80 protein-coding genes, 1 pseudogene and 1 riboswitch are annotated in these 90,295 nt (G+C 74.6%); of the genes and pseudogenes, 45 read left to right on the plus strand and 36 right to left on the minus strand.

The window, feature by feature from the left end; genetic code table 11:
• Positions 1–89: 89 nt before the first annotated feature.
• Positions 90–281 (minus strand): DUF5999 family protein, encoded by a 192-nt coding sequence (locus ACIGZJ_RS29675; RefSeq protein WP_392940395.1) that lies wholly within the window; start codon positions 279–281, stop codon positions 90–92.
• Between the two features lie 392 nt (positions 282–673).
• Positions 674–1,246 carry a hypothetical protein gene (locus ACIGZJ_RS29680; RefSeq protein WP_392940393.1) on the minus strand — a complete coding sequence of 191 codons (573 nt, stop codon included), beginning with the start codon at positions 1,244–1,246 and terminating at the stop codon, positions 674–676.
• A 367-nt stretch (positions 1,247–1,613) separates the two neighbouring features.
• Here ACIGZJ_RS29680 and ACIGZJ_RS29685 point away from each other — a divergent pair, with 367 nt between their 5' ends.
• Positions 1,614–3,119, plus strand: a complete 1,506-nt coding sequence (locus ACIGZJ_RS29685) for a glutamate--cysteine ligase (protein ID WP_396460133.1) — start codon at positions 1,614–1,616, stop codon at positions 3,117–3,119.
• A 161-nt stretch (positions 3,120–3,280) separates the two neighbouring features.
• Positions 3,281–4,069, plus strand: a complete 789-nt coding sequence (locus ACIGZJ_RS29690) for a CPBP family intramembrane glutamic endopeptidase (RefSeq protein ID WP_396460134.1) — start codon at positions 3,281–3,283, stop codon at positions 4,067–4,069.
• 122 nt (positions 4,070–4,191) lie between these two features.
• On the opposite strand, the gene ACIGZJ_RS29695 is transcribed toward ACIGZJ_RS29690, so the two are convergent.
• From ACIGZJ_RS29695 to ACIGZJ_RS29715, 5 genes are all read right to left on the minus strand, one after another.
• Positions 4,192–5,469: an MFS transporter gene (locus ACIGZJ_RS29695; protein ID WP_396460135.1), complete on the minus strand. Its 1,278-nt coding sequence runs from the start codon at positions 5,467–5,469 to the stop codon at positions 4,192–4,194.
• Positions 5,470–5,539: 70 nt separating this feature from the next.
• Positions 5,540–6,241 carry a dienelactone hydrolase family protein gene (locus tag ACIGZJ_RS29700; RefSeq protein ID WP_396460136.1) on the minus strand — a complete coding sequence of 234 codons (702 nt, stop codon included), beginning with the start codon at positions 6,239–6,241 and terminating at the stop codon, positions 5,540–5,542.
• A gap of 314 nt (positions 6,242–6,555) precedes the next feature.
• On the minus strand, positions 6,556–7,968 hold the full coding sequence (locus ACIGZJ_RS29705) for a sugar porter family MFS transporter (protein ID WP_396460137.1): 1,413 nt from the start codon (positions 7,966–7,968) through the stop codon (positions 6,556–6,558).
• Between the two features lie 111 nt (positions 7,969–8,079).
• A complete protein-coding gene (locus ACIGZJ_RS29710) occupies positions 8,080–8,709 on the minus strand; it encodes an FMN-binding negative transcriptional regulator (protein WP_396460138.1) in 630 nt (209 codons plus the stop codon).
• Positions 8,710–8,719: 10 nt separating this feature from the next.
• Positions 8,720–9,382, minus strand: coding sequence for a pyridoxamine 5'-phosphate oxidase family protein (locus ACIGZJ_RS29715; RefSeq protein WP_396460140.1), 663 nt, complete (start codon positions 9,380–9,382; stop codon positions 8,720–8,722).
• Between the two features lie 34 nt (positions 9,383–9,416).
• On the opposite strand from ACIGZJ_RS29715, the gene ACIGZJ_RS29720 reads away from it, so the two are divergent.
• Both ACIGZJ_RS29720 and ACIGZJ_RS29725 read left to right on the plus strand, forming a co-directional pair.
• A complete protein-coding gene (locus ACIGZJ_RS29720) occupies positions 9,417–10,754 on the plus strand; it encodes an aminotransferase class I/II-fold pyridoxal phosphate-dependent enzyme (protein ID WP_396460142.1) in 1,338 nt (445 codons plus the stop codon).
• Between the two features lie 156 nt (positions 10,755–10,910).
• Entirely contained in the window at positions 10,911–12,098 is a 1,188-nt protein-coding gene (locus ACIGZJ_RS29725) for a GDSL-type esterase/lipase family protein (protein ID WP_396460143.1), read from the plus strand.
• 52 nt (positions 12,099–12,150) lie between these two features.
• Here ACIGZJ_RS29725 and ACIGZJ_RS29730 read toward each other — a convergent pair whose 3' ends face one another.
• Positions 12,151–13,509, minus strand: coding sequence for an NAD(P)/FAD-dependent oxidoreductase (locus ACIGZJ_RS29730; protein WP_396460144.1), 1,359 nt, complete (start codon positions 13,507–13,509; stop codon positions 12,151–12,153).
• Positions 13,510–13,707: 198 nt separating this feature from the next.
• On the opposite strand from ACIGZJ_RS29730, the gene ACIGZJ_RS29735 reads away from it, so the two are divergent.
• From ACIGZJ_RS29735 to purB, 4 genes are all read left to right on the plus strand, one after another.
• Positions 13,708–14,463, plus strand: a complete 756-nt coding sequence (locus tag ACIGZJ_RS29735; RefSeq protein WP_396460228.1) for a HipA family kinase — start codon at positions 13,708–13,710, stop codon at positions 14,461–14,463.
• Positions 14,460–14,915 carry a DUF3037 domain-containing protein gene (locus ACIGZJ_RS29740; protein WP_396460145.1) on the plus strand — a complete coding sequence of 152 codons (456 nt, stop codon included), beginning with the start codon at positions 14,460–14,462 and terminating at the stop codon, positions 14,913–14,915. The genes ACIGZJ_RS29735 and ACIGZJ_RS29740 overlap by 4 nt, the downstream gene beginning before the upstream one ends.
• A 152-nt stretch (positions 14,916–15,067) precedes the next feature.
• Positions 15,068–15,532, plus strand: coding sequence for a MarR family winged helix-turn-helix transcriptional regulator (locus ACIGZJ_RS29745; protein ID WP_396460146.1), 465 nt, complete (start codon positions 15,068–15,070; stop codon positions 15,530–15,532).
• 90 nt (positions 15,533–15,622) lie between these two features.
• Positions 15,623–17,053, plus strand: a complete 1,431-nt coding sequence (purB, locus tag ACIGZJ_RS29750; protein WP_396460147.1) for an adenylosuccinate lyase — start codon at positions 15,623–15,625, stop codon at positions 17,051–17,053.
• Between the two features lie 7 nt (positions 17,054–17,060).
• Here purB and ACIGZJ_RS29755 read toward each other — a convergent pair whose 3' ends face one another.
• Positions 17,061–18,602 (minus strand): MFS transporter, encoded by a 1,542-nt coding sequence (locus tag ACIGZJ_RS29755; protein ID WP_396460148.1) that lies wholly within the window; start codon positions 18,600–18,602, stop codon positions 17,061–17,063.
• Between the two features lie 311 nt (positions 18,603–18,913).
• Positions 18,914–19,073, plus strand: a riboswitch (cyclic di-AMP (ydaO/yuaA leader).
• 3 nt (positions 19,074–19,076) lie between these two features.
• Here ACIGZJ_RS29755 and ACIGZJ_RS29760 point away from each other — a divergent pair.
• A complete protein-coding gene (locus ACIGZJ_RS29760) occupies positions 19,077–20,120 on the plus strand; it encodes a peptidoglycan DD-metalloendopeptidase family protein (protein WP_392940363.1) in 1,044 nt (347 codons plus the stop codon).
• Positions 20,121–20,417: 297 nt separating this feature from the next.
• On the opposite strand, the gene ACIGZJ_RS29765 is transcribed toward ACIGZJ_RS29760, so the two are convergent.
• Positions 20,418–21,137 (minus strand): DUF2470 domain-containing protein, encoded by a 720-nt coding sequence (locus ACIGZJ_RS29765; protein ID WP_396460150.1) that lies wholly within the window; start codon positions 21,135–21,137, stop codon positions 20,418–20,420.
• Positions 21,138–21,314: 177 nt separating this feature from the next.
• Here ACIGZJ_RS29765 and ACIGZJ_RS29770 point away from each other — a divergent pair, with 177 nt between their 5' ends.
• Positions 21,315–22,526 (plus strand): MFS transporter, encoded by a 1,212-nt coding sequence (locus ACIGZJ_RS29770; protein ID WP_396460151.1) that lies wholly within the window; start codon positions 21,315–21,317, stop codon positions 22,524–22,526.
• A gap of 84 nt (positions 22,527–22,610) precedes the next feature.
• Here the strand turns inward: ACIGZJ_RS29770 and ACIGZJ_RS29775 are convergent, their stop codons facing one another.
• From ACIGZJ_RS29775 to ACIGZJ_RS29785, 3 genes are all read right to left on the minus strand, one after another.
• Positions 22,611–23,018 (minus strand): RidA family protein, encoded by a 408-nt coding sequence (locus tag ACIGZJ_RS29775; protein WP_387948814.1) that lies wholly within the window; start codon positions 23,016–23,018, stop codon positions 22,611–22,613.
• A gap of 91 nt (positions 23,019–23,109) precedes the next feature.
• Positions 23,110–23,862 (minus strand): IclR family transcriptional regulator, encoded by a 753-nt coding sequence (locus tag ACIGZJ_RS29780; protein ID WP_396460152.1) that lies wholly within the window; start codon positions 23,860–23,862, stop codon positions 23,110–23,112.
• Entirely contained in the window at positions 23,859–24,980 is a 1,122-nt protein-coding gene (locus ACIGZJ_RS29785) for a sugar kinase (protein ID WP_396460153.1), read from the minus strand. The genes ACIGZJ_RS29780 and ACIGZJ_RS29785 overlap by 4 nt, the downstream gene beginning before the upstream one ends.
• Before the next feature lie 206 nt (positions 24,981–25,186).
• Between ACIGZJ_RS29785 and ACIGZJ_RS29790 the strand changes: the two genes are divergently transcribed.
• The 5 genes from ACIGZJ_RS29790 to ACIGZJ_RS29810 all read left to right on the plus strand — a co-directional run bounded on the left by ACIGZJ_RS29790 (position 25,187) and on the right by ACIGZJ_RS29810 (position 31,088).
• On the plus strand, positions 25,187–26,491 hold the full coding sequence (locus ACIGZJ_RS29790) for an alanine racemase (RefSeq protein ID WP_396460154.1): 1,305 nt from the start codon (positions 25,187–25,189) through the stop codon (positions 26,489–26,491).
• The gene (locus ACIGZJ_RS29795; protein WP_396460155.1) at positions 26,491–28,098 is read left to right on the plus strand and encodes an amidohydrolase family protein; all 1,608 of its coding nucleotides are present in this window, start codon (positions 26,491–26,493) and stop codon (positions 28,096–28,098) included. Before ACIGZJ_RS29790 ends, ACIGZJ_RS29795 begins: the two co-directional genes overlap by 1 nt.
• Complete coding sequence (locus ACIGZJ_RS29800) at positions 28,095–28,760, plus strand: bifunctional 4-hydroxy-2-oxoglutarate aldolase/2-dehydro-3-deoxy-phosphogluconate aldolase (RefSeq protein ID WP_396460156.1); 666 nt, start codon at positions 28,095–28,097, stop codon at positions 28,758–28,760. The genes ACIGZJ_RS29795 and ACIGZJ_RS29800 overlap by 4 nt, the downstream gene beginning before the upstream one ends.
• Before the next feature lie 116 nt (positions 28,761–28,876).
• Entirely contained in the window at positions 28,877–30,517 is a 1,641-nt protein-coding gene (locus ACIGZJ_RS29805; RefSeq protein ID WP_396460157.1) for an alpha-amylase family glycosyl hydrolase, read from the plus strand.
• Between the two features lie 52 nt (positions 30,518–30,569).
• A complete protein-coding gene (locus ACIGZJ_RS29810) occupies positions 30,570–31,088 on the plus strand; it encodes a GNAT family N-acetyltransferase (protein ID WP_396460229.1) in 519 nt (172 codons plus the stop codon).
• 44 nt (positions 31,089–31,132) lie between these two features.
• On the opposite strand, the gene ACIGZJ_RS29815 is transcribed toward ACIGZJ_RS29810, so the two are convergent.
• The 3 genes from ACIGZJ_RS29815 to ACIGZJ_RS29825 all read right to left on the minus strand — a co-directional run bounded on the left by ACIGZJ_RS29815 (position 31,133) and on the right by ACIGZJ_RS29825 (position 33,326).
• Positions 31,133–31,735, minus strand: coding sequence for a hypothetical protein (locus tag ACIGZJ_RS29815; protein WP_396460158.1), 603 nt, complete (start codon positions 31,733–31,735; stop codon positions 31,133–31,135).
• Positions 31,736–31,805: 70 nt separating this feature from the next.
• Positions 31,806–32,519 carry a (2Fe-2S)-binding protein gene (locus ACIGZJ_RS29820; RefSeq protein WP_396460160.1) on the minus strand — a complete coding sequence of 238 codons (714 nt, stop codon included), beginning with the start codon at positions 32,517–32,519 and terminating at the stop codon, positions 31,806–31,808.
• Between the two features lie 252 nt (positions 32,520–32,771).
• Positions 32,772–33,326: a hypothetical protein gene (locus tag ACIGZJ_RS29825; RefSeq protein ID WP_396460161.1), complete on the minus strand. Its 555-nt coding sequence runs from the start codon at positions 33,324–33,326 to the stop codon at positions 32,772–32,774.
• A gap of 195 nt (positions 33,327–33,521) precedes the next feature.
• Here ACIGZJ_RS29825 and ACIGZJ_RS29830 point away from each other — a divergent pair, with 195 nt between their 5' ends.
• The gene (locus tag ACIGZJ_RS29830; protein WP_396460162.1) at positions 33,522–34,733 is read left to right on the plus strand and encodes a sensor histidine kinase; all 1,212 of its coding nucleotides are present in this window, start codon (positions 33,522–33,524) and stop codon (positions 34,731–34,733) included.
• Between the two features lie 563 nt (positions 34,734–35,296).
• Here the strand turns inward: ACIGZJ_RS29830 and ACIGZJ_RS29835 are convergent.
• A complete protein-coding gene (locus tag ACIGZJ_RS29835) occupies positions 35,297–35,575 on the minus strand; it encodes a CopG family transcriptional regulator (RefSeq protein WP_396460163.1) in 279 nt (92 codons plus the stop codon).
• Between the two features lie 218 nt (positions 35,576–35,793).
• Here ACIGZJ_RS29835 and ACIGZJ_RS29840 point away from each other — a divergent pair, with 218 nt between their 5' ends.
• A complete protein-coding gene (locus ACIGZJ_RS29840) occupies positions 35,794–36,198 on the plus strand; it encodes a hypothetical protein (RefSeq protein ID WP_396460164.1) in 405 nt (134 codons plus the stop codon).
• Between the two features lie 126 nt (positions 36,199–36,324).
• Positions 36,325–37,008, plus strand: coding sequence for a response regulator (locus ACIGZJ_RS29845; protein WP_396460165.1), 684 nt, complete (start codon positions 36,325–36,327; stop codon positions 37,006–37,008).
• Positions 37,009–37,291: 283 nt separating this feature from the next.
• Here ACIGZJ_RS29845 and polX read toward each other — a convergent pair whose 3' ends face one another.
• Positions 37,292–39,019: a DNA polymerase/3'-5' exonuclease PolX gene (polX, locus tag ACIGZJ_RS29850; RefSeq protein WP_396460166.1), complete on the minus strand. Its 1,728-nt coding sequence runs from the start codon at positions 39,017–39,019 to the stop codon at positions 37,292–37,294.
• 252 nt (positions 39,020–39,271) lie between these two features.
• Here polX and ACIGZJ_RS29855 point away from each other — a divergent pair, with 252 nt between their 5' ends.
• The 3 genes from ACIGZJ_RS29855 (at position 39,272) to ACIGZJ_RS29865 (ending at position 42,137) form a co-directional block, all read left to right on the plus strand.
• Complete coding sequence (locus ACIGZJ_RS29855) at positions 39,272–39,946, plus strand: hypothetical protein (RefSeq protein WP_396460167.1); 675 nt, start codon at positions 39,272–39,274, stop codon at positions 39,944–39,946.
• 137 nt (positions 39,947–40,083) lie between these two features.
• A complete protein-coding gene (locus ACIGZJ_RS29860) occupies positions 40,084–40,758 on the plus strand; it encodes an ArsR/SmtB family transcription factor (protein ID WP_396460168.1) in 675 nt (224 codons plus the stop codon).
• Positions 40,755–42,137 (plus strand): MFS transporter, encoded by a 1,383-nt coding sequence (locus tag ACIGZJ_RS29865; protein ID WP_396460169.1) that lies wholly within the window; start codon positions 40,755–40,757, stop codon positions 42,135–42,137. The genes ACIGZJ_RS29860 and ACIGZJ_RS29865 overlap by 4 nt, the downstream gene beginning before the upstream one ends.
• Before the next feature lie 97 nt (positions 42,138–42,234).
• Here the strand turns inward: ACIGZJ_RS29865 and ACIGZJ_RS29870 are convergent, their stop codons facing one another.
• Positions 42,235–43,029, minus strand: coding sequence for a DUF6629 family protein (locus ACIGZJ_RS29870; protein WP_396460170.1), 795 nt, complete (start codon positions 43,027–43,029; stop codon positions 42,235–42,237).
• 223 nt (positions 43,030–43,252) lie between these two features.
• Positions 43,253–44,101: pseudogene (locus ACIGZJ_RS29875) on the minus strand (DMT family transporter); the annotation flags it as partial.
• A gap of 360 nt (positions 44,102–44,461) precedes the next feature.
• Here ACIGZJ_RS29875 and ACIGZJ_RS29880 point away from each other — a divergent pair.
• On the plus strand, positions 44,462–44,725 hold the full coding sequence (locus tag ACIGZJ_RS29880) for a dsRBD fold-containing protein (protein WP_392940326.1): 264 nt from the start codon (positions 44,462–44,464) through the stop codon (positions 44,723–44,725).
• A gap of 209 nt (positions 44,726–44,934) precedes the next feature.
• Here the strand turns inward: ACIGZJ_RS29880 and ACIGZJ_RS29885 are convergent, their stop codons facing one another.
• Positions 44,935–46,437 (minus strand): MFS transporter, encoded by a 1,503-nt coding sequence (locus ACIGZJ_RS29885; RefSeq protein ID WP_396460171.1) that lies wholly within the window; start codon positions 46,435–46,437, stop codon positions 44,935–44,937.
• 103 nt (positions 46,438–46,540) lie between these two features.
• Here ACIGZJ_RS29885 and ACIGZJ_RS29890 point away from each other — a divergent pair, with 103 nt between their 5' ends.
• Positions 46,541–47,284 carry a TetR/AcrR family transcriptional regulator gene (locus ACIGZJ_RS29890; protein WP_396460172.1) on the plus strand — a complete coding sequence of 248 codons (744 nt, stop codon included), beginning with the start codon at positions 46,541–46,543 and terminating at the stop codon, positions 47,282–47,284.
• A 280-nt stretch (positions 47,285–47,564) separates the two neighbouring features.
• Here the strand turns inward: ACIGZJ_RS29890 and ACIGZJ_RS29895 are convergent, their stop codons facing one another.
• Together ACIGZJ_RS29895 and ACIGZJ_RS29900 are read right to left on the minus strand one after the other, a co-directional pair.
• Positions 47,565–48,008, minus strand: coding sequence for a hypothetical protein (locus tag ACIGZJ_RS29895; RefSeq protein WP_396460174.1), 444 nt, complete (start codon positions 48,006–48,008; stop codon positions 47,565–47,567).
• Between the two features lie 325 nt (positions 48,009–48,333).
• Positions 48,334–49,236: an alpha/beta fold hydrolase gene (locus tag ACIGZJ_RS29900; protein ID WP_396460175.1), complete on the minus strand. Its 903-nt coding sequence runs from the start codon at positions 49,234–49,236 to the stop codon at positions 48,334–48,336.
• Between the two features lie 160 nt (positions 49,237–49,396).
• Here ACIGZJ_RS29900 and ACIGZJ_RS29905 point away from each other — a divergent pair, with 160 nt between their 5' ends.
• Entirely contained in the window at positions 49,397–49,879 is a 483-nt protein-coding gene (locus tag ACIGZJ_RS29905; protein ID WP_396460176.1) for a MarR family winged helix-turn-helix transcriptional regulator, read from the plus strand.
• A gap of 82 nt (positions 49,880–49,961) precedes the next feature.
• Here ACIGZJ_RS29905 and ACIGZJ_RS29910 read toward each other — a convergent pair whose 3' ends face one another.
• Positions 49,962–50,315 carry a hypothetical protein gene (locus ACIGZJ_RS29910; RefSeq protein ID WP_396460177.1) on the minus strand — a complete coding sequence of 118 codons (354 nt, stop codon included), beginning with the start codon at positions 50,313–50,315 and terminating at the stop codon, positions 49,962–49,964.
• 112 nt (positions 50,316–50,427) lie between these two features.
• Complete coding sequence (locus ACIGZJ_RS29915) at positions 50,428–51,348, minus strand: AEC family transporter (protein ID WP_396460178.1); 921 nt, start codon at positions 51,346–51,348, stop codon at positions 50,428–50,430.
• A 92-nt stretch (positions 51,349–51,440) separates the two neighbouring features.
• On the opposite strand from ACIGZJ_RS29915, the gene ACIGZJ_RS29920 reads away from it, so the two are divergent.
• Entirely contained in the window at positions 51,441–51,890 is a 450-nt protein-coding gene (locus ACIGZJ_RS29920) for an HD domain-containing protein (protein ID WP_396460179.1), read from the plus strand.
• A gap of 238 nt (positions 51,891–52,128) precedes the next feature.
• Here ACIGZJ_RS29920 and ACIGZJ_RS29925 read toward each other — a convergent pair whose 3' ends face one another.
• Positions 52,129–52,503, minus strand: coding sequence for a transglycosylase SLT domain-containing protein (locus ACIGZJ_RS29925; RefSeq protein WP_396460180.1), 375 nt, complete (start codon positions 52,501–52,503; stop codon positions 52,129–52,131).
• 602 nt (positions 52,504–53,105) lie between these two features.
• The gene (locus tag ACIGZJ_RS29930; protein ID WP_396460181.1) at positions 53,106–54,632 is read right to left on the minus strand and encodes a carboxyl transferase domain-containing protein; all 1,527 of its coding nucleotides are present in this window, start codon (positions 54,630–54,632) and stop codon (positions 53,106–53,108) included.
• 663 nt (positions 54,633–55,295) lie between these two features.
• Here ACIGZJ_RS29930 and ACIGZJ_RS29935 point away from each other — a divergent pair.
• Positions 55,296–56,357, plus strand: coding sequence for an NAD(P)-dependent oxidoreductase (locus tag ACIGZJ_RS29935; RefSeq protein WP_396460182.1), 1,062 nt, complete (start codon positions 55,296–55,298; stop codon positions 56,355–56,357).
• Between the two features lie 46 nt (positions 56,358–56,403).
• Here the strand turns inward: ACIGZJ_RS29935 and ACIGZJ_RS29940 are convergent, their stop codons facing one another.
• Positions 56,404–56,826 (minus strand): hypothetical protein, encoded by a 423-nt coding sequence (locus ACIGZJ_RS29940; RefSeq protein WP_396460183.1) that lies wholly within the window; start codon positions 56,824–56,826, stop codon positions 56,404–56,406.
• Between the two features lie 203 nt (positions 56,827–57,029).
• Positions 57,030–57,794, minus strand: a complete 765-nt coding sequence (locus ACIGZJ_RS29945) for a maleylpyruvate isomerase family mycothiol-dependent enzyme (protein ID WP_396460184.1) — start codon at positions 57,792–57,794, stop codon at positions 57,030–57,032.
• 61 nt (positions 57,795–57,855) lie between these two features.
• On the opposite strand from ACIGZJ_RS29945, the gene ACIGZJ_RS29950 reads away from it, so the two are divergent.
• The 5 genes from ACIGZJ_RS29950 (at position 57,856) to ACIGZJ_RS29970 (ending at position 62,170) form a co-directional block, all read left to right on the plus strand.
• The gene (locus tag ACIGZJ_RS29950) at positions 57,856–58,782 is read left to right on the plus strand and encodes a MerR family transcriptional regulator (protein WP_396460185.1); all 927 of its coding nucleotides are present in this window, start codon (positions 57,856–57,858) and stop codon (positions 58,780–58,782) included.
• 324 nt (positions 58,783–59,106) lie between these two features.
• The gene (locus tag ACIGZJ_RS29955; RefSeq protein ID WP_396460186.1) at positions 59,107–59,886 is read left to right on the plus strand and encodes a DUF2071 domain-containing protein; all 780 of its coding nucleotides are present in this window, start codon (positions 59,107–59,109) and stop codon (positions 59,884–59,886) included.
• Complete coding sequence (locus tag ACIGZJ_RS29960) at positions 59,883–60,653, plus strand: class I SAM-dependent methyltransferase (RefSeq protein ID WP_396460187.1); 771 nt, start codon at positions 59,883–59,885, stop codon at positions 60,651–60,653. Before ACIGZJ_RS29955 ends, ACIGZJ_RS29960 begins: the two co-directional genes overlap by 4 nt.
• A complete protein-coding gene (locus ACIGZJ_RS29965) occupies positions 60,650–61,081 on the plus strand; it encodes a hypothetical protein (RefSeq protein WP_396460188.1) in 432 nt (143 codons plus the stop codon). The genes ACIGZJ_RS29960 and ACIGZJ_RS29965 overlap by 4 nt, the downstream gene beginning before the upstream one ends.
• 141 nt (positions 61,082–61,222) lie before the next feature.
• Positions 61,223–62,170, plus strand: a complete 948-nt coding sequence (locus ACIGZJ_RS29970; RefSeq protein ID WP_396460189.1) for a LysR family transcriptional regulator — start codon at positions 61,223–61,225, stop codon at positions 62,168–62,170.
• 37 nt (positions 62,171–62,207) lie between these two features.
• Here the strand turns inward: ACIGZJ_RS29970 and ACIGZJ_RS29975 are convergent, their stop codons facing one another.
• Together ACIGZJ_RS29975 and ACIGZJ_RS29980 are read right to left on the minus strand one after the other, a co-directional pair.
• On the minus strand, positions 62,208–63,158 hold the full coding sequence (locus tag ACIGZJ_RS29975; RefSeq protein ID WP_396460190.1) for a sirohydrochlorin chelatase: 951 nt from the start codon (positions 63,156–63,158) through the stop codon (positions 62,208–62,210).
• Positions 63,158–64,279 carry a uroporphyrinogen-III synthase gene (locus ACIGZJ_RS29980; protein WP_396460191.1) on the minus strand — a complete coding sequence of 374 codons (1,122 nt, stop codon included), beginning with the start codon at positions 64,277–64,279 and terminating at the stop codon, positions 63,158–63,160. Before ACIGZJ_RS29980 ends, ACIGZJ_RS29975 begins: the two co-directional genes overlap by 1 nt.
• A gap of 423 nt (positions 64,280–64,702) precedes the next feature.
• Between ACIGZJ_RS29980 and nirB the strand changes: the two genes are divergently transcribed.
• The 8 genes from nirB to ACIGZJ_RS30020 all read left to right on the plus strand — a co-directional run bounded on the left by nirB (position 64,703) and on the right by ACIGZJ_RS30020 (position 74,036).
• Positions 64,703–67,351: a nitrite reductase large subunit NirB gene (gene nirB / locus ACIGZJ_RS29985; protein ID WP_396460193.1), complete on the plus strand. Its 2,649-nt coding sequence runs from the start codon at positions 64,703–64,705 to the stop codon at positions 67,349–67,351.
• The gene (gene nirD, locus ACIGZJ_RS29990; RefSeq protein ID WP_396460194.1) at positions 67,348–67,728 is read left to right on the plus strand and encodes a nitrite reductase small subunit NirD; all 381 of its coding nucleotides are present in this window, start codon (positions 67,348–67,350) and stop codon (positions 67,726–67,728) included. The genes nirB and nirD overlap by 4 nt, the downstream gene beginning before the upstream one ends.
• Positions 67,725–69,119 (plus strand): nitrate/nitrite transporter, encoded by a 1,395-nt coding sequence (locus tag ACIGZJ_RS29995; RefSeq protein ID WP_396460195.1) that lies wholly within the window; start codon positions 67,725–67,727, stop codon positions 69,117–69,119. Before nirD ends, ACIGZJ_RS29995 begins: the two co-directional genes overlap by 4 nt.
• 181 nt (positions 69,120–69,300) lie before the next feature.
• A complete protein-coding gene (locus ACIGZJ_RS30000; protein WP_396460196.1) occupies positions 69,301–70,209 on the plus strand; it encodes a hypothetical protein in 909 nt (302 codons plus the stop codon).
• Between the two features lie 338 nt (positions 70,210–70,547).
• On the plus strand, positions 70,548–71,246 hold the full coding sequence (locus ACIGZJ_RS30005) for a type 1 glutamine amidotransferase domain-containing protein (protein ID WP_396460197.1): 699 nt from the start codon (positions 70,548–70,550) through the stop codon (positions 71,244–71,246).
• A 279-nt stretch (positions 71,247–71,525) separates the two neighbouring features.
• A complete protein-coding gene (locus ACIGZJ_RS30010) occupies positions 71,526–72,872 on the plus strand; it encodes an aldehyde dehydrogenase family protein (protein WP_396460198.1) in 1,347 nt (448 codons plus the stop codon).
• A gap of 124 nt (positions 72,873–72,996) precedes the next feature.
• A complete protein-coding gene (locus ACIGZJ_RS30015; RefSeq protein WP_396460199.1) occupies positions 72,997–73,623 on the plus strand; it encodes a hypothetical protein in 627 nt (208 codons plus the stop codon).
• Positions 73,624–73,817: 194 nt separating this feature from the next.
• The gene (locus ACIGZJ_RS30020; protein ID WP_396460200.1) at positions 73,818–74,036 is read left to right on the plus strand and encodes a hypothetical protein; all 219 of its coding nucleotides are present in this window, start codon (positions 73,818–73,820) and stop codon (positions 74,034–74,036) included.
• A gap of 30 nt (positions 74,037–74,066) precedes the next feature.
• Here ACIGZJ_RS30020 and ACIGZJ_RS30025 read toward each other — a convergent pair whose 3' ends face one another.
• The 4 genes from ACIGZJ_RS30025 to ACIGZJ_RS30040 form a co-directional block, all read right to left on the minus strand.
• Entirely contained in the window at positions 74,067–77,198 is a 3,132-nt protein-coding gene (locus ACIGZJ_RS30025; protein WP_396460201.1) for a BTAD domain-containing putative transcriptional regulator, read from the minus strand.
• 249 nt (positions 77,199–77,447) lie between these two features.
• A complete protein-coding gene (locus ACIGZJ_RS30030) occupies positions 77,448–78,173 on the minus strand; it encodes a TfuA-like protein (RefSeq protein WP_396460202.1) in 726 nt (241 codons plus the stop codon).
• The gene (locus ACIGZJ_RS30035; protein ID WP_396460203.1) at positions 78,170–79,378 is read right to left on the minus strand and encodes a thiopeptide maturation pyridine synthase; all 1,209 of its coding nucleotides are present in this window, start codon (positions 79,376–79,378) and stop codon (positions 78,170–78,172) included. Before ACIGZJ_RS30035 ends, ACIGZJ_RS30030 begins: the two co-directional genes overlap by 4 nt.
• Before the next feature lie 273 nt (positions 79,379–79,651).
• On the minus strand, positions 79,652–80,113 hold the full coding sequence (locus ACIGZJ_RS30040; RefSeq protein ID WP_396460204.1) for an Lrp/AsnC family transcriptional regulator: 462 nt from the start codon (positions 80,111–80,113) through the stop codon (positions 79,652–79,654).
• 146 nt (positions 80,114–80,259) lie between these two features.
• Here ACIGZJ_RS30040 and ACIGZJ_RS30045 point away from each other — a divergent pair, with 146 nt between their 5' ends.
• From ACIGZJ_RS30045 to ACIGZJ_RS30070, 6 genes are all read left to right on the plus strand, one after another.
• Positions 80,260–81,258 carry an asparaginase gene (locus ACIGZJ_RS30045; RefSeq protein ID WP_396460205.1) on the plus strand — a complete coding sequence of 333 codons (999 nt, stop codon included), beginning with the start codon at positions 80,260–80,262 and terminating at the stop codon, positions 81,256–81,258.
• Positions 81,259–81,444: 186 nt separating this feature from the next.
• Complete coding sequence (locus ACIGZJ_RS30050) at positions 81,445–82,830, plus strand: hypothetical protein (RefSeq protein WP_396460206.1); 1,386 nt, start codon at positions 81,445–81,447, stop codon at positions 82,828–82,830.
• 6 nt (positions 82,831–82,836) lie between these two features.
• A complete protein-coding gene (locus ACIGZJ_RS30055) occupies positions 82,837–84,777 on the plus strand; it encodes a hypothetical protein (protein ID WP_396460207.1) in 1,941 nt (646 codons plus the stop codon).
• Entirely contained in the window at positions 84,774–86,153 is a 1,380-nt protein-coding gene (locus ACIGZJ_RS30060; protein WP_396460208.1) for a hypothetical protein, read from the plus strand. The genes ACIGZJ_RS30055 and ACIGZJ_RS30060 overlap by 4 nt, the downstream gene beginning before the upstream one ends.
• A gap of 160 nt (positions 86,154–86,313) precedes the next feature.
• Complete coding sequence (locus ACIGZJ_RS30065) at positions 86,314–88,398, plus strand: VWA domain-containing protein (RefSeq protein ID WP_396460209.1); 2,085 nt, start codon at positions 86,314–86,316, stop codon at positions 88,396–88,398.
• Positions 88,399–88,580: 182 nt separating this feature from the next.
• Positions 88,581–89,120 carry a universal stress protein gene (locus ACIGZJ_RS30070; RefSeq protein WP_396460211.1) on the plus strand — a complete coding sequence of 180 codons (540 nt, stop codon included), beginning with the start codon at positions 88,581–88,583 and terminating at the stop codon, positions 89,118–89,120.
• Positions 89,121–89,164: 44 nt separating this feature from the next.
• Here ACIGZJ_RS30070 and ACIGZJ_RS30075 read toward each other — a convergent pair whose 3' ends face one another.
• The gene (locus ACIGZJ_RS30075) at positions 89,165–89,929 is read right to left on the minus strand and encodes an alpha/beta hydrolase (protein WP_396460212.1); all 765 of its coding nucleotides are present in this window, start codon (positions 89,927–89,929) and stop codon (positions 89,165–89,167) included.
• Between the last annotated feature and the right edge of the window lie 366 nt (positions 89,930–90,295).

Consider the following 90,295-nt stretch of genomic DNA (forward strand, 5'->3'; position numbering starts at 1 on the left):
GCTACGAGAAGACCGCCACCGTCTTCCGGGCCGGACTCCACATCGCCGGCATCTTCATCTGGTCCGCCCGCTGATCCAAAAGAAAGACTCTAGGCGGCGAAGGCGACGGGGCGGCGCGGGGCGATCACCCGGCCGTCGGGCAGCAGTTCGCCGGTGTCCTCGAAGAGCAGGACGCCGTTGCAGAGCAGGCTCCAGCCCTGCTCCGGGTGGCAGGCCACCGGTACGGACGCCTCTCGGTCCTCGGACTCGGCCGACGGGCACTCAGGACGGTGCTGGCACATACGTACCCTCGCTTCGCTCTGCGATCCTCCCCGTGGTGCGGGTCGCCGCCGGGTGCCCCGTCGCGAGCCGCCGCGGTAGCCGGATCCTGTCCGGACGCAGGCCCAGGTGTGGACCGGCGCTCATGTGGGTAGGACAGGTGGTCCTTCCACGCTGGTTCCCAGTGTCGGCATCTGGAGACGCTCGCGCAGCAATTTGGTGACATGCGCCACAAGCCGCGGGCAGAGATCACCCGTTCAGGTGGCTTGAAGTCGAAACGGACACCGGACGGGCCATGGGGCGGCTGACCCGATGAGGTCATGCCCGATGGCCCGTCCGGGTAGGGCGGGTCGGGTGCGCGCGAAGCTGCGGACGGGGTGGGGTGTGCGCGGAGCTACCGGTGGCGCGGCCGGTCTCAGGAGAAGCCGAGCAGCAGGGGCTTGGCGAGCGGCGCCCGGGTGAGCATCGGCAGCAGGTCGGCGGCCGGGTAGGCGCGGTGCGCGGTGACCCCCAGCGGGGCCGGCGCCAGCGGGATCAGCAGGTCCGCGCCGGGGCCGCCGTCCGGGCTGTGAAGCCACAGGGCCGTCGCGTACTGGCCGGGGAAGGTCAGCAGTCTCGGCTGCTGGCGGGCCCGCGAGGACTGGGCGAGCTGCCAGGCCTGGCGCAGCGCCCGGACGGTGGAGTCCAGGTACGGCCCGGCGGTGAAGTGGGAGAAGGTGTGGCCCTCGGTGCCCTGCACCACCTCCGCCGCGGCGGCCACCTCGGCGCCGTCCTTGATCAGGAAGCGCCAGCCCGTCCGCCGGGCGGCCGAGAGCTCGGGGCGCGGCCCCTCCAGGACGTGGACGGCGAGTGGGTGTGCGGGCAGCAGCGGACCGATCGGATGGCGCAGCGCGGCGGCGGCGGGTTGGCGCAGCGCGGTCTCCGAGTCGAGTGCGGCCAGGACCGCGCGCAGGGCGCTCGGCGGGGGCTGGGGGGTCTGCAGAGTCATGGCGGGGTCGCCTCTCCGTGCGAGATCGGCGTGCGAGTGCGGCATACCGGCGTGGCGCGGTTTGTCTTCGGTGACGGGACCTGGCCGTGTCCGGTTGTGCATGATCGCGGTGCGGGTACGGCCGCTTCCGTCGACGAGGGTTTCGGAGCGGTAGCGGGCCGGCCTGAGCGCAGTGCGAATTCTACTCGAACAGGTGCGCAGGGTGACCTGTTTATCACAGGCGGTGGCGCCGGGCAAGTCGGCAGATGAGCTGAAAGACCATCAGTTTCCTTGCATTGCAAGCCGTTCGAAGCAATCGGGTATCGATCTTCGGGGTGGGCATGATGCTTGCACGGTCGGTCGGCCGGGCGGTCAGGAGGAGGGGACCATGGGCGAGAAGGTCGTGGCGACACGGGCGGACCTGTCGGACCGACAGCTGTACCGGCGCAAGCTGCAGTCCTGTCTCGACGCATTGGAGCGGATGCTGCGCGAGGAGCGTTTCGACCGGCCGAGGGCTGTGATGGGCCTGGAGATCGAGCTCAACCTGGCCGACGAGCAGGGCCTTCCGGTGATGCGCAACGCCCAGGTGCTCAGCGCCATCGGCTCCAGCGACTTCCAGACCGAGCTGGGCCAGTTCAACATCGAGGTCAACATCACCCCGCACCGGCTCTGCGGCCATGTGCTGGAGGAGCTGCGCGAGGAGATCGACACCGGGCTGCGCTACGCCGACCGCCAGGCGGCCGCGGCCGGGGCGCGGATCGTGATGGTCGGCATCCTGCCGACCCTGGAGCACGACCACACCGGGCTCGACTCGATGTCCCACAACCAGCGGTACAGCCTGCTCAGCGACCAGATCCTGGCGGCCCGCGGCGAGGACATCACGCTGGACATCGAGGGCGTCGAGCACCTCCAGCTGGAGTCGATCACCATGGTGGCCGAGGCCGCCGCGACCTCGCTGCAGCTGCACCTCCAGGTGACCCCCGAGCGGTTCTCCTCGGTGTGGAACGCGGCCCAGGCGATCTGCGGTCCGCAGCTCGCGCTCGGGGCCAACTCGCCCTTCCTGTTCGGCCGGGAGCTGTGGCGGGAGACCAGGCCGGTGCTGTTCCAACAGGCCTGCGACACCCGTTCGGCGGAGCTCAAAGCGCAGGGCGTGCGCCCGATCACCTGGTTCGGCGAGCGCTGGGTGGACTCCGCCTACGACCTGTTCGAGGAGAACCTGCGGTACTTCCCGGCGTTGCTGCCGATCTGTGACGACGAGGACCCGGTCAAGGTGCTCGCCTCCGGCGGAACCCCGAGGCTGGCCGAGATGCGGCTGCACAACGGCACCATCTACCGGTGGAACCGCCCGGTGTACGACGTCAGCGGCGGGGTGCCGCACCTGCGGGTGGAGAACCGGGCGCTGCCGGCCGGGCCGACCGTGGCCGACACGCTCGCCAACGCCGCCTTCTACTACGGGCTGGTCCGGGTGCTCGCCGAGCAGTCGAAGCCGATCTGGACCAGGCTGCCGTTCGAACGGGCCGAGGAGAACTTCCAGCAGGCCGCCCGGTACGGCATGGACGCCGTCTTCCAGTGGCCGCGGTCCGGCCGGGCCGGGCGCGGGGGCGGGACGGCCACCGTCTCGGCCGTCGACCTGGTGCTGAACGAGCTGCTGCCGATGGCCTACCAGGGCCTGGACGAGTGGGGCGTCGAGCCCGCCGACCGGGACCGCTACCTCGGCATCATCGAGCAGCGCTGCCTGCGCCGGGTCAACGGCGCCTCCTGGCAGAGCGCCACCTTCCACCGGCTGCGCGAGCAGTTCGGGATGGACCGGTCGGCCGCGCTGGCCGCGATGACCCGGCGGTACATCGAGTACATGCGGGCCGGGGAGCCGGTGCACACCTGGCCCGTGGGGTAGGGCGGCGGCCCGGCCCGGCCCGGCTTACCTCACCGGCCACCCGCACCGGCGCGGCGGGTGGCGACCGGTGGGCTCATCCGACCGGGCGCCCTCCTGTGGAAGGATGATCGCTCCGGCGGTCGGCCGACGGCCGGAGCGACGCCCGCCCGCTGGAGCAGCCCGTGACCACCGCCTCGACCGAACCGGGGACCGCTCAGCCCACCCGCCGGCTGCTCGGCGCGGAACTGCTGATCGTCCTCGGCCTCTCGCTCGGGGCCAGCGGCATCGGCGCGCTGATCAGCTTCGCCGGCTCGCTCACCGAACCGCTCAAGCTCGGCCAGCAGGTCGCCACCCTGAACGGCTCCCGGGCCCCCGGTCGGCCGTGGCTGGACCTCGCCTGGCAGCTCTACTACATCGGGCGCGGGCTGATGCCGGTCGCCCTGGTCGGCTACCTGCTGGTCCGCGAAGGCGTCTCGCTGCGCGTGCTGGGCTTCGACCTCGGGCAGAAGCTGCGCGACCTCGGGCGCGGAGCCGGCGTCGCCGCCGCGATCGGGGGCACCGGGCTGGCGCTCTACCTGGCCTCACAGGCGGCCGGCTACAACCTGACGGTGGCGCCCTCCGGGCTGCCCGACGTCTGGTGGCGGATCCCGGTGCTGCTCGCCTCCGCCTGGCAGAACGCCATCCTGGAGGAGGTCGTCGTCCTCGGGTACCTGCTGCGCAGGCTCGGGCAGCTGGGGTGGTCGTGGCCGGCGGCGCTGGTGGCGAGCTCGGTACTGCGCGGCTCGTACCACCTGTACCAGGGGGTCGGCGGGCTGGTCGGCAACATGGTGATGGGCGTGGTCTTCTGCCTGCTCTACCGGCGGTGGGGGCGGGTGATGCCGCTGGTGGTGGCGCACGCGCTGATCGACACGGTGGCCTTCGTCGGGTACGCGCTGTTGGCCGGGCACGTCAGCTGGCTGCCCACGGGCTGAGCGGCGGCCGGAAGGCCGACGGGCGCGGGGGCCGGGCGAGCAGGCGGTCCACGTGCCGGCGTTCGAGGCCCTGGCCCGGGTCGATCGGCAGCAGGAGGGGGCGCTCGGCGCCGCGCCGGGAGCTATGCGGCAGTCGCGGCGGCGGGTTCGGCGGGTTGTGGCTCGGGGGTGTCGGGGTTGCGTCGGGGGAGGCGGCGGACCTGTGGCTCCAGCAGGACCAGCGCACTCAGCAGCAGGCAGATCACCGCACAGGCCCAGAGCGCACCGGAGAGCCCGAGGGCGGTGGCGGCCGGGCCGGCCAGGGCGGTGCCGACCGGTGCGAGGGAGAGCGAGCCGAGGTGGTCGTAGGCGGCGACCCGGGAGAACATCTCGGCCGGGATCTCCTGCTGGAGGGCGATCATCCAGTTGACGCCGAACACCGTGACGCCGGCTCCGGAGAGGAACATCGCGGCCGCCAGGACCGGCAGCGGCGCCGCCGCGGCCAGTGCCACCGCGGGCAGTCCGAACAGGAAGACGCCGTAGTTGCCGACCAGCAGGATCCGGCGCGGCTGCCAGCGGACCATCAGCACGCCGGTGACCACCAGGCCGACCCCGTAGGCCGACATCGCCAGGCCCCAGTCGCGGGCCCCGCCGAGCCGCTGCTCGGCGACGATCGGCCCGTACACCGCCTCGACCGCGCTGATGCACGCCACCAGGACGGAGAACTGCAGCACGATCACCCAGAGCCAGCGCCGGGAGGCGAACTCCCGCCAGCCCTCGCGCAGATCGCGCAGCATGCCGCCGCCGCCCCCGCTGGCGGGCGCCGCCTCGGCCTCCAGGAAGAACCGCAGCCCGGCGGCGAGCACGAAGCAGGCCGCGTCGACGGCGAGCACCCAGCCGGGGCCGACGACGGCGGTCAGCGCGCCGCCGAGGGCGGCGCCGCCGATCTGGGAGGCGTTCAGCCCCATCCGGAACACCGAGAAGGCCCGCGCGGCGTGCTCCTTGGCCACGTTCTGCATCAGCATGCCCTCGGCGGCGGGGGCGTAGAACGCGTGGCCCGCGCCGCCGGCGGCGGAAAGCAGCAGCAGCTGCCAGAGCTCGGCGTGCCCGCCGAGGACGAGGGCGGCCAGGACGGCCTGGGAGAGCGCGTTGAACAGGTTGGCGGCCACCATCACGTGGTGGCGCGGCAGCCGGTCGGCGAGCGCCCCGCCGACCATCAGCAGCAGCACGGTGGGGACCAGCCGGGCGGCGGTGACATAGCCGACCTCGGCCGTCGAGCCGCCGTTCTCCAGGACGGCGAAGGCGGTGGCGATGGGGGCGCCGGCGTTGCCGAGCCCGCTGATCACGGTGGCCGCGGTCTGGATGCGGTAGTTGCGTCCGGCCCAGGCGAATCGGCTGCGGGGTGGGGGTTGGCTGCGCACCTGGTGACTATGCCGGGGGAGCTGACAGCTGTCCAGCGGATTTACGGTCCTGACGCGGCGGCACGGGGGTTCAGCCGAGGTGGCCCCAGAGGAAGCTGAGGGTGCGGCGCCAGGCGATCTTGGCCTGTAGCGGGTCGTAGCCGCCGAGCAGGTTCTCGTCGTTCATGAAGGCGTGCCCGGCCGGGTAGAAGTGGATCTCGGGGCGGACGTCGGTGGCCTCGCCGATCCGGATCGCGGCCTCGTCCACGGCCTCCATCGGGATCGAGCGGTCGTGCTCGCCGTAGTGGCCGAGGACGTGTGCGGTCAGGCCCCGGTAGTCGAAGCCGGGGTCGGGCGGCAGCCCGTAGAACGGGACCACGGCGGCCACCCGGTCGCCCTCCTGGGCGGCGAGCAGCAGGGCGAAGCCGCCGCCCATGCAGAACCCGACCACGCCGACCGCGTCCCCGACCACGCCGTCCAGGCCGAGCAGGTGGTCGACGGCGCCGCGCAGGTCCACCACCGCCCGTTCGACCGGCAGCTCCCGCTTCAGCCGGGCCGCCTCGGCGGGGTCGTGGGTGGTGGCGCCGCCGAACAGGTCGGGGGCGAGGACGGTGAAGCCCTCGGCGGCGAAGCGGTCCGCCATGGCGGCGACGTGCGAGGTGAGCCCCCACCACTCCTGGACCAGCAGCAGGCCGGGACCGACGCCCTGCGGCGGGCGGGCGAGGTAGCCGTGGGCCTCGCGCCCGTTGCCGGGGAAGGTGACGTTCTGTCGGGAGCCGCCCTGGTCCGGCATGGCTTCCTCTCGGTGGGACGGGCCGCGCACGGCGGCGTGGACGGCTGCGACGCCGGGAGGCCGGAACGGCCGGGGAGTGCCGGCAGAGCCCCGCCTGGTCCGACGCGGCTCCGCGAACTCGCCCTAGGGCCTCTCTTATGGATCATGCCGGGCGCACGACGCCGGAGCACGCACCTCGCTGCGTTGTCGTCGGTTGCCGATGGCCCCCAGCCTTCGGCCGGGAGGTGCCCCCACCGCATGGACGCCCTCCTCCGCCTTGCGATGCACGCACTCCAACGCCGCGCGCTGATCCGACCTGATCCATAAGAGAGGCCCTATCCCATCTCCTCCAGGGCGCGGCCCTTGGTCTCCTTGATACAGAAGGCCACGAACGGGATGGAGAGCAGCGCGAAAACGGCGTAGATGACGTAGGTGGCCGACAGGTTCCAGTCGGCGAGGTCGGGGAAGCTGACGGTGATCGCCCAGTTGGCGATCCACTGGGCGGAGGCGGCGACGGACAGGGCGAGGGCCCGGATCCGGTTGGGGAACATCTCGCCGAGCAGGACCCAGACCACCACGCCCCAGGAGAAGGCGAAGCAGAACACGAACACGTGCGCCGCGACCAGGGCCACCGTGGCGTAGGTGTCGTCGAGGGTGGCGCTGTCGCCGGTGCCCTGCCGGAACGAGAAGGCCCAGGCGGCGGTGCCGAGGGCCAGGGCCATGCCGGCCGAGCCGGCCAGCGCGAGCGGCTTGCGGCCGATCCGGTCGACCAGCGCCATCGCGATCACCGTGCCGATCACGTTGACGATCGAGGTGGAGAGGCTGATCAGCAGCGAGTTGGCCTCGTTGATGCCGACGGACTGCCAGAGGAAGGAGGAGTAGTAGAAGATCACGTTGATGCCGACGAACTGCTGGAACACCGAGGCCCCGATGCCCACCCAGACGATCGGCAGCAGGCCGAACCGCCCGCCCAGCAGGTCCTTCAGCCGGGGTTTGTGGGTGGACTCCAGCACCGCCCGGATCTCGGCCACCCGGGCGTCCAGGTCGACGCCCTCGCCCTCCACCTCCAGCAGCACCTTGCGGGCCTGCTCCTCGCGCCGGTCGGCGATCAGATAGCGCGGGGACTCCGGGATGGCCAGCGCCATCAACCCGTACACCAGTGCCGGGATGGTCTCCACGCCGAGCATCCACTGCCAGGCCTGGATGCCGCCCAGGTGGCCGGTGGACTCGCCGCCGGCCGCCTGGTTGAGCGCCCAGTTGGCGAGCTGGGAGACGGTGATGCCGAGCACGATCGCCATCTGCTGGAAGGAGGCCAGCCGGCCCCGGTAGGCGGTGGGCGCGACCTCGGCGATGTAGGTGGGCGCGATCACCGAGGCGATGCCGATCGCGACGCCACCCACCACCCGCCAGGTGGCGAGCAGTTGGATGGTCGGCGGGAACATCGAGCCGATGCCGCTGATCGCGAACAGGGTGGCGGCGAGCAGCATGGTGCGGACCCGGCCGAGGTGGTCGGCGAGCCGACCGGCGGCGACCGCGCCGCCCGCCGAGCCGAGCAGCGCGATCGCGACCACGAAGGCCGTCTCGCCGTTTCCCACCTCGAAGTGCTTCTGGATGCCCGTCACCGCACCGTTGATCACCGCGCTGTCGTAGCCGAACAGGAACCCGCCCATCGCGGCCGCGGCGGAGATGAACACGACGTGCCCCAGGTGGGCCTCGCCGGCGGCCTGATGGCTCGGGACTGTCGACACACGCGCTCCCCGGGGTGGACGGGCCCGCCGGCACGGCCGAGTGGGCAGGGTTCGTCTCACATTCGATCAGCGCTCCGGGCGGTTCGCCCGGTGGCCCCGCCGTTCGGGGGATCAGCGCCCTTGTGTGCGGCGCGCGTTGCGGCGCAGCAGCTGGGTGCGGGCGCCGGCGTCGAGGCCGTGGTCACGCTCGGCGAGGCGGTCGGCGATGGCCTGCTGGTCGGCGGCGGGCTTCTTGTCGTCGTACTTGAACTTGGCGCGGACCTCGCGGACCGTCAGCCGCAGTCCGCGCAGGCCGGGGAGCAGCTTGCCGAACGGGCCGGTGCCCGGGGTGACCCGGGTGTCCGGGGTCTCGGGCTGGAAGTGGGCGAGCTGCCGGTTGAGGATCTCGGCCTTCTCGGCCGCGCCGTCGACGATCTCGGCCGTGCAGGAGAACTGGACGGAGGTGTAGTAGCTGGTGGGGGTGCCGGGCTCGCCGCGCCAGTGGCCGGGCGCGAACACGTAGTCGTCCGTCACCGCGAGGGTGACCTCGGGGTCGGCGCGGACGGCGGCGAACAGCGGGTTCGGCGCGGCCAGGTGGAGCAGGATCTCGCCCTGCTCGGCGTCCAGCAGGAAGTGGGTGGGGACGAGGACCGGGCCCCGCCCGGGCAGGCCGTTGGCGGCGAGCAGGCCGAAGTCGCGGCCCTGCGCCAGCCAGGCGCGCCACTCGGCCTCGTCCCCGCGGTCCCAGGAGCGGATCAGCATCGGGCGGCCCTCAGCCGGTGAGGTCGCGCAGGTGCGCGGGGAGCGGCACGGTGGTGGACGGGTGCGGCTCGGGGGCGCCGTACCGGGTGGCGACCGGCACCACGCCGGCCCAGTGCGGCAGGTCGAGGTCGGCCTCGTCGTCGTCGGCGCCGTCGGACCGGGTCTTGGCGGACACCTCGTCCAGCTCCAGGCGGATGACGGCGGTGGCGGCGAGCTCCTTGGCGTTGGCCGGGCGGACCTCGGCCGAGCGGCCGGGGACGGCGTGGTCCACCAGCGCGTCCAGGGCGACGGTCAGCTCCTCGGGGTCGGTGACCTGGTGGGCGGTGCCGTGCGCCACCACCGAGCGGAAGTTGACGGAGTGGTTGAACGCCGACTTGGTCAGCACCAGGCCGTCGACCAGGGTGACGGTGACGCAGACCGGCATGCCCTGCTCGCCGGAGGCCGCGCGCAGCGGGCGGCTGCCGGTGGAGCCGTGGATGTACAGGCGGCTGCCGACCCGGGCGTAGATGGTCGGCAGGACGACGGGCGCGCCGTCGGCTATGAAGCCCAGGTGGCACACCCAGGAGCTGTCGAGGACGGCGTGGATCGCCTCCTGCTCCCAGGTGGCGCGGTCCTTGTAGCGGGTCGGGGTGGTGCGAGCGGTGCGAGCGTAGGCCGGGGTGCCGCCAGACATGACAACCTCTATGTACTAGTGCATAATCTGTTTTGTGCTAGGAGACTATCCGATCAAGGGGCGGCGCGCCAGCGATATCGCGGCCGACGTCGAGCAGGGCGTCAGCAGCGGACGGCTCGCGCCCGGCACCCCGCTGCCACCGCTGCGCGACCTCGCCGCCGAGCTCGGCGTGAACCCCAACACCGTCGCCGCGGCCTACCGGCTGCTGCGCGACCGGGGCGTGATCGAGACGGCCGGCCGCAAGGGCAGCCGGATCCGGCCCCGGCCCGCGCACACCCCCCGCGACCAGATCCGCCTGCCCGTGCCCCCGCACGCCCGCGACCTCTCCGACGGCAACCCCGACCCGGCGCTGCTGCCCGACCTCACCCCGGCCCTCGCCGCGGCCGCCGACGCCGCCCGGCGCGACCCGGTCCTCTACGGCCGGCCGGCCGCCGACCCCGGGCTGCTCGCCCTCGCCCGCGCGGCCTTCCGCGCCGACGGGCTGCCGGACGGGCCGGTCGCCATCGCCTCCGGCTCACTCGACACGATCGAGCGGATCCTGGCCGCCCGGCTGCGCCCCGGCGACGCCGTCGCGGTCGAGGACCCGGGCTGGGGCAGTCTGCTGGACCTGCTGCCGGCGAAGGGGCTGAGGCCGGCCCCCGTCCGGCTGGACGACGAAGGTCCGCTGCCCGAGGCCCTCGACGGGGCGCTGGCCGGCGGGGCGCGGGCGGTGGTCGTCACCAGCCGGGCGCAGAACCCGACCGGGGCCGCGCTCACCCCGGGCCGGGCGGCCGCGCTGCGCGAGGTGCTGGCCCGCTACCCCGAGGTGCTGCTGATCGAGGACGACCACGGGTACGGCATCGTCGACCAGGCGTACCACCCGCTGGTCGGGGCCGCCTCGGAGCGGTGGGCGGTGGTGCGCTCGGCCGCCAAGGCCTACGGGCCGGACCTGCGGCTCTCGGTCGCGGTCGGGGACGCCGACACCATGGGTCGGGTGCTGGGCGGCCAGCGGCTCGGCGCGGGCTGGGTCAGCCACCTGCTCCAGCAGACCGTGGCCGAGCTGTGGCGCACCGACGCGGCGCCGCCCGCCCGGGTGGCGGCCGCCTACCGGGAGCGCCGGGACGCGCTGCTCGCGGAGCTGGCCGCGCGCGGCATCGAGGCGCACGGCGCCAGCGGGCTGAACGTCTGGCTGTCCGTCCCGGACGAGACCACCGCGCTGGCCGCCCTGGTGCAGCGCGGTTGGGTGGCGGCGCCGGGCGCCCGCTACCGGCTGGACGCCCCGGCGGGGATGCGGATCACCACGGCCCGGCTCGACCCGGCCGACGCACGACGGCTGGCCGACGATCTTGCGGCCGTGCTGGGAACTTCCGGGGCCGGGACGCGACTGATCTGAACCGACCGGTAACACAGCGAGAAACCTGGTGCAGATACCTAGCGGTAACAAGCGCGGGCATGTCATCTTCATCGCGCCACCGGCCGGCGGCCTACCCTCACCGACGCGTCTCCCCGCCCCCACAGCGCGGGCGAGACCGACCGCAGGAGTTCCGCCGTGCCCGAAAACAGTTCGAGCATCATCAGCAGGACCACCCGCTTCAGACGGCGCCTGTTCGCCGCGCTTCTGGCACTTCCGCTCGGAGCCGCCGGCCTGGTCGCCGGCACCGCGGCGCCGGCCAGTGCCGCCGGCACCGGCCCGACCGCCAGCGTCTCGCTCGGGGACAGCTACATCTCCGGTGAGGCCGGCCGCTGGAAGGGCAACTCCGTTGCCACCAGCGGCAGCCGGGCCGGCACCGACCGGGCCTGGACCGGCAGTGCGTACGACCCGAGCCGGGTCTACGGCGGCACGTACACGAGCGGGTGCGACCGCTCGGACGTCGCCGAGGTGCGCAGTGCGCCGACCGTGGCGCAGACCCAGATCAACCTGGCCTGCTCCGGCGCCGTCGCCGCCAACGTCTTCCGGGCCTCCAACGGCGGCAAGTCGTTCAAGGGCGAGGCCCCGCAGGCCGACCAGCTGGCGGCCGTCGCCGCGCAGAACAACGTCAAGCTGATCACGCTGTCCATCGGCGGCAACGACCTCGGCTTCGCGGACGTGATCCAGGCCTGTGTCACGGACTACCTGGTCTGGTACTCGTACTGCCACGACGACCAGCAGGACGCCGTCGAGGCCAAGCTGCCCGGTGCGATGGCCGGTGTCGGCAAGGCGATCGACGAGATCCGGGCGGTGATGTCCACCGCGGGCTACGCGTCCGGCGACTACCGGATCGTGCTGCAGTCCTACCCGTCGCCGATCCCGCGCAGCGCCGAGATGCGCTACCCGGAGAGCGGCTGGAGCCGGGCCGACACCGGCGGCTGTCCGTTCTGGAACGACGACGCGGACTGGGCGCGCGACACCCTGGTGCCGCGGATCTCCGGCGCCCTGGCGGGCGTCGCGGCCTCGAAGGGCGTGCAGTTCCTGGATCTCGGCGACATGCTCCAGGGGCGCGAGGTCTGCTCCAAGGCCACCCGGCAGGCCGGCTCGACCAGCGCGCCGTCCGCCACCACCAGCGAGTGGGCGCGGTTCGTCGACGCCGGGCTGAGCGCCTCGCAGGGCACCGTCCAGGAGTCGATGCACCCCAACTACTACGGCCAGCAGGCCCTCGGGCGCTGCCTGACCCTGCTGTACGCGAAGCCGGGCGGCAACTACTCCTGCCGCAACACGGCGGGCCAGGACGCCAACGGGATGTACCTGTCCGCGAAGTAGCGGACACGCCGGTGCCCCCCGCCCTTGGGCGGGGGGCACCGGCGCCGGCGGATCAGCCCTTGGCGAGCAGTGCCTGGGCGTGCGCGCGGACCTGATCCTTCGTCAGATAGGCGTCGGTGTACTCGAAGTCGCGCAGTCGGGCGGGCTGGCGGGCGAGGAACCCGGTCCGGACGAAGTCGTCCCCGGCGGCGGCGTTCAGCAGCCAGTTGGCGCCGACCCGGAACTTGGCGACGTTGGTGCGCATCGCCATCAGGTGGTAGCCGCGGGCCACCACCTGGGCCGGTACGCCCTTGAGCTCCACGCCGATCGGCTTGGACACCGCGTCCTTGCCGCCGAGGTCGACCACCAGGCCCAAGTCCCTGTGGTAGTAGGGCTCCAGGGGCTGGTTGCGGAGCGCGGCGATCACGTTGTGCGCCACCGCGCGGCCCTGGCGGGCGGAGTGCTGGGCGGTCGGCGGGCAGACCGCGCCGTCGCCCTTGGCGAGGTCCGGTACCGCGGCCGCGTCGCCGAGCGCGAACACGCCCTCGAACTGCGGGACCCGCATCTCCGCCGTCACCGCGATCCGGCCGCGCACCGTCTCCGCGTCCAGCGTGCCGATCAGCGGGCTGGCGGCCACGCCGGCCGTCCAGATCAGCGTCCGGCAGGGCAGCACCCGGCCGTCGGTGAACTTGACCGACTCGGCGCCCACTTCGGCCACCGAGACGCCGAGCGAGACCTCGATGCCGCGCTCGCGCAGCACCTCCAGCGCGGTCTGGCCGAGCGAGTCGCCCAGTTCGGGCATCAGCTTCGGGGCGATGTCGATCAGGTGCCACTTGATCTGCCGGGCGTCCAGCCGCGGGTAGCGCTTGGCGGCCGCGGTGGTCAGCCGCTGCAGACAGGCCGCCGTCTCGGTGCCCGCGTAGCCGCCGCCGACCACCACGAACTGCAGCCGGGACTCCCGCTCGTGCTGGTCCAGGGTGGCGGAGGCCAGGTCGAGTTGGGCGATCACATGGTCGCGGACGTAGGTCGCCTCGGCGAGCGTCTTCATGCCGCGCGCGTAGTCCGTCAGACCCGGGATGTCGAAGGTGCGGGTCACGCTGCCGGGGGCCAGGACGAGGTAGTCGTACTTCTGCGCCACCACCTCGTCGGTGATCTTGCGGACCACGCAGACCTTGGAGCGCGGGTCGACGCCGATCGCACCGCCCGGCACGATGTGCGTGCGGCGCAGCGTGCGGCGCAGCGAGACCGCCACCGACTGCGGGGTCAGCACCCCGGCCGCCACGTGTGGCAGCAGCGGCAGGTAGAGCTGGTAGCTGAACGGCGTGACCAGCGAGATCTCCGCCTCCGAGGGCGTGAGCTTGCGTTCGAGCCGGCGAGCGCACTCCAGTCCGGCGAAGCCGCCGCCCACGATCAGGATCCGAGGTCGTTCCATCGTTCATCCCTTACAGTGCAGGTCGTACCGTGCAGGGTCCGAGGTCACTATCTGCGCGACTACTGCCCGCCACACTCGCACGGAGCAGCAGGCGCTGCCACCGGGGCGGCGCGGATGGCGCACGGCGGTGCGGACACCGGGCCCCGGGAGGCGGTGGGGCGCACCCGCCTCGTGCATATGCCCGATAGGCTGTCGGGCGTGCTCCCCGAGGTGACGGCGGTCCGCTATGTGACGCCACTGCGAGAAGGCGGCTCGATGCCGGGCCTGGTCGAGGCCGACGACCGGCGGCTGTACGCGCTGAAATGGGTCGGCGCGGCGCAGGGCCGCAAGGCACTGGTCGCGGAGGTGCTGGCCGGTGAGATCGGCCGCAGGCTCGGCCTGCCGGTGCCCGAACTCGTCACCGTCGACCTGGATCCGGTGCTCGCCCGCAGCGAGCCGGACCAGCAGGTCCAGGGCCAGATGCGGGCCAGTGGCGGCCTCAACCTGGGCATGGCCTTCGTCAGCGGCGCGCTCAACTTCGACCCGCTCTGCTTCGAGGTGGACTCCGGTCTGGCCGGGCAGGTGCTCTGGTTCGACGCGCTGATCGGGAACGTCGACCGCTCCTGGCGCAATCCCAACCTGCTGGTGGCCACCGGCGGGCTGCGGCTGATCGACCACGGCGCCAGCCTGATCTTCCATCACCACTGGGCCGGTGCGGCCGCCTGGACCCGCCGCCCGTACGACGCCTCCGACCACGCCCTGCTGCGGGCCGAACCGGACCTGGTGGCGGCGGACAAGGAGCTCGCCCCGCTCGCGGAGGCGGCCGTCGAGCAGGCCGTGGCGCTGATCCCCGACGTGTGGCTGGCGGACGAGCCCGGGTTCGACTCGCCCGAGGCGGTGCGCGCCGCGTACCGCGCCCAGTTGACCGAGCGACTGGCCGGTCCGCGTGACTGGCTGCCGGAGGTGCCCGCATGACCGAGCCCGTCGAGGCCGTGCACGAGGCCGGGCAGGCCGTTCAGGCCGGGTTCTCCGGCGGGTCGGCCGCCGTCGAGCTGCACGACTACGAGTACGCGGTGATCCGGGCGGTGCCCAGGGTCGAGCGCGGCGAGTGCGTCAACGTCGGCGTGCTGCTGTACTGCCGCCAGCACGGGCACCTGGCCGCCCGGACGCACCTGGACCAGGGGCGGCTGCTGGCGCTGGACCCGGTGGCGGACGTCGCCGGGGTGCGGCGGGCGCTGCACGGGATCGAGGCGGTCTGCGTCGGCGGGCCGCAGGCCGGTCCGGCGGCGGCCGACAGCCCGGGGCAGCGGTTCCGGTGGCTGACGGCGCCGCGCAGTGCGATCGTCCAGCCCGGGCCGGTGCACACCGGGCTGACCGCGGACCCGGAGGCGGAGCTGCGGCGGCTCTTCGACCAGCTGGTGCTCTGATCCCGCCGGGCGCGAGGGGGCGGCCCCTGCGCCGCTCGGCGCGGGCCGGGGGCCCGGTGGTGTGGGGCTGTGCGGGACCGACCGGTTGGTGATCGGACATTTGCCGTGGTCAAAGCTTGAGTTGCTGAAGGACTCGGCCGTACGCTTGCCCCATGGGTTCGACAGCGACGACGACCGTACCGACCAACGCCGAGTTGATGGAGGCGCTGGCCGCCGTCGGCGCCGCCTACTTCCAGGACTTCGCGGCGGCCGCGGCCCGGCACGGGCTCTCCTCCTCGCAGGCCAAGGCGCTGGGCGCGGTGCAGGAGCCGGTGCCGATGCGCGCGCTGGCCGGGCGGCTCGGCTGTGACGCCTCCAACGTGACGGGGATCGTCGACCGGCTGGAGTCGCTGCGGCTGGCCAACCGGGAGGCGGCGGCGGGCGACCGCCGGGTCAAGATCGTGGTGATCACCGAGCAGGGCCGGGAGATCCTGGGGCTGATCCGCGGCGAGATGGGCCGGACACACCAGGCCTTCGAGGCGATGAGCGACGAGCAGCGGGTGGCGCTGCACTCGATCTGCACGCAGGTGCTGCCGGTGCTGAGCGGCCGGATGCCGGCCGCGGCGCCGACGGCCTAGCCCGGGCGTCGGCCCGCGGGCGGGGGCTTGAAGCCGGGCGCGGTCATCCGCTGCCGTTCCGGCTGACCTCGGCTGTTAGGCTTGCGAAGCGTGAGCGCGAAGCCCCTGATCCCCAATGTCCTGGCCTCCCGGTACGCCTCGGCGACCCTGGCCCAGCTGTGGTCCCCCGAGCACAAGGTGGTCCTGGAGCGCCACCTGTGGCTCGCCGTCCTGAAGGCCCAGCAGGACCTCGGTGTCGAGGTGCCCGCCACCGCCGTCGCCGACTACGAGCGGGTCCTCGACCAGGTCGACCTCGACTCGATCGCAGCCCGTGAGCGGATCACCCGCCACGACGTGAAGGCCCGGATCGAGGAGTTCAGCGACCTCGCCGGCCACGAGCAGATCCACAAGGGCATGACGTCCCGGGACCTCACCGAGAACGTCGAGCAGCTGCAGATCCGCCAGTCCCTGGAGCACGTGCGCGACCGCACGGTCGCCGTGCTGGTGCGCCTGGGCCGGCTCTCCGCCCAGCACGCCGAGCTGGTCATGGCCGGCCGCTCGCACAACGTGGCCGCCCAGGCCACCACCCTCGGCAAGCGTTTCGCGACCGTCGCCGACGAGCTGCTGGTCGCGTTCAACCGCCTCGAGGAGCTGATCGCCCGCTACCCGCTGCGCGGGATCAAGGGCCCGGTCGGCACCGCCCAGGACATGCTGGACCTGCTCGGCGGCGACACCGACAAGCTCGCCGAGCTGGAGCGCCGGGTGGCCGGCCACCTGGGCTTCGACAACGTGCTCACCAGCGTCGGCCAGGTCTACCCGCGCTCGCTGGACTTCGAGGTGCTCACCGCACTCGTCCAGCTCTCCGCCGCGCCCTCCAGCCTGGCCAAGACCATCCGGCTGATGGCCGGCCACGAGCTGGTCACCGAGGGTTTCAAGGAGGGCCAGGTCGGCTCCTCCGCGATGCCGCACAAGATGAACACCCGCTCCTGCGAGCGCGTCAACGGCCTGGCCGTCATCCTGCGGGGCTACGCCTCGATGACCGCCGAGCTCGGCGGCGACCAGTGGAACGAGGGCGACGTCTCCTGCTCGGTGGTCCGCCGGGTCGCGCTGCCGGACGCGTTCTTCGCGTTCGACGGCCTGCTGGAGACCTTCCTGACCGTCCTCGACGAGTTCGGTGCCTTCCCCGCCGTGATCGAGGCCGAGCTGGACCGCTACCTGCCGTTCCTCGCCACCACCAAGGTGCTGATGGGCGCGGTGCGGGCGGGCGTCGGCCGGGAGACCGGGCACGAGGTCATCAAGGAGCACGCCGTCGCCTCCGCGCTGGCGATGCGGGCCGGTGCGCGGGAGAACGAGCTGCTGGACCGGCTCGCCGCCGACGAGCGGATCCCGCTGGACCGGGCCGCGCTGGACGCGCTGCTCGCCGACCGGCTGTCCTTCACCGGTGCGGCCGGCGCCCAGGTCGCCGAGGTGGTCCGCCGGATCGAGGCCGTCGCGGCCGCGTACCCCGAGGCCGCCAAGTACGCCCCGGGTGACATTCTCTGACGAGTCGTCAGCCTGTTGAAGGCCCCGTCGCCGATCCGGTGGCGGGGCCTTCGCCGTGCCGCGTCGCGAGGTGGCCGGGGTCCAGCGGCGGGCCGTTGGTGCCGCAGGTCCACTGGCAGTCCGGCTCGGCCACCGGGTGGTCCTCGGCGGCCAGCACGTTGCCCCGGACGGAGGTGAAGGCCACCACCGCGCCGGCGACCAGCAGTCCGGCGCAGATCAGCATCGCGGTGTGGAAGGCCGAGTCCACCGAGGCGGGCACCTGGTAGGCGTCGCCGCTCAGGCCGGCCAGCGCCGGCAGGGCGGCGACCGCGAGCAGGCCGGCCGCGCGGGCGGCGGCGTTGTTGACCCCGCTGGCGATGCCCGCGTGGCGGACCTCCACCGCGGCCAGCACGGTGGCGGTCAGCGGTGCCACCAGCAGCACCATCCCGCAGCCCATCACGGTGACGGCGGGCAGGACGTCCGCCCAGTAGGAGGCGTCCGGCCCGATCCGCAGCATCATCAGCACGCCGGCCGCGCAGAGCAGCGGGCCGAGGGTGAGCGGCAGTCGCGGTCCGATCCGCTTGCCCAGCCGGCCGGCGCGGGCGGACAGCGCCAGCATCAGCACGGTGATCGGCACCAGGGCCAGCCCGGAGACCAGGGGGGAGAACCCCGAGACGATCTGCAGCTGCACGACCAGCAGGAAGAAGACGCCGCTGAAGGCCGCGTACACGCAGAGGGTGACCAGGTTGACGGCGGTGAACAGCCGGGAGGAGAAGAGGCCGAGCGGCAGCATCGGCTCCGCGGTGCGGCGCTCCACGGTGACGAAGGCCGCGCCGAGGGCGAGGCCGGCCGCGCCGGTCACCCAGACCCCGGGGGAGAGGCCGCCGCCCGCCGCCGTCAGCGCATAGGTGATCGCGCCGAGGGCGAGCGCGGCGAGTGCGGCGCCGAGCACGTCGAACCGCCCGGTGGCGCTCTCGTCCCGGCTCTCCGGGACGTGCCGGGACGCGACCGCGACCACCAGGACGGCGAGCGGCACGTTCAGCAGGAAGATCCACCGCCAGCCCGGGCCGTCTACCAGCCAGCCGCCGAGGAAGGGCCCGATCGCGGCCGACACCCCGCCGAGGCCGGACCAGAGGCCGACCGCGGCCGAGCGGTCGTCCGGGTGGAAGACGGCCTGAAGCATCGCCAGCGAGCCGGGGGTGAGCAGCGCTCCGCCGACGCCCTGGACGGCCCGGGCCGCGATCAGCACCCCGATGGTGGGCGCGGCGGCGCAGGCCGCGGAGGCGAGCGCGAACCAGACCACGCCGAGCAGGAAGACCCGGCGCCGCCCGTAGCGGTCGCCGAGCGCTCCGCCGAGCAGGATCAGCCCGGCCAGGGTGAGCAGATAGGCGTTGAGGGTCCATTGCAGTGCGGCGAGCGGGGCACCGAGATCGGTGCCGATCCGGGGCAGGGCGACGTTCACCACCGTGCCGTCGAGCATCGCCATGCTGGAGCCGAGCACGGTCGCCAGTAGTACCCAGCGGCCCTGCGCGGTGCCCAGGCGCAGGGTGCCGGCCTCGGAGGTGGCCACGGCCTGATCGTGCGCCCCCGGGGGTCGACGTGACAAGGGTCACCGGCGGTGTGTCGGTGGATGGCTTTCCGTACTTGATCGCATGCGCACCGGTCATGAAATGGACGGAACGTGGTCGAACGATCGCGCACGGTCAATGGATTGTGTGCGCACCGCGTAGCCGATCATTCGGAGCGTCACGGTGCCCCGGGCTTTTGTTGCGGGTTCAAGAGATCGACATTGCTTCACCCGGACGGATGGGTTTTAGTTCAGCGACCGCCCGGCATTAGCCCGGGTGGCCACCGGGTGGAACGCCTAGTCCTGCCGCTGCCCGGTGGTACGAACTGAACTCTGTTCGGCAGGAGCGGGGGACCCAAAGGTAAGTCGCCGGACCGGAATTCACGGTCCGGCTTGGGGTGAAGCCGCATATGCGGCCGGGCAACTCCAGCCCGAACCCGACAGCTCACCTCGCAGGCGTCGGAGAGGAAATACCCCATGCCCGCACAGGCTCGTCGTATCGCCCTGCCCCGCGCCGCCCGCATCGGTATCGCCACTGCCGTCACCGGCGCCGCGTTCGCCCTCCCGCTGGTGACCACCATCAGCGCCCAGGCCCACACCGCCCCTGCCGCCAAGGCCGGGCAGACCAGCACCTGGACCGGCGCCACCAGCGTCGACGCCACCCCGGCCGCGGCTCCGGCCGCCGCCGAGCAGGCCGCCCCGGCTGCGGCTCCGGCCGCCGCCCCGGTCGACCAGAGCTACAAGGTCGTCGGCGGGGACACCCTGTCGAAGATCGCCGCCGCCAAGAACGTCGAGGGCGGCTGGCAGGCGCTCTACGACCACAACCGCTCGGTCATCGGCGGCAACCCGAACCTGATCTTCCCCGGTCAGCAGCTCGCGCTTGCCGCCAAGGCCGCTGCCGCTCCGGCCGCCGCCGAGGCCGCCAAGCCGGCCGCCCCCGCCGCGAAGCCGCAGGCCTCGCAGGACTCGGTCAAGCCGGCCGCGAAGCCCGCCGCCCCGAAGCCGGTCCAGGCTGCCAAGCCGGCCCAGGCCCCGGCCACCAAGCCGGCCGCCCCCGCCGCGAAGCCGGCCGCCCCGGCCGCCACCCCGGCCCCGGCCGCCGTCGCCAGCACCTCGGGCTACGTCTCCCCGGTCGCCAACCCGAAGCTCGGCACCGCCTACGGCGTGGCCGGCTCGATGTGGGCCTCCGGCCACCACACCGGCGCCGACTTCGTCGCCTCCACCGGCACCCCGCTGCGCGCCATCGCGGCCGGCACCGTGGTGAAGGCCGGCAACGGCGGCGCCTACGGCAACGAGGTCGAGATCAAGCTCGCCGACGGCAAGTACGCCCAGTACGCGCACCTGTCCTCGATCGGCGTCTCGGTCGGCCAGACCGTGACCGCCGGCCAGCAGATCGGCCTTTCGGGCGCGACCGGCAACGTGACCGGCCCGCACCTGCACTTCGAGATCCGCACCGGCTCGGAGTACGGCTCCGACATCGACCCGATCGCCTACCTGCGCGCCCACGGCGTCAGCATCTGATCGGTCGTCTCCACCGGCCGGTCGGCTGCGACCGGTCGGCTCTGATCGGCCGCTTTCGAGCGGCCCTCGGACCACCGCTGGACGCGGGGCGAACGACCTCCGGGATGGTCATGTCGGGTGACCGCTCGACCGGGGGATCGCCGCACCACCAGCGGCACCACGGGCGCGGGACACGCCCAGGCCGGCCCGGTTCGCGAACCTCCTTCGCGAGCCGGGCCGGCCGCTGTCGTTTCCGGGTGCGCCTTGTGGTGATCCGTCATATCGGTTTGTGCGTGAGATCTTTCGCCCGTCCATCGGCTAGTTCCGGTGGGCGGGCGCCCTGTTGTGGGCGACGGTGAGCAGCTGGTGTACCTGCAGCCCGAAGTCCTCGGTGTCCCTGGCGGGTTCGGGGAAGACCAGGCGGACGTCGCGGTGGCCGTGCGGGTGGTCCAGGCGGAGCACCAGGCCGTACCGGTCGAGGGCGAGCGGGCGGACGTCGGGGCGCTCGGCGAGCAGGTTCGGGTCGAGCAGCCGGGTCAGGACGGCGAGCGCGTCGGGGTGGTCGTCGGCCAGGTGGGTGAGCAGTCCGGCCTCGTGGCGGGCGAGCGGGTCGGGCCCGGCGAGGGCGAGGTCGGCACCGGTGAGCGCGGTGGTGCCGTACGGGGTGGAGAGCACGGCGTGGGCGACGTCCAGGCGCAGGTGGACGCTGAGGCCGTCGTGGGCGAGGTGGACGAGGTGGAGGCGGCCGGCCAGGGAGACCCGGCCGCGCACGCGGTCGCGGACGGCGACCGGGGCGATGTCGGTGAGGTCCAGGACGACGGCGAGCCCCTCCGTGGCGTGGGCGGCGGCGATGGTGAGCGGCGCGTCGAGCGGGGCGCACATCCGCAGTGCGGCGCCGTGCACCGACACGGGGGTGTCGAGCTCGTGGTACTCGCCGCAGGCGCGGACCACCACGGAGGAGGTCGCGGTGAGCAGGCCGCAGACCCGTTCGGCGGCGGTGGGTTCGGGCGCCTCGACGTCGATGGGGCTCTGGCTCATGACGACCTCCAGTCAGTTAGGTGAGCCTAACCTAATGACTGGGGAGGGTGAGGGCAAGGCGCCGCAAGGAATGTGCGAGTGGGGATATGGCGCGCTTGCAAGTATCCGGCGTCCGGTCGTATTGTCGACGCTGGTAGTTGCATGTGCAATCGTCCTGCTCTGGAAAGCGGTCCCCTCATGCCCCTCGCGCTCCTGGCGCTGGCGATCAGCGCCTTCGGCATCGGTACCACCGAGTTCGTGATCATGGGCCTGTTGCCCGAGGTCGCCGGCGACTTCTCGGTGTCCATCCCCACCGCCGGCCTGCTCATCTCCGGCTACGCGCTCGGCGTGGTGGTCGGCGGCCCCCTGCTCACCATCCTCGGCACCAAGGCCCCCCGCAAGGGGATGCTGCTGACGCTGATGGGCCTGTTCATCCTCGGCAACCTCGTCTCCGCCCTCGCCCCCGCCTACGGGCTGCTGCTCACCGGCCGGGTGCTCGCGGCCTTCGCGCACGGCGCGTTCTTCGGCATCGGCTCGGTGGTGGCGGCCGACCTGGTCGCCCCGCACAAGCGGGCCGGTGCGATCGCCCTGATGTTCACCGGCCTCACCGCCGCCAACGTCCTCGGCGTACCGATGGGCACCCTGCTCGGCCAGCACTTCGGCTGGCGCTCCACCTTCTACGTGGTCGCGGCGCTCGGTGTGATCGGCTTCGCCGGCATCGCCGCACTGGTGCCCGTCCAGCCGCGCGCCGAGGACGCCCGGCTCGGCCCGGAGCTCGCCGTCTTCCGTCAGCCGCAGATCTGGCTCGCGCTGACCATGACGGTCTTCGGCTGGGGCGGGATCTTCGCGATGTTCACCTACATCACGCCGATGATGACCGAACTGGCGGGCTTCGCCGACGGCAGTGTCACCTGGCTGCTGTTCCTGTTCGGCGTCGGCCTGTTCGTCGGCAACCTGTTCGGCGGCTGGTTCGCCGACCGGGCGCTGATGCGCAGCCTGTACGTGATCCTCTCGGTGCTGGCGGTGCTGCTCTTCGCCTTCACCCTCGCCGCGCACAGCAAGGTCGGCGCGATCGTCACCATCCCGCTGATCGGCCTGTTCGGATTCGCGACGGTGGCGCCGCTGCAGAAGCGGGTGATGGACCAGGCCGCGGGGGCGCCCACGCTGGCCTCGGCCGCCAACATCGCCGCGTTCAACCTGGGCAACGCGCTCTCCGCCTGGCTCGGCGGGCTGGTCATCTCCTCGGGGCTCGGCTACGACGCGCCGAACTGGGTGGGCGGTCTGCTCACCGCCGCCGCGCTGGGGGTGGCGCTGTTCTCCGGTGCGCTGGAGCGGCGCACGGCGAAGCGGACCGGGCGGGTGGTGGCCCGGGGCACCGTCCCGGAGGAGACGGGAGTGGCCGTCGGCTGACGTCGGCCGCCGCCCGCGGATGCGCCGGGGCCCGGACGGGGAGCTCCCGTCCGGGCCCCGGCGTGTGGCCGTGGCCGGCCGAGGTCAGCCGATGACCGCCTGGGCGTCGATCTCGACCAGCATCGGCTCCTGCGGCAGCTCGACGAAGATCGTGGTGCGGCAGGGCTTCACGCCGCCCGGCTTGATGTTCTCGTCGATGAACTCGGCGTAGACCTCGTTCATCAGGGGGAAGTCGGCGCGCTTGGTGAGGTAGACGCGGAACATCACCACGTCCTCGATGGTGGCGCCGCCCGCCTCGACGATCGCCTTGACGTTCTCCAGCGTCCGGCGGGTCTGCGCCTTCACGTCGCCGTGGTGGAGGTACTCGCCGGTGGCCGGGTCCTGCGGGCCCTGGCCGGAGACCTGGAGGATCGGGCCCTTGCGGACGCCCTGGGAGAACATCCAGGCCGGGGCGGGGGCGCCGTCGGTGCGGACTTCGGTCTTGTCGCTCATGTGCTTCCTCGGTGGTGGCGGGTGCCGGTGGTGCCGCCTGGTGTCGCGGGCGGCCCGGTGGGGTCGGCTCGGGCGGGTGCGGTCGGTCGGGTCAGCCGGTCCTGGGGGTCTGCCCGCAGTCGGCGGAGACGGCGCGGGCGGTGGCGAGCAGGGCCGGGAGAAGCTCCAGGACCTGCTCATAGGGCAGGACGACGTCCGGGACGGAGATGGAGACCGCCGCGACGACCCGCCCGGTGGCGTCCCGGACGGGCGCGGCCACGCAGTTGATGAAGGCCTCGTGCTCGGCGTGGTCCTGCGCCCAGCCCTGGGCGGCGACCTTGTCCAGCTCGGCGAGCAGGGCCTCGGGGGTGGTGAGGGTGCGGGCGGTGTGCGGGGTGAAGTCGATTCCGGCCGCCACCCGGCGGCGCTCGGCCGGCGGGAGGTCGGCGAGCAGCACCTTGGAGACGGCCGCGCTGTGCAGGGCGGCCGTCAGGCCGATCCGCGAGTACATCCGCACCGGGTGCCGGGAGTCGTACTTGTCGATGTAGACGACCTCGCCGCCCTCGTGCGCGGCCAGATGGACGGTCTGGCCGGTGGCCGCGTTGAGCTCCGCGAGGTGCGGCGCGGCGATCCGGCGGATGCCGCGCTGCTCCAGGGCGAGGCCGGAGAGCGCGAACAGGCCGGCGCCGAGGTGGTAGCGGTAGGCGGCGTCCCGGTGGACGAACCGCTCCTCCTCCAGGCTCTGCAGCAGCCGCAGCACGGTGGTCTTGTGCACGCCGAGCACCTCGGCCAGCTGGTCTAGGGAGCGCTCGCCCTCGCCCAGCTCGGCGAGGATGCGCAGGGCGCGGCTGACGGTCTGGCTCATCGTGCTCCAAGGGCCGGGGACGCGGCCGGTCGAGGGTCGGAGGCGCTGCCCCCGGGCGCGGGCAGTACCGGTGACACGATGCCATCCGCCGACACCCGGGTGGCGGCCCACTCCGCCGGTGAGGCGTCGAGGAGGGCCGTGACCGCCGGTGCGGGCGGCAGCTCGGCCTGGTCGCCGTGGGCGGTCAGGGCGCAGGCCGCCGCCAGGTGGCCCAGCCGCAGCCGGCGGCGCTGGTCCAGGCCGCGCAGGGTGCCGGCCAGGAAGCCGGCCGCGAAGGCGTCGCCCGCCCCGGTGGCCTCCACCACCTCGACGGTGAGCGCCGTCTCGCAGGCCTGGGAGCCGTCCCGGCCCAGGGCCGTGACGACGCGGTCGGCGTCCTTGACCACCAGGGTGGCCGGGGAGGGGAAGCGGCGGCGCAGCTCCTGCGGGTCGCCCGTCCCGAAGGCGGCCTCGGCCTCGTCGGCGCCCAGCAGCAGCAGGTCGGCGGCGTCCAGCAGCGGCGGCAGTACCGCCGGGTCGCGCTCGCGCCACAGCGCCGGGCGCCAGTTGAGGTCGAAGCTGACCAGCCGCCCCGGGCGGCGCTCGGCGAGGAGCGCGCGGACCAGGGCCAGGCAGTCGTCGGAGAGTGCGGGGGTGATGCCGGACAGGTGCAGCAGCCGGGCGCCGGCCAGCAGCCGGGCCGCGACCGGGTCGGCGAGCAGGGCGGGGGAGAGGGCGGAGGCCGCCGAGCCCCTGCGGTGGTAGTGCAGTCTGCTGCGCCCCGGGCCGAGGTCGTGGCGGCGGCCGGTGCTGCCGCCGACCTCCTTGAGGTAGATGCCGGTCGGGCGGTGCGGATCGACGGCGACGGCCGACACGTCGACCCCGCGCGCGGCCAGCTCGCCGACCAGGCGGCGGCCGAAGCCGTCGTCCCCGACCCGGCTGATCCAGGCGCTCGGTACGCCGAGTGCGGCGAGCGCGCCCGCCACGTTGGACTCCGCGCCGCCGACCGAGAGCCGGAAGCCGTCCACCGACTCCAGCGGGCCCGGACGGTCCGGCAGCAGGACGGCCATCGACTCGCCCACGCACACCGCCTCGGCGGGGCGGGCCGTTGCGGTCACGGCGGCGTCCTGTCGTGGCATGTGCTGGGCTCCTCGTGTCCTGCGGCCGACGGGGCCGACCGCGGTCGAGCCCGTCGCCCTCGTCGGTGGCCCGCCCCCGCCGGTCGTCGACCTCCGGTGCCGGGTGGCGTTCGCCGTTCGTTGACCTTCGTCCGGCGCTGATGCTAGAACCGTGATGCCAGCATGTGCAACCCTCGTTGCACATGTTGCAACATGAGCAATGGAGGATGACGGTGGACCAGACCTTCGCAAGCAGCGGCACCGGGCCGGGCATCGACGCCGGAAAGGTGGCGGCGCTCGCCGACGAGGTGCTCGACTGGCGGTTCAAGGCCCTGCCGCCCGCGGCCTGGGGCCTCAGCGTCCGGGACTACCTCGCCACCCGCCCCGGGCTCGCCGACCTCGGGACCCCGCTGCTCACCCTCGACGCCGCCGCACTCGACCACAACGTCCGGACCATGGCCGCCTGGTGCGCCGACGCCGGGGTGGCACTCGCCCCGCACGGCAAGACGACCATGGCGCCGGCGCTCTGGAAGGCCCAACTCGACGCCGGCAGCCACGGCATCACGCTGGCCAACCTGCCGCAGGTACGGGTCGCCAGGGCCTTCGGCGTACAGCGGATCCTGCTCGCCAACACCCTGCTCGACCCGGCCGGGCTGGCCTGGCTCGCGGGCGAACTGGACGCCGACCCGGCCTTCTCCTTCGTTTCCTGGGCCGACTCCACCGAGAGCGTCCGGCTGATGGACGAAGCGCTGCGCGCCGCCGGGGCCGACCGGCCGGTCGAGGTCCTGGTCGAACTCGGCGGACCGGGCGGGCGCACCGGCACCCGGACCGTCGAGGAGGCCGTCGAGGTCGCGGCGGCCGTACTGCGCGCCCCGACGCTGCGGCTCGCGGGCGTCGGCGGGTACGAGGGCGCGCTCGCCCACGACGCCACCGCCGAGGGGCTGGCGACGGTGCGCCGCTACCTGCGCGAACTGGCCGCACTGCACACCCGGCTGAGCGGCGCCCAGGACGACGGCGAACCGCTGGTGACCGCCGGTGGCAGCGCCTACTTCGACCTGGTGGTCGAGGAGTTGGCCGGACTCGCCGACGCCAGGGTGGTGCTCCGCTCGGGCGCCTACATCGGGCACGACGACGGCTTCTACCGGGGCATCTCACCGCTGGTCCGGGGTGCCGGCGAACGGCCGTTCCGCAGCGCCCTGCACGGCTGGGCCCAGGTGGTCTCCCGGCCCGAGCCGCAACTGGCCCTGCTGGACGCCGGCAAGCGCGACCTGCCCTTCGACGAGGGGCTGCCGGAGCCGCAACTCGTCCGGGGCGGAGCCGCGTTGACCGGCACCGCGGCCCGCATCAGCGCGCTCAACGACCAGCACGCCTTCCTGCGGGACGCGGGGGACCTCGCACCCGTCGGAGCCGTCCTGCGGCTGGGGATCTCCCACCCCTGCACCGCCTTCGACAAGTGGACGATGATCCCGGTGCTGGACGACGCGGACGCCGCGGAGCCGCAGGTCACCGGCCTGGTGAGGACCTACTTCTGATGGACGGCCGGCTCGTCTTCAAGGGCGCGACCGTCATCGACGGCACCGGCGCCGAGCGCTACCGGGCCGACGTGCGGATCGGAAACGGGCTGATCACCGGGATCGGACAGGGCCTGGACGGCGGCCGCACGGTGGACGCCGACGGGCTGGTGCTCGCCCCCGGATTCATCGACATGCACGCCCACTCCGACCTGGCGCTGCTGCTCGAACCCGAGCACCCCGCCAAGGTCACCCAGGGCGTCACCTGCGAAGTCCTCGGGCAGGACGGCCTGTCGTACGCACCGGTGGACGACACCACGCTCGCCGCGCTGCGCCGCCAGATCGCCGGCTGGAACGGCGACCCGGAGGGCTTCGACTGGGACTGGCGCACGGTCGGCCAGTACCTCGACCGGCTGGACCGGGCCGGCGCGGGCGTCAACGCCTGCTACCTCGTCCCGCACGGCTCCCTGCGGATGCTCGCCATGGGCTGGGAGAACCGCGCACCGAGCACCGCCGAACTCGGGCGGATGCGGGAGCTGTTGGCGCAGGGCCTGGCCGAGGGCGCGGTCGGCCTGTCCAGCGGGCTCACCTACACCCCCGGGATGTACGCGCGGACGGGCGAGCTGGTCGAGCTGTGCAAGGTCGTCGCGGCCTTCGGTGGATTCCACGCGCCGCACCAGCGCTCCTACGGTGCGGGCGCGCTGGAGGGCTACGCGGAGATGGTGGAGATCGCCCGGCGCTCCGGCTGTCCGCTGCACCTCACGCACGCCACCATGAACTTCGGCGTGAACCAGGGCCGGGCCGGGGAGCTGCTGGCCCTGGTGGACCAGGCGCTGGCCGACGGTGTGGACCTCACCCTGGACAGCTACCCCTACCTGCCCGGCTCCACCACCCTGGCCGCCCTGCTGCCGAGTTGGGCCACCGAGGGCGGTCCGCAGGCCACCCTGGCCAGACTGGCCGACCCCGGCGTACGGGAGCGGGTGCGCCAAGCGGTGGAGGAGCAGGGCAGCGACGGCTGCCACGGGGTGGTCACCGACTGGTCCACCATCCAGATCTCCGGGGTCCGCGCGCCGGCCCTGGCCGGCAGCGTCGGGCGCACGGTCGCCGAACTCGCCGCGGAGCAGGGGCGCAGCGGCACCGAGGTCTTCCTGGACCTGCTGGGCGCCGACGAGTTGGCGACGACGATCCTGCAGCATGTCGGCCACGAGGAGAACGTCCAGGCCATCATGCGCCACCGGGTGCACACCGTCGGCAGCGACGGCCTGCTGGTCGGGGCCCGCCCGCACCCGCGCGCCTGGGGTACCTTCCCCCGCTATCTGGGCCACTACAGCCGGGATTCGGGCGTCCTCACGCTGGAGGAGGCGATCGCCCGGATGACCGGCCGCCCGGCCCGGCGGCTGCGGCTCGAACGGCGGGGCCTGATCGTCGCGGGCCACCACGCCGACCTGGTGCTGTTCGACCCCGACCGGGTCCGGGACACCGCCACCTTCGACCACCCCCGGCGGCCCGCCACCGGGATCGAGCACGTCTACGTCAACGGCACCGCCGTCGTCCGGCAGGGCCGCACCACGGGCGCACGCCCCGGCCGCACCCTGCGCCGCACCGAGCGAGGAACCCGAGCCGCATGAGCGCGAGTTATGCAGGACCTGCCGAATCCGAATCCGCCATCGCCGCGGCGCGTGCCGCGCTGGCCGCCGATCCGGTGATCGCCGTCGTCCGCGCCCCCCGGATACCGGACGCGGCCGCACTCTGCGCCGCGCTCGCCGAAGGCGGCATCAGCTGGACCGAATTCACCTACACCACACCGGATGTGACGACCCATCTGCGGCGTGCCGCCGACGCCGGATGGCGGGTCGGTGTCGGTACCGTGCTGACCGCCGAGCAGGCCGAGCGGGGCGTCGAGGCCGGCGCGTCCTTCCTGGTCACACCCGGCTGCCGCCCCGAGGTCGCGGCCGCCGCCCACGCGGCCGCCGTACCGGTGGTGCTCGGCGCGCTCACCCCCAGCGAGGTCGCCGCGGCCGTGGACCTCGGCGCCGCCGCCGTCAAGATCTTCCCCGCCCGGGCGTTCGGGCCCGGGTACTTCAAGGACCTGCGCGGGCCCTACCCCGACATCCCCCTGGTCGCCTCCGGTGGCGTCAACGCGGGCAACGCCGCGGACTTCCTCGCACACGGCGCGCTCGCCGTCTGCGCGGGGACGGACGTGGTGGCGCCGGAGGTGGTGGCGGCCGGCGACTGGGCGGAGATCACCCGGCGGGCCAAGGCGTTCACGGCGGCCTGCGGGGCGCGTTGAGGGCCGGCTGAGTCCCGGGCGGTGAGGGGGGCTGTCGGGACGGCCGGGATTGGACGAGAATCTGAGACCCGGCCCCCGGCACCCGGCCCCGGCACTCGGCAGGAGGATCCACCACCATGACCTCGACCCGCCCCGGCCCCGACTGGCTGGCCGACGCCGTCCTGTACCAGATCTACCCGCAGACCTTCGCCGACTCCGACGGCGACGGCATCGGCGACTTCGCCGGGATCGAGGAGCACCTCGACCACCTCGCCTGGCTCGGCGTCGACACCGTCTGGCTCAACCCCTGCTTCACCTCGCCGTTCCGCGACGCCGGGTACGACATCAGCGACTACCTCGCGCCCGCGCCGCGCTACGGCGGCACCGAGGACCTGGCGGCCCTGGTCGAGGCAGCCCGCCGCAAGGGCATCCGGATCCTGCTGGACCTGGTCGCCGGGCACACCTCGGACCGGCACCCCTGGTTCCTGGCCGCCGCCGAGGACCCGGGCGACCACCGCTACATCTGGTCCGGCACACCGGTGGACGGCTTCGTCGCCTCGCCCGGCTCCCGCCCCGGTTGGTACCGGCCGAACTTCTTCGACTGCCAGCCCGCGCTCAACTTCGGCTACGCGCGCAGCCGTTCCGACCAGCCCTGGCGCCAGTCGGTCGACGCCGAGGGCCCGCGCGCCAACCGGGCCGCGCTGCGCGAGATCATGTCGCACTGGCTCGGCCTCGGCCTGGCCGGGTTCCGCGTCGACATGGCCTCCTCGCTGGTCAAGGACGACCCCGGGTTCACCGAGACCGCCAAACTCTGGACCGAGCTGCGCGACTGGCTCGACCGCAGCCACCCGCAGGCCGCGCTGTTCGCCGAGTGGGGCGAGCCGGCCGTCGCCGTCGCGGCCGGCTTCCACGCCGACTTCTTCCTCCAGTTCGGCGGCCCCGACAAGGGCCTGCCACTGCGCTCGCTGTTCAACAACAACGCGGGCACGGTCGAGGAGTTCTGGCAGCAGGGCCCCTGCTACTTCGACGCCGAGGGCCGGGGCACCCCGCAGGTCTTCCTGGACGCCTGGCGCTCGGCCGCCGAACTGACCGAGGGCGCCGGGTACATGGCCCTGCCGACCGCCAACCACGACTTCTCGCGGCTCGCCACCGGCCCGCGCACCGCCGAGCAACTCGCCCCGGCCTTCGCCCTGCTGCTCACCTGGCCCACCCTGCCCGCCGTCTACTACGGCGACGAGATCGGCATGCGCTACCTGCCCGGGCTGCCCGACACCGAGGGCAGCGTGCTCGGCCCGCGGTACAACCGGGCCGGCTCGCGGACCCCGATGCAGTGGGCACCCGGGCCGAACGCGGGCTTCTCCACCGCGCCCGCCGAGCGGCTCTACCTGCCCGTCGACCCGGACCCGGGGCGGCCCGACGTGGCCACCCAGCGGGCCGACCCGACCTCGCTGCTGCACACCGTCCGCCGACTGGTGGCGCTGCGCCGGGCCTACCCCGGGCTGGGCGCCCGCGGCTCGGTGGAGGTGCGGCATGCGGGCTATCCGCTGGTGTACACCCGGGCCGGGCGGTACCTGGTGGTGGTCAACCCGCGGCGGGATCCGGCGGTCGTGCCGTGGGGCGGAGGTCCTTCGGCGTCCGGGGCTTCGGCGTCCGGGGGCCCTTCGGGGGCCGGGGGTTCGGCGCCGGTGGTGCGGCCGCTGGATGTGCAGGGCGTGCGGGTGACGGGTGGGGAGGTCCGGGCGGAGGGGTTCTCGTACGGGGTGTTCGAGCTGCTCTGAGCCGGAACGCGATCCGCCCACCCCTGTCTAGACTCCCTCCGTGAACGAAACCATGCAGGACATAGGGATCAGACCGGGCAGCCTGGCCGACGCGCAGGCCGTGCTGGACATGCTCGACTCCGCGGTGGTCTGGATGAACGACCGTGGCAACACCGAGCAGTGGGGCACGACGCCGTACTCGCAGAAGCCCGGCGGGGTGGCGCGGGTCGAGCGCTATCTGACCGAGAACGTCCCCTACATCGCGGAGTCGGGCGGAACCCCCGTCGGAGCCCTGGTGCTGGACTCCGGGCCCAGCCCCCAGCTGCCGATCGCGCCGGCCGGGGAACCCGAGCGGTACGTCCGACTGCTGATCTCGGACCGGCGGCAGGCCGGCCGGGGTATCGGGGCGGCGCTGCTGGAGCATGCCGTCGAGGAGACCAGGCGGGCCGGCGTGGAGCTGCTGCGGGTCGACTGCTGGGCGGGCGGCGGAGGGGAGCTGGTCGCGTTCTACGAGCGCAACGGCTTCACCCCCACCGAGCGCTTCCTCTCCGAGGACTGGCCGGGCCAGGTGTTGGCCCGCCGGGTCGGCTGACGGCGCCGGGCGGGAGTCGCCGTTCGTCCCCGGTCGGGCTTCGCTCAGGACGGGCTGCCGCCGTCCGTGGCTTCGGGGGAGATGGTGTCGAAGTAGACGCTGTCCGAGAGCGGGTCCAGGAAGAACCGGCCCTGGTAGCGCGACTTGGTGATGGTCCGGTCGTAGGCCTCGCTGGTGAGCCACTCGGACTCGACGGGGAGTGCGTGCCTGAGCGGGACGGGCAGTTGGCCGGGGCCGGGGAGGAGGAGGTCGAGCGAGGCGCTTCCGGGACTGCTCGCGGTGGGGGCGGCAGGGGTGGCGCCGTCGGCCGGCGCGATGGGGTGGAAGGCGTACTCGGGGCGGGAGGTGATGGCCGCGGCGGTGCCTGCGGGGAGGTGCGCGATGCCGACCACCCGGATGGGCGGGTCCTGGTCGGGGATGAGGGGGCGGCTCTCGTAGTGCAGGTTGTAGCCGAGCCACTGCGGGTCGGAGAGCTCCCCGATCGCCGCGAAGGGCCGCTGGAGCGGGGCGGTGTCGGTGCGGACCCTGGTGCTGTCCGGGTCGGACTCCTCCCGGGTCGTCGGCGGAGGTGTCGCGGTGCAACCCAGTGCCGTGACGGCGATGAGCACCGCGACGACGGCCCGGCGTACCTGCCCCGATCCACTCATGCCAATCACCCTCCCCGGCAGGCATCGTAGTGGCTGCCGGGGAGGGCCGTCCCGGAGCGGAGGTGGCGGCTCAGCGCGCGGCGGGTCGGGGCGGACGGTCGAAGCAGCAGTCGCCGCAGACCCCGGCGCCCGGGCCCACGCGGTAGTAGAGGCAGCAGCTGTTCCGCCGGAAGGCGGCGCCACGCAGGATCCCCGTGCCGGCCAGTGGCGCGCGGCCGAGCAGCTCGGCCACGAGTGCGCGGACGGGTCCGGGCGCCACCTGGCCGTTGAGCATCCGCAGCGATCCGGCCAGGGCGGATGCCGCGTTGCCCCACAGCAGTTGCCCCGACACCGGGACGACCGACCGGAGAGCCGCCGCGAGGGGCGTCAACTGGCCCTGGACGACAGCCCGGTGGAGCCGGTCGGCGAGCGGCTCGCGGTCTGCCCCGGTGTCCTCGTACGGCACCCACAGGTCGATCGGCCCCTGGTCGGGCACGCGCAGGTACGACCGGTCGGGGTGCAGCTCGGGCACCGTGCCGAGCAGGGCGGCCGCGCCGAGTCCGACCGAGCAGAACCGGGCCGCCAGCCCGAGGTGGAGGATCGACGCCGCGACCCGCGGCTCGACGCCGCCCAGCCGCTGCGCCACCACGTCGACCCGCCGGGCCAGCAGGGACTTCGGACCCTCGGCGTACAGGTCGCGCAGCGGCTGGAAGCCGGGCGGCGGTCCGTCGCCCGGCGCGTCGGCGCTGTCCAGGGCGAAGTAGGGCCCGACGGCTGTCAGCCGGCGGTAGTCGGCGGCGCTCATCGGCGGGCCTCCGAAGACGGTGTGCTTACCCGGTGGCCTTCCCGGCGGCTGCGGCCGTGGCCGGCGCCGGTCGCCGTGACCGGGCCGGTGAGCGCGCGCGGCACCCCCGTGTCCGCGCGCGACTGCACCGGTCCGGGGTCGAGTCCGGCGGCGGGCACGGGTGTCGGCCGGTCGTCGGTCATCGGGCGGTCCTCCGTGCGGGGTGGGCGGGCGGTGCGGCCTGCGACGCCGGCCCCGCACCGTCCGGGCGGGTCAGCCCCGTACGGTGAAGCCGCCGCTGCCGGCGCGGATGAACGGTACCGTGCCCTGGCAGTCCGAGACGGGTGCCCCGAACGCGCCCCAGATCCAGCCGAGCCGGTCGGCGCGGCCGTTGTTGTCCTGGACGGTGAGCGACACCTTGGTGCCCACGACCTCGGTGCCGGGGAACCAGGGCACCGCGCCCTTGGTGATCACGCCGGTGGCGATCGCGGTGCCGCCGCCCACGGCCAGGCAGCCGATGTCCCCCTCGAAGTCGGCGACCAGCCGCCCGTCCGGCCGGTGGTGCGTCACGTGGAAGTGCCCGCTGCCGTGGGCGGGCGAGGAGTTGACCGCCGTCCGGGCGTCGACCTCGAAGCGGACGGCGTCGCCCTCGAAGCCGGGGAAGTCCGCGGTGAGGGTGGCCCCCGCGTTGCCCCGCACCCGGGCGGCCGAGGAGGCGTCGCCGACCGGCTCGGCGTTGGCGGGCACGACGGCGACGGTGGCCGCCAGGCAGAGGGCGGCGACGGCGGCCACCCGGGCGGCGGTCTTGACGGTGTTGCGACGGGACATGGTGGTTCGTCCTTCTCGGTGGGGCGGTCGGTGGAGCCGGTACGGATGCGGAGTGCCGCCCGGGTTCCGGCAAGGACCACTCTCCGCTCCGACGGGCGGTCAGACCTCCCGCGACAGGGGGGACTCCCTCCTCCTCGCGGACGATTCCGGCCTCCCCCGGGAGAGCGGGGCGCGCGGGCCCGTAGGCTCACCCGCATGCACGCCGCCCTCCCGCCTCCCCCCGGTGCCGTCCGCCTCCGCCGACTCCTGGGCGGCGCCGTCGTGTTGGTCGTGGTCGCGCCCGTGCTGTCGGCCCACCCGGGGGAGCACCTGGCCGCACTGCTGCTCGCCGCCATGGCGGCGCTCGCGGGAGCGGCGGCGGTGCTGTCCTGGCCGTCCGGGCGGGTCACCCTCGCCGTGGCGGCCGGCACCGTGGCCGTGTGCTCGCTCGCCCTGGACGCGGGCTACTCCGGTCCCTACCGCCTCGCCGGATTCTGGCTGGCCTTCGAGTGGCCGGCCCTGCTGGTGCTGTTCGGCCGGGCGGCGCGCCGGGTGCCCGGGCGGCGGGTCGTCCCGGTCCTGGCCCTGCTGGCGGCGGCGGTCCTGCTGCTGCCGCTGCGGTTCACCCTGCACGTGCCGGACGCCGACTGGTTGGTCTCACCGGTCGCCGTCTCGCTCGCCCTGTTCCCCGCCGTCGTCGTGGCCGGGGCGGGTCTCTACCTGCGCTCGCTGGACGCCCGCCGGGAGCGCGCGGTGTCCCGGGCCCGTCGTGAGCAGCGCCTCGAAGTGGCCCGCGGCCTCCACGACTTCGTCGCGCACGAGATCACCGGCATCGTGCTGGAGGCGCAGGCGGGACAACTCCCCGGCCAGGACGGGGAGGAGACGGCCGCGCTGCTGCGCCGTCTGGAGGAGGCAGGCCTGCGGGCGCTGGACTCGATGGACGAGATGGTCGGGGCGCTGCGGGAGCCGCAGGCCGAGCCGTCGGCGGCCGTCGCCGGCCGGGTGCACGGGCTCGCGGACCTGCCGGCACTGGTCGGTCGCTTCGGTGCCTCCGGCGCCGTCCGGGCCACCGTCGAGCTGGCGCCGGAGAGCTCCGCCGTGCTGTCCGGCGAGGCCGAGGCGACGGTGTACGCCGTCGTCCTGGAGGCGCTCACCAACGTCCGGCGGCACGCCCCCGGGGCGACCGAGGCGGCCGTCCGGGTCGCCGTCGTCCGGCCTGCGAGCGGCGCGGACCGGGTGGTGGAGGTGTCGGTGACGGACGACGGCGGAGGCGCCCGCGGTACGAAGGGCCTGCTGGGGCGCCGCACCGGCGGGGGCACCGGCCTGGCGGGCCTGGCCGAACGCGTCGCCGCCCACGGCGGGACGCTGGGCGCCGGCCCGCACCAGCCGTCCGGCTGGCGGATCACCTGCGTGCTGCCGGTGCATTAGGCCGGGGGCCGTCCTCTCCCCGGCGCGTCTTCTCCCCGGTGTCCGGCAACCGGCGGCAGCGGCCTGACGGGCGGGGCGGTTCAGGTGCGGGCTGCGGGCTGCGGGCGCCAGCTCGACGGTCATCCGGCTGGGCTCGGCCAGAGGCCAGACCCTGCTGACGACAATGCTGTCCGGGAGCAGTTTCTCCAGGTCGTCGACGTCCGACGTGAAGACGGTGACCTGGCCTCTCTGGCGCAGCGCGACGACGGCGAGCATGGCGGCGACGGCGTACTTGTGACCGTGCAACTTGGCGGCGGCCAGTAGCCTGCGGGCCTGCCTGGCGTCGTCCCTGCCCAGGTCGACCACGTTGACGCGGGAGAGGACCCAGTCCCAGCGCTGCTCGGTGGTCCTTCCGTCACAGGCCTCGACCAGGGTCATGGGGGAGGTCACCACGTCGGCCTCGCCCCGTGCCGCGAGTTCGAGACGGGCGATCATCATTCGGTCGCCCCGCACGGCAAGTGACAGGGCTTCGCAGTCGAGGACGAAGACGCGAAGAGGCTTGGGATCGCCGCCGTGCCTCTTCGTCACGCGGACTCTCCGGTGTGCTTGCTCCGGGCGGCCCGGCGGCGCTCGTGCTCGGCGTCCAGTCCGGCCAACTCGGCGGAAGCGGCCGACTGCTCGCTCTCGGTCACCGGCCCGTGCTCCTCCTCGAGCCAGTGGACGAGCTCCTGGAGTCTGTCCCGGTCGCGCTTTGCGCGCAAAGCCTCGGTGACGTAGGCGGAGATGCCTCGCTCGTCCGCCTCGGCCCGGATCTCCTCGAGGAGATCCTCCGGGATGGTCACGGTCACTTTTCTCGTCGCCATACAGCTGGCCATACTCGCCATATCCGCTCCCTGTGAGGGGTTCGGACAGGCAGGCGCAGTTCGGCAGAGCCGGCCGGCACCCTGCTCGGGAGGCCCGGCCCGGGGGTTCGGGGGCAGGTGGTCACCCGGTATCTGCCGAACGGCAGATGGCAGGCGTGCGCGGAACGGCCATGCTCGTAGCCGTGACCCGAACCGAACTCCGTCGGAGGATTGTTCCCATGACCGCATCGGCCGCCCGCCGCCGCAGCACGCCCGCCGCCGCCCTCGCCCTGGCCGCCCTCGGCTCCTTGGCGGCCGTCACCGGCTGCGCGTCGGCCTCGGACGCCACCCCCGAGGAGAGGACGTTCAGCTACGGCGGTGCCACCCTCAACGTCCGCTCCCACGAGGTCTCCACCGACCTGGTCGCGACCGACCGGCAGGACATCAAGGTGACCCGCTGGTTCGACGCCCGGGTGCTCGGGAGCAAGGAGACCAGCTGGAGTCTGAGCGGGGACAACCTCGACCTGCAGGCCGGCTGTACGGGTATCGCCAACTGCGATGCCCGGTACCGGGTGGAGGTGCCGCGCAACCTCACCGTGCTGCGCGACGGGCGGGAGACCGACCTCAAGGGCGGTGCCTCCTGACGCCGGCCGGTCGCCTCACGGGCCGGGCCCGTCGCCTCATGGGCCCGGCCCGGGCGGTGTCCGCGTTGAGGCCCGGGCGGTATCCGGCTTCGGGGCCGGTCGATCGGCCGTGCGAGACTGCTCCGTGTGACGAGTCCCCACCCTGCGCCCATCCGCACGCTGATCGCGGACGACCAGGAGGCGGTCCGCCGCGGTGTGCGGCGGATCCTGGAGGCCCAGCCTGACATCACGGTCGTCGGCGAGGCCGCCGACGGCGTGGCGGCGTTCGAACTCGCCGGGCAACTGCGCCCCGACGTCGCGCTGGTGGACATCCGGATGCCACGGATGGACGGGCTGGAGCTGACCCGCAGACTAGCCGGTCCCTGCGCCGCCACCCCGGTGAGGGTGGTCGTGCTGACCACCTTCGACCTCGACGAGTACGTGTACCCCGCGCTGCAGCACGGCGCGTCCGGGTTTCTGCTGAAGCGTTCCGGCCCGGCGCTGCTGGCCGAGGCGGTCCGCGCGGCGGCGAGCGGTGAGAGCCTGATCAGTCCGTCCGTCACCGTGCGCCTGCTCAAGCACGTCACCGCGCCGCCCCGGCGCCAGGCCGGGCGGCGTCCGCAGGTGGTGGCGCTCACCGAGCGGGAGGTGGAGATCGCCGGGCAGGTGGCGGCGGGCCGGACCAACGCGGACATCGCCGCCGAACTGTTCATCTCGGCGGGGACGGTGAAGACGCACCTGGCCAGCATCCAGCGCAAGCTCGGGGTCTCCAACCGGGTGGGAATCGCCGTGCACGCCTGGGAGATGGGGTATCCGCAGCCCGTGGCGTAGAGCCACGGGGATCCGCCGGGGCATGCGGAACCTGCGAGGTGGGGGCGGCCTCCGGACATCCCGTCCTCCGGCCTCACGGTTCGATCGTCGACCGAGGTACCAGCGGCAGACCCTGATCCGTCTCGATCTGTCGCCACTGCCTCCTGCGGTCGAACTTCCTCAGCTACCTCGCAGGTCCACTACTCATGATGCGCTTCCCGTCCCTTTTGCACCAGGGGTTCAGCGGTCGAAATGCGGTGATTTGGGTGGGAGTGCGGGAGAGCGGGAGTGCGGGAGAGCGGACCTACCGCAGCGCATCCTTGCGTAGGAACCGCTTCAGCCGTTGCCACGGCCAGGTGTTGATCACGTCCTCGGTGCCCAGCCAGGCCCGCTGCGCGGTGCCGATCCCGTACCGGGGGTAGGCCAGCTGACCGGTCGCGTGCGCGTCGCTGTCGATCGAGAACCGGACCCCGTGGCGCTTCGCCCGGAGCACGTCCTCGTCACGCAGGTCGAGCCGCTGCGGCGAGCTGTTGATCTCGATCGCGGTGCCCGTCCGGGCGGCCGCCTCGAAGACGGCGTCCAGGTCGACGTCGATCGGTCCGCGCCGACCGATCCGCCGGGTGGTGAGATGGCCGATGACGTGCACGTTCGGGTTCTCGCAGGCGCGGATCAGGCGGCGGGTCTGGGCGGCCCGGTCGGCGCCGAAGTGCGAGTGGACGGAGGCCACGCACACGTCGAACCCGGCCAGGAAGTCGGCGGGCCAGTCCACACCGCCGTCCGGGCCGATGTTCAGCTCCGTGCCGTGCAGCAGCCGCATCCGGCGGTGGCGGCCCGCGAGCTCGCGCAACCGCTCGCGCTGGGCGAGCATCTTGTCGTCGGTCATCCGCTGCATGACCAGGTCCGGAGCGTGGTCGGTGACGGCGTAGTACGCGTAGCCGCGGGCGGCCGCCGTGTCGATCATCTCCTCCAGGGTGGCCAGCCCGTCGGTGAGGTCGGTGTGGGTGTGCAGGTCGCCGCGCAGGTCGTCCTCGGCGACCAGGTCCGGCAGGTCGCCGCGCAGGCCGGCCTCGATCTCGCCGCGGTCCTCGCGCAGCGGCGGGGCGATCCAGGGCAGGCCGAGCGCCGCGTACACCTCCTCCTCGGTGGCCGAGACCACCTTCTCGCCGCTCTCGGCGTCGAACAGCCCGTACTCGGACAGCTTCAGGCCCGCGCGGACGGCCATGGTGCGCAGCTTGATGTTGTGCGCCTTGGAGCCGGTGAAGTAGACCAGCGCCGCGCCCCAGTCCTCCTCGGGCACCACCCGCAGGTCCACCTGGAGGCCCTTGGCGGTGCGTACCGAGGTCTTGGTCGGACCGCTCCCGATCACCTCCGCCACGAAGGGGAGTCCGATGAGCGCGGCCATCAGCGGGGCGGAGTCCTCGGCGGTGGCGAGCACGTCGATGTCACCCACCGTCTCGCGCATCCGGCGCAGCGAACCGGCGTACGCGCAGCGGGTGCAGCCGGGGACGGCGGTGAGCGCCGCGACGATCTGCTCGGCCTGCTCGGTGGCCGCGTCGAGCAGGGTCCGGCCGCCCGACTGCCGCAGCAGCTCGATGCCGTGCAGGATCTTCGCGCCGCTGCGCTCGCCGAAGCCGGGTACCTCGGTCAGCCGCTCGGCGCGGATCGCCTCGGCGAGCTGGTCGACGGAGGCGATGTCCAGGTCGCGGTAGAGGGCGAGGGCGCGTTTCGGTCCGACGCTGGGGACGGCCATCACCTCGCGGACACCGGCCGGGATCGCGGCGCGCAGCGTCTCCAGGGCCTCCATCCGGCCGGTGCGCAGGTACTCGGCGACCTTCTCGGCGGTGGATCTGCCGACGCCGGGGATCTGTTGGAGCCCCTTGGCGTCCAGTCCGGCGACGTCCTCGGGGTGGCCTCCGACCGCGCGGGCGGCCTTCTCGTAGGCGCGGGCCCGGAAGGCGTCCCCGCCGGTGATCGAGATCAGGTCCGCGTACTCCTGGAGCAGCTCCTGGACCTGGTCGTTGAGCCGGGTCATGGGGCCAGTCTAGGTTCGGTGGGCGGATCGGGCCGGGTGTGCCGGGTGGTGGGGCCGCGCCGTGGCCCGGGGCCCCGCCGGTCGACGGGTGTGCGTCCGCCGACCGGCGGGGTACGGGCCGCGCATCGCGTCCGGGAGCGGGATTGTCACCGGTACCGGGCGGGCGCAGGCTTGGCCGAGGGGCCGCACGCGGCCCGTTCGGCGTGCCGCGAACGTGACGGTGGCAGCCGGTGATGCGCGAGGGGCAGGGCGATGGAACACGGGAAGCTCTGGGGCCGGGTTGCGGCGGGCGCCCGGGCGCTCGGCGGGTTCGGCGGCCTCGGCGGGTCGGCCGTCGGGGCGGTGGGCGGCGGGGCCGGTCGGCCGAATGGCCTGGGTGCCGGGCGGGCCCGCACCGATGTGATGGCCGGGCCGCGGCCGCTGACCAGGCCCGAGCTGGAGCGGGTGGGGTGGACGGGGCGTCCGGAGGGGTGCGCCCCCTCGGCGCAGCACGTCCAGGTGGCCCAGGTGGTGCAGCGGGTGCTGCGCGGCGACGGGCGGTCGGCGGAGGTGTTCTCGCAGGTGCCGGCCGGACTGCCGGTGGTGGTCGCGGACGGGCGCCGACTGGAGTCGGCGGTGGCCGGGTTGGTCGACCACGCGATCCGGCGCAGTCCGGCCGGGGCGCGGGTGCTGATCCGGGCGCATGCGGCCGTCGGCTCCGGCGGCCCCGGGGAGGACCGGGCACGGGTCGAACTGCGGGTGGTGGACCGGGGGCGCTGTGAACTCCCCGAGGCCCGGCAGTGGTTGATAGCCGGTATGCGTTCCGGGGGGCCGACCGGGCCGGCGCTCAACGGACTGGTCCGGGCTGCCGGTGGCCGGCTGGGGGTCGAGGCCACGTCCGGTGGCGGTCTGACCGTGGTCCTCACGTTGGCGGTGGCCCGGGACTGAGGGGGTGTGTGGGGAGCCGTGGGCGGCGGGACCACAGGCGGCGGAATCCTCATGGCGGAGCCCTCGCGACGGGACCGCAAAGAATTCTTCGCAAATAATCCTTTGCGAAGGGTTCTTTGCGGTTCTAGACTCCTGCCATGACCGAAGAAGCCCGGTGGCCGCACAGCCCCGACCCGCAGACCGATGTCGTCCTCGACGCCAAGGGCCTGCGGGCGCTGGCCCATCCCGTGCGCGTCCAACTGATCGGACTGCTGCGCCGACACGGCCCGTCCACCGCGACCAGGCTCGCCGAGCGGATGGGGCTGACCTCGGGGGCGACCAGCTATCACCTGCGCCAGCTCGCCGCGGCGGGGTTCGTCGCCGAGGACGCCGAGCGGGGCAACGCCCGTGAGCGCTGGTGGAAGTCCGTGCACCAGAGCACCTGGTGGACGGACATGGACCTGGCCGAACAGGAGCCCGCGGCCGCGCTCGGGTACATGCAGTCGATCGCCGCCGCGCACACGCTGATCATGCAGCGCGCGCTGAACTCCTTCGAGACCATGCCGCGGGACTGGCGGCATGCCACCAACCTCAGCGACTGGGCGCTGCAGCTCACGCCGGAGGAGGCGCGCAGCCTCTCGGCGGAGCTGGCGACGGTGATCGGGCGCTACCGCAAACCGGACGAGGCCGCACCCGAGGGGGCGGAGCGGGTCACGGTGGCCGTTCAGCTGCTGCCCGACCTGGAGGGCGGTCCGGGCGACCGCGCTGTCGATGACGACCGCGACCACGACCCCGACGACGAGCGCGACGCCGGTGGGGAGGTCCGGTCATGAGCACCGCCTCGACCACGGCCCCGGGTGTGGCGGCTCCGCGCAGTGCCCGGCCGCTGGCCGGCCTGCTCACCGCGATGGCGATCTCCCTGACGGGTACGCGGGTCTCGGCGATCGCCCTTCCGTGGTTCGTGCTCGCCACCACCGGCAGCGCCACCATGACAGGGCTGGTCGCCTTCGTCGAGATGACGCCGTATGTGCTGGTCAAGGCACTTGCCGGGCCGGTGATCGACCGGCTCGGTCCGCGCGTCGTGTCGTGGACGACGGACGCGGTGAGCGCCGTCGCGGCAGGGCTCGTCCCGTTGCTGCACGGCATGGGCCTGCTGCCGTTCTGGCTGCTGCTGGTGATGGTCGGGCTGATCGGCGCGGTGCGCGGCCCGGGGGACTTGGCCAAGGAGGTGATGGTCCCGGAGGCGGCGGACCACGCCCGGATCCCGCTGGAGCGGGCCACCGGTCTCGCCGGGGTCACCGAGCGGCTGGCCTCCACGATCGGTCCGGCGGTCGGCGGCGGGCTGATCGCGCTGCTCGGGCCGATGGCCGGTCTGACGGTCAACGCGATCGCCTTCGCCCTGGGTTCGGTGGTGATCGCGCTCGTGCTGCCCCGCGGTATCGGGCGTCCGGCGGTCGCGGTCCCGGATGTCCCGGCGGTCTCGGGGGTCTCGGCGGCGGACGATTCGGTGGCGGAGCAGGTGGGCTACTGGCGGATGTTCCGCGAGGGCTTCACCTTCCTGCGGGGTGAGCCGCTGCTGTTGACGGTGATCGTGATGATCGCGATCACCAACCTGCTGGACGCGGGATTCATGACGGTCCTGGTGCCGGTCTGGGCCAAGGAGTCGGGCGGCGGTCCGGCCGTGATCGGGCTGACCGGCAGCGCCTGGGGGATCGCGGCCGTCGCCGGAAGCGTGATAGCCGCGGCGGTCGCCCACCGGCTGCCGCGTCGGACGGTGTTCTTCGCCGGGTTCCTGCTCTGCGGGGCGCCGAGGTTCCTGGTCCTGGCTCTGGACGGGCCGATGTGGGCGGTGCTCGCGGTGTTCGCGGTGGGCGGTTTCGGGGCCGGGTTCCTGAACCCGATCCTCGGCGCGATCACCTTCGAGCGGGTGCCCCGACACCTGCTCGGCCGGGTCGGCGCCCTCGGTGACTCGCTGGCCTGGGCGGGCATCCCGCTGGGCGGCCTGCTCGCCGGCTCGGCGGTGGCCCTGGCCGGGCTGGTCCCCGCGCTGCTGGTGGCCGGCGGCCTGTACTTCGCCACCACCGCCGTGGCCGGGCTGCGGCCCGAGTGGCGCGAGATGGACCGCCTGCGCGGCAAGGGCCGGGCAGCCGCCGAGCTGATACCGGAGGCTCCGGCGGGCACACCGTCGGAGCGCCCCACGGTGGCGGCGTAGCCGTAGCCGCGGTGTGGGACCGTCGGCGGTCGGCGGTCGGCGGTCGGCGGTCGGCGGTCGGCGAGGGCGGGGACGGTGGCGCGTCGGGCAGGCGGGTTCAGGTGCTGCGCCGGCCGGACCACTGCAGCAGCACCACGCTGACCACCGCGGCCAGTGCGCACCAGGTCGACACGAAGGCCAGCTGCCACAGCACCGCGCAGACCGCGGCTCCGACACCGACGAGTACGCCGAGCCGCCGGAGCAGGCGGTCGCCGCTGACGAGCAGCGAGCCGACCGTGGCGAGCAGGTAGCCGGTCAGCAACAGGTCCGGGTGGGGGATGCCGATGCCGTAGGCGAGGGTGTGGCCGTGCTCCTGGGCCGTCACCGGGTGGGTCGCCACCGCCAATGCGAGCGGGCCGGAGACGAGCACGCCGAGCAGGGCGAACCCGGCGAGTGACGCCTGCCGCCGCCGGCCGGTGACAGCGTCCACCGGGCCGGCTGCGGGCCGGTCGCCTGCGGCGACTGCTCCGGCGGCCGTGGACCCTCCAGCGAGGGGAGGCAGGGCGGTGACGGTGGACCGTTCGTCGACGGGAGACCGGGCGGTGCTTGCGGCGCCGCCGTCGGCCGCCCCGGCGGCGCACCAGACCCCGGCCGGGACCAGCAGGGGCAGCAGCGGTAACGCGATCACCGCCCAGGCGGTGCGGGCCCAGGCGGCGGGTCCGGGGGCGAGATCGCCGTCCAGGCCGAACCAGACGGCGGCCTCGATCAGCTGGTGCAGGCCCAACACCAGCGGGAGCGCCGCCAGCGGCAGCCGCTCCGGGTGTCCGGTCCGGTGCGCCCGGACCAGGCACAGCACGCCGACGCCGGACACCAGGCCACCGGCGACCAGGTCCGCCTGCGCGCTCCAGCACATCCGCTCCTCCCGCCGGCTACCGGGGGCCCGGGCCGTCGTCGCCGACGCCGTCGTTGACACCGTCGACCTTTGTGCCGCGCGCCGTGCCGTCTGCTTCACGGTTCGCTTCACGGCTCGCTGCGCCGCCTGCGGTGTCGCCCGCGGTTCCGTCGGCGGTTCCGTCGGTGGTGTCGCCCGCGGTGGAGGCGCCGCCCTCGGCGGCCCCGCCGTCGCCGCCCTTGGTGGTGCTGCCGGGCATGGCCGGATGGCGTCCGATCACCACCACCCCGACCACGATCGCGACCAGACCGGCCGACTCCCAGGCCAGGGCACCCGGAGTGATCCGGAGCCGGTCGCCGAGGAAGGCGACCGCACAGGCGATGCCGGTGATCGGCTGCGCCGCCGTCAAGGCGGGCAGTGACATCCGCAGGGGTGCGGCCTCGAAGGCGCTCTGCACCAGCAGCAGTCCGACCACCCCCGCCCCCGCCACCGCGTACGGCTGCCAGGTCTGCAGCACCGCGCCCAGGCCGTCCTGGTCCAGGCGCTGCGCGGTGGCCCGGGTGAGCGCGTCCTGGAGGCCGTACAGCAGCCCGGCGGCCAGGGCGAGCAGCGTGGCCTCCTCGAACAGCGGCAGTCGGCGGGCCATCGAGACCAGCAGCAGGGTCAGGCCCACCACCGTCCCGAGCACCAGCCACTGCCGCAGCTCCCCGCCCGCCTCGCCGCCGCCGGTAGGGCGGCCGGCCACGATGAAGGCCGTCACACCGAGCGCGAGCAGCAGCACTCCGGCCCAGCCCGAGCGGCCGAGGCTCTGGCGGGTCAGCACACGCGACAGGGCCATCGCGAAGATGAGGTTGGTGGCGAGCAGCGGCTCGACCAGCGAGACCTCGCCCTGGTCCAGAGCGAGTGCGGAGAGGAGCAGGCCGCTGACCATGAAGCCGGTCCCCAGCAGCCATTCGGGCATCCGCAGCAGGTCGAGCAGCAGCCGCCAGTGCAGTAGGTCGGCACGCGGAGCCCGCTGCGCGGCGTGCTGCTGGAGGACGAATCCGAGACCCAGGCAGCAGGCGGCGCTCAGGGCGAGAAGGAAGACCGCCACGAAGGGACCACCCGAACGTTGCTGCCGGCGCCGCACCGGCGGTCCGGGGTTCGACAGCGGTCGCGGCGCGCTGTCGCCAGCCTACCGCCGGGGCGGTTTGCGGGCGGCTTGTCGGCGGCGGGCCGGCCGCGCTCGCGGCGCCTGCTCCACCGCGCCCGCTGCTGCGCCAGCCCGTCCGCTGGGCGCACCAGCGTCCGCCCGCCCGGCCCGTCCCGACCGCCGTGGTGCCCGCGCTTGCCGCGGTGGGCGGGGCGGGCGCACGCTGGTGTGAGCAGCCGCCACGGAGCAGGTATCCGTGCCGGGTGACCATCCGTGCCGGTCCGAGCAGGCACGGCGGGGGCCGGCGCCAGGAGGTGTGGCATGCACAACCAGTGGGATGTGGAGCTGAGCTTCGAGGAAGACGGTGTGCACACGGGATGTGACGCGAGGCTGACCGGCGCGAGGGCGCCGGGCCTGAGCGCCCACGGCGAGTCGATCAAGAGCGCGGACGACCGTCCGCTGGCCCGGATCGGCGAGGAGGTCGCGGCCTCCCGCGCCCTGGAAGCGCTGTCCCGCAAGCTGCGGGCGCAGGCCACCGGGGAGATCGAGGACGAGGGCCACCGGCCCGGCTACCTGATCTACTGACACCTGTACCTGCTCGAAAATACCCGTGCCTGCCGGTGCCTGCTGTTACCGGTACCTGATCCGCGGGCAAACGACCGGCCGGGCCGGGAACGACCGGCGCCGGCCGGCGGGGACGGCCTCCGGCCGGTCGCTCCGGCCGCGACCGGTGGAGCCGTTCCTCGCCGCGGTCGGCGGTCGGCGGTCGGCAGTCGCCGGTCAGCGGTCGGCGGTCAGCGCCGTGCGGCCGCGGCCCGGCCCGGTACGAACACCACCGCGATCAGTGCCGCGACGCCCATCAGCGCCGCGGTGACGACGAACGCCCGGTCGTACCCGGCCGCCAGCGCCGCCGGCGGGGTGTCGCCCGCCGCCGAGGCGTGTCGGGTGGCGCCCACGGCGAGGGCGGAGAGTACGGCGAGCCCGATGCTCCCCCCGCACTGGCGCCCGGCGTTGAGCAGGCCGCTGACCAGTCCGGCCTCGCGCGGGTCGACCCCCGAGGTGCCCATGGAGGTGTTGGCGACCATGCAGATCCCGACCCCGACGCTGGCCACCACCGAGGGTCCGACGAAGGCCTCCAGATAGCCCGAGTCCACGCCGAGTCCGCCGAACCAGAGCATCCCGAGGCCCGCCAGGAGCAGGCCACCGGTGAGGACGGTCCGGCTGCCGTACCGGGCGGTGAGGCGGCCGGCGACCATGCTGCCCGCCATCGTCCCGGCACAGAACGGCAGGAACGCGGCGCCGGCGGCCAGCGGGCCGTAGTGCAGCACGTTCTGCAGGTGCAGCGAGCAGAAGTAGAAGCCGACCAGCATCGAGGCGCCGATCAGCGTCACGACGAGGCTCGCCACCCAGGCCGTCCGGGCCCTCAGCACGCCCAGCCGAACGATCGGCGCCGAGGCGAACCGGGCCTCCCAGACCAGGAAGGCCAGGCCGAGCAGTACGGCCGCGGCGAGGGTGGCGACGGTCCGGGCCGAGCCCCAGGGGTGGCGGTCGGTTTCCATGAGCCCGTAGACCAGTGCCGTCATCGCGGCCGTACCGAGCGCCGCGCCGAGCACGTCCAGCCGCCCGGTGCGCGGCGGTCGGACGGCCGGGACGGACCGTACTGCCAGGACCAGCCCGGCCAGCACGATCGGGAGGTTGACGAAGAGCACCCAGCGCCAGTCGAGCAGGTCGGTCAGCAGTCCGCCGAGCAGGACGCCCAGCGCGCTGCCGCCCGCGGTCACCATCGACCAGATGCCCACCGCGCGGGCGCGGGCGGGGCCCTCGGCGAAGGTCACCATGATCAGCGTCAGGCTGATCGGCGCCAGCACCGCGGCCGCCACGCCCTGCCCGGCGCGGGCGGAGACCAGCTGGGCGGGAGTCTGGGCGAAGCCGCCGAGGACGGAGGCGAGGCCGAAGAGCAGCAGGCCCGCGAGCAGCGCGCGGCGGTGTCCGACCAGGTCGGCGATCCGGCCGCCGAGCAGCAGCAGCCCGCCGAAGGCGAGCGCGTAGGCGTTGACCACCCACGGGAGCGCGCCATCGGCGAAGCCGAGCGCCTCACCCATGGCGGGGAGCGCGATGTTCACGATGCTGGCGTCCAGCGTGACCATCAGCTGGCAGAGGCAGACGGTGAGCAGCACGAGGCCGCTCCGCCCGCCGGTACCGGCGGAGACGCGACCCGCGGCAGGGCCGGCGGGCGGAGCGGCCTTCGGCGTGCGGGCGCGGGCGGAGACGGTGCTGGGCGGTGCGGCTTCGGGCATGGCGACCTCCGATGCGAACATTGTTCGCGTAAGGTAAGCCTTACAAGTTGAATGGCGCAAGCGTCCCTGCTGGGAGGCCTGTGACGCGTGGCAGGATGGCGGAATGCCAGAGCAGAGCGGTTCGGTCGAGCACGCCGCATCCGTCGCCCACGCCGAGGACGGCGAGGCGTCCGAGGCGTCCGAGGCGTCCGAGCGGGGCCGGTACGGGCGCCGCCGCCCCCGGCCCGGGCTGACCACCGCAGGGGTGGTCGCAGCCGGCCGCCGGGTCATCGAGCGGGACGGTATCGAGCTGCTGACGATGCGCAGCGTCGCGACCGAACTCGGCACCGCCCCGGCCTCGTTGTACCGTCACGTGGTCGACCGCGACGCGCTCTTGCTGGCCGTACTGGAGCAGATCGCCGAGGGCCTGCCGGTCGAGGTGCCGGGTACCGGGCCGCGCGACCGGTTGCTGCGGCGGCTGCTCGACGCCCACACCTACATGGCCGGCCACGCCTGGGTGCTGCACATCCTGATCCGGGGTGAGCTGGTCGCCGAGAACGCCCTCGCCTTCACCGACGCCTGCCTGGCCGATCTGCTGGCCGCCGGGCTGTCACCGGCCCGCGCGGCGGCGGCGTTCCGCTCCTGCTGGCAGCTCGTCCTCGGCGAGCTCCTCTCCGAACACCCCGTCAGCCCGCCCCGCGAGCCCAACCAGCGCCGCACCGCCTTCGCCGCCGTGGACCCCGCCCGCCTCCCGGCCCTGGCCCGGGTCCTGTCCGACACCCCGTACGCGCGCCCGGGCGGCCGCTGCGACGAACTCCCGGCGGCCCTGGCCGCCCTGATCGACGGCCTGGCCGGCCCGGGGGAGTAGGGCTCTCGGCGGCTGCGGGTTGCGAGACCTGGGGTTCGGTGTGCGTCGTCAACGAGGGCGACCCGGTAAGGACGGTTCCGGGTTGCCGATGCGACCCGAGGCGGTCGGGTGGGTCCGGTCGTCCGCGCTCTGATGACCGGCCCGGGACCGCCGGCGTCGTGGTCGGGCTGACGGGCCTTCGGGATGCCGCAGCGGCCGTGGGCGCAAGGACGGGGTGGGAGTCGCCCTTGCGGTGACTCCCACCCCACGCCTGATCGACTGCTCCCCGTTCAGTGCCCGTCTACCAGGTGGCTCCGGCGCAGGCCGAGCTGGTGGTGGCGGTCAGCCGGTGGGTGTACCAGGAGAAGTCGGGGCGCTGCACCCCGGTCAGCACCTCGCAGCGGGTGCCCCACCCGGCCACGGAGACGTTGCGCCTGCCCCAGTCCTCCATCAGGTGCAGCTTCCCGTCGGTGCCCTTGTAGATGATGTTGATGTACAGGTTGCAGGTGGACTCGCCGGAGCGGACCGCGTTGGCGACCCAGGTCGTGCGGCTGGTGTAGCTGAACTTCGCCTCGACCCGGCAGCCGCCGGAGTAGTAGTGCACGTCGAAGTGCTGGTTGTTGAAGGTCACGCCCTCCGGGTATCCGGCGGCACTCGCACCTCCCGTGTTCGCCACGGCCAACCCCGCTGCCATGGCCAGGGCCAGCGCGGCCTTCTTCGCCACACCCATTTCCTGGTAACGCATTCTTCCCCCAAAGAAGAGGCTGTTCCCGTCGGGATGTTCAGATGGTTTCTCTGAAGTCCCGTATGGAGCAACGAAGTTGAGCATAATTTGAGCCCCGTGGGGCAAGCGGGAAAGCCCCCTCCGCTCATGGCGGGATCAGATTGACATCGGGAGAACAGGGGGGAACGATCACCGAGTTGTGGAGAGACCGGCCCAAGTGGAAGGTGAGTGAATCGCTTCCGCAGGTCTCCTCGACCCGACCGTCCCGGCCGAGCGCACGGAGGGTGGCCCGGTATCGGTGTGATCACCCCGCGCCGGGTGGGCGGGTGTGCCTGGTGGAGGAGGGTCACCCGTTGGGGGCGGCGAGGAACTCCGTGAGGTGGCGGTTCAGTTCGGCGGGGCGGGCCGTGGGGAGGGTGTGGTGGGAGACGCCGGGCAGGACGGTCACGGTGGCGGCGGGCAGGGCGGCGCGGGCCGCGTCCGCCGTGCGGCGGGCGTCGTGGGGGCGGCTGAGCTCGGCGATTAGGACCAGGGTCGGGGCGGCGAGGCCGTGTAGACGGGCCGGGGTCGGACGGGGACCGGTGACCGGGCGGGCGGCCGGGAAACCGGCGTGGCCCAGGGCGTACACCTCGCGCAGGCCGGCGTCGAGACCGCTGCCCCGGCTCTCCCAGTCCAGGTAGGAGCGGGCTCGGGCGGCCGTGCGGGGCAGCAGGAGGAGCGGGAGCACGCGCAGGAGGTACCCGGGGCGGAAGCCCGCGAAGCACTGGGTGGGGTCGAGCAGCGCGAGTCGGCCGACCCGGGCCGGGGCGTGCAGCGCGTACTCCAGGGCGATCCATCCGCCGTACGAGTGCCCGCAGAAGTCGGCGCTGCGGACGCCGAGCCCGTCGAGCACCGTGTCCAGCCAGGCCAGCAGCTCCGCCACCGAGCCGAGCGGGGGGCCGTCGAGGACGCTGCGCCCCGGGTCGCCGATCAGGTCGACGGCGAGGACGCGGTGGCCGGCGGCGGCGAGCGCCCCGACGTTGGCCGACCATGCGGTGGAGGTGGCGCCGCCGCCGTGCAGCAGGACCAGGGGGCGGCCGTCCCGTGGTCCGCAGGCGTTGACGCGGGTGGTGCCGTGCTTGGTCCGCACATCGAGGGCCTCGGCCGGGGCGGGCCAGCGGGCCAGGGCCGCGTCGTAGGCGGCGAAGAAGGCGGAGCCGGTGGAGTTGGCGGACTCGTTGGCGGAGGCCGTGGTCGGCGTGGTGGACATCGTGCCCTCCGGGGTGGCGTGTTTCCTCGTTGAACAACAATCTCGCTGAGCGAGAGAATAGTGGCACGGGCGGGGCCACGGGAAGGCGGTACGGAGGGAGGGGTCGGCACCGTGAAGAAGTAGCGTCGGGGGGACGTGGCGCCAGGGAGAGGACGACAAGGTGGAGAAAGCGGCTGAATCGGATGGACCGGACGGATCGGGCGAGCGGCTGCAGCTGGTCCATCTGCTGCGCGGGCTGACCGTCGAACTCGACCTCTTCGGTGCCGAGTTCGCCGGCCGCCACGGACTGCACCCGACCGACCTTCGGGCGCTGATCCACCTGTTGGACGCCGCCCGCGCCGGGACGGTGGTGACCCCGGGGCGTCTCGGTGACGCGTTGCGGCTGAACTCCGCGGGTACCACCGCCCTGGTCGACCGCCTGGAGCGACTCGGGCTGATCCGCCGCGAGCGGGACCCGGGGGACCGGCGCAAGGTCCGGCTGCTGGTGGAGGAGCAGGCGATGGAGCTGGGCGAGACCTTCTTCGGCCGGCTGATCGCCGACCTGGTCGCGGCGATGGGCCGCTTCGACCCGGCCGAGCTGGCCGCCGCCCGCCGGTTCCTGCTCGCCATGACCGAGGTGGTGGCCGCGGCGCGCGAGGAGTGAGCGCAGCTCAGGGCGGGTCGGGCCCGCCGTCGGCGTCGTCGGGCCCTGAGGCGGTGGTTCCGGTGGGGGCTCAGGCGGGGGTTCAGTCGAACCAGTGGTCCCCGCCGCAGTGCTCGCCGGGGTGGCCGTCGCGCAGCAGGCAGATCTCGGGCTCCTTCGGCGGCGGATCCTGGTCGTCCGGGTCGAGGACCGCGGGGCAGCGCGCCGCCTGCTCGACCAGGTACTCCGGCCAGGACACCCAGTAGAGGTCGAATCCGACGCCCTGCAACAGCGCGGAGTGGACGCCCTCGTGGCGGGTCATGAGATCGCACTGCAGGGTGGGCTCCATCATGAAGGCGCCCTGCGGGATCCGGTCGAAGTGGTCCAGGTCGGCCTTGGGGAGTGTGACTTGGGCCCGACACTGCTTCTCGTCGAAAGGCGGCAGGTACGAGGTCATGGCGGTCAGCATTCCACTCCGGGTGACGGGTGCAGGCGGTTTCCGTCATCTTGGGCCCGCGGGATGCCGGTCGCCCGCGGGCTGACGGGCGCCGTGCCGGTACCGGTGCCGGTCAGGCCAGCGCCCAGCTGATCGCCGAGAGGGTGACCATCGAGACCAGGGTGGAGCAGAGCACCGAGTCCCGGGCGAGCGCGGTGCCCCGGCCGTACTCGCGGGCGTAGACGAAGACGTTCTGCGCGGTGGGCAGGGCCGAGAACAGCACGACGGTGAGCAGCTGGTGGGCGGGCAGGTGCAGCAGGTAGGCCCCGACGGCGTACGCGGCGAGCGGCTGGACGAGGGTCTTGACCGCGACGGTCACCCCGACCTCCGCGAAGCGGGCGGACCCGGTGGCGGTCGGGCGGTTGTGCAGTGACATGCCGAGCGCCACCAGGGCGGTGGGCACACCCGCGCCGCCGAGCATTTCGCAGGACCGGTTCAGCTCGGCGGGCAGGTGCCATCCGGCGGCGGAGACCAGCGCGCCGAGGGCGACGGCCAGCAGTATCGGGTTGCGCAGCGGCAGGCGGAGCGCTGCCCGCAGACCCGTGGTCCCGGTGTCCAGGACGGTCAGGACGGCGGGCGTCACCAGCAGGATCTGGAACAGCACCACCGGGGCGACGAACGAGGCGTCGCCGAGCACCTGCATCGCCACCGGGATGCCCAGGTTGGCCGAGTTGACGTACCCGGCCGCCATACCGCCGATCGCCCGCTCGGCGACGCCCCGGCCGAACAGCAGGTGCGCGGCCAGGACCCCGAGGGCGGTGGCGAGCACCGTCCCGGCGGCGAAGGCCAGCATCGACGGGTTGGCGAAACGGCCCAGCGGCGTCCGCGCGATCATGACGAACAGGGCGGCGGGCATGGCCACATGGAAGACGAACCGGCCGAGCACCGCCTCCGCGTGCGGCCCGAGCAGCCCGCCGCGACCGACCAGGTAGCCGACCCCGGTGAGGGCCCAGACGGGGGCGAAGCCCGAGAGCAGCGGGTGGAGGCTGGGCATGGTTCCACGGTCCTTCCGGCAGATTCCGCCGTTACCAGCGCAGTCAACCAGGAGGCCGGACGAGGCCCGCAGGCAGGTCCTACGATGGGCCGGTGGAGTACCTGAGCCTGGCCGAGGTGGAGACGATCGCCCGGCGCGCCCATACCGGTCAGACCGACAAGAGCGGCCGCCCCTACACCGAGCACCTCGCCGCGGTCGCCGGCGGCACCGCGGCGCGCGGCGGCTCCGAGGAGCAGATCGCGGCCGGCTGGCTGCACGACGCGATCGAGGACGACGCGCTGACCAGGGAGTGGCTTGCGGAGGCGGCCCTCCCGGACACCACCAAGGCGATCGTCGACGCGCTCACCAAGCGCCCCGGCGAGCAGCCCGAGGAGTACGCCGCCCGCATCCTGGCCACCCCCGGGGCCCTGCTGGTCAAGCAGGCCGACCTGGCGCACAACTCCGACCCGGGCCGCCTGGCCGATCTGGACGCGGCCACCGCGGCCCGCCTCACCGCCAAGTACGCCCGGATGCGCGCCCTGCTGGGACTGCCGGGGGCCTGACGAGGCCGCTCCTCGACATGCCCGCCGGAGGTCGGCGGGTGGAGGGGTCTGCGGTGCCGCGGACGGCGACGGCCGGCACGGTGGACAGGTGCGGCCTCCGCGCGGGCACACACGAGGGGCCCGGCCCGCGCGGATCGCGCGCGGGCCGGGCCCCTCGGTCACCCCGGTGGTCCCTGTCCGACCCCCGGGGTGGCGGGGAGTGGTCTGGACGCGGGTGGGGTCTTGGTGATGTGGCGGCTTAGTACCAGTGGTGGTTCTGCCAGAACGACCAGGCGGCGTTCGGGCTGCCGTAGCGGCTGTTCATGTAGTCCAGCGCCCACTTGATCTGGGTCTTCGGGTTGGTCTTCCAGTCCGCGCCGGCCGAGGCCATCTTGGAGCCCGGCAGCGCCTGGGCCAGGCCGTACGCGCCCGAGCTGGGGTTGGTCGCGGTCACGTTCCAGCTGGACTCGTGGGAGATGATCTGGTTGAACGAGGCGAGCTGGTTCGCCGGCACGATCTGCGCCGCGATCGCCTGCGGGGACAGCGTGGCGGCCGAGGCGGTGGCGGGCACCAGGCCGGCGCCCAGGGCGGTCAGACCGGCGGCGCCGGCAAGAAGTGCGGCGGAAGTGCGCATACGGAGCTTGAAAGCGGGCATGAAGAAGAAGACCTCAATCAGGTTGGGCCGGTGTCATGCCCCGTTCCGATCCGCGGCCGGACAGGGGCCAATGCGGATCACGGGGCGTGACTCGGCTAAGAGCCGCAGCCCGGCGGGACAGGTGCCGGTGCGGCTGACGACTGAGCCATTGTTGGCAGACGGCAGGGGCCGTCGCCAAGAGCCCTCTGCTACGACCCGCCGTCGTACGCGGCCGCCGTGCCGTGGATTCGAAGGGCTCCGGGCGGGCGTGCTGCGCCGGGCCGATAGTTCGTGCTGCCCACCACTACCGCGCGTCGTGGCGGGCAATTGCATGTGAGCGCACTCACCGGGCGGCCCTGCCCGGCCATCACCGGCCGACGCGGCGCCGCCACACCGGGTACAGACGATCTGTCCGGCGCTGAGACGGGGGCCACACCGGTACCGACGAATGCCAGGCGCCGTGCTGAGACCGGGGCCACACCGCGGACCGGGCGCAGGCGTCGGGTCGGCCGTAGTGGATCGGTCGTATCGGCTCGGCCGAGGTGGGTCGGCCGCATCGGCTCGGCCGGGGCGCGACTGGCGCGGGCCCCCCGGTGGAGACGTCAGCGGGTGAGTACGTCCCCCAGCCGCCGGTGCCGCAGCGCCCGGGCGGCCAGGCGGTCCGCCTCCGGCACGCCGGCCAGCCCGTCGAGCGCAGCTCCGACCGAACGGCCGAGCCGCTCGCAGAAGGCCGCGGGCTCCTCGGCGGCGTCGGGTCGCTCGGGGACGACGGTGTCCACCAGACCGACCTCCGCCAGGTCGAAGGCGCCGATGCCCTGCGCCCGGGCGAGCTCGGCGGCGTGCGCGCCGTCCCGGTGGACGATCGCGGAGGCGCCCTCCGGCGGCAGCGGCGCCAGCCAGGCGTGCTCGGCGGCGAGGACCCGGTCGGCGGGCAGCAGGGCGAGCGCGCCGCCGCCCGACCCCTGGCCGAGCAGGACGGCCAGGACCGGGGTGCGCTGCGCGAGCAGGGTGGTCAGGCAGTGCGCGATCTCGATCGCCACCCCGTCGAGCTCGGCCTGGGCGGACAGCTCCGCGCCGGCCGTGTCCACCACGGTCACCAGCGGCAGGCCGAGCTGTTCGGCGAGGCGGGCGGTCCGTCGGACGGCGCGCAGGTCGGCGGCGGTGAAGGGGCGCTCCCGGTCGGCGGCGGCGCGCTCCTGCCCGACCACCAGGACGGGGTGTCCGTGCAGCACGGCGAGTGCCCGCACCAGAGCACCGTCCCGGCCGCCGGGCGCGTCCAGCAGGACCAGCTCCTCGGCGGCCCGGCGCAGCAGCTCGCGGGTGCCGGGCCGGTCGGGGCGGCGGGTGCGCTGCACGGAGTCCCAGGAGTCGGGGGAGCCGGGGCCCGTCGGGCGGACCGCCCGCGACGCGCCCTTCTCCTCTTTCCCCGTCCCCTTCTCCTCTGCCCGTGTCGGACCAGGCCCCGGCCCCCGGGTCAGTACGGACAGCGAGCGCCGCAGCACCTCCCGCAGTTCCTCCGGCGCCACCACGGCGTCCACCAGCCCGCGCCCGGCCAGCGTCTCGGCCCGCTGCACGTCCGCCGGCAGCTCCACGCCGCGCAGCTCCTCGTAGACGCGCGGTCCGAGGAACCCGAGCCGGGCCCCCGGCTCGGCGAACACCAGCTGCCCGAGCGTCCCCCAGGAGGCGAAGACCCCGCCCATCGTGGGGTTGCGCAGATAGGTGAGGTACGGCAGCCCGGCGGCCCGGTGCGCCTGGACGGCGGAGGTGATCCGCAGCATGCAGAGGAACGCCGCCGACCCCTCCTGCATCCGCGTGCCGCCCGAGACCGGCAGCGCGACCAGCGGCAGGCGCTCGGCCGTCGCCCGCTCCACGGCCCGGGTGATCCGCTCGGCCGTGGCGACCCCGATCGATCCGCCGAGGAACCCGAACTCGGAGGCCACCAGGGCCACCGCCCGACCGCCGATCAGTGCGGCCCCGGTGACCACCGCCTCGTCCACCCCGGTCCGCTCCCGGGCCCGGTCGAGTGCCGTCCGGTACCCCTCGTCCGCCGGCTCGGCCCCGGTCGGCTCGTCCCAGCCCTGGAAGCTCCCCGGATCCACCAGCAACCCGATCAACTGATGTGCGGTCAAGCCGGTTGAACTTCCCGTAGCCATCGCCCTGCCCACCCCAGACGCCGTCGCACACCGGACAAGATCCACCCTACGCACCCCGGCCGTGCCCGGCGGTGGGCAACGTGCGGGTGTGAGCAGCCTGACAGCGTCGGCCGCGCGGGCTCTCCCACCGGGCGAGGGCGTCGGCGACCTCACAACAGGGGCAACGGCCCGGTCCGTCATCGCCTGCTGGGAGCAGGCGGGCGGGAGGCCTGCCGGCAGGTCACCGGCCCGGCCCGGCACGTCGGACGGTCAGCATCGTAGGCGGCACCGGAGACGTCCAGTACCCGGAGCGGGTTCGAATCCGCGGTCCTTGTTTCCACCGGAAGCCCCTTTCGACGTTTGCTTCTGCCCGGTCATTGCACCGGGACGGGTGGCAATCACCGGGCAGGGACGTTCCTGCCCGCGTGTCGTGGACCCCGGGTGCGGCCGTGGCCGGTCGGCGACCGGACCGTGGTGGAGGTCGGCGGTCGGTTCCTCGTGACGAGGAAGTCGGCCGTGGTGGACGCGCCCGAGGTGGCGTCCGGCTCGCACCGGTCCCCGGGGACAGCCGACAGTCGGCCGTCGATTCGCGAGGCCCCCGGGCGCCCGGTGGGCCCGGGGCGCGCAGTAGGGTCCGTGCGGGGAGAGGGGGTTGCCGGCATGGAGCGGGCCCGAGTGCTGTTGCTGGACGTGGCCCCCGGCGATTTGCTGGGCCGCGAGCTGGAGCGCCTGCTCGGCCACGGACTGGCCGTCACGCTGAACCTGCGGCGGGTGGCCGACCCCGCCGGGGTGCGGGCCGCCTGGACCGGTCGGGTGGACTTCACCGACGTCGACGGCTTCGACCAGCCCGCGCTGATCGCCGAGACCGTCCGGGGCGGGATCGGTTACCACGCGGTCAAGTCCCGGGCCGGGGTGCCGTTGCGCGCCGCGTTCCTCGCGGCGGCCACCGCTCCCGCGCTGGCCAACCGGCTCCGGGTGATCGGCCGGGCGGGGGCCGGCACCGACCATGTCGAGCTGGCGGCCGCCGCCCGGCACGGGGTCGCCGTCACCCATACCCCGGCCTCCAACGCGAACGCGGTCGCCGAGTTCGCCCTGGCCCAGCTGTTCGCCGTGACGCGATCCCTCGTCGCTCACAACGCGTCCGCACACCAGGGCAGTTGGTCCCCGCAACTGACACCCGCGGTGGAGCTGTCGGAGCTGACCCTGGGCATCGTCGGCCTGGGGCGGATCGGCCGGGCGCTGGCCGACCGGGCGACCGCCCTGGGCCTGGCGGTCCAGGGCTTCGCGCGGACGCCCGCGGAGCCGGGCGGGGTGCCGCAGGTCGCCTCCCTCGCCGCGCTGTTGGCGACCAGTGACGTGGTCTCCCTGCACCTGCCGCTCACCGCGCAGACCCGGGGCCTGATCGGCCGCTCGGAGCTGGCGCTGATGCGGCCGGGGTCGATCCTGCTGAACACCGCCCGCGGCGGGATCGTCGACGAGCAGGCGCTGGCCGACGCGCTGCGCGACCCCGCGCACCCGCTCGCCGCAGCCGCCGTCGACACCTTCGAGCACGAGCACGCCGCCTTCGCCTCACCGCTGTTCGGCCTGCCCAACGTCCTGCTGACCCCGCACGTCGCCGGAATGACCCGGACCGCGATGGCCACGGCGGCCCTGCGCTGCGCGGACCACATCGCGGCCCTGCTCGCGGGCCGCCCGGCCGGGGTGCCCGTGGTGACGGTGTGACAACCTTCGCGGCCCTCGTTCCGTCAGGCGGATCGGTGGGCGGAGCTCAGCGCATCCAGTCACGGGTTTCGACACCTGTGAAGGCGTTCCAGGCGCGGCAGTAGTCACGAGACCGCGGGCCTACGGCCGCCCAGACGGAGGTGAGGTCGAATCCCTTGTCCCAGGCGTTCAGCAGCGCCTCAAAGAATCCGGTGGCAATGGCGTTCCCGTCCTCCTCACCACCGTTCGCCAGGGTCTCCTCCAGGAGCTGGAACAGTTGCCGGGTCTGCTCGTCGGTGAACTCGGCCGCGTGCTCGGCGAAGACGCCTCCCAGCGTGCCCAGCCGAAGCGTCAACGGCGGCACGTCGTCCCCGTCCGCCGAGACCGTCTCTGCCGCGGGACCTCGCCAGCTCTCAACATCGGCACGGTCGGCAGCCGCCAGGATGCCGTTGATGCCTATCAGTTCTTCCCACCACGACGGGGTCGCCACGTGTGACCTCTCCTCTTGCCTGTACCGAGCCAGGCCCCACTATCCCCCACGAGGCCGCTGGTAGCGCCAGACGGCGTGACCACGATCAGCCGGACAGGGCCCACGTGCCCGCCGAGTCCGAGCCGGGCCACGGAGCAGGAAGTCGGTCTCGCCGACTTCCTGCTCCAGCGGCGGTCCAGGGGCGGCCGCGGGCCGGGCGGACCCTAGAAGGCGGTGTGGGTCAGCCAGTGGTCCAGTAGGGCGTGGTCGCCCCTTACTGCCACCCGGTCGTGATCCGGGGGGAGGCGGCGGGAGAGGAGCAGCATGAGGTCCGCCAGCGTTGCGGATACCACCACGTCGGCGTTGACCGGTCCGCGCTTCCACCGTACGGCCTCGGGTGTCCTGGTGACCGTCCAGCCGTCCGTGGAGGGCGGCCGGAAGCCGAGCCGCTCGCCGTGGCCGCGGAGTTCGGCGACCGCCGGTCGGATCGCCGCGAAGGCGGGTGTGGACAGCAGGTCCAGGTGTTCGGCGATCACGTCGGCCGCGAGGTCCTCGGCGATCGCGTACGCGGTGTCCGTCGCGAGCGCCGCGTCGTAGTGGTGGACGCAGGTGTCGCTGAGCACCCTGCGCAGCCAGAAGGCCGCGGGCTGCGGCCCGATGAAGGTGGGCAGCGGGGTGTCCGCGCCGGTCCGCCGGATCGCGCCGATCAGCTCCTCCGCCCCCTCGTGCAGCCACCGGGCCCACCCGTCCGGGCTGCCGGGGTCGGCCTCCTGCGGGTCGGGGACGGGCAACTGCTCGCGCCTGCGGACGAGTTCGGCGGCCCACCGGTGTTCCTGGCCGACGTGTCCGACGAGGGTGCGCAGTGGCCACTGCGGGCAGCTGGGCACCCGCGTGTCCGGGGCCCTGCCGGCGACCGCGCGGCCGAACACCTCGGTCTGCTCCCGCAGGCCCTCCACGAGCCGTGCGGTGTCCAGCGTCGACGTCATCATGAACGCTCCTCTCAGGGGGTGACGCCGGTACGGTAGGACCTCCAGCCTGGTGGAGGTTCAAGTGCCTTTGCTCGATGGGACGCTGGGGATCGGCGACCTGGCGCGACTGACCGGTGTACCGGTGCGGACCATCCGCTTCTACTGCGACGAGGGCATCGTCGACTCGGTGCGCAGCACGGGCGGGCACCGCAGGTTCGACCCGGCGGCCGTGGAGCGGCTCGGCCTGGTCAGGCGGCTGCGCGGGCTCGGGCTGGGGCTGCCCTCGGTCAGGCGGGTGCTGGACGGCGAGCGCTCCCTGGCCGAGGTGGTGGCGGCCGAGCGGGCCGCGCTGGACGTGCGGCTCGCGGACCTGTCCTGGCGGCGGGCCTCGCTGCGCGCGGTCGAGGAGGCCGGACCGGCGGACCGGGCCGGCCGGCTGGAGCTGCTGGCCGCCGTGGAGAACGGGGGCGCCGCCCGGGACGCGCTGGTCGACTTCTGGAGACGCGCGATGGTCGCCCCGGTGCCGGAGGCGGTGTTCGGCGCGCTGGTGGCGATGACCGTGCCCGAGCCGCCCGCCGACCCGACCCCGCCGCAGGTGGTCGCGTTCGCCGAGCTGTTCGCCCTGGCCGGCGATCGGACGCTGACCCGCCTCCTGCTGGCCATGGCGCGGGAGAACGCCGAACTGGTCGCCGACCAGGCCGAGCTGATGAACGGGATCGGTGAGGCGTGCGCGCTGGCCCGGCCCCTGGTGCAGGCGGGGGAGCCGCCCCGGGCGGGGCCCGCGCTCGACCGGTTCGTCGCGGCGCACGCCTCGGTGCGCGGCGGCGGCGACACCCCGCGGTTCCGGGGGCGGCTGCTGGCCCGGCTGGCCGCCGACCGCGATCCGCGGATGCGCCGCTACTGGCGGCTGGTGGCCGAGGCCGGCGGCGATCCGGCCACCCTCGGCGCGTCCCACCTGTGGCTGAGCGACGCCCTCGAACGCTCGGTGGGTCAGGGCCGGACGGCGTGATCGGGGCGCCGTGATCGGGACGAACCGGTCCGGACGCCGAGATCGGGACGAACCGGTCCGGATCGCGGAGATCAGGGCTCCCGGCCCACCGCTCCGACCTGGCAGGGAAGCACCGGCCGCCCACAGAGTTGAACATGTTCAAATCGTTCGCCATGATGAGGCCCGGCAGGGAACGGGCCTCCGACCACGAAGGTCCCGGCCGCCCTGTGGTGCCCCGGCGCGGCCGGCGCCGGTGACCGCCCCCTGCCCCGGGGCGTCCGCCGGCCGGTCCGACCGCCCCTCGCGCGCTTCCCCACCGCACCACCCGACCCCGAGGAGCCGGCCGTGAGACACCTGCTGCAACGCCACCCCTTCCCGATGCGGACCCGTTTCGCGCACTCGCTGGTCCTCACCTACGCGCTGCCGCCGGAGCTGCTCGCCCCCCTGGTGCCCCCCGGGCTCGACCTGGACACCTACACCGCCCCGGACGGCACCGAGCACGGATTCGTCGCCGCGGCCCTGGTGGACGTCCGAGGGCTGCGCCCGGCCGGGCTGCCCGCCCGGTTCGGCGGCGACTTCGTGCTCACCGGCTACCGGGTCTTCACCCGCTTCCCGACCCCCGGCGGGCGGACCATGCGCGGCCTGCGCATCCTCCGCAGCGACACCGACCACCGGCTGATGGCCGCCGGCGGCAACCTGTTCTCCCGCTACAACTACCGCCTCGCCCGGATCGGCACCCGGGTGGTCGGCGACCACCTGGAGTTCAAGGTGCTGAGCGGCGACGGCCGCGCCGACCTCCAGGTCCGGGCGGACCTCGCGGGCGGTCCGGCCCCGCTGCCCGCCGGCAGCCCCTTCGCCGACGCGCGCGCCGCCCGACGCTTCGCCGGTCCACTGCCCTACACCTTCGAGTACGAGCCGCAGACCCGGTCCATGATCGTGGTGAAGGCCGTCCGCACCCGGTGGGAACCGGTGCCGGTGCCGGTCGAGGTGTCCCGGCTGACGTTCTTCGACCACGGCCCGCTCGCCGGGAGCACACCGCGGCTCGCCAACGCCTTCCACGTCGCGGACGTCGACTACGGCTGGGAGGCGGGCAGCCGCCGCGCGCTGACGGGGGCGGCCCGGTGACCGGCACGACCGCCCGGCCGGAGCAGCGGTTCTCCGGAGTCGCCGAGGTCACCAGGTTCAACTGGCCGCTCTACGCCGCGGGGGCGCTCACCGCGGCCGCCGGCTGGGGGCTCTCCCGGCGGCTCACGGGGGCGCCCGCCGCACTCGCGCGCACCGGCGCGCTGGGCGCGGCCGGCCTGCTCGCCACCAGCACGCTCGCCACCTGGTGCGTCTACGACCGCTCCGAGCTGCGCTCCTTCGACTGGCTGCCGGACCTCCTGCCGGACGGCCCGGGCGACCACCTGGTCGTCTCCACCGGGCTCGACGAGGCGAGTGGGCCGCTGGCCGCCCGCTGGCCGGACGGCAGGCAGCTGATCGCCGACCTCTTCGACCCCGAGCGGATGACCGAGGGCTCGATCCGCCGCGCCCGCCGCCGGGTGCCGCCCGCCCCCGGCACCCGGCCCGGACGCCCGGACGCCCTGCCCGCCGCGAGTGCGTCCGTGGACACCGTCGTCTGCCTCTTCGCCGCCCACGAGCTGCGCCGCCCCGCCGACCGGACGGCCCTGTTCGGCGAGTGCGTGCGGGCGCTGCGCCCCGGCGGCACGCTGCTGCTGGTCGAGCACCTGCGCGACCCCGCCAACACGGCCGTGTACGGGCCCGGCGCCTGGCACTTCCTGTCGCGCGGCACCTGGCTGGGCCACGCCGCCGAGGCCGGGCTGCGGACGGCCGGCGAGCGCCGGATCGCCGGCCTGGTCAGCGCGTTCGCCTTCCGAAAGGCCGCCTCGTGAACGAGCTGCTGTCGATGGAGGGGCAGTTGCGGCTGGTCGGCGCCGTCCTGGTGGGACTCGGCCTGTTCCACGCCCTGCTGCCGAAGGTGATCGGCTGGCCCGTCGACCTGGCCGGTACCAGCCTGCTGACCCGCCAGGTCTCCTACGCCCACCTGTTCTTCATCGCGCTGACCTGCGTCCTGCTCGGGCTGCTGCCGCTCTGCCTGGCACCGGACCTGCTGGCCGGCACACCGCTCGGCACCGCGCTGCTGGCCGGGCAGGTGCTCTTCTGGGGGATCCGCTGGATCCTGGAGTTCGCCTACTTCTCGCCCGCGCTGTGGCGCGGCGACGCCCTGCGGACCGCCGGCCACGTCGCGCTCTCCCTGCTGTGGACCTGGGTCACCGCGGTCTTCGCGACGGGCCTGTGGCAGGCGCTGCGGACGGGCTGAGGCCCGCGGGCGGAACGGGCCTGCCGCGCACCGCCGCGCACGGCCTGAGGCGCGCCCGCCGGTCCGGGGCCCCGGGAACCCCCGGACACGGCCTACGCTGGTCGGTGTCCGCCGTCAGCAGTCCCCTGGGAGGGTGAGGTCATGGCGTCCGAGCCGGAGGAGGCCCCGGGCGGTGCGCCCACCGGCCCGCCGGACCTGAACCTGCTGCGCACCTTCCTCGCCGTCCACCGGTCCGGGTCCTTCACCGCCGCCGCCCAGCTGATCGGCCTGTCGCAGCCGACCGTCACCACGCAGATCCGGGCGCTGGAACGCCAGTTGGGCCGCGAGCTGTTCCAGCGGCTGCCGCGCGGAGTGGCCCCGGTCGCGTACGCGGACGAACTCGCCGCCCGGGTCACGGCGCCGCTGGACGCCCTCGCCGCCGTCACCGGGCGCGGGGTCGACGGGGTCGGCGGTACGGCCGGGCCCGTGCACCTGGCCGGGCCGGCGGAGCTGCTCTGCATGCGGGTGCTGCCCGCCCTCGCGCCACTGGTGGCGGACGGGGTGAGGCTGCGGTTGACGGCCGGTCTGACCGACGCACTGCTGGAGGAGTTGCGGGCCGGTCGGCACGACCTGGTGCTCGCTACCACCCGGCCGCGCGGTCGGACGCTGTCCGCCGCGCCGCTGATGGACGAGGAGTTCGTGCTGGTCGCGGCGCCCGCCTGGGCGGAGCGGATCGGTGCACCCGGGTGCGGCGCCACGGCGCTGCTGGAGTCGCTGCACGGCGTCCCGCTGGTCGTCTACGCGGAGGACCTGCCGATCGCGCGCCGCTACTGGCGGCACGTCTTCGGCCGGCGCCTGACCTGCCGGGCCGCCGTCACCGTGCCCGACCTGCGCGGCGTGCTGGCCGCCCTCACGGCGGGCGCCGGGTTCAGCGTGCTGCCCCGCTACCTCTGCACGGAGGAGCTGGCCGCCGGCGCGCTGGTGGCCCTGCACGAACCCGAGGACCCGCCGATCAACACCGGCTACCTCGTCCAGCGGCCGGGCACCGCCGCCAACCCGCACGTGGGCCTGGTCCGGGACCGCCTGGTGGCGACCGCCCGCACCTGGTGACCGGACCGCCGGACACCGGCAGGTGACCGGAAAGGCGCTACCGGACGGCCGCGGTGCGGCAGGCCTCGTCGTAGCGGAGGGCGACCAGTCGGGCGAGGGCGTCGTGGGTGCCGAGCGGCGCGGAGGTCCAGCGGGCGGCGGTGCCGGCGGCGCGGCGGGCGAAGAAGCCGGGGCCCAGCAGGTGGGTGGCGACGGCGACGTCCCGGTGGCCGGCGGCGTGCAGGGCCGCGACGGCCTCGGCGGGCGTCGGCCCGGCCGCGGACAGGAAGGCCGGGACGACGGGCCGGCCGTCGCCGAGACGGCGGGCGAGGAGGTCGGCCATCCGGCGGGTGTCCGCGTGGGCGGCCGGGTCGGAGGAGCCGGCGGCGGCCAGGACCACCGGCCCCACGCCGGGCGGGCGGCCGGTCTCGGCGAGGCGGTCCGCGAGCACGGCGGCCAGCAGCGGGTGGGGGCCCAGTGCGGGGGCGAGGCGGGCGGTGGCGCCCGCCTCGGTCAGCGCGGTCGGGATGTCCACCCGCAGGTGGTAGCCGGCGCCGAGCAGCAGCGGTACCAGCACCACCTCCTCCCCGGCGTCGGCCGGTTCGGCCAGGGCCTGCGGCAGCGAGGGCTGCGCCAGATCGAGGAAGCAGCAGCGCACCCGAAGCTCCGGTCGCAGCGCGCGCACCCGGGCCAGCAGAGCCCCGGTCGCGGCCACCCCCTGCTGGTCCCGGCTGCCGTGGGCCACGGCGAGCAGGACGGGTCGGCGGCCGGCGGCGTACCGGTCACCGGGCGTCGACGCGGCGCCGACGGGGTGTCCGACGGGGTGTCCGGTGGGGTGCCCAACGGGGTGTCCGGCGCAGACGGCGCAGGGCAGGGCGCCCCGTGGAGCACCCGCGGTGCGCACGCCGGAGTGCACGCTGGTTCGCACCCCGGAGCGCAGGGCCGACCGGGCGGCCGGGGCGAGCCCCTCGACGGCCCGGGTGGCGAGCCCGACCGCGTCGGCGGCCATCAGCCCGCCGCCAGGCGGTAGCCGCGCTTGGGCACCGTCCGGATCAGCCGACCGTGCGGCCCGAGCGCGGCGCGCAGCCGGCCGATCGCGGCCTCGACGGCGTGCTCGTCCGCCTCCGCGTCGACCCAGACGGTGCGCAGCAGATCCGCCCGGCTGAGCACCCGGCCCGGCTGTTCGGCGAGGGCGCGCAGCACGGCCGCGCCGCGCGGGCTGAGCCAGTGGCTCTCGCCGTCGACCAGGACGGCGTTGCCCTGCAGGGTCAGGACCGTTCCGGCCAGGGCGAGTTCGCGCCGCCCGCGGGTGGGCAGGGTGTCGGCGAGCAGTCGGACGAGGGCGCCCAGCCGGCCGCGTTCGGGGAACACCGCGGGCAGGCCGAGCTCGGCGAGGGGTCGCGCGCACAGCGTGCCCACGCAGACCGGCAGGACGTCGTTGCTCAGTGCGTCGAGCAGCGCCTCGCGCAGGCCCTCGGACTCGGCGGTCGCCAGCAGGGCGGTGATCGCCGGCGCACTGGTGAAGGTCAGCGCGTGGAGCTGCCGCCGGACGGTCTGCTCGACCAGCCGCCGCACCGGGGCCAGGTCGTCCGGCGGGAGCCAGCGGTAGACCGGGACGGAGATGACCTCCGCGCCGCGCTCGCGCAGCGCCGCCGCGAAGGCGTCCAGGCGTATCCCGTGCTCCTGGACGGCGATCCGCCGGCCGGCCAGCGGGCGGGCCAGCAGCCAGGTGAGCAGCTCGTCGGTGGCCTCGGAGCCGGGGGAGAAGCCCTCGCCGAGGCCGCTGGCGCGGACCGCGCCGGTCGCCTTGGGGCCGCGGCTGAGCACCACGGCCTGCCGGAAGGCCTCGGCGAGGGCCGCGCCCCGGCCCCAGCCGTCCGCCGCGCTCATCCAGCCGCGCCAGCCGACGCCCGTGGTGGCGACCACGTAGTCCAGCGGGGCGGCCAGACAGCGTTCGGTGGCCTGGCGCAGGGCGAGATCGTCGGAGAGCGGCATGATGCGCAGCACGGGGGCCTCGACCACCTGGGCGCCGCGCCGGCTGAGCAGGGCGGTCAGTTCGTCGCGGCGACGCGCGGCGGTCACACCGATGGTGAAGCCGGTCAGCGGGCCGGGCTGGGTGGTTGTTGCCATGGCCGGAAGCGTGCGGGTTCGGCGTTACGGTCGCGTTGCCCGTCGGTCACCTGCGGGTTAGCGAAACCGCCCGCCCTGTTACGGACGATGTCGGGCGGCGCACTCCGGTCGGGTCGGGGAGTGAGCGAGGCGTACCGCGTGCGCAACACAGGGGACATTGCGCGGAAACGGCGGTTCGGGAAGGTCCTCGGCATGACGACGACCGTCACGACGACCGGGACAGCGGCCGGGACGGCCGCCGGGACGAGGACCGCGGCGCCGGCCGGGACCACCAAGGCCACCGGCACCCCCCGTATCTGACCTACCCGTATCTGACCTACCGGCACCCGGACCCGAACCCCGGTGCCCCCGGACCGCGGTGCCCCACACCCGATCGCCGGTACCCGATCACCGGGCACCACCCAGCACTGGAGGAGCAACACGATGACGCCGCGGACGCACGACCGCCCCCGGGACCTCGTCCTCGTCGGGCACGGCATGGTAGGACAGCGCTTCCTGGAGGCGTGGGTGGAACAGCCCGGTGCGACGGCCTGGCGGGTCACCGTCCTCGCCGAGGAGCCCCGCCCCGCCTACGACCGGGTCCACCTGAGCTCGCTGTTCGACGGCCGCACCGCCGAGGACCTGTCGCTCTGCCCGCCCGGATTCCTCGCCGAGCACGGCATCGACCTGCGGCTCGGCGACCCGGTCACCGCCGTCGACCGCGACGCCCGCACGGTCACCACCCGCTCCGGGCACCGGCTGAGCTACGACGCGCTGGTGCTGGCCACCGGCTCGGCGCCGTTCGTGCCGCCCGTCCCCGGGCACGACGCCGACGGCTGCCACGTCTACCGCACCATCGAGGACCTGGCCGCGATCCGGGCGGACGCCGAACGGCCCGCCGGTGCACCGGAGACCGCCGGTGCGACCGGTACCGCCGGCGCGGCGCAGGCCGCGACCGGCGTGGTGGTCGGCGGCGGCCTGCTCGGCCTGGAGGCCGCCGGCGCACTGCGGGCGATGGGCCTGAACACCCACGTGGTCGAGTTCGCCCCCCGGCTGATGGCCGTCCAGGTCGACGAGGGCGGCGGCGCCCTGCTCCGCCGCAAGATCGAGGACCTCGGCGTCACCGTCCACACCGGCGCCGCCGCACAGGCCGTCGCGACCACCCCGGACGGCCGGGTCCGCGCCCTGTCCCTCGCCGGCGGCACCGAACTCCCCGCCGACCTCGTGGTGTTCTCCGCCGGGATCCGGCCGCGCGACCGGCTCGCCCGGGACTGCGGACTGCCGGTCGGCGTCCGCGGCGGCATCGTCGTCGACGAGCGGTGCCGCACCGCCGACGAGGCGATCCTGGCCATCGGCGAGTGCGCCCAGGCCGCCGACGGCCGGGTGTACGGTCTGGTCGGCCCCGGCTACCAGATGGCCGAGACGGCCGCCCGTGAGCTCGCCGGCCGACGCGACGACCGCGGCTTCACCGGTGCCGACACCTCCACCAAGCTGAAGCTCCTCGGCGTCGACGTGGCCAGCTTCGGCGACCCGCACGGCACCGCCGAAGGCGCCCTCGACGTGCTGTACAGCGACAACCGGCGCGGCGTGTACCGCAAGCTGGTGATCGGCTCCGACGGCGCGCTGCTCGGCGGCGTCCTGGTCGGCGACACCGACGCGTACGGCACCCTGCGCCCGCTCGCCGCGAGCGGGAAGCCGCTGACCGAGGCACCCGAACGCCTCGTCCTGCCCGCCGGGTTCGGCGGCGGCCCGGTGGCACTGCCCGACGAGGCGGTGCTCTGCTCCTGCCACAACGTCACCCAGGGCGCCGTCCGCGCCGCCGTCCGCGACCAGGACTGCGACAGCGTCGCGGCGGTCAAGAAGTGCACCCGGGCCGGCACCGGCTGCGGCAGCTGCCTCAAGCAGCTGACCAGCGTGGTCAACGAGGAGCTGGCGGCCGGCGGTGCGGCCCCGCCCACCGGCCTGTGCGAGCACTTCGCGTACGGCCGCGCCGAGTTGTACGAGATCGTCCGGGTCACCGGCATCACCGGGTTCTCCGACCTGCTGGACCGCCACGGCCGCGGCGAGGGCTGCGACGTCTGCAAGCCGGTCGTCGCCTCGATCCTGGCGAGCCTGGGCGGCGGCCACATCCTGGACGGCGAACAGGCCGCGCTCCAGGACACCAACGACCACTTCCTGGCCAACCTGCAGCGCAACGGCTCCTATTCGGTGGTGCCGCGGATCCCCGGCGGCGAGATCACCCCCGACGGGCTGATCACGATCGGCGAGATCGCCCGCGACCACGGCCTCTACACGAAGATCACCGGCGGCCAGCGGATCGACCTGTTCGGCGCCAGCGTCGACCAGCTCCCGGTCATCTGGCAGCGGCTGGTGGACGCCGGCTTCGAGTCCGGACACGCCTACGGCAAGGCGCTGCGCACCGTGAAGTCCTGTGTCGGGGAGACCTGGTGCCGATACGGTGTGCAGGACTCCGTCGCCCTTGCGATCGAACTCGAGCTGCGCTACCGGGGCCTGCGCTCCCCGCACAAGCTCAAGTCGGCGGTCTCCGGCTGCGCCCGCGAGTGCGCCGAGGCGCAGAGCAAGGACTTCGGGGTGATCGCCACCTCCGCCGGGTGGAACCTCTACGTCGGCGGCAACGGCGGTATGACGCCCCGCCATGCCGACCTGCTCGCCGCCGACCTGGACCGGGAGACGTTGATCCGCACCATCGACCGCTACCTGATGTTCTACATCCGCACCGCCGACCGGCTGGAGCGCACCTCGGTCTGGCTGGACCGGCTCGAAGGCGGACTGGACCACCTGCGCGCCGTGGTGCTCGACGACTCGCTCGGCATCGCCGACGAGCTGGACGCCCTGATGGAGCGCCATGTCGGCGTCTACCAGGACGAGTGGGCGGCCACCCTGGCCGACCCCGACCGGCTGCGCCGCTTCGCCTCCTTCGTCAACGCCCCCGGCACCCCCGACCCGGCCGTGACCTTCGTCCCCGAACGGGGTCAGATCCGGCCCGCCCGCCCCGGCGAGAACGGGCGCATCCTCACCGCAACCGCCCCGGTCATGGTGGCCGGGCCCCGACTGGAGGTGGTCACCTCGTGAACGTACAGATCCACGACGGCGCGCACTGGCAGCCCGTCTGCCCCCTCGAACACCTGGAACCGGGACGCGGCGTGGCCGTGCTGCTGGACGGCGAGCAGGTGGCCGTCTTCCGCGACCGGACCGGTGACCTGCACGCCGTCGCCAACCGAGACCCGTTCAGCGGCGCGTACGTCCTCTCCCGGGGGCTGCTCGGCAGCCGCGGCGACCGGCCCACCCTGGTCTCCCCGATGTACAAGCAGGCCTTCGACCTGCGCGACGGGCGCTGCCTCGACGAGGACACCGCCCCCGACGGCAGCCCGGCGGTCCTGCGGCTGTGGCCCGTCCGGGTCGCCCCGGCGGGCGAGCGGATCGCCGCCACGGCGGGTGAGCGCGGATGAACGCCGTCCTCGACACGAAGGGATCGGACACCCGGCGGACCGGCGGCAGAGCCGGCGCCGCCCCGCTCACCCCCTGGGACCCGGAGGACGAGAAGTTCTGGGAGCAGGCCGGCGCCCGGATAGCCCGGCGCAACCTGGTGTTCTCGGTGCTCTCCGAGCACATCGGCTTCTCGGTCTGGAGCCTCTGGTCGGTCCTGGTGCTCTTCCTCGGGCCGCAGTACCACATCGACACCGCCGGCAAGTTCACCCTGACCGCGCTCCCCACGGCGCTCGGCGCCCTGCTGCGGCTGCCCTACACCTTCGCGGTGACCAGGTTCGGCGGGCGGAACTGGACGGTGTTCAGCGCCCTGCTGCTGCTCGTCCCCACCGTGCTGGCCGCCGTGGTGCTCACCCCGGGGGTCTCCTACGGCACCCTGCTCGCGGTGGCCTGCGTGGCCGGCGTCGGCGGCGGCAACTTCGCCTCCTCGATGGCCAACATCAACGCCTTCTACCCGCACCGCCTCAAGGGCTGGGCACTCGGCATCAACGCCGGCGGCGGCAACCTCGGCGTCCCGGCGGTGCAACTGCTCGGACTGCTGGTCCTGGCCACCGCGGGCGCGGCGCACCCCCGGCTGCTGCCGCTGCTCTACCTGCCGCTGATCGTGGCGGCCGCGGCCGGCGCGTGGTGGCGGATGGACAACCTGGCGGCCCCGCCGCGCGGCGCGGGCCGGGCCCTGGGCGAGGTGGTCCGGGACCGCTACAGCTGGGTGATGTCCACCCTGTACGTGGGGACCTTCGGCTCGTTCATCGGGTTCGGCTTCGCCTTCGGGCAGGTGCTCCAGGTGCAGTTCCACGACCGCTTCGACACGCCGGTGAAGGCCGCCGCGCTGACCTTCCTCGGACCGCTGCTGGGTTCGCTGGCCCGGCCGCTGGGCGGGCGGCTGGCCGACCGCTGGGGCGGGGCCCTGGTCACCCTGGTCACCTTCGTGGCGATGGGCGCCGGTACGGCCGTCGTGCTGGCGGCCTCCCGGGCCGGCTCGCTGCCGCTCTTCCTCACCGGCTTCGTCGCGCTGTTCGTGCTGAGCGGGATCGGGAACGGCTCGACGTACAAGATGATCCCGGCCCACTTCCAGGCCAAGGCACGGGCCGCCGTCCGGGGCGGCGCCGACCAGACGGCGGCCGAGGCGGACTCGCGCCGGCGGGCGACGGCCCTGATCGGCCTGGCCGGTGCGGTGGGCGCGTTCGGCGGGGTGCTGGTCAACCTGGCGTTCCGGCAGTCCTTCCTGGCCAGCCACAACGGTGACGCCGCCTACCTCGGCTTCCTGGTGGCGTACCTGCTCTGCTCGGTGCTGACCTGGGTGGCGTGCCTGCGGCCGGGCTCGGGCTGGGCGGAGGGCCGCGGGCGGGACTGAGCCGCGGGCGGGACCGAGCCGCGGCCGCAGGGCCCGGGGTCCGTCTTCGAACTCCCGTCGTCCGCCCGGAGGGCGGGCGGAACCGCGGGAGCGTGAGGACGGACCCCGGGCCCGGTCCGGCCGCCGGTGGCGGCGTCGCAGCCGAGCGGGGAGGATGGCCTCGCCGAGGAGGTGTGGCCGAGTGGCGGACGAACAGGGCTTCCCCCCGGGTGCGGTGAGCGGCCCGGCGGCGTTCGAGGACGGACCGGCGCTGCGCCCGGAGGCGGTCGGCCGGGAGGACGGGGGCCGCCCGCGCCCCGCGCTGAGCGTGCTGGACACCCGCACCGGGCGGAGCACCGGGATCCCGCCCGGCCGCCGGATGCTGCTGCGGACCGGCGTCCGGCTCGCGGCCGCCGACGGCCGGGCCGGGCCGGGGGACCTCCGGGCCGCACTGGTCGGCGACGTGCTGCAGCGCGTCGCCGAGATCGAGGGCCTCCAGGTCCTGCGGGTCCTCCTCCTGCCGGTCCTCGACCCGGGCCGGGCCGCCGCCTTCGACCGCGCCGCCGCGGCCCTCGGCATCCATCCCCCCGTCGCCGTCGTCGCCGCAGGGGATCCGGCGGACCCCGGCGAGGCACTCGGCGGCCCGCCGGACGCCCAGCTGTTCGCGGCCGGTGCCGACCGGTCCGACGCCGCCGAGGGCGTGTGGCTCGCGGTGGGCCCCGCCGGGGGCGACCCCGCGGACGGGCTGGTGGACGGCCTGGCCGCCGGTGAGGTCGAGGCCACGGCGGTGCGGCTGGCCCTGCTCTCCCACCCCTACCGCGAACCGGCCGACACCGGGCCGCGCGTGCTGGACGAGGCGGCCGCCACCCTGCGGGACTGGCGCCGCCGCGTCACCGACTGGGCCTGGGCGCCCTCGAAGCCCGTCCCGGACGACATCCGGCGGCAGGCCGCGGCCGCCTTCACCGGGGATCTGGACACCCCGGCCGCCCTCGCCCTGCTGCACCGGGTCCGGGCGGCCAACGGGCTGGAGGACGGCGCCCGGTTCGAGACCTTCGCGGCACTGGACCGCGTCCTGGGCCTGGAACTCACCCGCGAGGTCGGCCGGCACTGACCGCCGACCGGGGGTCAGTGCCCAGGTGTCCGGGCCATCGGCGTCACCACCTTCGACCAGTTCCGCCGGGCAGCCCGCCTTCGTCGCGCCGCAGGGCTGGCTGGACGCGCTCTGAGCCGCTGCTCCGAGCCACCCCCCCGGTATCGAGGCCCTGAGCCCGGCGTCGCTTCGCGAGGAGGGCCGTGCTCCGGCGCTGCCATCGGAAATCCAATGGCAGCCATCGGCAGGTTTATTTGAGTCAGTCAAGTATCCGGTCGTACGGTCGAAGACATCGCCGCTCCGACGATCCGGACCCGGAACGTCGGAGCGCCATCCCGCCGACCGTGAGGAACCCCGCCATGGCGAAGACCGTCCTTTTCGTTGTCACCGGTGCCGACTACTGGACGCTGGCCGACGGCACCAAGCACCCGACCGGCTTCTGGGCGGAGGAGCTGGTCGCCCCCTACCGTGCGTTCACCGCCGCCGGTCACGACGTGGTGGTGGCCACCCCCGGCGGCGTGGTGCCGACGGTGGACCAGGGCAGCCTGTCCGCCGGGGCCAACGGCGGCCAGGAGCAGGCCGACGCGCTCCGCACCGAGCTCGCGGGCATCGGCGCACTCGCCGCCCCGCTGAAGCTGGCGGAGGTCGACCTCGCCGACTACGACGCGGTGTTCTACCCGGGCGGGCACGGTCCGATGGAGGACCTCGCCGTCGACGCCGACTCCGGGCGGCTGCTCATCGCCGCCCTGGAGTCCGGCAAGCCGCTGGGCGTGGTCTGCCACGGTCCCGCCGCCCTGCTCGCCGCCGTCCGCCCCGACGGCACCTCGCCCTTCGCGGGCCGGCGCCTGACCGGCTTCACCAACGCCGAGGAGACCCAGGCCGGCCTCGCCGACCGGGCCAAGTGGCTCCTCCAGGACCGCCTCGTCCAGCTCGGCGCCGACTTCCAGGAGGGCGCCCCCTGGGCACCCCACGTCGTCACCGACGCCAACCTGGTCACCGGCCAGAACCCGGCGTCCTCCGTCCCCCTCGCCGCCGAGCTCCTCAGCCGGCTGGGCTGACGGCGGGCGCCCGCCGACGGGCTGACCGACGTCCTGGACGCCGCCCACACGTGCCCGACCAGGTACGGCGCGCGGCGCACCACCGTCGACGGCATCGCCACCGGGGCGGCCGCCTCCGGTTCGGCCGGGTACCTGTACGGCCGCTCCAAGGACGACGCCGTCCGCCGCCCGGCCGAGGGCCTGCCCCGGCAGGCCCTCGGCCGGGGCCGGGCCGCTGTACCGCCTGCCGCCGCCCGGCGCCGTCCGTCACCACCACCCACCGCATCTGCGAGGCACCTCTTGAGCACCACCCCCGCCACCGTCGACCAGCCCGTCGGCGTGGAGCAGCCCGCCGACCTCGTCGCCCGGCTCCGGACGGCCTTCCGCAGCGGCCGCACCAAGCCGCTCGCCTGGCGGGTCGAGCAGCTCAACCGGCTGCGCGCCCTGATCGCCGAGAACGGCGACGACCTCGCCGCCGCCCTCCACCAGGACCTGGGCAAGCCGCGGGCCGAGGCGTCCGCGGCCGAGATCGACCTGCCGATCAGGGAGATCGACCACACCCTCGCCCACCTGGAGCAGTGGCTGAGCCCGGAGCCGGTGGACGTCACCGCCGTCTTCGGTCCGGCCGCCACCGCCGGTACGCGCTTCGACCCGCTGGGCACCGTGCTGGTGATCGCCCCCTGGAACTACCCGGCGCAACTGCTGCTCGTCCCACTGGCCGGTGCGCTCGCGGCGGGCAACACCGTCGTGGTCAAGCCCAGCGAGCTCGCCCCCGCCACCTCGGCGCTGCTCGCCAGGCTCATCCCCGGGTACCTGGACCGGGAGGCCGTCGCCGTCGTCGAGGGCGGCGTGCCGGAGACCACCGCGCTGCTGGCCGAGCGCTGGGACCACATCTTCTACACCGGCAACGGCACCGTCGGCCGGATCGTCATGCGGGCCGCGGCCGAGCACCTGACCCCTGTCACCCTGGAGCTGGGCGGCAAGTCGCCGGTCTTCGTCGACCGGGACGCGGACATCGACGCCACCGCCGAGCGCCTGGCCGCCACCAAGTTCGCCAACGCCGGCCAGACCTGCGTCGCCCCCGACTACGTGCTTACCGACCCGGCCACCGCCCGGAGGCTGGAGAGCGCACTCGCCCGGGCCGTGGAGCGGCGCTTCGGCGCGGACCCGCAGCAGTCCCCGGTGTACGGGCGGATCGTCAACGAACGGCACTTCGACCGCCTCGCCGCCCTGCTCGGCTCCGGCCGGACCGTCACCGGGGGCGGCCACGACCGCGCCGACCGCTACATCGCGCCGACCGTCCTCGCCGAGGTCGCGCCGGACTCCCCGGTCATGCGGGAGGAGATCTTCGGTCCGGTCCTGCCGATCGTGGAGGTCGCCGACCTGGACGAGGCCATCGGCTTCATCAACGACCGGGACAAGCCGCTGGCGCTCTACGGCTTCACCGGCAACGAGACCACCCGGCGCCGGCTGCGCGAGGAGACCTCCTCGGGCGGGCTCGGGTTCGGTCTGCCGATGGCCCACCTGCGGGTGCCCGAGCTGCCGTTCGGAGGCGTCGGCGAGAGCGGTCTGGGCGCCTACCACGGCCGCCACTCGATCGCGACCTTCAGCCACCGCAAGGCGCTCCTGGACGTCCCGCTCGGCTGATCCGAGCCCCGCCCCGGCGCCCCCCCGGTGCCCGCCCCCGAACGGGCGGGCACCGGTCCGGGGGCGGCAGGGCGGGGTGGAGTGCTTCCATGGAAGGGGGCACGCCGCAGACGGGAGCCCACCGATGGCGCACACCGACTCCGCAATCGCCGGCCGGCTGGTCGCACTGCTCGTGCTGGCCCGCAGCGCGCTGGGCCACGCGTCCGAGGCGGCGCTCGGTGCCGACACCACCGTCATCGCCCGCGAGCTGGCCGCCGTCGAGGACGCGCTCCGGCCCCTGCGCGGGGAGGTCGAGAAGGACGCCGCGACCCTGCTGGCCGAGCGTCGCGACGCCTCGGTCTACCTCAGGGAGGTGGTCTCCGAGGTCCACGTCGGCTGCGAGGCCCGGCAACTGGCCGAACTCGCCGCACGGGTGGGCGAGCTGGCACGGACCCGCGAGGCCAACGGGCCGCTGCCGGACGCCGTCCGGCTGCCCCTTCAGGGCATGAGCGCGCTGGCGCTCGCCATGGTCGCCATGGCCGGCGAGGCACTGGCGCGCCCCGAACCCGGGGTACTCGCCGACCTGCACGGCGGCCTCAGCGAGATCGGCCACCGCCAGCGCCTGCTCTACGGCCAGCTGCTCGCCGGGTCGACGTCGGTGGAGCGGACGGACGCCGTGGACGCGGCGCTGCTGAGCGTCTACTTCGAACGCTGCGCCGGACACGCCCTCTCCGCCGCCCGCCACGCCGGCCTGTTCGCGGGGCTGGCCTAGCGGCCGGGGTCCGGCCGACTGGGCCCGCCCGGTGCGCGCTGGTTCGACGGGGTGATGCGGTGCGTCCTGGGCGCAGTCGTGGGGCTCAAGTGACGGGCGGGACAGGGCGTGTAGATGAGATGTAGATCTCCGGGCGTGAGGATGGCGTCCGAGCACCTCCTCCAGACCGCCCAAGGACGACCGGGAGTCATCGCATGAAGCTCACGAAGCGACCTGCACAGTCCCTCCGACGTGGTACGCCGATCCTGCTGCCGGCCTTCGCGGCCGTGCTGCTGGCCGTCCTCGGCGCGTCCGTCGCCGCCCCGGGGGCCGGCGCCGACGCCGGCCGGCACCGGACCGTCGGCGGGCTCGCCGCCAAGTCCGACGGGATGCAGCCGCCGAGCGGGACGGCCGAGTGGAACACCAAGGCCTGACCTGCCCGGCCCCTGGCCGGCCCGCCGGGTTCAGTCCGCGGCGGCGCGCCCCGCACGGGCGGCGACCGCCTCCGCGCGGGCGGCGTCCGGCAGCCCGATTCCGGTGAACACGGCCTGGGCCTGCAAGGCGTGGGCCCGGCCCTCCTCGGGGCGCCCGAGGTCGAGCTCGATCTGCGCCAGGACCAGCAGGGCGTGGCCGTGGTCCCGGTCGCTGCCGGTCGCACCGCGGTAGTGGGACAGCGCCCGCCGGGCCTCCTCCCGGGCCGGGCCGAGCCGGCCCAGCGCGTGCAGAGTCGCGGCGGCGCGGTAGCGGGCCTGCGCCTCCTGGCCGGGGATGTGCCAGGTGTCGCAGAGCGCCAGGCACTCCTGGTAGGCGGCCAACGCGTCCTGGTACCGCCCGGACTCGTGCAGCGCCAGCCCCCGGACGCAGAGCGCGTGCGCGGTGCCGTGCCGGTCGGAGACCTGACGAAGCGTCACCAACGCCTCGTCGCAGGCGGCCACCGCCTCCTCGGCGCGGCCGCTGCGCAGCCGTGCCATGGCGGCGTTCAGCATCGCGGTGAGCTCACCGGAGCGGTGGCCGGTCCGGCGGGCGAGGGCGAGGGCCTGGTCGAAGCAGTCCACGGCGTCGGCGTAGCGCTGCTCGAACTGGGCGATCACACCGAGGTCGTTGAAGGTCTGCCGCAGGATGACCGTGTCACCGGCCCGGCGGCAGGCCTCGGCCGCGCGCCGGGTGAAGGCGTCGGCGGTGGCCAGCCGGGTGGTCTGCAGGGCTGCGTTGCCGCAGACGAACAGGGCGCGTCCGGCTGCGCGGTCGGCCCCGAGGGCCTCCGCCCGTTCGGCCACCGCCTCGGCGGAGGCGGCCAGTTGGCCGTACGGGATGTCGCGGCCGAACGGGCTGAGGGCGATCAGCAGGTCGGCTGCGCCGTCGAGCAGTGACGGCGCGGCCGACCCCTCCTGGACGGCGAGTTGGATGACGTGGACGGCGCCGTCGAACTCCTCGGTCACCCAGGCGCGGGCGGCGGCGAGGTCGGTGAAGCGCGGGCCCTGCGGGTCGCCGGGGGCGAGCGTGGTGTGCACCGGGTCGCCCGGGACCATCTGCTGGAAGGCCGAACCGGCCGCGCCCAGAAGGTGGTCGAGCAGTCGGCGGCGCACCCGCGCCGGGTCCTCCGGTGCCGGGTCGCCCGCTGCCGGTCCGTCGGGCGCCGATGCCGATGTCGATGTCGGGAGCGGTGCCGGTGCCTGCGCGGGCAGGTGGCAGGCGAAGGACTGCACCAGCTGGTGGTAGCGGTAGCGGCCGGCCGAGGGCGACTCCAGCAGTGCGGCGTCCACCAGGGACTCCAGCAGCGGTTCGGCCTCCTCCTGGTCGAGGCCGAGCGCGGCGGCGGCCGCGCCGAGTCCGATGCCCGGCCCGGCGACTGGCGCGAGCGAGCGGAAGGCCGCGGCCTGTCGGGGCGTCAACTGGTGGTATCCGAGCTCGAAGACGGCGGCCACGGCGAGCTCGCCGGCCTGCAGTTCGGTCAGCCGGCGCCGTTCGTCGCCGAGGCGGTCGACCAGGCTCGCCACCGTCCAGCCGGGCCGCGCCGCGAGCCGGGCGGCCACGATCCTCACGGCGAGCGGCAGATTGGCGCAGGCGGTGACCAGTTCGCGGGCGGCGTCGGGTTCGGCGTCGACGCGCTCCGCGCCGATCACCCGCCGGAGCAGCCCCAGCGCCTCGTCGGTCTCGAAGACGCCCAGGTGGACGTGGGCGGTGGCGGGCAGTCCGGCCAGCCGGCCCCGGCTGGTGACCACCACCGCACAGGCGGCGGACCCCGGCAGCAGCGGCCTGACCTGGGAGTCGTCCCGGGCGTCGTCGAGCAGCAGCAGGACGCTGCGGCCGTCGAGCACGGTGCGGAAGAGCCTGGTCCGGTCCTCCAGGGCCCGGGGGATCTCCTGGCCGGGCACGCCCAGTGCCGCCAGGAAGCTCCCCAGTACCGCGCCGGGGTCGGCCGCGTCGGCGCCGGTGCCGCGCAGGTCGGCGTAGAGCTGGCCGCCCGGGTAGCGGTCCTTGATCCGGTGGGCCACCCGCAGGGCCAGGGTGCTCTTGCCGATCCCGCCCATGCCGCTGACCGAGGCGACGGTGAGGGCGCGGTCGTCCGGGCCGGGAAGCGCCTCGCAGAGCCGGGTGACCGCTTCGTCGCGACCGCTGAAGTCGCTGCTGTCGGGAGGGAGTTGGGCCGGGCGCGGCGCCGCTGGCGGGACGGCGGGCGAGGTGGCGGGCGAGGTGGCGGGCCGGGCGGCCGGGGGCTCCGGCGGCGGGTCGGCGACCGCGGCGGGGGCGGCGGCGCCGGGCGGGTGCGCGGCGGCGTCCGAAGCGCCGGGCGGCGGCAGGTCGCGGAGCGGTGGCTCGCCGGCCGGCCGTTCGCGGACCGGTAGCTCGTTGGCCAGTACGCGCTGGTGCAGGTCGCGCAGCTCCGGCCCCGGCTCGACCCCGAGCTCCTCGGCGAGCAGCCGCCGGGCCCGGGCGAAGACGGCGAGCGCCTCGGCCTGCCGCCCGCACCGGTAGAGCGCCTCCATCAGGAAGCCGTACGGGCGTTCGCGCAGCGGGTGCTCGCAGGTGAACGCCGTCAGGTCGGGGACGGTCGCGGCGTGCCGCCCGAGCAGCAGGTCGTGGTCGAACCGCTCCTCCAGCAGCATCAGCCGCAGCTCCGAGAGCCGGCCCCGCTGCTGTGCGGCGAACGGGCCGGGGACGTTGGCCAGCGGCTCGCCCCGCCACAGGGCGACGGCCTCGGTGAGCAGCCGGGTGCAGTCCTCGTGTCGGCCTGCGGCGCGGGCCCGGGCCGCCTCGGAGCCGAGCTCCTCGGCGCGGTAGGCGTCCACGTCGGCGGGGGTCACCGCCAGGCGGTAGCCGGAGCCGGTGGACAGCAGGATCCGGGGGGTGGAGCACTCGGACTCCAGCCGCTGCCGCAGCCGCCAGACGTAGGTGCGCAGGCTGGTCACGGCCGAGTCGGGGGCGTGGTCACCCCAGACCGTGCTGACCAGCTCGTGCAGCGATGCCGAGCGCCCCGAGCGCAGCAGCAGCGCGGCGATCATGGCCTGCTGCTGCGGCGGTCCTGCCGGGACGCCCCTCCCGTCGAGGTCGATCCGCATGGCGCCGAGCACCGAGAACCGCACCACCCCCTCCATGCCGCGTTCCCTTTCCCCGACGTGACCGGCCGTAGTCCGCCGATCACGATCCCCTCCCCTGACAGGTGGATCATCCTAGTCATGGATACCGGGTATGGGGTCGGCATACGGACGACCGGTGGGGCGGCGGGGTGCGTCGGCGGCGGCCCACCGTGCGTGCGGGGGCGGGCGGAATGCCGGGCCGGGCGGTGGAGCGGGGGAGTGGGGCGGGCCGGGGGCGGGCCCGCCCCACGTCGTGGGGCGGCGCGCTCAGGCCCCCGAGGGCGACCGCCGGGCGGGGGCGGCACGGTGAGCGGCGACGCGGCCGGCGCCGACGGGCGGCGCGGGCGGGACCATCCGGTCCAGCAGGGTGAGCCGGGTGAGCGTGTCCGCGGCGTCCGCCGCCTTGCGGTCGGCGTGCTGCGGCCGGGCGGTCAGGAACTCCCGCAGCCCCCGCAGGTCGGCGCCTACGCAGGTGCGCTCGACGGCACGCCAGCTCCGGCGGTGGTAGGGCAGGGCGCGCGCGGCGTCGAGCAGCGCGGCGGCCTGCGGGGCCGTCAGCACCTCGGCCGCGACGGCGGCGCCCAGCGTGTGCCGGATGTTCACCAGGGGCTCGCTGGTCCGCCGGTAGTCGGGCCCCTCCCCGTGCGCGACCGCGACCTCGTCGTCCGCGTCGATGACGCCGTCGCGGTACATCCGGAAGACCTCGCCGTGCCCGATCATGCCGAACCCGCGCAGTTCGGCGGCCCGCAGCGCGCCCAGGCCGGCGCAGCCCACCACCCGGACCCCGGCGGCCAGCGCGGCGAGGATCTCCTCCTGCCGGACGCGCGTCGCGTGGTGGTGGTGGCCGTCGACGAGGATGGCGGTGTCCCCGGGCCCGAGGCCGAGCCGGAACAGGTCGCCGTGGGCCGCGGGCGGGTGCACCTCGGCACCCGGGGCGAGGGCCGCGACCCGCGCGGCGGGCATGGTGGGCCCGACGAGGACGTGGATGGTCATCGGAGCTCCTTCGCTGGGGAGGGACCGGCCGGGGCCGACCCGGTCGGGGCGGGGTGCGCGGCGGACCCGGCCGGAACGGGGTGCGGGCCGGCGCACGCGTGGGCGCGCTTCGGCGCGGGGGCCCCGAAGAGGTCCTCGACGGTGTTGGCGGCCAGATGGCAGAGCACGAAGCGCTGCCTCGGCCCGATGCCCAGCCGGTCCAGGTGGGAGCAGAGCACGTTGGCCGCCAGCCGGTGGCTCTGGTGCCGGACGTCGGCGAGCACCTCCTGCGGGCAGGCCGGGTCGAGCAGCAGCAGGTCCACGGCGGCGCCCGAGCCGTCCGCGGACGACGGCCCCTCCGTCAGCCCCTCCGGCGGCTCGACCGGTGGTGCCCCGCCGCGGTCCAGGGAGATCCGCCCCGACTCCAGCAGCGGTTCGGCGGCCGCCCTGACCTCGGCGGTGTGCCGCGTCCACCACCGCACGAAGGGCACCTGCCCGTCGCCGTCCAGGGTGTCCAGGACGGCCGTCAGCCGCCGTTCCAGCGCGGGCCGGCGGGCCCGGTACTCCACCTCCAGCGCGGCCCGCACCGCGGACGGGTTCCGGCAGTAGGTCAGAAAGCGCTCCGCGTGGGCGCGGTAGGAGCCGGATCCGTCGGTGATGGCCGGAGCGCTCACCCGGGCGAACGCGAACATCAGGTCCAGCGCGATGCCCCGGCGGCTGTCGTGTCCGCCGCGTACCCGCTCCAGCATCGAGAACAGCTGCTCGCAGCCCGCCGCGTACGCGTCGTCGAGCAGGTCGGCGAGCCGACGGCTGCCGAGGACGTGCAGGCGGTCCTCGTAGGGCTCGTGCTGCAGGCTGTTGTCCGGGTGCCAGGGGAACAGCGGCCCCTGCTCGTGCTGTGCCTGCGCCATCCGCCGGTGCGCGGCGAAGTGGGCCCGCTGGTCGAGGGCGGTGGTGGAGGGGGAGCCGAGCAGGTACTCGGCGAGCCCGAGCTGTGCGCCGGGCAGCACGGTGGCGTGCCAGTCCTCCTCGGTGGCGGTGAAGTTGAGCCGCAGGTGCGGCCCGCGCCGCCAGTGCCGGGTGAGGTACGGGCGGCCGATCTCCCCGGCGAAGCGGCGGAAGAGCGGGCGGACGGCGTCGAGGATGAGGTCGTCCTTGTCCTCGGCGTAGTAGCGGACCTGGATGCTGCGCCACCGGGCGGCCGTCGTCGCCGTGCTGCTCGTCATGGGGTCTCCTCGGTGCTGGGCCGACCGGCGAGGGCTGCGGTGACCAGGGGCCCGGGCGCAGCGCCGGGCGCCACGCAGGACGCAGCGCCGGGCGCACCGCAGGACGCACCGCCGGGCGCCGTCCGCGGCGCAGCACCGCCGTGGTGTGCCGTCTGCCGAAAGCTTCATCGGGCGGCATCTACGGCTGATCATCATCCGCTCTACGGCCCCCGCGGCGCCGCGCCCGCCCGCAGCGTCACAGCCGGAGCCGCAGCCGGGCGGGCATGAAGCGGCCTACGCGGTCCGGCCCACCGGGAGCCCGCGCGGCTCCTTGATCCGCTTCATGATGATCTGCGAGTTCACCTCGGTCACCCCGGCCAGCGAGGTCAGCCGCTCGATCCAGAGCCGCTCGTACGCCTGGAGGTCCGCCACCGCGATCCGCAGCAGGCAGCCGGGGCTGCCGAACAGCCGGTACGCCTCGACCACGTCCGGGATGTCCTGGAGGGCCTCCTCGAAGGCCTCCACCGCCTCCCGCTCACGCCGCACCTCGACCGAGACCAGGACCTCGAAGCCGCGCCCGACGGCCTCGGGGTTGACCACCGCCCGGTAGCCCTCGATCACCCCGTCCTGCTCCAGTTGCCGCACCCGGCGCATGCAGGGCGATGCGGTCAGACCCACCCGCTGGGCCAGCTCCTGGTTGCTCAGTCGGCCGTCCTGCTGGAGCTCGCGCAAGATCTGTCGGTCAATCTCGTCCATGGCGCAAGAATCCACCACACTCCAGGCCTGATCAAGCCGGAATTGGCGATCGTCGTGCGCGCATATTTTCATATCCTTGCGAGGATATTGCGATATCGCCGAACCACCTCGAAGCCCCCACCGATCCCGAAGGGAGACGGCACGCCGTGACAAGGGTCGTCCTGATCACCACCGGCGGTACCATCGCCAGCCGCTGGCAGGGAACCGGCTACGCCGCCGACACCCCTGGCCAGGAGGTCCTGGCCACCGCCGCCGTCCCGCACGGCGTGGACGTGAAGGTGGTCGACCTCTTCAACGTCAACAGCCCCCGGCTGACCACGGAGCACCTGCTGACGCTGCTGCAGGCCGTGCACCGGGAGCTCGCCGACCCCGAGGTCGCGGGCGTGGTCGTCACGCACGGCACGGACACCCTGGAGGAGTCCGCGTTCCTGGTCGACCTGCACCACGGCGACCCGCGCCCGGTGGTGTTCACCGGCGCCCAGCTGCCCCACGACGCCGCCGAGGGCGACGGACCGGGCAACCTGCGGGACGCCCTGGTCACGGCGTCGACGGTGTCCGGGCTCGGCACCCTGATCGTCTTCAACGGCGTGGTGCACGCCGCCCGCGGCACCGTCAAGACCGAGACCCTCGACCTGGACGCCTTCGGGGACCTCTCCGGCACGCCGGTCGGCGACATCGGCTTCACCAAGGTCACCAGGCGCGCCGAGCCGGCCCGGCCGGCCGCCCTGGCGCTGCCCCCGCTGCCGCAGCCGCCGGTCCGGGTCGACATGGTGATGCACCACATCGACGCCGACCCGCTGCTGATGCGGGCGGCCGTCGCCGCCGGGGCGCAGGGCATCGTGCTGGTCGGCACCGGCGCCGGCAACGCGACCCCGCAGTTCGTCGAGGCCGTCGCCGAGGCGACCGCCCAGGGCGTCCTGGTCGCCCTGACCACCCGGGTGCCGTCCGGCCCGGTGGCCGAGATCTACACCGAGGGCGGCGCGGTGGACCTGGTCGCCGCCGGGGCCCTGCCCACCGGCACGCTGCGCGCGGGCCAGGCCCGGATGGCCGTGCTGGCCGCGGTGCTCGCCACCCCCGACCCCGCGGAGCGCCGCCGCGTCCTCCGGCACGCCCTCGCCGCCAAGGAGTCGGCACCCGCTCACTGACCGCGGCCCGCTCCGTACCGCGGGCTCCGTACCGCCCGCACCCGATCCGCCCCGCCGGCCCCGCCGTGCGGGGCGGACGCACACCCGGCGGACCTCGCCGCCGCCCCCGACAGGTGATCGCGAAGTACCCACCCCGCGGCCCCAACGGCAGTAGCATGGTCGGGCTTTGGGGACAGGCGTGGACCGGTGGGGGTAGACGTGGTCATGCGGCGGGGGTCCGCCTACGTGGTGTTCGACGTCGACCTGGGCAAGGGTGTCGAACCCGCCCTCCCCGACTGGGCCGAGGGGCCGCTTCCGGTCGCGGACCGGGACGGAGGAGTCGTCGACCGTGCGCGGCGGATGACGTACTTCGAGCCCAGGGTGGCCGAGTCGCTGTACGGCTCACCGGAGCGGCCCGCCCGCTGGCACCGCCGCCTCGCGGCTGCCGCTGCCACCGGGACCGCCGAGCCGACCCCGACCGGCCGCGTCGTGGAGGGCGTCGAACTGCTGCGCCTGCCCGCCGTGTTCGGCCCCGGCGCCGAACGGCGCGGCCTCGCCGTGCTGCACGTCCGGCTCTCCGCCGACCCGTTGACGGACCTCGCGGAACTCGCCGACCTCACCGCGAGCCGCGCGGCGTACACCCGGGAACTGCCGGAGGGCGTCCGGATCGCCGCCTCCGGACGGCGGCCGTGGACGCTCTGCCACGTGACCTTCGCCGACGGCACCCCGCCCGAACCCCTGCCGCCGCCCTACGCGGGCTGGGGCGCCCGCGACCAGTGGCTCTGGCTGCTCGCCTCCGCCACCCCGCTGAGCCGCTTCCCGCCCGACCCGGAGGATACGGCCCTGTTCGACGGCCGGGTCCGCTTCTCCGCCGACTGGCACGCGCTGGTCCTGCGCGACGGCGCGGCCTTCCTCGGCACCTCGCCGGACCCGGGCGGCGACGCGGTCTTCCACGCCGGCGCGGCCGTCCTGGTCCGCACCATCTACCTGGACACCTTCCTGCTCGGCCGCCTCCAGGTGCTCGGCCTGAACCGGCTCGCCAACTCCCTGGCCGGGATGACCGCCCAGGAGGCCGACGCCAACCGCCTGCTGGCCCTGGAGGGGCGGCTGATCGAGCTGCGCCGCGCCCTCTGGTCGTCCCACATCACCACCCGGGCGAAGGCCAACGAGCTGCTGGAGCGCTTCCAGGAGCAGCACCGGCTGGCCCAGCTGCTCGCCGCCACCGGCAGCGGGCTCGCCGACGCCGCCCGCTACGTCGATGCGGCCCGCTCGCGCCGCAGCGCCCTGGCGCTCGGCCTGCTGTCGGCGGTCGGGCTCCCGTTCGGGGTGGCGTACGCGGCCGGGGCGCTGTGGGGCGACCCCGCGCCGGCGACGCTGCTCGTCTGCACCCTGGCCGCGCTCGCGGCGGCCGCGCTGCTGTTCGCCCTGCTCCCGCCCCTGCGCGGCCTCGCCTCGGGCGAGTTACGCGGTCGGGGCGGCCGCCCGAACGGCAGCGGCCGAACCGTCGGTGGCCGAACCGCCGGTGGCCGAACCCGGGGGACCCGATCCGATCGCGACGCGCGCGCGGACGATCCGCACGCCTGGGAGGACTGATCCGCGGTGCTGGTCTCGCTCTACCGTTCCGGGCCGCTGCGCCAGCGGATCGCCAAGGGGTACACGGCCGTCGGCCGGCCCGGTGCCCGCACCGCCCCGGCGCAGCTGGTCGACGCCCTGCTCGCCCGCCCGCCGCAGCTGCCCCGCCTGCCCGGTGGCGAACCGGCGCTGCTGCGCGCCGATCCGCGGACGCCGGGCGCGCTCTGGGTCGACACCGGCCGGGTCTCGCTGCACGACCCGGGCGCGCGGGCCGCCGTCGCCGCCGGGCTCGCCGAGTCGGTGGCGGTGGTCGCCCGGTCCCTGCGCAAGGCCGGGGCGCTGCTGGTACCCGCCGGCTGGAGTCCGGCCGGTACCGGTACCGGTACCGAGGCAACCGCCGGGCCCGCGGCCCTTCCCCCCGACGTGCACTCGCTGGAGGTGGTCAGCGAGGTGCAGCGCGAGCTGCTCTGCAACCTGGTCCGCGAACACTCCGCCTGCCTGATCGCCCTGACGGGCCGTCAACTATACGGCCCGGCCGGCGCGGCGGCCGGCGGATCGGCCCGGCTGTCCCGGGCCGCCGACCAGGTCGCCGCCCGCTATGTCGCCTCCTTCGCGCCGCAGCACCTGGACCGGGTCCGCACCGTGCTGCGACAGGAGGAGCGACTGGCCCGGCTGGAGGCGATGGACGTCAACCCGCTGGGGGAGCCCGCGGTCGGGGCCCAGGGCGATGTCAGTCTGCGGCTGGTCGACGGACAGGTCTCGGTCTCCTCCGCGCTGGCGCACGCGCTGCTCGTCCAGGCCCTGGGAATGAAGGCCCGGGAGCTGGAGCGCTCCGGGCGCCGGATCGGCGCCGTCCCGCAGGCCCTGATCGAGCGGAACCGGGCGCGGGCCATCGCGCACGGGCTGGCCGCCGGGTTCGAGATCGAGCAGAAGGAGCCGCGCGGCAAGGGCCGACCCGTCGGCCGCCGCGGCCCGGAGGCGCCGCGGATCGTCCCGGCGAACCGGGCCGCCCTCCAACTTCTCACCGAACTCCTCCCGTACTTCCGCCAGTTGGATGCCACCGCGGACGAACTGGGCCAGCTGTTCAACGGTCTGGAACTGGCCGCCGGCAGCGGCTCGGGCGGCGCCGGGCCGAGCGCCTTCGTCCGCAACGAGAACGACCTGCTGGCCCGTTGGCGCTCGTACGATCCCCGGCTGCTCGACGCCGAGCGGCTGGCCGAGCACCTGGCCAACCCCGGCTGGCTCGTGGCGGACCACATCGGCGAGGCCAACCGGGCCGTCGGGGCCGGAAGTTCGGCCGCCGCCCGGGTCTGGTTGACCGAACTGCTGGCCCCGAGCGCACCCGCCGCCCGCACCGCACCGGCCGCCCGCACCGCCCCCGCCGCCCGCAACGGCTCCAGGCCGACGAAGGCCGACCCGACGAAGGCCGACCCGAGGCAGACCGACCCCAGCCGGCAGAGCCCGAAGCAGCAGCACCCGAAGCAGCAGAGCCCGAAGTCCGAACCCGGCCTCGCCGAAAGGCGGTTGCTCGACCTGCTGGCCCGCCCCGGCCTCGCCCCCGAGGAGATCCTCCCCGCCCTGCGCTCCTACTGCCGCACCGGCACCGCCCTCGACCTGAACCGCGCCCTGCGCACCCGCGACCGGGAGGAGGCCAAGACGACCCGCCGCCTGCTGCGCCCCGAACCCGCCCGCCGGGTCCGCCTCGACGCCCCGCCCTCGGCCTGGGACGACGGGCGGATGGCCCGGGCCGTGCGCGCGGCGACCGAGGCGGGCACCGCCCTGCTGCACTGGGACGTCCCCGCCGCCGACCGCCACCTGGTCCGGACCGCCCTGCGGGCACTCGGCCGGCCGCCCCACGACCTCCGGCACGTCCTGCTGACCGACACCACCTACACCGCCAAGGCGGACGAGCGCCGCGGGACCGTCGAGGTCCTGCTGGTCGCGCCCGGGGAGGAGCCCGCCCGATGACCACCACCGCACCCGCCGGCCCGCCCGCTCCCGCACCCGTCCCCGTCCTGCTGGACCTGCGCCGCTACCACGCCGTCCCGGCCTCCGCCGACGGCTACATCGAGCTGTGGGGCCGACTCGAACCGACCGTGGTGAGCGTCGACCCGCGTCTCGGCCCCCGGCTGCGCCTCGACCTCGGCCCCGAGGGGGAGGTCGGCATCTGGTTCCTCGCCCCGCACAGCGCGCCCCGGCCGATGACCGCCGCCACCCCGTTCGCCGTCCGCGGCATCCTGGAACCGCCCCAGATCCGCTACCCCTGCGACACCTGCCGCGACCGCGGCACCCTCGCCTACGCGCCGTTCAGCTGCCCCGGCTGCGGCACCGGGGAGCGGCCCGGACGGGTCTGCGACACGCACGCCGTCTTCCTGGACGGCAGCCTGCGCGCCTCCTGCGACCGCCACACCCCCCAGTGCCGCTGCGGGGCCCGGGCCCGCGCCTGGTGCGGCGGCCCGCGCTGCCGCTCCGGGCGGGCCTGGTGCGCCGACCACCTGGTCCGCCACCCCAACGACGCCTCGGTGGCCTACTGCCAGGACTGCTACGGCGAGCGCTTCCCCGACTGCGAGTACTCCGGCTGCCGCTCGACCGGCCACGTCCGCTGCGAGCACCGCGGCCTCGACGCCCTGCTCCGCGGCGCCCGCCCCGGCGGCCAGGGCGCCCGCGGCACCGCCGACCCCGGCGACCACGCCTGTGGCCGCCGGATGTGCGCCGAGCACGCCGTCCGCTGGCAGATCTACGGCGCCCGCAGCCGCGGCCTGGCCCTGTGCGCCCGCCACCACCAGGACCTGCGCGCGGCCACCCCCGAGACCCTGGTCGGGCTCATCCTCGCCGGGACGGCGGCCCGCGCCCAGGCCCACGCCCGCAGCCGCACCCGCCCCGGCGGCGGCGACGCCGCCCGCCGCCAGGCGTTCCTGCCCCGGCTCGCCATCGTCCGGCACATCTTCATCAACACCCGGCGGACGGTCCTCGACATGGGCGCCCTGGACACCCTCTTCGCCGGGCTGGAACAGCGGCTCCGACGGGCCGACGGCCCCGCCGCCGAGACGGCCCTCAGACTGCTGCGCCAGCACGAGCCCTCCCGCCGCGACGACGTCCGCCGCTTCCACGAGGGCCACGAGGAGGGCCGGGCGCACTTCGCCCGGCTGGTCGCCCTGCTGAACTCCACCGGCAAACGGGAGCTGGCCGAGGGCATCGCCTTCTCCGACTACCGCAGCAAGAGCCGCATCCTCTACGTCAAGGTCCCCGCCGAGCTGCGCGGCCGCTTCTACGGCACCAGGCACGCGCACGTCGACGACCTGAAGCAGCGGCTCGGCATCGACATCCAGGTGGAGCGGGAGTGACCTCCCCTCCCCGCCGGGCGCGGCGGCCCCGGTCCACCCGGGCCGCGGCCCCCGACTGACCGGCCGGGACCAGCCCGGACGGCCCGACCGCCAGCCCCGCCCCGCAGCAGTCCGTCTTCACCTCCGCCCTGAAGGACGGAGCATCCACGGAGGAACCCCGATGACTCTCCTCGGCCGCGGCGGCCCTGCCTTCACGCCGAACGACACCCGGCTGGTCACCGCCCCCGGCCACGGCCTGGCCGAGGGCAACCGGCTGGCCGTCCCCGCCCAGCGGCTCGCCGCCGACGGCCCGGGCCTGCTCACCGTGCGCGACCCCGCCGCCGGCCGGTCCTCCACCGCCCGCGCCGTGCCGGTCCGCCTGGTCCCGGTCGCCGGCCTGCCCGCCGACGTCGTCGTCGTCCCCGAGGAGCTGGCCGGCGAGCACCGGCTGGCCGACGGCGGCTGGCGGCTGGAGCCCGCCGCGGCGGCCGTCCCGGCGGCCGTCGAGCTGGAGTCCCCGGCGGCCCTGTCGCTGGACGAGGCGGCGCTGGCCGTGCAGCGCTCGCCGCTGCTCGCCGGCCACGTCCTCACCCACGGCGAGGACACCGCCCAGGACACCTGGATCGACCTGGACGGCCTGCCGTTCCGGGTGCGCTCGGCCACCGACCAGGCCGGGCAGCGGCTGCGCGGACTGCTCGCGATCGGCGCCGAGACCCGATTCAGCGTCTTCGCCCCCGGCGGGCGCAGCGGCGTGGACATCGTCGTGCTGGCCGACTGCAGCGGCTCGATGGGCGTCGACGACATCCCCGACCGCCGCGAGTCGCCGCGCCGGATCACCGCGCGGCGCAACGCCCCCGCCGCCACCGTCACCCGGCTGGACGCCCTCAAGGGCGCCCTGCGCGCCATGATCGACGCCCGCGCCCGGGTGGACGGCCTGGTCACCCGCTTCGCCCTGGTCCGCTTCGACCTGACCACCCGGACGCTGTTCCCCGGCACCGACGGCATGGCCGAGGTCACCGGCGGCTCCGGCGACCACACCCTGGACCAGCTGCGCGGCGCCGTCACCCTGCTCCAGCACGACCACCAGGCGACGGACATCGGCCGCGCCCTGCACAAGGCGGCCGAACTCCTCCACCGGCACGGGGTCCCGGGCAACGAGCGGCTGATCGTACTGGTCAGCGACGGCGCCCACTGGGCCCCGATGAGCGAGGAGCGCAGCGGCGAGTCGGTGGCCGCCACCGACGACCCGGTCTCGCTGATGGAGGACCTGCACGGCGGCCTCGGCATCCGGCTGCACGCCGTCGGCATCAGCGACCGGTCGATGTTCGGCAGCTGGTGGAACGAGCTGTGCCGCAGGGACCCGACGCTGCGCGAGCCGCCCGAGAACCTGGTGCCCAATCACGACCTGCTCGGCCGCCTGGTCGACGTGGCCGGCGGCGACCGGCACCGGATCGGCGGGGTGGACGTCCTGGAGGAGTACTTCGCCGAGCTCGGCAGCGGCGTCGTCCGCGCGGTCGGCCGCCCGACGCCGGGGCGGCTGCCCGCCCTGCAGCTGGACCCGGCGGCACTGGCCGCGGCCCCGGCCGGGCCGGCGGCCGACCCGGAGCGCCAACGCCGCTGGGAGCAGCAGGTGGAGGAGGTGGTCCGCCGGTACGCCGAGGTCTGCACGGCCTCCTCGACCCGGCTCGGCTACCCGCTGTTCCGCACCTCGCTGTCCGATGTCGCGCGGCTGCGCCAGGCGGCCGCCAGCCACACCCAGTTCACCGCCTGGCTGTCCGTCGCCGACAAGGTCTTCCACGAGCGGCTGCACGAGTCGGTGCGCTTCCCGCGCCGCAACCGGCGCGACCTCGCCGGACTCGACCTGCCCGAGCTGACCGGCCCGCTGTGGGACGGGCGGCTGGGCGAGGTGCACGGTCTGCGCAACTTCTTCCTGCACGACGCGGAGTCCGAGAAGCGCAGCCCCGAGCAGAACCGCGCGGTCGGCGAGGTGATCCTCCGGCACACCGGCAAGTACGCGGTGGAGGAGCACGACGCCGCCGGCTGGCACAGCCTCCAGCAGGGCCTGCTGGACAACCTGGCGGGCGTGCTGGCCGAGGTCTACGAGATCCTGGTCGCCGCGCCGCCCCCGCCGCCTGCACCCCGGGAGTCCGAGGGCGGGTCCGGACCGTCCGAGCCCTCCGCCGCCCACTCGGCCGGAGCGCCCGCCCCCGCCGCCGCGCCGCCCGTGCCGATGGTCGTCCGGGTGGTGGCCCAGGGCTTCGACTGAGCCGCCCCCCGGCACCCGGGCGTGTCGGCCGTACCCTCCGACCGTCCGACCGTCAGAGCGGCGTACGGATCCGCGGCGAACGCGTCAGAGCCCCGTCAACGAGCGGCCCCCGCCCGGCCGCCCCCGGGTTTGCTGGAGCAGGCAGCACACTCCACCGCACGTCAGAGGGACGGGACCGGGCCATGGCAGACCTCCACGCCGACGAACAAGCCTTCCACGCGGGGCACCCCCGCATCGTGGTCGGCGTCAGTGGATCACTCGGCAGCCTCGCCGCCCTGCACCACGCCGTCGCCGAGGCCCGCCGCACCGACGCCGAGGTCCTCGCCGTGCACTGCTGGACCCCGGTCGGCGGCGAGTTCGGCTACCGCCGCTCCCCGTGCCCGCCCCTGCTCGGCGCCTGCCGCGAGGCGGCCGCCGCCCGGCTGCGCCAGGCGCTGGACGAGGCCTTCGGCGGCGCCCACGCCGGTGTGCGGCTGCGCAGCCAGGCCGTCCGCGGCGAGACCGGCCAGGCGCTGGTCCGGGTCGCCGACCAGCCGGGAGACGTGCTCGTCCTCGGCGCCGGCCGCCGGGGCGCGCTCGCCCGGGTGCTGCGCCCGTCCGTCACGGCGTACTGCGTGCGCCACGCGGACTGCCCGGTCCTGGCCGTCCCGAAGCCGCCGCTCCAGCGGGAGCTCGAAGCACTGGAACGCCACCACCTCAGGCTGCTGCCGATCGGCCACTGAGCAGGCCGCGCGCCGTGCCGTCCCGGCCGGCGACGGATGCCCGATCACACGCCGGTTGCCCCGCCCCCGCGCGGCAGGTGGACGACACCGGCGGCCGCCGCCAGCACGCGGGCGGTGGCCAGCCCGCCCTGCACCGCGTGCTCCGCCCGCGCGGGCAGGCACCGGTTCGCCGCCGCGTCGTACTCGGTGAGCACCACCCCGGCGTGGTCCGTCGCCGGCTCCTCCAGGACCACCGGCGACCCCTGCGCGACCAGTGCGGCGTTCAACTCCCTGGTCCGGTCGGCGCTCAGCACGTCGTCGGCCGTGCCGTGCACCAGCCACACCGGCACCGGGGACGGCCCGGCGGCGAGCACCTCCAGCGGCGCCGTGCCCGTGGTCACGGCGGGGGAGTGGTAGGCGGAGGCGATCCCCACCGCGGCCGTCGGACGCCAACCGTCCACCGCCGTCGGACGGGTGGCCACCGCGACGGCCTCCCGGCCGCCCATCGACCAGCCGGCCAGGACGAACCGCCCCACGTCGCCGCCGTACGCGGCCGCGGTACGGCGGGCGTGGTCGAGCGAGGCCAACAGGTGCTCCCGGCCGCCGTCCGGGCTGTCGGAACGCCAGTCCGGTACCAGCACCAGCACCCCCGCCGAGGCCACCTCGCGGGCCAACGGCCGCAGCACGTCCCGTTCGTCGGGCCCGCGGCCGTGCCAGAGCAGTACCACCGGCACCGGCCCGGCGGCGGAGTCCGGCCGGTGGACGTCCATCAACCGCCCGTCCGCGGTGTACGGGACGGCCTCGGGCGGGGTGGGGTGAGCGATCGTCATGCGCTGTTCTCCTCGGATTCGGGCACGGGTTCCGGCCTGGTACTGTTCTTCCCGTCGAGAGGAAATGATCTCTCGGGCAGGCGTCAGAGGTGCTACTGGAGCACGTCCTACTTTCAGTAGGAAGAGTCCGTTCGACCCGGGCCTGGCGCTCCATGATCGGATGAGGTCCGGTGCCGTCAAAGGTGCCGGGCCTCATGCGCGTTCGGGGCCGGTGAGGTCGAGTGCGGTGCGGGGCCGGGTGGTTCGGGACAGGGCTGCTGACCTGGTAGTGTTCTTCCCGTCGAGAGGAAATGATCTCTCGGGCAGGCGTCAGAGGTGCTACTGGAGCACGTCCTACTTTCAGTAGGAAGAGTCCGTTCGACCCGG

Source organism: Kitasatospora sp. NPDC052868 (genome assembly GCF_044547105.1).
Classification (GTDB): domain Bacteria; phylum Actinomycetota; class Actinomycetes; order Streptomycetales; family Streptomycetaceae; genus Kitasatospora.

Coding starts and splice junctions, on each gene's coding strand:
- ACIGZJ_RS29895 (WP_396460174.1), bottom strand. CDS start 48,008: ATGCGTTACCAGGAAATGGGTGTGGCGAAGAAGGCCGCGCTGGCCCTG.
- ACIGZJ_RS30070 (WP_396460211.1), top strand. CDS start 88,581: ATGGCAGACCTCCACGCCGACGAACAAGCCTTCCACGCGGGGCACCCC.
- ACIGZJ_RS29900 (WP_396460175.1), bottom strand. CDS start 49,236: ATGTCCACCACGCCGACCACGGCCTCCGCCAACGAGTCCGCCAACTCC.
- ACIGZJ_RS29885 (WP_396460171.1), bottom strand. CDS start 46,437: ATGCCCGAAGCCGCACCGCCCAGCACCGTCTCCGCCCGCGCCCGCACG.
- ACIGZJ_RS29820 (WP_396460160.1), bottom strand. CDS start 32,519: ATGAGCGCCGCCGACTACCGCCGGCTGACAGCCGTCGGGCCCTACTTC.
- ACIGZJ_RS29780 (WP_396460152.1), bottom strand. CDS start 23,862: ATGAGCCAGACCGTCAGCCGCGCCCTGCGCATCCTCGCCGAGCTGGGC.
- ACIGZJ_RS29870 (WP_396460170.1), bottom strand. CDS start 43,029: ATGTGCTGGAGCGCGCAGGCGGACCTGGTCGCCGGTGGCCTGGTGTCC.
- ACIGZJ_RS29710 (WP_396460138.1), bottom strand. CDS start 8,709: ATGCTGATCCGCTCCTGGGACCGCGGGGACGAGGCCGAGTGGCGCGCC.
- ACIGZJ_RS30060 (WP_396460208.1), top strand. CDS start 84,774: ATGACCACCACCGCACCCGCCGGCCCGCCCGCTCCCGCACCCGTCCCC.
- ACIGZJ_RS29830 (WP_396460162.1), top strand. CDS start 33,522: ATGCACGCCGCCCTCCCGCCTCCCCCCGGTGCCGTCCGCCTCCGCCGA.
- ACIGZJ_RS29775 (WP_387948814.1), bottom strand. CDS start 23,018: ATGAGCGACAAGACCGAAGTCCGCACCGACGGCGCCCCCGCCCCGGCC.
- ACIGZJ_RS30075 (WP_396460212.1), bottom strand. CDS start 89,929: ATGACGATCGCTCACCCCACCCCGCCCGAGGCCGTCCCGTACACCGCG.
- ACIGZJ_RS29860 (WP_396460168.1), top strand. CDS start 40,084: ATGACCGAAGAAGCCCGGTGGCCGCACAGCCCCGACCCGCAGACCGAT.
- ACIGZJ_RS29945 (WP_396460184.1), bottom strand. CDS start 57,794: ATGATGACGTCGACGCTGGACACCGCACGGCTCGTGGAGGGCCTGCGG.
- ACIGZJ_RS29975 (WP_396460190.1), bottom strand. CDS start 63,158: ATGGCCGCCGACGCGGTCGGGCTCGCCACCCGGGCCGTCGAGGGGCTC.
- ACIGZJ_RS29740 (WP_396460145.1), top strand. CDS start 14,460: ATGACCGAGCCCGTCGAGGCCGTGCACGAGGCCGGGCAGGCCGTTCAG.
- ACIGZJ_RS29825 (WP_396460161.1), bottom strand. CDS start 33,326: ATGTCCCGTCGCAACACCGTCAAGACCGCCGCCCGGGTGGCCGCCGTC.
- ACIGZJ_RS29800 (WP_396460156.1), top strand. CDS start 28,095: ATGAGCGCGAGTTATGCAGGACCTGCCGAATCCGAATCCGCCATCGCC.
- ACIGZJ_RS29970 (WP_396460189.1), top strand. CDS start 61,223: ATGGCGTCCGAGCCGGAGGAGGCCCCGGGCGGTGCGCCCACCGGCCCG.
- ACIGZJ_RS29890 (WP_396460172.1), top strand. CDS start 46,541: ATGCCAGAGCAGAGCGGTTCGGTCGAGCACGCCGCATCCGTCGCCCAC.
- ACIGZJ_RS30035 (WP_396460203.1), bottom strand. CDS start 79,378: ATGACGAGCAGCACGGCGACGACGGCCGCCCGGTGGCGCAGCATCCAG.
- ACIGZJ_RS29790 (WP_396460154.1), top strand. CDS start 25,187: ATGACGGTGGACCAGACCTTCGCAAGCAGCGGCACCGGGCCGGGCATC.
- ACIGZJ_RS29840 (WP_396460164.1), top strand. CDS start 35,794: ATGACCGCATCGGCCGCCCGCCGCCGCAGCACGCCCGCCGCCGCCCTC.
- ACIGZJ_RS29915 (WP_396460178.1), bottom strand. CDS start 51,348: ATGCCCAGCCTCCACCCGCTGCTCTCGGGCTTCGCCCCCGTCTGGGCC.
- ACIGZJ_RS30065 (WP_396460209.1), top strand. CDS start 86,314: ATGACTCTCCTCGGCCGCGGCGGCCCTGCCTTCACGCCGAACGACACC.
- ACIGZJ_RS29765 (WP_396460150.1), bottom strand. CDS start 21,137: ATGAGCCAGAGCCCCATCGACGTCGAGGCGCCCGAACCCACCGCCGCC.
- ACIGZJ_RS30005 (WP_396460197.1), top strand. CDS start 70,548: ATGGCGAAGACCGTCCTTTTCGTTGTCACCGGTGCCGACTACTGGACG.
- ACIGZJ_RS29810 (WP_396460229.1), top strand. CDS start 30,570: ATGCAGGACATAGGGATCAGACCGGGCAGCCTGGCCGACGCGCAGGCC.
- ACIGZJ_RS29935 (WP_396460182.1), top strand. CDS start 55,296: ATGGAGCGGGCCCGAGTGCTGTTGCTGGACGTGGCCCCCGGCGATTTG.
- ACIGZJ_RS29745 (WP_396460146.1), top strand. CDS start 15,068: ATGGGTTCGACAGCGACGACGACCGTACCGACCAACGCCGAGTTGATG.
- ACIGZJ_RS29700 (WP_396460136.1), bottom strand. CDS start 6,241: ATGCCGGACCAGGGCGGCTCCCGACAGAACGTCACCTTCCCCGGCAAC.
- ACIGZJ_RS29675 (WP_392940395.1), bottom strand. CDS start 281: ATGTGCCAGCACCGTCCTGAGTGCCCGTCGGCCGAGTCCGAGGACCGA.
- ACIGZJ_RS30025 (WP_396460201.1), bottom strand. CDS start 77,198: ATGGAGGGGGTGGTGCGGTTCTCGGTGCTCGGCGCCATGCGGATCGAC.
- ACIGZJ_RS30015 (WP_396460199.1), top strand. CDS start 72,997: ATGGCGCACACCGACTCCGCAATCGCCGGCCGGCTGGTCGCACTGCTC.
- ACIGZJ_RS30020 (WP_396460200.1), top strand. CDS start 73,818: ATGAAGCTCACGAAGCGACCTGCACAGTCCCTCCGACGTGGTACGCCG.
- ACIGZJ_RS29835 (WP_396460163.1), bottom strand. CDS start 35,575: ATGGCGACGAGAAAAGTGACCGTGACCATCCCGGAGGATCTCCTCGAG.
- ACIGZJ_RS29855 (WP_396460167.1), top strand. CDS start 39,272: ATGGAACACGGGAAGCTCTGGGGCCGGGTTGCGGCGGGCGCCCGGGCG.
- ACIGZJ_RS29910 (WP_396460177.1), bottom strand. CDS start 50,315: ATGACCTCGTACCTGCCGCCTTTCGACGAGAAGCAGTGTCGGGCCCAA.
- ACIGZJ_RS29730 (WP_396460144.1), bottom strand. CDS start 13,509: ATGGAACGACCTCGGATCCTGATCGTGGGCGGCGGCTTCGCCGGACTG.
- ACIGZJ_RS29760 (WP_392940363.1), top strand. CDS start 19,077: ATGCCCGCACAGGCTCGTCGTATCGCCCTGCCCCGCGCCGCCCGCATC.
- polX (WP_396460166.1), bottom strand. CDS start 39,019: ATGACCCGGCTCAACGACCAGGTCCAGGAGCTGCTCCAGGAGTACGCG.
- ACIGZJ_RS29865 (WP_396460169.1), top strand. CDS start 40,755: ATGAGCACCGCCTCGACCACGGCCCCGGGTGTGGCGGCTCCGCGCAGT.
- ACIGZJ_RS29680 (WP_392940393.1), bottom strand. CDS start 1,246: ATGACTCTGCAGACCCCCCAGCCCCCGCCGAGCGCCCTGCGCGCGGTC.
- ACIGZJ_RS29815 (WP_396460158.1), bottom strand. CDS start 31,735: ATGAGTGGATCGGGGCAGGTACGCCGGGCCGTCGTCGCGGTGCTCATC.
- ACIGZJ_RS29805 (WP_396460157.1), top strand. CDS start 28,877: ATGACCTCGACCCGCCCCGGCCCCGACTGGCTGGCCGACGCCGTCCTG.
- ACIGZJ_RS29715 (WP_396460140.1), bottom strand. CDS start 9,382: ATGTCTGGCGGCACCCCGGCCTACGCTCGCACCGCTCGCACCACCCCG.
- ACIGZJ_RS30030 (WP_396460202.1), bottom strand. CDS start 78,173: ATGACCATCCACGTCCTCGTCGGGCCCACCATGCCCGCCGCGCGGGTC.
- ACIGZJ_RS29770 (WP_396460151.1), top strand. CDS start 21,315: ATGCCCCTCGCGCTCCTGGCGCTGGCGATCAGCGCCTTCGGCATCGGT.
- ACIGZJ_RS29880 (WP_392940326.1), top strand. CDS start 44,462: ATGCACAACCAGTGGGATGTGGAGCTGAGCTTCGAGGAAGACGGTGTG.
- ACIGZJ_RS30040 (WP_396460204.1), bottom strand. CDS start 80,113: ATGGACGAGATTGACCGACAGATCTTGCGCGAGCTCCAGCAGGACGGC.
- ACIGZJ_RS29795 (WP_396460155.1), top strand. CDS start 26,491: ATGGACGGCCGGCTCGTCTTCAAGGGCGCGACCGTCATCGACGGCACC.
- ACIGZJ_RS29980 (WP_396460191.1), bottom strand. CDS start 64,279: ATGGCAACAACCACCCAGCCCGGCCCGCTGACCGGCTTCACCATCGGT.
- ACIGZJ_RS29995 (WP_396460195.1), top strand. CDS start 67,725: ATGAACGCCGTCCTCGACACGAAGGGATCGGACACCCGGCGGACCGGC.
- nirB (WP_396460193.1), top strand. CDS start 64,703: ATGACGCCGCGGACGCACGACCGCCCCCGGGACCTCGTCCTCGTCGGG.
- ACIGZJ_RS29785 (WP_396460153.1), bottom strand. CDS start 24,980: ATGCCACGACAGGACGCCGCCGTGACCGCAACGGCCCGCCCCGCCGAG.
- ACIGZJ_RS29685 (WP_396460133.1), top strand. CDS start 1,614: ATGGGCGAGAAGGTCGTGGCGACACGGGCGGACCTGTCGGACCGACAG.
- ACIGZJ_RS29925 (WP_396460180.1), bottom strand. CDS start 52,503: ATGCGCACTTCCGCCGCACTTCTTGCCGGCGCCGCCGGTCTGACCGCC.